Below are 115,343 nucleotides of genomic sequence, written 5' to 3' on the forward strand. Positions count from 1 at the left end.
GAAAACGACGTGTCTATACTGCAAGATGTCACCCTTGGTGGTACTGGTAAAGAATGCGGTGATCGTCACCCGAAAATTCGCGAGGGTGTGATGATCGGAGCTGGTGCAAAGATTCTTGGCAATATCGAAGTCGGTGAAGGCGCGAAAATCGGATCTTGCTCTGTGGTATTGCAAGCCGTGCCTCCTCACACAACGGTGGCTGGCGTGCCTGCAAAAATCGTCGGACGTCCAAAAACGGACAAACCCTCTCTCGATATGGATCAAGGCTTTAACGGCAAGTCGCAAAGCTTTATCCATGGAGATGGTATTTAATCGTCAACAAACCTTTTTGACAACAACGTGGTAGGTAACTCTCAAGTGCGAAAACAAAATCACCCTGTTCTACGCTCGGCTATTTTATTAACTTGTGCTTTATCTGCCACTTATCCCATTACCTCCTCTGCTGTGAGTCAGCAAGAGCTCAAAGGCGTATCCAGTGAGATAAGCCGTCAGCGCAAATCGCTCTCTTCCCAAGAAAAGCAGCTCAATGAGTTACAGAAATCACTAAAAGATCAAGAGCTTGGTATTTCTAAGCTTGAGCGTGAAATACGACAAACCAAGTCTAACCTCGCACAAGCAGACAAAAACATAGAAAACCTGGAAGAGAAAATTGCCTTGCAAGAAGCACAGCGTCAAGAGCAAGAAGAAGAACTCAAACAGCTGCTGCAAACGTATTACGTAACCGAGCGAGCGAAGGCCAATGGTCACTTGTTAAATCAAGGTGTGGAAGAAGACCGCATGAGCCAATACTTCCAGCATTTAGCTAAAGCACGTGCTGAAGTGATTGATGCGATCACCAAAATAACCCAAGAATTAGCGCACAACAAAAACCAGCTCGAGCTAGAAAAAGAGCAAATCGAGACTCTGCTCAAGCAGCAATCCGAAAAACGTACAGCGCTAGCGAGTACACAATCCAAGCGTAAGCAAACCCTGAATAAAATTCAGAGCAGTATCAAGAATGACAAACGCTACTTAGCCGAGCTGCAACGCAACGAAACCCGTTTAAAAGCAGAGATCGCCAAAGCAGCGAAGCGTAATGCGGTGCCAATGGACGGACTCGGCAAACAGCGCGGTAAGTTGCCTTGGCCACTCAAAGGCAGTGTGTTACACAACTTTGGTACGCGACAAACTGGGCAGGTAAACTGGAAGGGTATGGTGTTGTCTGCCAACTATGGTCAACAAGTGAAAGCCGTTTATCCTGGTACTGTCGTATTTGCTGAGTATCTGCGCGGATACGGTTTAGTGGTACTGCTCGACCACGGCAAAGGTGACATGACCCTCTATGGTTACAACCAAGCCTTAACTAAAAAAGAAGGCGACCGAGTCACCGCCGGCGAAGTGATTGCTCTCGCGGGTGATACAGGTGGTCAAGACAGACCATCGCTGTACTTTGAAATTCGTCGTAATAGTGAAGCGCAGAATCCGAAATCTTGGTTAAAACGCTGATTATCTGACTCATAGACTTATAATAAAAAAGGAGCCACTCGGCTCCTTTTTTGTATTCATATTTTGGAAAATGCTATGCGTAGTAGGTTTCTACCGCATCAATAAAAGCATTCACATCATCTTTGCTTAACGCGTTGATTCCTGCCGCCGCCTCTCGCCCCCCACCTGTCGGGAACTGACCACACACGGCAACGGCACCTTGTTTATTGTTTAATGGGGCGCGGAGTGAAACCGTATAAGTACCATCTGCATTTTCAGTAAGTACCGCATGCGCAGAGTCAGGGGTTTGGTTTGCTAGCCAGTTGCCATAAACACCACTGATTCGGCGTGATGCCGCCGTGTTTGGTAACTCAAACAACTTCAGCTTACCACTCTCATGCATGGCAGGCACTGCGAGAGCCGCCTCCATGTCTTGTTGGTAAGCCGATTGCAATTGGTAGTATGGCGAGGCCGTATCTTCAATAGCTTCAAATGGTGACGTGTACTTCAGCAAAGCTCGGTACAGCTCCGCAGGGTGAAAGTGTAAATCTTCGACCTTCGATCCGTAGCCGTTGTAGTTAATTAAAGTACCCAGCTCTTTTAGCTGCTCTTTCTGTTGCTGCAACAAGCCCGCGTTATTCGCTAACTCATCGGCTTTAGCAATCATGTTATCGCCATAAGCCGCCGTAATCGCCCAGTCATGAAAACGCCCATCAAGCAACTTATCGACAATCAACGCCGTGCACATGTTGGCATCGAGATCGATGTGCGCATCCAAATTACCATGCTGAGGAATGTCGCCCGCTTTGTGATGATCGGCGTAAAAGACGTGCGCGCCTTGAGCCAAAGCTTGCTCTAGACCTGCCATGTTCTTTTCCATCGAAATGTCTAACACAGTCAGCTCATCACCCGCTTGCACGTCTACTTTTTCCACCAGCTTGATGTCGCGCTTTACACCGGTTATTAACTGGGCATCGACAGGATCAGCCAAACGCAATTGTAGAAGAGCAATGATGCCATCAGCATCACCATTAAAAATGTCGTAATTCATGGGGCGATAGTTCCTTTATCGAGAATCTTATCCCTGCAAGGGTTTTTAGCGTATGGGACTATTGTGCGTGGCATATTTGACAAGTCAACTCGAGCCACGACTCGAAAATGAGAGTGACTCTCGAAATATTAAGCAGTTTGACGTTTAACTGTGTAGATTGCTAACCGCATCTTCTAATAACAGTAGCTGCTCTAAGCCCTGCTCAGTTGCTAATGGCTTAACGACATTAAGCATCTGCAACATCCCTTGCTTCACCATTTGCTCGGTAATGTTGGTTTTTGAAGCCATCGCGGATTGATACGCCAACCAACTACACGCAATCAAGTGCAATGTACATACCAATGACTTCAACTGTTGTTGATCGACATTCAACAGCTTCATCGTTACGAACTCTTGCATAATAGCAATGAGGTTCGCTTGCAGCTTCTCTTGCACATCGATGTACTGTTCGTGTAGCTGTTCATCTCGTGACAAGATTTCTGGTAAGTTTGCGTAGAAAAAGCGGTATTTCCACATCAAGGTAAAAATAGAGTCTAGGTAGCTCTTCAGCATAGTCAGGCTCTCTTGCGAACCTTGAATAGGGGTAAATCTTTCTAAAAGTTCTGCTGAATAAAGCGCAAAGATCTCACGAACGATTTCTTGCTTATTGCGGAAGTGGTAATACAGATTACCAGGGCTAATTTCGATGTGATCGGCAATGTGATTGGTGGTGATGTTGCGCTCACCATGTTGGTTGAACAACTCCAGTGCCGCGTAGACGATTTTGTCGCGCGTTTTCATTGTTATCGTGTTCCCTCTTCATTAACGAATCGAGTATAGCGACTTCACCAACCTAGGTCGATAGAGGCTCCAAATACGGTAACATAACAGACCAGTTAAGATGCCAGTTAAGTTGGCGACAAGGTCTAACCAAGAAGTTTGTCGCCCTACATACCCTTGCAACCACTCAATAACGGCGCTGAATAGCAAAATACTAATCGCCACCGCCCAACGTTGACGCCAACGCCACACGCAAAAGCAACCTAAAAACGCAAAGCCGCTGTACGCCATAGCGTGCTGCATTTTGTCGAGATACACGATATTGCCCCAGTCTTGCAGTTCACCTGAACTCAGAGATAAAAAAGCGATCAATATGGCGTAGCTAAAGATGGCGAAACGTGCAGCCGTCAGGTTCATTGGACGTCCTTATGCAATTGGAAATGGAAAGGCCGTCACTTGATCAATGTGGTCACAGCCTAGCGCCAGCATGATCAAACGATCGATACCCAACGCGACCCCTGCACAATCTGGCAACCCTGCTTCCAGTGCAGAAATCAGATGATAATCGATCGGCTGCGGTTTTAAACCCATTTCGATACGCTTTGCGTTATCTTGTTCAAAGCGCGCTAATTGCTCTTTCGGATTGTCCAGTTCATGGAATCCGTTCGCCAGCTCTATCCCCTTAAAGTACACTTCAAAACGATCCGCGACGCGATGATCTTGAGGATTGATTTTTGCGAGCGCCGCCTGTGACGCAGGGAAGTCGTACACAAAAGCCGGCACATCCTGACCAATTTTGTTTTCTACTCCCACGCTAAATAACAGTTGCAGCAACGTATCGCGATCTTCTTCTGGCTCAGCAATGTCACTCAAGCCCAGCTTGCTTGCCGCCGCTTTCAGCTCCGTCATCGAGCCTTCTAATGGACACACACCCAACACATCAATGAAGGCTTGTTGATACGTCATGCGCTGCGCTGCGCCACACTTCAATACCAGTTGCAACAGGGCATCCATTTCATCCATCAATTTATGATGGTCAAAGCCAACGCGATACCACTCCAACATCGTAAACTCAGGATTGTGGTAGCGACCATTCTCTTCATTACGAAATGCTTTGTTGATTTGATAAATACAACCGCTACCCGCAGCCAAAAGGCGCTTCATATGGAATTCTGGGCTGGTCATAAAAAACAGCTTACTGCCATCGGCATAGCCTGGGCCAACAAACTCGGTTTGGAAAGTATGCAAATGAATGTCAGTCACGGTTGCGTGACTCATGGCTGGCGTATCGACTTCCATCACCTGTCGGTCAGCGAAGAATTGTCGAATCGACGCGATTAACGTCGCACGTTGACGAAGTTGGTCAATGGAAGCAGTAGGTTGCCAGTTGGTTTGCATAACAAGTCTCTCAAACTTTAATTCAGCGAGGAAAGTCTCATTCTACATGCTTTTTACTCTTCAAGAAGAGAGGAATATCCCTTCTTCTTTTTACTAATGTGCTCGCCAATTTGAGGCAAGCATTACTCGTGCCGCAGAACAAAAAACACTCAGTTAAAATCCTATTATCCATGCGGTTAATGTCACGCAACACGGGTTTAACATCCCTAATATTAATGCTTGAGGACCAAAACCTCGATGCCGTGATAGCAGTCACATAACCTATAAATTCTATGCCCTTAAGTGCATTACCGAAGCAAAAACCCAATTACATCAATTTTTCTGCCATGTGGCTCATCTACACTAACCCTACTACTTTTGGGGAGTTCTTTTTAAGGAGCGCCTCGTAATGACAATAACAAGCGGATTTCCGCAATCACACACTGGAGGATAACTGTGCAAATTATCACCACAGATATCGCAGTCATCGGCGCAGGCGGCGCTGGTCTTCGTACTGCTATTGCAGCGGCTGAAGCAAACCCAGACTTAGAAGTCGCTCTGATTTCTAAAGTTTATCCAATGCGCTCCCACACGGTCGCTGCAGAGGGTGGCTCAGCAGCAGTTATCAAGGATGAAGATAGCTTAGACAACCACTTCAACGACACTGTTGGCGGTGGTGACTGGCTATGTGAACAGGATGTTGTTGAATACTTTGTAGAGAACGCGACTCGCGAAATGATCCAAATGGAGCAATGGGGTTGCCCATGGAGTCGTAAAGAGAACGGTGAAGTCAACGTACGCCGCTTTGGTGGTATGAAGGTTGAACGTACTTGGTTCGCTGCAGACAAAACTGGCTTCCACATGCTTCATACGCTATTCCAGACATCAATGAAGTACAGCAACATCAAACGTTTTGATGAGTACTTTGTGGTGGATCTGCTTGTTGATGAAGGCGAAGTTCAAGGTCTGATTGCTATTCACATGTCTGAAGGCGAGCTTGTTACTATCAAAGCAAAATCTGTTGTTCTAGCAACAGGTGGCGCGGGCCGTGTTTACCACTGTAACACCAACGGCGGTATCGTAACGGGCGATGGTATGGCAATGGCTTACCGTCACGGCGTTCCTCTACGTGATATGGAATTCGTTCAATACCACCCAACAGGTCTTCCTGGTACAGGTATCCTGATGACGGAAGGTTGTCGTGGTGAAGGCGGTATCATCGTTAACAAGAATGGCTACCGTTACCTACAAGACTACGGCATGGGCCCAGAAACTCCAGTTGGCCAACCGAAGAACAAATACATGGAACTGGGTCCTCGTGACAAAGTTTCTCAAGCTTTCTGGCACGAACAACAGAAAGGCAACACCATCAAACACCCACTGGGTGACGTGGTGCACCTAGACCTTCGCCACCTTGGTGAAGAGTACCTACAAGAACGTCTGCCGTTCATCTGTGAGCTAGCAAAAGCTTATGTAAACGTGGACCCTGCAAAAGAGCCAATTCCAATTCGTCCAACCGTTCACTACACCATGGGTGGTATTGAAACGGACGGCAGTTGTGAAACTCGCATTAAAGGCCTATTCGCGGTGGGTGAATGTGCGTCTGTTGGTCTTCACGGTGCAAACCGTCTAGGTTCTAACTCACTGGCTGAGTTCGTGGTATTTGGCCGCGTAGCAGGTGAAAACGCCGTGAAACGTGCGGCAGAATTCAAAGGCTGGAACGACGCGGCAATTGACGCGCAAGTAAAAGCGGTTGAAGAACGCATCGCTAACCTAATGAACCAAGAAGGCGACGAAAACTGGGCAGAAATCCGCACGGAAATGGGTCACACCATGGAAGCGGGTTGTGGTATCTACCGCCAAGAAGATTTGATGCAAGCGACTATCGACAAGATCACTGAGTTGAAAGAACGCTACAAACGCATCAGCATCAAAGACAAAGGTAAAGTGTTCAACACTGACCTTCTGTACGCCATTGAAGTAGGCTACGGCCTAGAAGTCGCAGAAGCGATGGTTCACTCTGCGATTCTACGTAAAGAATCTCGCGGTGCGCACCAACGTCTAGACGACGGTTGTACAGAACGTGATGACGTGAACTTCCTAAAACACTCACTTGCTTTCTACAAGCCAGAGTCAGCACCAAGTATCGATTACAGCAATGTGACCATCACTAAGTCACAACCAAAAGCTCGTCTATACGGTGAAGCAGCAGAAAAAGCCGCGGCTGAAGAGAAGAACGCAGAGGAGCAAGCATAATGTCAGCAAATCGCATTCAAAAAGTAGACATCCTGCGTTACGACCCAGAAAAAGATGCAGAACCATACAAGCAAACATTCGAAGTACCATTCGATGAAACCATGTCTGTACTTGACGCACTTGGCTACATCAAAGACCACCTAGACAAAGATCTGTCTTACCGTTGGTCTTGCCGTATGGCGATCTGTGGTTCTTGCGGCATCATGGTGAACAACGTACCGAAACTTGCTTGTAAGAGCTTCCTACGTGACTACCCAGACGGTGTGACTATCGAGCCTCTAGCGAACTTCCCAATCGAGAAAGACTTGATTGTTGATATGACGCCATTCATCGAGCGCCTAGAAGCAATCAAACCATACATCATTGGTAACGATCGTAAACCAGAAGACGGTACGAACTTGCAAACGCCAGAACAGATGGCGAAATACAAGCAGTTCGCTGGCTGTATCAACTGTGGTCTGTGCTATGCCGCATGTCCTCAGTTTGGTCTTAACCCAGAGTTCATCGGTCCTGCTGCACTAACGCTAGCCCACCGCTACAACCTAGACAGCCGTGACAACGGTAAAGATGAGCGCATGAAGCTTATCAACGGTGAAAACGGTGCTTGGGGTTGTACGTTTGTTGGTTACTGTTCTGAAGTTTGTCCGAAGAACGTTGACCCAGCAGCGGCAGTAAACCAAGGCAAAGTGGAGTCTTCTATGGACTTCGTGATTGCTATGTTGAAACCTGATGGTTCACCAAAGAAAGTGGAGGCATAAGGATGAGCAATCGTAAACCTTACGTTCGTGAAGTAAAACGCACTTGGTGGAAGAACCATCCTTTCTACCGCTTCTACATGCTACGTGAAGCGACGGTGCTTCCATTAATCCTATTCACTCTGTTCCTAACTTTCGGTTTAGGTTGCTTGGTGAAAGGTCCTGAAGCATGGCAAGGTTGGTTAGCGTTCATGGCGAACCCAATCGTCGTCGCAATCAACATCGTTGCACTACTCGGTAGCCTATTCCACGCTCAAACTTTCTTCAGCATGATGCCACAAGTAATGCCAATTCGTTTGAAAGGCAAACCCGTGGACAAGAAGATCATCGTATTGACTCAGTGGGCCGCGGTTGCGTTCATCTCACTGATCGTTCTCATCGTGGTGTAAGGAGCTGAGCAATGAAACCGAATTATAGTGTAAACACATCACCAAAACGTTCTGATGAGCCAATCTGGTGGGGTCTGTTTGGCGCAGGTGGTACTTGGTTCGCGATGATCACGCCAATCACTGTTCTTGTGCTAGGTATCTTGGTCCCACTAGGCGTGATTGATGCAGAAGCGATGAGCTACGAGCGTGTCTCTGCATTCGCAACCAGCATCATCGGTGCGCTATTCATCATTGGCACGCTAGCATTGCCAATGTGGCATGCAATGCACCGTGTACACCACGGCATGCACGACCTTAAGTTCCACACTGGTGTGATTGGTAAAATTGCATGCTATGCATTTGCAGGCCTCATCACTGCACTAGCAGTTATCTTTATCTTCATGATTTAAGAGACTGACCAAAAAAGAAAAAGCTGGCTAAATGCCAGCTTTTTTATTGCTTTGGGTTACCTATGATCTTTTTGCTTTTTAAGCTTTTGACCACCCATGATCTTATTGCTGTGCGACCTTCTTTGTCTGGTCCATAAGACCCAGAGCACCAAAGCCAGTAATCACATCTAGGTTTGTTTTCAAGCCCGTTTCGTCACTTCCACCAATGTAATTTTGTGGCATCTGAACTTGGAAGTTTTGCAAATTGTTGTACAGCGAGTTCGCTACGTCTCGATTCAATTCTGCCAAGTAAACTTCACGGTTTGCTCCTAACGCCGCATACTTACCTTTAAGGACTTCAGATTCTGCGCGACCTTTCGCTAATATCGCTTTCGCTTCAAACTCAGCAGAAAGTGCGTTCGCTTTTTGAATCGCTAAGTTAGCCTCTGCGATAGCTAGCTCTTTCTCCTTCTCGACTTCAGCAAGTCGTTTGGTTTTTTCCACTTCAACGATTTCACGCTCTGCAATCTGACGTGCAACTTCCACTTCTTTTTGCTGAGCAATAATTGCGAGTTCTTTACCACGCTGAGCGTCTTGCACCTCACGTGTTCGTTGAATCTCTTTGCGTAACTGCTCGGTCTCTGCCTGTGCTTTCGACGTTTCTTGTTCCTGAATCGCGCGAATACGATCCGCCACTAAACGCTTTTTATCTGCCAATAGCTGATCTAATTGCTTTTCTGGCTGCGGGTCACCAATGGTCACCTGCGTCACTTGAATACCGTATTGTTGTAACGGATTGTCTTGACGAATCGGTTGCCCGGTTTTGTCTACGACAGGTACGGTTTTCCAAACCAGTTGATTGGTGCGCTGTAATTGGTTCGGATTAGCTTGATTCGCCCCAACAGGCGCAAGATCCAACTCTTCCACTTCAACCTGACGTCGCTCTGTTAGATAAATCCCCTCTCGTAACTGATCGCCAAGTTTCGATTTGAACTGGTTCAAACCACCTTGGAAAAACTCTTCACCCGTGTATTGGGTTGCGGTAATCACCGTTACGTTACGTGCGTTCTTTACAAGCAGCGCATCGATCAAGTTACTGTTGTTGCGGAACTCTTTATGCATCTTCTTCACCGCTTCAGGGTCATTACTGAGCTTAAAGCGGAATGTTACGGGGATCTGACCAATATAGGTGTCGGCAAATCGAACCTGAATCGCATCAAGACGTTGATAAAAATCTTCGCCCTTGCTGTTACCGAATGACACGGTGATCACTTGGTCATACTTGGTGATTTTGGACAGAAATGGCATACGAAAATGAATGCCAGGTTCAGTAAACACATCCAACTCACCAGTAATATTATTCTGATGCACGTAGCTGTAACCCGCATCGGTCATCAGCACCGAGCTATTAATCGTTAAGCCTATTGCCAACAGCGGTACGCCAAATACGGCTGCTTTTAATCCTTTATGTAGTAACTGACGTCTTTCTTCCACCTTTAAACCCCTTCCTAAACCTCTGCTTTCCATTTTGTTCTCCTTTTTTGGATTGTTACTGAGTTAAATCGATAAAAATCAGATTGCTATGCAACTCAGCAACAAGTACTAATGTATCAAAATGTTACATTAAGGAATAATCGACAGATTCATGGAATAAATAAGATTTTTACGAATAATACAAAATCATCAAAAATTTGCGGAGGATATCGATGTTTTACGCAGAGGGATTAAAAGAGAAGAATCACAGGCAATAAAAAAGGCCGCCGAAGCGACCTTTCTAACAATCATATAAAGTGCTTACTTCACACGACCTACGTATTCAGCAGTACGAGTATCTACGCGAATCACTTCACCAATTGAGATGAACAGAGGAACACGAACAACAGCGCCAGTTGATAGCGTCGCTGGTTTACCGCCAGTACCTTGAGTATCACCTTTCAGGCCTGGGTCTGTGTCTACAACTTCTAGCTCAACGAAGTTTGGTGGAGTAACAGTAATTGGGTTACCGTTCCAAAGAGTGATCATACAAGTGTTGTTTTCTACCAACCACTTAGCGTTTTCACCTACCGCTTTTGCATCCGCTGCGATCTGTTCAAACGTTTCACTGTTCATAAAGTGGTAGAATTCGCCGTCTGAATATAGATAATCTAGGTCGATATCCATTACGTCTGCCACTTCACAAGTGTCACCAGACTTGAATGTTTTCTCTAGCACTTTACCAGAAAGAAGTTTACGAATTTTAACACGGTTGAACGCTTGGCCTTTACCTGGTTTAACGTATTCGTTTTCCAGAATTACACAAGGCTCGTTATCAAGCATTAACTTAAGACCGCCTTTAAATTCATTGGTGCTAACTGTAGCCATTTTTTCCTCTTACATTCTTAGAGCTAAATTCAATGCCGCACATAATAACCCGAAAAGTCGAATCTGTTGAGCAAAACTGGCTCAAACAGTTGGCGAATGGGATCTCTGATCCTGCAAAATTGCTCGAAATACTGGAAATTGATCCTTCACCGTGGCAAGACGGGTTTGCCGCGCGCAAGCTGTTTGCACAGCGTGTACCGCAAAGTTTTGTCGATAGGATGGAGAAAGGCAACCCTAAAGACCCTCTTTTACGTCAGGTTTTACCACTGAGCGACGAATTTGAGGTGCATCCGGGTTACTCCAATGATCCATTGGAAGAGCAGGACAATGAAGTCCCTGGCCTGCTACACAAGTATCGCAACCGCGCCCTGATGATTGTCAAAGGTGGCTGCGCGGTAAATTGCCGTTACTGTTTTCGTCGTCACTTCCCTTATCAAGAGAACAAAAGCGGGAAACAAGCCTGGACCAAGTGCTTAGAGTACATGGCACAACAACCAGAGTTGAACGAAGTCATCTTCTCAGGTGGTGATCCATTAATGGCAAAAGACGATGAGATTCATTGGCTTTTAGAGCACATTGCTCACATTCCTCACATCAAACGTCTGCGTATTCATAGCCGTTTACCTGTGGTGATTCCAGCTCGAGTCACTGATGAACTATGCCAACTTCTGCAAGCATCAAGGTTACAAATCATCCTCGTCACTCACATCAACCATGCCAACGAAATCAATGACGAATTTGCTGAACAGATGTTCAAGCTCAAAAGAGCGGGCGTTACGCTTCTAAACCAAGGCGTTCTGCTGAAAGGCGTGAATGATTCGGTAGAAGCTCAAGTGGCGTTAAGTGAGGCCTTATTTGACGCGGGTATCTTGCCTTATTACCTCCACGTTCTTGATAAGGTGCAAGGCGCAGCGCACTACTTTATTTCGGACGCAGAAGCGAAAGCTATTATGCGCGGACTCATCACGCGTGTATCGGGTTATCTGGTACCAAAACTCACACGAGAAGTTGGTGGCAGGCCAAGTAAAACGCCGTTGGATTTGCATTTAGAATAAGCTCTGACACTCAATTAAATTTGTCGTCTAGATTGATTATTTTTGTTCGCTTTGCACGGTAAGTCTATGCATACTCCGCACTTTGGAGGTCAAGATGCATACAGCATTCGAACAAATTTTCGATCTTGGCCCATTCAGTTGGCCTGCCCTACTATGCTGCGCCATTAATGGGCTCATGATCGGTATAGAGCGCCAAACTCGTGGTAAACCGGTTGGCATTCGCACAGCAATATTAATTATTTCAGGCACCTACCTGTTTATGTCGATGGCAGTGTCGTTATCGCCAAATACACTTGATCAAGCACGAGTGCTTGGTCAGATCATTACTGGCGTCGGCTTCTTAGGCGCTGGCGTTATGATGACACTTGATGGAAAAATCCATGGCGTAACATCCGCGGCTGTAATATGGGTGCTAGCAGGTTTAGGTTTGATGATAGGTTTGGGTTATTTAACGCAGTCGGTGGTTATTACTCTCCTGACATTAACCGTGTTGTTAGGTGTGGATAAAGCAGAAAACCACATCAAAGCATTACGCCGCGGTGTTCATCAAAGAATTCAACAACGCAAAACTTCATCACGATTAATTAAATAGTTAACGCTCCGAGAAACTCGCTTCATCTCATCAGTAATTAAAGAGCCCTCGACGAACATCGAGGGCTTTCTGTATATAAAGATTCTGACTTTCTCAGGGATTACTTAGCAAAGTTGATGAGTGGGAAACACTTGAAGAAACCGTTATCCGCACAGTTCAAAAGACCAATTTGCACGCCATCGATTTGATCGGTCATGTTGAAGAACCCAAACTGGAAATTAGACTTCTTAGAGATACTCGCTAAGCCCACATCCGCCATGGTGTAGCCTTCAGAATAGTTCACCGCGCTCCAGTTCAAGCCTTTTACGTTGTTCGTAATGTTAACAGCACCCAAGTTAACACCCGTCGTCTGACCTTGGTTCCAGTTAACTAAGCCTAAAGACGCGCCTTTCATTTCTTGATTTACTTTTGCTGCACCAAAAAACAGACCGAAGTTCACACCTGTCGTACGATCCGTTTCTGACATACCAAGCAGTGAAAAGTCGACACCTTTAACCTCATTTACCTGTCCATGCAACACAGCTAAACGAACACCACCAACTGAAGAATTCGAAGGTGCGTTTGTGTTATCGATAGTAGAGAACATCACAGGTGTACTGTCGGCAAAAGCAACAGGTGATGCGATAGCGGCTGCAATCGCCAATGACGTCATAAGCTTTTTCATTTTCATCTCCATGATGGGAAGCAACAATTTACAACATAGTGTAATGTTCAGATTTTGCTCTGTCCCCGTTCAAAAAGTGTTAGCAATAGGTCAGATTTAACCATCTGACTCAAAAGAAAAAATATTTCTCTTCGATTTTTTGCTTCTGAAATGGCGCTTTTTACGCTCAAAAATTTCATGATAAGCCACACCAGAACGTCATGTTTCTCAGGTGATACGCATAAAAAAGTCGAGGCATCTGCCTCGACTTTTAAAGGTTTGGTCGGTTATCTTTCCGCTATAAGGGGTCCCTTAGAGCGATGAGATAAGCTGGCTTACATCATGCCGCCCATACCGCCCATGCCACCCATGCCGCCCATGTCAGGCATCGCTGGCGCGTCTTTTTGCGGTAGGTCAGTAACCATCGCTTCAGTTGTGATCATCAGACCTGCAACCGATGCTGCGAATTGTAGTGCAGAACGAGTAACTTTAGTTGGATCTAGGATACCCATTTCTAGCATGTCGCCGTATTCGCCTGTTGCCGCGTTGTAGCCGTAGCTACCTTCACCCGCTTTCACGTTGTTCGCAACAACTGAGTCTTCCTCACCTGCGTTCTTCGTGATTTGACGGATTGGCGCTTCCATTGCACGTAGTGCAACGCGGATACCAACGTTTTGTTCTTCGTTGTCACCCGTTAGGTGAGCAATCTTAGATGCCGCGCGGATAAGTGCAACACCACCACCAGCAACAACACCTTCTTCAACCGCTGCGCGAGTTGCGGCTAGCGCATCTTCTACACGGTCTTTCTTCTCTTTCATTTCAACTTCAGTCGCAGCACCAACTTTGATTACTGCAACACCGCCAGCCAGTTTAGCTACGCGCTCTTGTAGTTTCTCTTTGTCGTAGTCTGAAGTTGCGTCTTCGATTTGTTGACGAATCTGAGCAACACGGCCTGAGATCATCTCTTCTTCACCGATACCATCGATGATAGTCGTGTTTTCCTTCGTGATAGAAACACGCTTCGCTTGACCTAGATCTTCTAGTGCAACTTTTTCTAGCTCTAGACCGATCTCTTCAGAAATCACAGTACCGCCAGTTAGGATAGCGATGTCTTGTAGCATTGCTTTACGGCGGTCACCGAAGCCAGGTGCTTTCACAGCTGCAACTTTTACGATGCCACGCATGTTGTTCACAACCAATGTTGCTAGCGCTTCGCCTTCTACATCTTCTGCAATGATAAGCAGTGGACGAGATGCTTTCGCGACAGCTTCTAGCGTTGGAAGAAGCTCACGAATGTTTGAGATCTTCTTATCAACAAGAAGAATGAATGGGTTTTCTAGATCAACACTGCCTGATTCTTGGTTGTTGATGAAGTAAGGAGACAGGTAACCGCGGTCGAACTGCATACCTTCTACTACGTCTAACTCGTCTTGTAGCGCCTGACCTTCTTCAACCGTGATAACGCCATCACGACCCACACGCTCCATTGCTTCTGCAATGATATTACCTACGCTTGCGTCTGAGTTTGCAGAGATAGTACCAACCTGCGCGATCGCTTTTGTGTCGTTACATTCAACAGAAAGCTCTTTTAGTTGCTCAACTGCCGCAGCAACAGCTTTGTCGATACCACGCTTAAGATCCATTGGGTTCATGCCCGCTGCGACTGCTTTTAGACCTTCGTTAACGATAGATTGTGCTAGTACCGTTGCTGTTGTTGTACCGTCACCCGCTGCGTCGTTTGCTTTAGACGCAACTTCTTTAACCATTTGTGCGCCCATGTTCTGGAATTTATCTTCCAGCTCGATTTCACGCGCTACTGATACACCATCTTTAGTGATAGTCGGTGCACCAAAAGATTTGTCTAGAACGACATTACGTCCTTTAGGACCCAGTGTTACTTTTACTGCGTCAGCCAGAACGTTTACACCTTCCAGCATTTTAACTCGTGCGTCATTACCAAATTTAACGTCTTTAGCAGCCATCTTTGATTTCCTTTCTAAAATTCTTTGTGTGTAATTTCGTAATTGAATCTGAGCAAAAAATTACTCAATGATTGCTATTATTCAACGATCGCCATGATGTCGTTTTCAGACATGACAAGCACTTCTTTACCGTCGATTTTTTCAGTTTTTGTACCGTAACCTTCAGCGAAGATAACGGTATCACCGACTTTAACGTCTAGTGGCAGTACGGTGCCGTTTTCTAGGATGCGGCCTTTACCCACAGCTAGAACAACACCGCGAGTCGATTTTTCTGCAGCAGAACCAGTCAGAACGATGCCACCAGCAGACTTAGATTCAACTTCTTTACGTTCAACGATAACTCGGTCATGTAATGGACGAATGTTCATCGGTCGTCTCTCCTGAAAATTTCCATGTTTATTTGATAATTGTCCTTAGGGACTGTAGCCCCAGACACGTGATCCCTATATAAGGGGTCGAAGCAGCGATCCCAAGGGGGTGGCACAAAATTTTTGTGACTTAGTTAAAATAACGAACAACTAGGCAACGGTTTGCGTTAGAAATGCTCACTCGCTCGGCATCTCGCTTTCTTGTATCCTTGCAGTTTGCTCACCAGATAGTTGTCACACATGCAGGAAAATAACAAGCTGGAACCCCAAGCGACCGATAAGCATGGTTTGTTGACCGCACCCATTCCTGAAACGCTGCGGAAAATGACCGTACCCATGACCATGGGCATGATCGCAATTTTGATGTTTAACTTGGTGGACACGTTTTTTATCTCGTTGCTTGGCACTCAAGCGCTAGCAGCTATCAGCTATACCTTCCCTGTAACCTTTGCGGTTAACTGCATTACGATGGGGATTGGGATGGGACTATCGACCAATATTGGTCGCTTGCTTGGGCAAGGTCATGCACCACAAGCTGCTCGGTTCACCACCCACGGTTTGTTGTTAGCCGTGTTACTTGTGGCTATCGCGTCTTCTATTGGCTTTACCACCATTGCGCCATTGTTTCGTTTTCTTGGTGCGTCTGATGATCTCATCCCTCTTATTGAGCAATATATGCAGGTCTGGTATCTCACCATTCCTCTGCTAGTGATCCCAATGGCGGGCAACAGTGCTATCCGAGCTACTGGCGACACAAAAACACCAGCAAAAGTCATGATGTTGGCTGGTTTGATTAATGGCATGCTCGATCCATTGTTGATTTTCGGTTATGGCCCTTTTCCGGAACTTGGCATTCAAGGCGCAGCCATAGCAAGTGCCTTTAGCTGGTTAGGTGCTTTGTGTGGCTCATTCTATGTGCTAATTAAACGGGAAAAATTGCTTGCTCAACCCCAATGGGCTTTGCTGAAACAAGACTGGCAACAGACACTAAAAATTGGTACCCCTGCAGCGCTATCAAACGCGATGAATCCATTGTCCGGTGCCATTCTGATGATGCTGTTATCCAACCACGGTACAGCGGCGGTTGCTGCTTACGGCGCAGCGCAGCGTATTGAGTCTATATTGATTTTAGTATTGATGTCGCTGACCTCTGCCCTCACACCGTTTATGGCACAAAATTTAGGAGCCAAACAACCGCAACGAGCCTTTTCCGGTTTATTTATTAGCATGCGTTTTGCAGTGGTATTCCAAGGGTTTATCTTCTTGATGATGGTGCCACTGAGCATTCCTCTGGCTGCGCTGTTTTCTCAGGAAGATGCGGTGAAAAACCTGCTTTGGCATTATTTACTGGTGGTGCCATTTAGTTATGGCTTCCAAGGCATCGTAATGATGTTAGTCAGTGGTTTGAATGCGATGCACAAGCCATTGCGTGCATTCCAGTGGAGCTTTATGCGGCTGTTCATTTTTACCTTGCCATCGGCGTGGATCGGGAGCCAAATCTACAGCATTGAAGGCTTGTTTATCGGTATCGCGGTTGGGAATACGTTGGGTGGGCTACTGGGCTACTTGTTTGCGCTGCGCGAGCGAAAATTAACGCTCATAGAGCAGAGCAGCGTGTCTTAACACTCGTCTATCACTAGTTTCTTTTTGTTGATTCTCAAATGTAAATTACCACCTTCTAAAGAAGGTGGCTTTGTGTGAGCCCCCTAAAAGGGGGCCTTTGTTTAGTCCAGCGCCAATTGCTGCTGCTCTACTCGCTCTTGCTTCTCTTGATGTCTTACATATCGGCGTATTATTTCTTCATTGATTCCAACACTATCGACAAAATAGCCTCTTTGCCAAAAGTGATTACCCCAAAGCCTGTTCTTCCTAAGGTGAGGAAACTTGCTAAATAGCTTTAAGGCTATTTTGCCTTTCAATACCCCCATCAACTTGGATATCGAAAGCTTTGGTGGGACCTTTACAACTAAATGTACGTGGTCAACTTGTACGTTTAGCTCTACGACTTCACATCCAAGTTGATTACAGTAAACATAAATACATCGATAAACTTCTTTACCTATATTGTTCTTCAAGATCCTAAATCGATACTTTGGCGTCCACACTATATGGTATTGACAACGCCAAAATACGTGGGAAGCTTGATTGTATCTACTCATGTTATTTGTCCTCTTTGACTTCTGGAAAAATCAAAGACGCATTTAGCATGAGTAGTTTTACAGGCAAAGCCGAAACGGATGATAACCACCTACTGAAGTAGGTGGTTTAGGGCTGAAAACAAAAAAACCGCGGAAAGCCGCGGTTTTGTTTATCTATTTCAAGCTTGCTTAGAACAACTCTTCAGCAACTTTGTATAGATCGTTGCGTACTGGACGCTTCATGTTTTCGATTGCGTCGATGATATCGTGGTGAACAAGTTGCTCTTTCACGATACCTACACAACGACCACCATGACCTTCGATCAATAGGTGAACAGCGTAGTTACCCATACGAGATGCTAGTACGCGGTCAAATGCAGTTGGACGACCACCACGTTGGATGTGACCAAGTACTGTTGCACGAGTTTCACGACCTGTCGCGGCTTCGATGTCACGTGCTAGTTCATTAGCATCCATCATTAGCTCAGTAAGCGCGATGATCGCGTGTTTCTTACCTTTAGCGATACCATCTTGGATGTTGCTGATCAGCTTGTCTTTGTCTAGACCAGTTTCCGGAGTGATGATGTATTCACAACCGCCCGCAATTGCAGACATCAGAGTCAAATCACCACAGTGACGGCCCATGATTTCTACAATTGAAATGCGTTGGTGAGATGAAGAAGTATCACGTAGACGGTCGATTGCATCGATAACGGTGTTTAGTGCACTTAGGTAGCCCACAGTGTAATCCGTACCTGCGATATCGTTGTCGATTGTGCCCGGAAGACCGATACATGGGTAACCCATTTCAGTCAGTTTCTTCGCACCCATGTACGAACCATCACCACCGATTACCACTAGTGCATCGATACCATGTTTTTTCAGGTTCTCAATCGCTTTTTCACGAACTTCCACTTGTTTAAATTCAGGGAAACGTGCAGAACCTAGGAACGTACCACCTTTGTTGATCACATCTGAAACGCTAGAACGATCTAGCTTCTCGATGCGGCCTTCGTATAGGCCTAGGTAGCCGTCGTACACACCGAATACTTCCAATCCTTCGGATAGTGCTGTACGTACTACGCCGCGTATCGCAGCGTTCATACCAGGTGCGTCACCGCCACTTGTTAAAACACCGATCTTCTTAATCATGCTCACCCTCGATCTTTGGCAATCAATTATTTAATTTTCTTTTAGGCCCCTTGTTACCAAGCAACCTGCATAATCCAGAACTGTGCGTTATGTTACATTTCCTCTACAGGATTACCAATGAAAACGCACTTTTTTATGTAACTTTTCTACTTATGTAAGAGTATTACAGTTTCTCTATGAAACTTTGTTGATTCATATCAGGATCACGAATCTTAATAAGTATTGATGGAAAGATAGTCAATAAGTACCTGTTTGTCGTCGGGCACTGATGGATTTTTCAAGCCTACCAATCTTGTGCTTTCTGCTCTTTCTCTGGTCCGAAAACGACAGACAATGGATCTTGATGGATCAATACATCCGCATCAGGAAACAGAGCCAATAAATTATCTTCCACTTTATCAGCAATGTAATGCGCCTCAATTAATCGTAAGTTATCGTCTAGCTCTAAATGCAACTGTATAAAGCGCGTCGGTCCTGACATTCGCGTGCGTAACTGATGCACGCCCAATACCCCTTTTACGCTCAAACAAGCTTGGTTAATTTGCTCAAGCTCTTCATCGGGCAACTTTCTATCAAGTAAGGTTTGAATCGCTTCGCTGACCATTTTGAAAGCGCTATAAAGAATGAAGACACCAATACCAATCGCAAACACAGCATCCGCTTGAGTCACTCCAAAATAACTGAGCCCCAGAGCAACCATGATCGCAGCATTCATATACAAGTCAGTCTGATAATGCAGAGAATCCGCCGCTATTGCTTGGCTCCCCGTCACGCGAACCACATGTTTTTGGAACATCACCAAGCCAAGTGTGACCACAATCGCAAACAGCGATACATACACACCTAACTCCGGTGCGTGTAAAGCATGTGGGCGGAAAAATCGGTCAATCCCGTTAAGAATCAAAAATACTGCCGAGCCCGAAATAAACATTGCTTGGGCTAGGGCCGCTAAGGACTCAGCTTTACCATGTCCAAACGTATGTTCGCGGTCTGCCGGTTGTAAGGCGTAACGAACCACCACAAGATTCACAACCGAAGCCGCGATATCTAACATGGAGTCAATCAATGACGCCAATAAGCTCACTGAGCCGGTTACCCACCACGTGATAACTTTTACTATCAGAAGAAGCGTCGCCACAATGGTTGCAGTCCAAGCGGCGGTCGTAACTAAACGTGCGTATTGCTGTTTCATAATCAAAGAGTTAACTAAAACCATACGTTGAGTATATTGAATGACCATGAAATAACCAGATCAAAAAGAGGCAACCAATGGCTGCCTCTTTATATAACATCAATTCATGACTTAATTATTGCGCGACTTTTCCATGAGCTTGTGCATTCTGTCGCCACACTCTTGCATACGTTCATTTTGTAGCTCAACAAATTTCGCTTTCTGCTCAGGTGTTAATACGCTAAGCATTTGGTGCTTTCTTTCTAGCATTTGCACGCGACGTTCCGTTTGGCGCTCAACCATCTCTTTTGCTAATTCGGTAGCTTGAGCTTCATCAAAATTATCCGCCAGCAAAAGCGATTGCACTTTTGCGTGATGCGCTTGACGCTCAGCCATACGTGCTTCTTTGCCATCAGCGAATTTTGCTTTCATTTCTGCTTTGTTTGCTTCACGCATTTCTTTTAGCTGATCTTTTTGTGCATCAGTCAGGTCTAGTTGACGCATGACACCTCGGTCCATACCCATGCCGCATTCGTCACGAGGACCTTTATGATGGTTTTTACCACCGTAAGCGAATGCGCTTGCGGCGCCAAGAGTAAGAGGTAGAACAACAGCAGCTAACACAAGTTTTTTTGCAGACTTCATAATACGATTCCTTACACAGGTGAGTGGTTCTTCTGAGCTGTTCTCACAGCGCTTGAGTATAGAATACGACCCGCTAGGTAAAGCGACGTATAGGGAGCGTAAAGAATCGTAAAGAGTGATTTTTCTCCTCTTCGTTGCGCATCATTCCAATGTAATATTAGGCTATCGGTAACTTACTATAGGTGCCCCCATGGCAAACATTCTTTTAATCGATGACGATATCGAGCTAACTAGCTTATTAAAAGAAGTACTCAGTTTCGAAGGGTTTGACGTCAGCGAAGCAAATGACGGTGAAGCCGGCTTAGCCGCGATCAATGATAAGATTGATTTGATTTTGTTGGATGTCATGATGCCAAAACTCAATGGCATGGAAACGCTGAAACGCTTACGTGAAAATTGGGAAACTCCCGTCTTGATGCTGACCGCTAAAGGGGAAGAAATTGATCGCGTGATCGGCTTGGAACTGGGCGCGGATGATTATTTACCAAAACCTTTTAGTGACCGAGAGCTGTTAGCGCGAATCCGCGCGATTTTACGCCGCACTAGCAGCACACAAAAAAATACCAAAAACAGCGATTGCATTGAGTATCAAGAAATCCGCCTCTATCCCGGTAAGCAAGAAGCGTATTGTGAGCAACAGTTACTCGATCTCACAGCAACCGAGTTTGCGCTACTCACCCACTTCGTACAAAACCCAGGACAAGTGCTGACCAAAGAGACACTGAGCTTAGATGTGCTTGGTAAACGACTCGCTGCTTTTGATCGCGCTATCGATATGCATGTCTCGAACTTACGTAAAAAATTACCAGATCAAAGCAATGGCAAGCCGCGAATTAAAACCCTGCGTGGTCGTGGCTACATGCTGCTTGAGGAGGATTAATGCGCCTATCACGCATCAAACTGCCAAACATCAATAGCCTGTATGGACGCATCTTTGCCATTTTTTGGTTCACCATGTTATTAGTATTGATAGCCGTGCTATCACTGCCACATTTGGACCCACGCAAAGCTCGCGATATTCCAGAAGAACACTACAAACGTATGGTAGAAACGCGTGACTCAATCCAACAAAAATACAGCCAGCAAACTGATTTAGGCCGCATACTTTTTCGTATCGAGGGCAACCGTCACGGCAAGCACGACCCTCGCCCACGAGTCTTTTTTTCTGACTACAGCGGTAATGTTCTTACGACAGAAAAACGCAGCAATTTTCAATTGCGTGCCATGCAAAACTTTGTCACCAGTATCGAAGATTACAATAATCCAAAGCAGAAGCTGTATGGTCGATACATGATTGCGGGCCCAATTCCTATCACTTTGGCAGGTTCCGATATCTTGATGTACGTGGGCTTCAAATGGAATGAGCCACCACCTCTACTCCTGCGTCTGTTTGATCACCCATTCCAGCTCTTGCTTGCAGTCATGCTGGTTAGTACACCATTGCTGTTATGGCTTGCTTGGGCTTTGAGTCAGCCTGCACGTCGTCTTGAAGCCGCTGCTCAACGTGTGGCGAAAGGTGAATTTGTCACAGACCCAAATTTAGAAAAAGGTACGGCGGAATTTCGTCAAGCAGGCAGCAGCTTCAACCAGATGGTCGAAGCGGTTAATCAAATGATTTCAGGACAACAACGTTTGCTATCCGATATCTCTCACGAGCTGCGCTCACCTTTAACTCGTCTGCGCATGGCAAGCGCATTAGCGACGCGTAAACAAGGCGAAAGCCCAGAACTGACTCGTATCGATACCGAAGCGCAGCGCTTGGAACAGATGATCAGTGAACTATTAGAGCTTTCTCGCATGCAGGCGAACAGTCATATGACTCGCGAAACACAGCCACTAGAAAGTTTATGGGAAGAAATCATTAAAGATGCGCAGTTTGAAGCAGAGCAAATGGGCAAACAGCTACACTATTCAGAATTACCTAAGCGCAATATTTCCGGTAACCCTAAACTGCTGATGAGTGCGGTGGAAAATATCGTTCGTAACGCCATTTACTACGGAAAAGATGAGGTACAAATCGACATCAAAGCCGATGACGATACGCTTCGTATCACGGTTGACGATAATGGAGAAGGTGTACCAGAAGAGGAACTGGCCGCGATTTTTCGCCCGTTCTATCGCGTTTCCACGGCACGCGATCGCCACTCTGGCGGCACAGGTCTCGGCCTAACCATTACCGAAAGTGCCATTCGCCAGCACAGTGGCACGATCGCAGCCAGCCGAAGTCCGTTAGGCGGATTGCGCATGAGTATCACCTTACCGATCAATTGTTAGTCTCAATTTGATGAACTAACAATAATTCGCACCATATTTCTAGAGTGAGTGATTCACAGCCCCACCCTCACTTTAGAAATTGGCGAGGCTTCTTAGAATACCCTTACAAAGATCAAAGTTGATAATAATTATCGTTAGCATTAAAGTAAATTTTCCAATTAAGGAGGATTTACTATGTCACATACATTTCCCGCTCTGCCTTACCCGTACGATTCACTAGAGCCGTACATCGACGCGAAAACCATGGAAGTGCATTACAGCAAACACCACAAGACGTACTTTGATAAGTTTGTAAATGCCGTTGAAGGGAGCGAGCTCGAAACTCAGTCATTAGACGAGATCTTTGACAATATCTCTAAGCTCAGTCCAGCAGTACGTAATAATGGTGGCGGCTATTACAACCACATCATTTATTGGAATTGCATGTCACCAAACGGTGGCGGAGAGCCTCAAGGCGCGCTTGCTCAAGCAATTAACGATAAATTTGGTAGCTTTGCGCAATTTAAAGAGGCGTTTGCCCAAGCTGCCATCAATACCTTTGGGTCTGGCTTTGCATGGCTGATCGTAAAAGATGGTGAGATTCACATTACGTCCACCAGTAATCAAGACAACCCTCTGATGGACGTAGTGGATGTGCGCGGTGAACCAATCCTCGCATTAGACGTGTGGGAGCACGCGTATTACATCAGCTACCAAAACCGTCGCCCAGAATATATTGATGCGTGGTGGAACGTCGTCAACTGGCGAGCAGTTGAAGAAAACTATGCTCACGCTCTCTTATAAAGAGCATCACTACTCACGGTATTAACATCCGCGCTAATGCCTGCTTTCATACCCAGGTCAATCTTGCTGAATCTCGCATATCTCGGTGACTTGGGTATATACTGCCCCTCTCTTTGACCAACTCTATTTCAATACCATGTTTGATATCGCTTTATACGAACCAGAAATCGCGCCGAACACCGGCAACATCATTCGACTATGCGCCAACTGCGGTGCAAACCTTCACTTAATTGAACCTCTGGGTTTCGATCTTGAAGAGAAAAAAGTCCGCCGTGCTGGTTTGGATTACCATGATTTAGCTCGCGTAACACGCCATAAAAACTATCAAGCGTTCTTAGAGTATTTAGAGAAAGAGAAGCAAGGTAACTATCGATTGTTTGCCTGCACCACCAAAACCACAGGTCACCACGTTGATGCACAATACCAAGCGGGTGATGTTTTGATGTTTGGTCCAGAAACTCGTGGCTTGCCTGCTGAAATCATCGATAGCTTGCCAATGGAGCAGCGTATTCGCATTCCAATGATGCCAGATGCGCGCAGCCTAAACCTTTCGAATGCCGTTGCGATCATTGCTTTTGAAGCATGGCGTCAAATGGGCTTTGAAGGCGCATTGTAAGCAGCACGAATTCCAAATACAGAAAAGGGCGCTTGGTGCGCCCTTTTGTTTTCTTTACTGTCTAACTCAATCAGTTGAGCTTGTTGCGATCATCATCGTCTTTACGCTCGTATTCCCCTTCGAAGGTCTTGCCATTATCTGACTGGGAATCAAAAGGGTCACGACGGAACGGGTCTTGCTCAAATGGCCCCTGGTTAGAGAAACCACCTTGGAAGCCACCACCATGCATGGTTTTCACCACCATTTTGCTCATCAAGTATTTAGCTATCGCGGCGCGTGGCGCAGGAAGCAACACCAACATACCAAGGGCATCGGTCATAAAGCCCGGGGTTAACAGTAGCACGCCAGCCACCGCTAGCATTACGCCTTCAAAAATTTGCTGGGCTGGAATTTCACCTTGTTCAAGACGCCCCTGTACTGACATCAGTGTTTGTATACCTTGGCTACGAACCAACGACGCACCAACAAATGCAGTGATTAAGACTAGTGCAATGGTCGGCCATAAACCTAAAAAGCCGCCCACCTGAATAAATAAGCCGATTTCAATGATCGGAACAAAAATAAACGCTAATAATAAGATAGGAAACACACGCCCTCCTTTGTTTAATTCAGTGTAATGGTAAAAGCAGACTAAGCTCAAACGAATCGTTGTAAAAAAGCGTGTTCATACTGGTCTCCTTCTCTTTTAGACAAAGTAGCGGGAACGCGTTTCATTCAATTGCATACCGATTTTTTCGTGCTTTTAAAGTGCTAATTTCGAACTCTAAAAACTCATGTTTGTCGAGGAAAATCGAGTACCTATAAAGGGTTATTAATAACCCGTTCATACTTTGCAAATTATTGACTCATGAAAAACGAAAAAGGTGATCTAGTTACTATTTTTATGCGCTAGGTGCAGTATCATGTGCCACATAAGTCAGGACGGATTTTCCAGCCAAAAATTCTGATGAATGGATTCTAGATTGCAGAAATGGCTAATAAATAACTTTATTATCAGAATTATCATCTAAGGATCCTGCTATGGCTACCCTATCTGATGCTCCAAAAACAGCAAACCCAGCCACTCGTATTGAAGAAGATCTATTAGGTCAACGTCATGTCCCTGCAGATGCGTACTACGGTATTCATACGCTACGTGCGATCGAGAACTTCAACATCTCTAATATGACCATCTCTGACGTACCAGAATTTGTACGCGGCATGGTAATGACCAAAAAAGCAGCAGCGTTAGCAAACAAAGAACTTGGCGCTATTCCAAAAGACGTTGCAAACTACATCATCGAAGCGTGTGATTTGATCCTAGAAACTGGCAAGTGTATGGATCAGTTCCCATCAGACGTATTCCAAGGCGGTGCAGGCACTTCAGTTAACATGAACACGAACGAAGTGATCGCAAACGTTGCGCTTGAGTTGATGGGTAAAGAGAAAGGCCAATACGAATTTGTTAACCCAAATGACCATGTAAACAAGAGCCAATCAACCAACTGTGCGTACCCAACAGGTTTCCGTATTGCGGTATACAACAGCGTACACAAGCTAATGGAAGCAATTGAGTACCTAAAAGGCGCATTCGAACTTAAAGCCGTTGAGTTTAAAGATGTACTGAAAATGGGCCGTACTCAGCTTCAAGACGCGGTACCAATGACAGTTGGTCAAGAGTTCCATGCGTGGGCGGTAACACTAAACGAAGAGATTCGTGCTCTAGATTACACATCTAAACTCCTCCTAGAAATCAACCTAGGCGCAACCGCAATCGGTACTGGTCTAAATACACCAACTGGCTACCAAGCGCTTGCAGTAAAACACCTAGCGGAAGTAACAGGCCTTGATGTTGTTGCAGCAGAAGACCTGATCGAAGCAACGTCTGACTGTGGCGCATACGTAATGACTCACGGCGCGCTAAAACGCCTAGCAGTGAAACTATCGAAGATCTGTAACGACCTTCGTCTACTTTCTTCTGGTCCTCGTGCGGGTCTAAATGAATTGAACCTACCTGAAATGCAAGCAGGCTCTTCAATCATGCCAGCTAAAGTAAACCCAGTTATCCCAGAAGTAGTAAACCAAGTTTGCTTCAAAGTTCTCGGTAACGACAACACGGTTTCTTTCGCAGCAGAAGGCGGTCAGCTACAGCTAAACGTAATGGAACCTGTGATCGCACAAAGTGTGTTTGAGTCTATCTCTCTACTACACAACGCGTGTGTGAACCTACGTGATAAATGTATCGACGGCATCACTGTGAACAAAGAAGTTTGCGAAAACTACGTTTACAACTCTATCGGTATCGTCACTTACCTAAACCCATACATCGGCCACCACGAAGGTGACATCGTAGGTAAGATTTGTGCGGAAACTGGTAAAAGTGTTCGTGAAGTCGTGCTAGAGCGCGGTCTGCTTACAGCAGAGGAGCTTGATGAAATCTTGTCAGTAGAAAACTTCATGCATCCTACTTACAAAGCAAAACGTTACGAGTAATAACGAATCCGAAGGGGGCCACTCAGGCCCCTTTTTTAGGCTCTCATACGGTTAACCACATTTTTTATATGCTTTTATTGCCGCTAAACCACTAGGTTCTCATTCTCTGAGCATTTACTCCTGTTCCTGAGTGTTCAAAAAATCAGAATCAAATAAAAAACTAAAGAGGTATCAATATGGTCATGGTCGAACTCTTCGTGGTTCTGCTCTTCATCTATTTGGGGGCAAGAATCGGTGGTATCGGCATTGGTTTTGCCGGTGGTGCTGGGGTCATTGCGTTGTCTTTGATCTTGGGCGTACCAACAAGCCAAGCTTACATTCCCGTTGACGTAATTTTGATCATCATGTCTGTAATCACCGCTATCGCAGCAATGCAAGTAGCTGGTGGTTTAGACTGGATGGTGCAAGTTGCTGAAAACTTTTTGCGCAAGCATCCTGAGCGCATCACCTTTTATGCGCCTATCGTAACTTACCTAATGACATTAATGGCGGGTACTGGCCACACGGCATTCTCTACTTTGCCAGTGATTGCAGAAGTAGCGAAAGGCCAAGGCGTGCGCCCTTCTCGTCCACTGTCTATCGCGGTCGTGGCATCGCAAATCGCTATCACCGCATCACCAATCTCAGCGGCTGTTGTAGCGTTCGCGGCAATGCTGCACCCATTTGGCGTTGACTACCTAACACTACTAGCAATCTGTATCCCAACGACGTTCATCGCGTGCATGATCGGTGCGTTCGTGGCGAACTTCATGGGCTGTGAGCTAAAAGACGATGCTGAATACCAAGAGCGTCTAGAAAAAGGCTTAATCAAGCTAAATACAGAAGCAAAACGCGAAATCCTACCAACAGCGAAGAAAGCAACCTTCATCTTCCTAGGCGCAATCGCATTTGTCGTGTGTTACGCAGCAGCAATTTCTGGCTCTGTTGGCCTTATCGAGAACCCTGCTCTAGGTCGTAACGAAGCTATCATGACGGTAATGCTAGCAGCTGCGGCAGCTATCGTAATGAGCTGTAAAATCGATGCTGGCAAAATCCCAGCCGCAGCAACATTCCGCTCTGGTATGACAGCGTGTGTGTGTGTTCTTGGTGTGGCATGGCTAGGTTCTACGTTCGTTAACGCGCACGTTGACGGCATCAAAGAAGTGGCTGGTGCGCTACTAGCAGACTACCCATGGATGCTAGCACTTGTTCTATTCTTCGCTTCAATGCTGCTTTACTCGCAAGGTGCAACTACTGTTGCGCTGATGCCAGCAGCACTAGCAATCGGTGTGGCACCACTTACCGCAGTTGCATCTTTCGCAGCAGTAAGTGCGCTATTCGTGCTGCCAACTTACCCAACGCTTCTAGCAGCGGTTGAGATGGACGACACGGGTTCAACTCGTATCGGTAAGTACGTATTCAACCACCCATTCTTTGTACCTGGTGTGGTAACCATCGCTTCTGCGGTAGCACTTGGCTTCGCATTCGGTGGTCTACTGATCTAGTAGAAACAGAGTCTTACTCGGGGAGCTTCGGCTCCCTTTTTTATTCCCTGTTGTCTTGATTTATGCTCAATAAATCTTCATTTTCATGAAACTTATTGACTCGCCTCCGGGTCTGATTGAGTTACACTAACGGCAATTATCTAAGATGAATTGACTCTTTTATGCGCGCATTACTTTCCGTTTTACTCTTAGGGCTCATTACCTTTTCCACTCCGTCTTTAGCTTTATTTGGCAAAGACCAGTTTAACAGTAGCCAGAACAACAGTTTTGGTAGCAGCAGCGACAGCTTTGTTCCGGTTGATCAGGCGTTTCCATTTAACTTCTACCAGCAAGATGACAAATTGATGCTCGATTGGCAGGTACGTGACGGGTACTACCTATATCAAGAGCGCTTGTCTGTAGCTGGTGAGAAAGTATCGCTAGGCGAACTGCAAATGGAAGACGGCACACCGCATAAAGATGAATTCTTTGGTGACGTGCATATCTATACTCAACCTCTCTTCGTTAATGTACCAATGCATGATTGGCAAGACGGTGCTCGCGTAGTCGTGCAATACCAAGGTTGTGCGAAAGCAGGCTTCTGTTACCCGCCAGAAACTCGCGTGATTCCTATCAGCGCGTTTACTTCGTCGAACTCAGATTCAACAACGGCGACAACTGCATCAAAAGCAGAACAGGCACCAACAGCAACGCCACCAGCGGCGCAATCATCTACGTCTGGTGACACATCATCGGCGCCAGTAACACAGCAAGATAGCCTTGCAGCCAACCTTGCTGATAACTGGTGGACACCACTTCTGTTCTTGGCGCTTGGTGTGGGCTTGGCATTTACACCTTGTGTGCTACCGATGTACCCAATTCTGACCAGCATAGTGCTTGGCAGTGGCAAACTAAGCCAACGCCGCGCGCTAGGCTTGTCATTCGTCTACGTGCAAGGCATGGCGCTGACTTACACCCTACTCGGCCTTGTGGTCGCGTCTGCTGGCATGCAGTTCCAAGCGGCAATGCAACACCCTTATGTGCTGATTGGTTTGAGCGTACTGTTCATCGCACTCGCTTTTTCTATGTTTGGTCTGTACTCATTACAGCTACCAAGCAGCGTGCAAACGTGGCTGAATAACTTAAGTAACAAGCAGCAAGGTGGTAGCAGTGCTGGCGTGTTTGCAATGGGGGCAATATCTGGCTTGGTTTGTTCTCCGTGTACTACCGCCCCACTCTCTGGTGCGCTGCTTTACGTCGCACAAAGTGGCGACTTACTCACCGGTGGGGTCGCCCTTTACGCGCTAGCGATGGGCATGGGTATTCCGTTGATCCTTGTAGCGGTATTTGGCAACAAGTTGCTACCAAAAGCAGGTGGTTGGATGGACCGTGTGAAAACACTCTTCGGCTTTATTCTGCTTGCCGCGCCTATCTTCTTACTAGAACGCATCATGCCAGAAATGTGGTCAACGATTCTGTGGTCAGCACTGGGTATTGCTGCTTTTGGTTGGCTATACCACATCAAAAACAGTCTAGAGTTTGGTGGCTGGAAACAAAGTGCCGTGGGCATAATCGCCGTCTTAGGTTTGCTAGCCTCAGCACAACCTATCTTAAATTACTGGTTTGGCAACAGCAAAACACAAACTCAGCAAGCCACTGTTAGCTTTACTCGCATTGCTAACGTGGCGGAGCTTGAAGAACAACTGGCACTTGCGAAAGCGGCAGGTAAACCCGTCATGCTCGATTTCTACGCCGATTGGTGTGTAGCATGTAAAGAGTTTGAAAAGTACACCTTCCATGACCCAAGCGTCGAAGCCAAACTGCAAGACTTCGTTCTTCTGCAAGCAGACGTGACCAAAAACCAAGTGCAAGACATCGAACTACTGAAGCACATGAGTGTGCTTGGTTTACCAACAATTGAGTTTTGGGATGCCAGTGGTGAACACGTTTCAAACGCTCGTTTGACGGGCTTTATGCAAGCCGAGCCTTTCTTAGAGCATATCAAGCAGTTCTGATAACCAGATATTCAAACGCCAGTGATGTCCACTGGCTTTTTTTGTTGCTCAGATTTGAATAAGAACATTGCGTTTATATGCAATTTTCCTAATAAAAGTCGATTTGGTTCAGACTTTTAGCGAATAAATATTGTCCACTCTCTCAAAGCTGGACAATAATAAATTTAACGAAATAGTCAAAAGTGTTTAACGTCATGGATTCGACCTACACCATCATTATTGCAGATGATCACCCACTCTTCCGGAATGCCTTGTTTCAATCTATCCACATGGCTATTAGTGGTGCAAATTTGCTGGAAGCGGACTCACTCGACGCACTTCTGGCTTTGTTGGAGCGAGAGGAAGAGCCAGATTTAGTGCTATTGGATCTCAAAATGCCAGGAGCAAATGGTATGTCTGGCTTGATTCATTTGCGAGCAGAGCATCCAGATTTACCTATCGTCGTCGTTTCAGCGAGTGAAGAGCCGGCGATCGTGACGCAAGTGAAAAGCCATGGTGCATTTGGTTTTATTCCCAAGTCCAGCGACATGCGCGAATTAGTGAACGCGCTCAATCAAGTGCTGAATGGCGACCCATACTTCCCTGAAGGGTTGATCACCAATAACGCGGCATGTAATGACTTAGCGGAAAAGATTGCTGCGCTAACACCGCAGCAATATAAAGTGTTGGGAATGTTGTCCGATGGCTTGCTGAACAAGCAAATCGCTTACGAATTGAATGTTTCAGAAGCCACCATAAAAGCGCACATGACAGCGATTTTCCGTAAGCTCGGTGTAAAGAACCGCACGCAAGCCGTGATTATGCTGACGGAAATGAGCGACTAGATTGACGTCTTATCGTCAGACTTACTTTTTTCGTTTGGCAATCGGATACCGACTTTAGTGACCTGCTGATCAACAACATCAGCGACGATCCAATGCAAACCTTGCCACTCGAAATGGTCTCCCAATACTGGCGTGCTACCTAATTGCTCTTCGACAAGGTTTCTCAAACTTTTATCCAGCGGTTCATCCCCCAGATTCAAACCATACATCACGGCAATATCGGCAAGCTTCACTTCAATATCGAGGAAGAAGTCACCGAAGAATCGCGCTAGCGACGCTTTCTCTGGGGCTTCACTAAACAGTAAGCTCAGTGCATCTAAATCCTTTTCTTGTGCTAATACACACAAGGTATCATCTTCCTCAAGACGCGTACTGCCGGATGGGTGCAATAGCTCTTTACTGCGAAATACAGCGGCGATACGCGTTCCTTCCGGCATCGAAAGACTACGTAATGGCTCACCAATGCACCATTTATCTGCTTTAAGTCTATAGATAAACAGCTCCCACTCACTGGTCGGGTAAATCTCTACACCCGTACGCGAAATTGGCTCAGGCTTAGAAGGTAGCTCGACCTTTGCAAGAGACATCGCCTTAGTCAACGTGCCCCCTTGTACTATCAAAGACACCATTACTACAAAGAATGCCAAATTGAAGTACAGTTGAGCATCTGGCAACCCTGCCATCATCGGAAATACCGCGAGGATGATAGGTACAGCGCCACGCAATCCTACCCAAGAGACAAACCACTTTTCACGTGGCGTGAAACTCTTGAATGGCAGTAAACCAATCCAAACTGAGATTGGTCGGGCAAACAAAATCATCCCGAAAGCAAGCGCAAGACCTGGCAACGCAATAGAGAGTAAATTGGATGGCGTAACCAACAAACCAAGCACCAAGAACATACCAATTTGAGCTAGCCACGTCATACCATCTAAAACATGAAGAATAGAGTGGCGGCTGCGTGTTGGACGGTTACCTAATAAAAGACCAACAAGGTAAATCGACAAAATACCACTGCCACCCAAAGTGTTAGATAAAGCGAAAATAAGCAAGCCACCACTGACCGTTAAAATAGAATACAGCCCATCTGGTAATTGATTGCGATTGATAACTTTCCATAAGAGCCAGCCACCAGCGAAGCCAAGTAACGCGCCAATACCAAACTGCTTAAGAAAACTGAACGCCAAAAAGCCCGCACTTAAATCTGCGCCAGGGTTCGCTAAAATAGCAATCAGAGTTACGGTCAGAAACACCGCCATTGGGTCATTGGTGCCGGATTCAATTTCCAGCGTTGAACCAACACGTTCGTTCAGGCTACGACCTTTGAGTAGAGAGAAGACCGCGGCAGCATCGGTGGAACCAACAATCGCACCAACCAATATGCCTTGCAATAAATCTAAGTCGAATAACCACGTTGCCATCAGCCCGGTTAAAATGGTGGTGATCGCAACGCCAAATGTCGCCAAAGAGACCGAGGGCCATAACGCAACCCTAAAGCTGGCGACCCGCGTTCTCATCCCACCATCAAGCAAAATGATGGCTAATGCGAGGTTACTAACCAAATAAGCGATCGAAAAGTTATCGAATAAAATGCCGCCTAAGCCGTCTTCCCCCGCTAGCATTCCAACGGCTAAAAATACCAAAAGAATTGGGATTCCCAACTTAGAAGACACTGGGCTTAAAAGAACGCTAAGTGCGATTAACAACGCACCTATTAGAAAAAAACTGTTAATGGTGTCTGCGTCCATTCTCACCCTCCCTTAATGAAAAACGATAATAATTGTGATGAGCAGGCTACTTCGTTAATGAGGTAATGCCCTAATCTGCCTCCCCTTTACACCGTCTCAAAATGCGAGGTTGTACGAGAATGACTCAGTTATATTACTTTATTGTGCGTTAAAACGGTGATTTGATGCGAAAACTTTATGTAAATAAATTACTTGTGAGCTTTCTTATCTACGCCTTCTCTCTTTAAGAGCCACAAGATCACCACCAATACTTACACAGCATCTCCAAGTTCAATGAAGAAAAGATTAATGGCCCGTCTTAATCATGCCTGTTTATCCAATCAACCTTTAGACCTTTGGCTAACTTAACAGTTTATTAACATAACGTTTTACCCCTTTGTTCGCTGCAAAAGCCCATAATATGGGGGTTCTTCATTTTTAACACCCCGACTAAAGTTGAAAAGAGTTATTGCCAACACCTTGCTAATGTACATATTGAAACATTTCATTAACAACAATACCAATCGTAAGGAGACGGCAATGGCATTTGAAAGCGAAGAAAGAGCCAAAGCCTATTGGGACAAAAACGTGAAGCTCATGATCGGCCTAATGGTCATCTGGTTCGTCGTGTCTTTCGGCTGCGGCATTTTATTTGTCGACGTACTAAATCAATTTCAACTAGGCGGTTACAAACTCGGTTTCTGGTTTGCTCAACAAGGCTCCATCTATGCCTTCCTAGGAATTATTTTCTATTACGCATGGAAGATGCGCCAAATTGACCGTGAATTCGGCGTGGACGAATAAGGAGTCACTCAGATGGATTTGAAAACTATTACCTACCTGGTCGTTGGCGCCACGTTCATCCTGTACATCGGGATTGCTATTTGGGCTCGCGCCGGATCAACCAAAGAGTTTTATGTTGCTGGTGGCGGTGTAAACCCGATTGCAAACGGTATGGCAACCGCAGCCGATTGGATGTCCGCAGCGTCGTTTATCTCAATGGCAGGCTTAATTGCCTTCATGGGCTATGGCGGCTCAGTATTTCTAATGGGTTGGACTGGTGGCTACGTTCTGCTTGCGCTGTTGCTAGCACCTTACCTACGCAAATTTGGTAAGTTTACGGTGCCAGAGTTTGTTGGTGAACGCTTTTACTCCAACACAGCACGTATCGTAGCGGTTGTTTGTCTTATCATCGCATCAGTGACTTATGTTATCGGTCAGATGAAAGGCGTGGGCGTTGCGTTTGGTCGCTTCTTAGAAGTGGATTACTCCACCGGCCTATTAATTGGTATGTGTATCGTTTTCATGTACGCGGTTCTTGGCGGCATGAAAGGCATCACTTACACGCAGATTGCTCAATATTGCGTACTCATTCTTGCTTACACTATCCCTGCAATCTTTATCTCTCTGCAACTCACTGGTAACCCAATCCCACAAATTGGTCTGGGGAGTACCATGGCTGGTACCGATGTCTATCTACTCGATCGGCTTGACCAAGTGGTGACCGAACTCGGATTCAGTGAATACACGACCCAAGTACGTGGCGACACACTTAATATGTTTGTCTACACCATGTCACTGATGATTGGTACTGCCGGTCTACCACACGTAATTATCCGTTTCTTTACCGTGCCGAAGGTTCGCGACGCACGTACATCAGCAGGCTGGGCTCTGATCTTCATCGCAATCCTTTACACTACTGCACCAGCGGTATCAGCGATGGCTCGCCTCAACCTAATGAATACGGTAAATCCAGCTCCGGGTCAGCACCTAGCGTATGACGAGCGTCCTGCGTGGTTCAAAAACTGGGAAACAACTGGACTACTCGGTTTTGACGATAAAAATGGCGATGGCAATATCCAATACACTTCAGATGCGTCCACCAACGAACTGCGCGTTGATAACGACATCATGGTATTGGCTAACCCAGAGATCGCTAAACTACCAAACTGGGTGATTGCACTTGTGGCAGCAGGTGGTCTTGCAGCTGCACTATCTACCGCAGCAGGTTTACTACTCGCCATTTCTTCAGCTATTTCCCATGACTTAATCAAAGGGGTTATCAATCCGAACATATCCGAGAAAAAAGAGCTACTTGCTAGTCGAATATCAATGGCAGTAGCGATAGCAGCCGCAGGCTATCTCGGTTTAAATCCGCCTGGATTTGCCGCAGGTACGGTAGCACTCGCCTTTGGTCTTGCCGCTTCATCCATCTTCCCTGCATTGATGATGGGCATCTTCAGCAAGAGCATCAACAAAGAAGGCGCAATCGCCGGTATGATTGCAGGTATCAGTATTACGCTGTTCTACGTATTCCAACACAAAGGCATTCTTTTCGTCGCTGATTGGAAATATCTAGAAAGCTGGGGAACAAACTGGTTCCTGGGTATTGAGCCAAACGCGTTTGGTGCTATCGGCGCACTATTTAACTTCATTGTTGCATTCGCTGTATCCAAAGTAACTGCAGAAACGCCACAAGAAGTAAAAGACCTAGTCGAACACGTTCGCGTACCAGTAGGTGCTGGTAGTGCAGTGGATCACTAAAAACTAATCAAAACCACAAAAGCCCCGTTTGGAACCAGCCGTCCGGGGCTTTTTTATTCTCACTTTTCAGTTACCATATTCGCAGTATGTCGTTGCAAGGAAGCCAAGATGTTCAAAAACAAGCACTTTATTCTCGCTCTACTGATTGCGCCAGTTCTCTCTTTGATCGCTTACTTCGGTACCGATATGGCCCTCAGCGAGAAACCCCACGCGGCGCAAGAAGGGGAAACTTACAAACTCGCGAGTAAGTCTAATTGTCGTTACACCAGTGGTCTGTGTGATATGGAAAATGGCGATTTTAAAGTGAAATTTCGCTCTGAAAAACTCACTAAAAATAACTTAGAATTGTCACTCAACGCCGCTTACCCACTCGAAGGGGTTAAAGTTTCTATTGTGAGTGACAAAGAGAAAAACGCTCAACCGATTGATATGAAGCCCGCCGATCAAGCAGGCCAAAGCTGGTACATCACCTTACCAAAGCCTGCATCTGCAGAAAGCTGGTTAAGAGTCGTCATTCAATCAGGCGGCACACTGTATTATGGTGAAACACAAACCGCATTTGTGAAGTACGAAACCTTATTTACTGAATAACGGCGACAAGCTAATTCACCGGTATTCAAACGACAGTGACTTAGTTTCACTCAGCATAAATGAATTCCTACTCAGCCGACGCCTTTGCGTCGGCTTTTGTTTCCGTAAGTCTTTCTTCAACAACCTCTTACTCTAAAAAGGGTTGCCAACCCACAACTTAATTGATAATAATTATCATTACATTTAATGAGAGGTGGTTATGGACAACAAACGGGACATCTTTAACGCATTTTTTAAAGCCCAAGATAGATTCCTTCTCGCCGCACCACATGGCTTTGAGCCAGACGTGATTCATGACTATATTCATTGGGGAATGGTGTTGTCTTCTTGTTATGAACACGATGCCGATGAAGAAAATCTATTGTTGTGTGAGCTGTTTTTACGTCAGGTTTATTTCCATTTACTAGACGCAATTCAAGACTCAACTCGCAGCCGTATCTTCCGTCGTGTCTGTCTCGATTCTATCCATACGCCATTATTCTGCCTCAAACGCTATTACTACCAGTTTGAACAAGGCGACGTGAAATTTCTCGCACTACAACAACAATTACGCCTGATTCAAATCTCACTCGATTAACCAAAAGGATCCCTACCATGAGCACCGAATTCCGCATAGAAACTGACAGTATGGGCGAAGTAACGGTCCCTGCAGATGCTCTCTACCAAGCCCAAACTCAACGCGCCGTCGATAACTTCTCATTCAGTCAACATAAAATGCCATCTGGTTTTATCAAAGCGTTAGCACACATCAAGCAGACTGCGGCACTCACCAACGCACAGCTAGGGCTGCTTGAAGGAGATATTGCCAACGCGATTGCTGACGCAGCTCAAGCAATTATCGAAGGCAATCATATTGAGCAATTCCCAATTGACGTGTTCCAAACAGGATCAGGCACTAGCTCAAATATGAATGCGAATGAAGTAATTGCAACACTGGCCTCCCAGCATCTAGGCGGCACTGTTAGCCCTAATGATCACGTCAACATGGGGCAAAGCAGCAACGATGTGGTACCGACGGCCATTCAAGTTAGCGCAGCATTAGCCATCGAAAAACAGCTCTTCCCGGCCCTGTCACACCTCAGCCAAACACTAGAGTCTAAACAGCAAGCATTGAAAGATGTTGTAAAAACCGGTCGCACCCACTTAATGGACGCGATGCCAATTACCTTTGCTCAAGAACTTGGCGGTTGGCAGTTCCAAATCGAGCATGCAAAACAAGCGATTGAACAAACACTTCCTGCTGTAAAAGCCTTAGCCCAAGGTGGTACGGCGGTTGGAACGGGGATCAATGCCGATCCACGCTTTGCAGACTTATTCGCTAGCAACCTAACCCAATCAACTCGCATTCAGTTCACGGCCAGTGATAACTTCTTTTTCAATTTAAGCAGTCAAGATGCGATCGTCGCTCTGTCGGGACAGCTCAAAACAGCAGCAGTTGCGATCATGAAGATCGCAAATGATCTTCGTTGGATGAATTCAGGCCCATTGGCTGGTTTAGGTGAAATTGAATTACAAGGCTTGCAGCCGGGTTCTTCCATCATGCCTGGCAAAGTAAATCCTGTGATCCCAGAAGCAGCAGCTATGGCATCAGCGCAAGTCATTGGTAATGACACCACCATAACCGTCGCAGGCCAAGCGGGCAACTTCCAGCTTAACGTCATGCTGCCAGTTATTGCTCATAACGTATTGGAGAGCATCGAGTTACTCTCTAACAGCGCAACCGCTTTAGCTGACAAAGCCATTGCGACGTTTGAAGTTCGCCAAGATAACTTGGATGTAGCACTCGCCAAAAACCCAATTTTGGTCACGGCTCTCAACCCGGTCATTGGTTACCTAAAAGCGGCAGAAGTCGCGAAAAAAGCCTACAAACAGGGACGCGCGATTATTGATGTCGCGGAAGAAGAAACTGATTTGGATAGAGCCACACTAGAGCGATTGCTTAATCCAGCCAAACTGACCCAAGGCGGCGTCGCAGAATAAACGGCAAACTCAGCCTATCAACTAAGATTACAAACATCGAGACCTCCATTCGGAGGTCTCTTTTATAGCGATTTTTCAAACACTCCAATCCTAAGCGACTCGATTGAGCACCGAACGCAGCTTAAGCGGCTTAACTGGCTTAGCAATAAAGCTGAACCCATTTGCTTTGATGCCATCAAGCATATCATCGGTACGATCTGCACTGATGATGACGCCTTCAAAGCTGTGGCCTAATCTCAGGCGGCATTGCTGTAACACTTCTAAACCAGTACGACCATCATCAAGTCGGTAATCGGAGAAAATTACATCCGGAATCCAACCATCCTCAAGCGCTTGTAGACTTTCAACTAAATCAATCGCAACTCGTGTATCGCAACCCCATCGGGAAAGTAAGTTTTCCATGCCGACTAGAATGTCAGGCTCATTATCGACACAAAGGATTCTCAGATGACCGAGTTCAGATTGCTTATTCATCGCCACGTGAACTGGATGAGGCTGAACATGATCAGCTTTATCTAGGGTGATGGAAAAAACACTGCCTTTTCCAACCCAAGAGCGCATCGAAATTTCATGCCCAAGTACCTGAGCAATTCCTTTCGAAATCGCCAAACCAAGTCCGAGGCCTTGGTCGGAACGAACTTGAGTTCCGCGATTAAACTCTTCAAAAATCTCTTGCTGCTTCTCTTCTTCAATCCCCACTCCATTATCCCATACATCAATACGCACTCGCCCTTTCACGCGGCGAACACCGAGTGCGACTTTGCCATTCGGGTTATAACGAAACGCATTGGTCAGGAAGTTTTGCACCACACGGCGCAGCAGTTTGGGATCCGACTTAACCATGAGTGAGGACGGAATCATCGTGAACTCTATACCTTGCTGTTTGGCTAACGCACTAAACTCAGCATTCAAATTCGATAACACATCATTTAACGCAAAGCCATGCACGTTGACTTCCAACTTGCCCGATTCCAAACGCGAGATATCCAGCAAATCTCCAATTAAGTCTTCGGCAGCCTCTAAAGCACTTTCAATGTGTGCTGACAGCTTTTTGGCTTCGCTGTCTTTGGCGACTTCCGATAGTGAAGAAGCGAATAGACGCGCCGCGTTGAGCGGTTGCATCAAGTCATGGCTTACTGCCGCCAAGAACCGTGATTTGGACTTCGATTCCAAATCCGAGCGCTGCGTCGCTTCCACCAGTTGCTTGTTAAGTTGTTCTAATTCTCGAGTCCGCAGACGTACCCTTTCTTCCAATGTCTCGTTGGCGTCTTTCAGTGCTTGCTCTGCATCACGGAATACGGTGATGTCGGTAAAGCTCATCACAAAGCCACCACCTGGCATTGGGTTACCTTGCACCTCTATCACGCGACCATCGGGACGAACCCGAGAAGAGGTGTGCCGAGTCCCTTGCTCAAGGTGATAAACACGGCGACGGACGTGGTCATCAGGGTCACCAGGGCCACACAACCCCTGCTCTGCATTGTGCCGAATCACATCCGCAATCGGTCGACCTACTTGAATCAGGCCTGGCGGAAATTCAAAGAGTTCTAAATAGCGTTGGTTCCACGCTACCAAGCGTAGTTGCTTATCGACGACCGCAATACCTTGTCCAATATGCTCAATCGCGCCTTGGAGTAAACCCCGACTAAAATCGTACAGTTCAGAGGCTTCATCGACGATAGTCGCCACCTCTTCAAGCTGCATGTTTCTTCCTTGCAGAGCGGAAGTAAGCACTAACTTAGCAGAAGATGCACCAAATACCCCTGCCAGCACACGCTCCGTATGCCGAATCAGAGAAGATGGCGCTTGCTGATTCGGCATTAACTCTTCTCGTTGTTGGCTCCAGTAGGCTTGAAACGCCGCTTTAACTCGCGTTCGTCCTACAAATCTGGACGCTAGCATTTCCAGTTCTGCAACCGTAACGCGGCTCTGGTACAGACTCATATTTTCGCTTTCAGGCAACGGTGTACCAACGAATGATGCCGATTGTAAGCGCTCACTTAGGCTTGGTCGGGTAGCCATAGAAACCACAACAAAACACACTGCATTAGCGACCACGCTGAGGATCATCCCCCAATCTGAAATCGCGATATCAAAGCTAGCCAATACCTCTGGTGGCGTAATCAACCAGATCAGGAAGTTATTACTGGCGTCTCCGGCAAGCATGTCTGTTTGGCTCATTAACGTAATCAACCAGGTAGCAAAACCCACCGCGAGGCCAACATACACACCTTTCTTATTCCCTTGACGCCAATACATACCGCCAACCAGCGCAGGAGCGAATTGCGTGATAGCCGCGAACGAGAGAAAGCCGATAGCAGAAAGTGAATGAATAGTGTCCAACGCTTGATAGAAACACCACGCGCCAATCAACAAAACTAATATCAAACCACGGCGGATCCGCAGTAATAATTCAGAAAAATGGTGATGGTTACGCTGCGTCAGTCGCATGCGACGCAATAGCAATGGCATAACCAAGTCATTCGAGACCATGATCGCTAAGGCAATCGTCGATACGATAACCATGCCACTTGCCGCTGAAGTACCGCCTAAAAACGCAAGCAAGGCGATTTCACTCGCCCCTACCGACATCGGCACACTGATGACATAAGTATCAGGCGAAGCGCCACTCAAGAGACCTTGCCCTACCCACGCAATAGGTAAGACAAAAATCCCCATTAAGATCAGATAAATGGGGAACAACCAACGAGCCACATGCAAATCTTGAGCACGTTCATTTTCTACCACCATCGTATGGAATTGTCGCGGAAGGCAAACTATCGCCAGCATGGTCAGTACAGTATGAATCAATATAGTCGGGATATTTGGTGACTGATACGTCTGCGCGGCAACATCAATTAAGCTCAAACTCTCGGTGTTCATCGCCAACCAAACAATGAAGACACCGACCACTAAAAAAGCCAGCAGTTTGATAATTGATTCGAAGGCAATTGCCATCATCATCCCACGATGGTGTTCCGTGTTATCAATGTGGCGGGTACCGAATAGCATCGTAAAAATCGCCAATGCGACCACAACAAACCACGACACGCTATCATTTTGATAACCAAAATCAATAGCCAGCTCTGGAGCAATGATTTCAAGCCCCATAGTGATACCACGCAGCTGTAAAGCGATGTACGGCAAAATTCCCGCAACCGCTATGAGCGTAACAACCACGGCCAAACCTTGGGATTTACCGTAGCGTGCTCCGATAAAGTCAGCAATCGACGTGATGTGTTCCCGTTTAGCAATCAAAATAAGCCGAGCTAAAACGCGCCATCCGATGGTAAACACTAAAATGGGAGCAATATAGATGGGCAAGAAAGACCAAGGATTACTGCTGGCCTGCCCGACCGTGCCGTAGAAGGTCCATGATGTACAGTACACCGCAATGGAAAGGCTATAAATCCAAGGCCGCCAGCGCGCTAGCCACCTTTTCTGAATGTCGCCGTACCACGCGATGATAAATAAAGCTCCCAAATACGCTAAAGAAACGGGAACCACCAGCCATCCTTGCATCCGATATCCTTTCTTGCCTTTCTTGCTACTTTTAAAGCAAGAGAATAAAAAAACCTCTCCATGAGGGAGAGGTTTCATTTAACACCGCTTTGATAACGGAGACAAAGCTTAGTTTTTAACCTTTGTTACATAAGTCTAATTCTGTGTTTCAAGTGGCTTGTCTGATACATCAACCACCTGATGTGGGTCTTGTGAATCAAGCTTGATGAACAGAGCCAATAACCCCATCGCGGCCATGCCCCAGAACACAAGCGGTCCCCAGTGCTCATAACCCCAACCACTCAATACGGTCATTAACGCGATAAATGCGCCCAACGGAATCGCGTTATACAACGCTTGCAACGCTACGATCTTATTTTCTTCGGAGTTTTGGATATATTGGATCGCGGCAATGTGTGCGGTAGCGAAAGTCACACCATGTAGTAGTTGAACAATCACCAAAGCAATAATTGATGTTGTCGACGCCGTAATACCCCAACGCATCATTACACCAACGGCAGCAGCAATAAACAGCGCGCGTATTGACCAACCTACGAATAAACGCTTACTCAGTGCAAACACTGCCACTTCTGCGGCTACTCCTAAGCTCCACAAGTAGCCAATGACATCTTCCGAGTGACCAGCGGCCTTCCAGTGAATCGCACTAAAGCCGTAGTAAGCCGCATGACTGCCCTGAATTAGTGACACCAACACTAAGAATTTTAGTATCGGCTTGTCGGTCAAAAGAGCGGTCAGCTTTGGACGTTCTGCGCTTTGCCCACCGTGCGTTACAGGCATTGGGTTAGTCGGTCGCATAGCAAACAGCAACGAGATAAACACGCCGAACATCGCAGTATACAAGATCATATCGGAGCCAAATTCAGCCACCAGGTAGCCCACTGCCGTCGAGCCTGCGATAAAGGCGATCGAACCCCATAGCCGCGTGCGGCCATAATCGAGCATTTTCAGGCGAGCGTAGTAATTTGCCATCGCGTCCGACAACGGAATAATCGGTCCACAACAAAGATTGAACAACACTGTCGCTAGTGCCATTAACCAAAAGCTACCACCCGTAAAAAAGTGAAATCCAACAAAAAGGAGGGCAGCGAAACTCAACCAACGTAAAGCAGGCATAAGATGTTCGACTTTGTGTACTCGTGGGGTGATCACGATATTGGCAACACAACGTGTCGCAAGGCCTAACCCGACCAGCAAACCGATATCTGTCGAAGATACGCCCTGATCCTTAAACCAAAGTGACCAAAATGGCAGATACACGCCATACGCAAAGAAGAATCCGAGAAAGTACTGGGAAATCCAGCCATACGGAGAAGGTTTCAACATTACTAATATCCTAAAACGGGAACACCAACGTTCGAGCCGGGAATTATGGATCGCCATGCGTATTATAAAAAGGGAAGAATAAGAAACTTATCGTTTCCTCGATGGAATACTAACTTTGCGACATTTGGCATCTTCAAGCGAAAACATCGTAATTTAGACCAAAGTCGTCTGGCTTCCGGTAAGAAATTTGTCAGACTTAGAGAGTGTTCCTTCCATCATTATTGGGTGTTCTCATGCCTGACAAATTTAACATGCAATCTCCACCGTTCGATCGCTTAACTGAAGCACAACAAACGCGACTGCGATCCTCTCTGGACGTCGCCTACTATCGAGCTCGAGATGTTATTTTATCCTGCGGACAGAAGAACCCCCACTTACATATTCTGATCAAAGGCGCGGTAGAAGAGCGCTCCAACGATCAACAGGAAGTGTTCGCACATTATGCCAACGACGATATGTTCGATGTACGCTCGTTACTTGAAGACAAGGTACGTCATCACTACATCGCGCTTGAGGACACGCTCTCTTACCTACTGCCGAAAGAAATTTTCCTTGCCCTTTACAACGAAAATGGCCAGTTTGCAGCCTATTTCGATAACAATTTATCGAAACGGCAAGAGCTCATCGAAGCGGCCCATCAACAGCAAAACTTAGCGGAGTTTATTCTCACTAAAGTTGACCGCAGCATTTATCACCCACCGATGATCCTTGAACCAAATACACCAATTAACGAGGTAACACGTTCCTTAAAAGAAAATGGGATTGACGCTGCATTGGTTCAACTCCATGGCGATGATCCACGATTGGAAAAATGGCCATCAGCCCACCCGTACGCAATAGTGACTCGTACTAATATGCTGCATTCTGTGATGATAGATGGTTGCGCGCTCGACACACCAGTGGGTGAGATCGCGAGCTTTCCTGTTTATCACGTTGATGATGGAGACTTTCTATTCAACGCCATGATCACAATGACCAGAAATAGAATGAAACGCCTCATGGTATGTGAAGGCAACAGAGCTGTCGGCATGCTGGATATGACCCAAATTCTCAGCGCATTCTCAACCCACTCTCACGTGTTAACGCTCAGTATTGCTCGAGCAAGCAGCGTGGAAGAGCTCGCTTTGGCCTCAAACCGCCAACGTCAATTGGTCGAGAGCTTATTGAAAAACGGCATCCGCACTCGCTTCATCATGGAGCTTATCTCAGCCGTAAACGAACAAATTATCGAGAAAGCGTTCGAGTTAGTGATACCACCAGCCTTGCACGACCATTGTTGCTTGATCGTACTCGGCTCTGAAGGCCGAGGAGAGCAAATTCTCAAAACTGATCAAGACAATGCCCTGATTATTCAAGATGGTCTGGAATGGCCTCATTGCGAACAAGTGATGCAATCCTTCACACACACCCTACAACAGCTCGGTTATCCACTTTGCCTTGGCAAAGTGATGGTTAACAACCCGAAGTGGGTCAAAACACAGCAAGAATGGATAAGCACCCTAAACCACTGGATAGCTAAAGCCGAACCAGAACAAATCATGGACTTAGCCATTTTCAGTGACGCCCATGCTGTTGCTGGGAATTGCGAGCTGCTGGCTCCAATTGCGGCGCATCTTCGTGACACAATGAAAGATCGCATGTTGATATTGTCTGATTTTACTCGCCCTGCCTTGCAGTTTTCTGTGCCCCTAACTCTATTTGGCAACGTAAAAAGTGCTAAAGACGGATTGGACATTAAACGCGGCGGTATTTTCCCAATTGTACACGGCATTCGCACCTTGTCTTTGGAATATGCCATTGAGGAGAAGAACACGTTTGAGCGCATTGAAGCTCTGAGAAATAAGCGCATCTTAGAATCCGAAACGGCAGATAATCTCAACGAAGCACTGAAATTGTTCTTTAAACTTCGCCTCAATCAGCAACTCAAAAAGCAAGAAGCGTTGAATAACATTGATATTAAACAACTGGATAGAACTGAGCGTGATTTGCTTCGCCACAGCTTACATGTGGTGAAGAAATTTAAGCAATTTTTAGGCTTCCATTATCAAATTCGTGATTAACCCTGATTTTCATAAATCACAGAGGCGTAAGCAATGAACTGGTTACAACGCAAATACTGGCATTACAAATTGAAAGGCTCGCCTTATCAGTCGCTGTTTTGCACGCCAGATAAAACAGAATACGTCTCTCTTGACTGCGAAACCACCAGCCTTGACCCAAATCGCGCCGAGCTGGTGACTATTGCAGCCACCAAGATCATCGACAACCGCATCATCACCAGTCAACCATTTGAAGTCCGCTTACGCGCGCCGCAATCGCTCGACTCTGGCTCGGTCAAGATCCATCGAATTCGCCACCAAGACTTAGTCGATGGCATCAGTGAAAAAGAGGCGCTGCTCGAGCTGCTCGACTTTATCGGCAACCGACCACTTGTGGGCTATCACATTCGTTACGATAAAAAGATCTTAGACCTTGCTTGTCTGAGGCAACTTGGCTTCCCACTTCCTAACCCACTCATCGAGGTCAGTCAGATTTATCACGATAAGTTGGAACGACATTTGCCGAATGCCTATTTCGACTTAAGTCTGGATGCCATTTGTAAACACCTCGAACTTCCTATCCAAGACAAACACGACGCCTTGCAAGACGCGATTTCTGCCGCTTTGGTCTTTGTCCGCTTAACGAAAGGCGATTTACCCAACCTAACCGCACCGTATACATAAAAATCAGTTGACCTAGCTCCCAGAAATACTTTTGTTTCAGCGATTTCCCGGCGCTTCTATCACTCTCATCCTAAAGTCTAATTGTGGAAATACGCGCGGTGACTGACAGTTATAAGCACAACGTCGTCATTACCACGACCAAGTTATTTAGAACCAAAAAACAGCCCTACAAAAATATATTCAAAATCTTATCTAGATTGGTGTAAGGCCGAGAAATAAGGCACAAGGAGAGAAGCCATGAGCGAAGCCCACGTTTATCCGGTAAAAGAAAATATTAAAACTCATACACACGCGGATAATGATACTTACTTAGCCATGTATCAGCAGTCGGTAACCGATCCAGAGGGCTTCTGGAACGAACACGGCAAAATCGTTGATTGGATCAAACCTTTCACCAAAGTAAAAAGCACTTCTTTCGACACTGGCCATGTTGATATTCGCTGGTTTGAAGATGGCACACTGAACGTCTCGGCTAACTGTATTGACCGTCATCTTGCAGAACACGGGGATGACGTCGCCATCATTTGGGAAGGCGATGATCCAGCCGACGACAAAACACTCACTTTCAACGAACTGCACAAAGAAGTGTGTAAATTCTCCAACGCATTGAAAGAGCAAGGCGTACGCAAGGGCGACGTGGTGTGTCTATACATGCCAATGGTGCCAGAAGCTGCAGTGGCTATGCTCGCTTGTACCCGTATTGGTGCGGTTCACACCGTAGTATTTGGCGGTTTCTCACCAGAAGCGCTATCCGGCCGTATCATCGACTCTGACGCTAAAGTCGTGATCACCGCAGACGAAGGCGTACGTGGCGGACGCGCTGTTCCACTGAAAAAGAACGTGGATGAAGCACTAACCAACCCAGACGTAAAAACCATCAATAAAGTCGTCGTGCTTAAACGTACAGGTGGTGATGTTGAATGGCATGAACACCGTGATGTTTGGTGGCACGAAGCAACAGCCAACGTTTCTGACGTTTGCCCACCAGAAGAGATGAAAGCCGAAGACCCGCTGTTCATCCTCTACACATCTGGCTCGACAGGTAAACCTAAAGGCGTACTACATACTACAGGCGGTTACCTCGTCTACGCGGCAATGACCTTTAAATATGTCTTCGATTATCAACCAGGAGAAACCTTCTGGTGTACCGCGGATGTGGGCTGGATTACAGGCCATACTTACCTAATTTATGGTCCACTAGCGAACGGGGCCAAAACCATTCTGTTTGAAGGTGTTCCAAACTACCCAAGCACGGCTCGTATGAGTGAAGTGGTTGATAAGCACCAAGTGAACATTCTCTACACTGCGCCAACCGCTATTCGTGCACTAATGGCAAAAGGTAACGAAGCGGTAGCAGGGACATCTCGTTCAAGCTTACGTGTGATGGGTTCAGTAGGTGAACCTATCAACCCTGAAGCGTGGGAGTGGTACTACAAAACGATTGGTAACGAGAGCTCGCCTATCGTTGATACTTGGTGGCAAACAGAGACCGGCGGTATCTTAATTGCACCACTACCAGGCGCAACAGATTTAAAACCAGGCTCAGCAACTCGACCATTCTTCGGAGTCCAACCTGCACTGGTTGATAACATGGGCAACATCATTGAAGAAACCGCAGCAGAAGGTAACTTGGTGATCCTTGATTCATGGCCAGGTCAGATGCGTACTGTTTATGGCGACCACGAGCGCTTTGAACAGACCTACTTCTCAACCTTTAAGGGAATGTACTTTACTAGTGATGGGGCTCGTCGTGACGAAGACGGTTACTACTGGATCACGGGCCGTGTTGATGACGTACTAAACGTGTCGGGTCACCGCATGGGTACCGCTGAAATAGAATCGGCTCTTGTCGCACATCATAAAATTGCTGAGGCCGCTATTGTGGGCATTCCGCATGATATCAAAGGCCAAGCTATCTACGCTTACATTACCTTGAACGATGGTGAATTCCCGTCAGCAGAGCTACACAAAGAAGTGAAAGATTGGGTGCGTAAAGAAATTGGTCCAATTGCAACACCAGATGTACTGCACTGGACGGATTCCTTACCGAAGACTCGTTCTGGTAAGATCATGCGTCGAATCCTGCGTAAAATTGCAACGGGTGATACTAGCAACCTCGGAGACACATCAACGCTTGCCGATCCGAGCGTTGTAGATAAACTTATCGCAGAGAAAGCAGAATTGGCATAAATTCAACCAACTGTTTTAAAAGCACTTTAAAAACCGCCATCACTCATGGCGGTTTTTTGCTTTAGTGCACAAATTGGCCACACAAAAAATATGGCAATTATGTTGTTTTTGTTAACTTGGTTACAGAAACGAGAGTGGCTATTAGGAGATTAGACCAGTAAATTGCTGCTAATTGCTATGAATTAGCTATAATCTTGGTCGATTTTTTAAAATTTGCTCGGTTTTAACAAAAAAATCGTGCTGAACTATCGTATATTTGGGAATATAAACGTTCCACTCACGATAAGGGAAGATAGCAACACAATGTCTGCAAAGTCACGGATTCTTGTTCTAAACGGACCAAATCTTAATCTATTGGGTCTGCGCGAACCGACACACTATGGTCACAGTACCTTAGCTCAAGTTGTGGATACTCTTACAGAGCAAGCCCATAACGCTGGGGTAGAACTGGAACACCTACAATCAAATCGTGAGTACGAACTGATTGAAGCCATTCACGCTGCCTATGGCAAGATTGACTTCATCATCATCAATCCAGCGGCTTTCACTCATACTAGTGTGGCGCTGCGAGATGCATTACTTGGCGTCGCCATCCCATTTATTGAGGTGCACTTATCAAATGTGCACGCACGTGAACCATTCCGTCATCACTCTTACCTGTCAGATAAAGCAGAGGGTGTGATTTGCGGTTTAGGCGCACAAGGTTATGAATTTGCTCTGTCTGCAGCGATCAATAAGCTACAGGCAAAGTAACCCTAACACTCTGCAACCCTACGAGGGTTGTCTTAATCACAAGATAAAAGAGAAAGAAAAGATGGATATTCGTAAAATCAAGAAGCTAATTGAGTTAGTTGAAGAGTCTGGCATTGCTGAGCTAGAGATCTCTGAAGGTGAAGAGTCAGTGCGCATCAGCCGTCATGGCACTGCAGCCCCTCAAGCACCAATTCACTACGCAGCAGCTCCAGCGGCGGCACCTGCTCCAGTAGCAGCGGCACCAGTAGCGGAAGCGCCAGCAGCAGAAGCTCCAGCAGCAACACCTGCAGGTCACCAAGTTCTTTCTCCAATGGTTGGTACTTTCTACCGCTCTCCAAGCCCAGACTCTAAAGCATTCGTAGAAGTGGGTCAGAAAGTAAATGCTGGCGATACTCTATGTATTGTTGAAGCAATGAAAATGATGAACCAAATCGAAGCGGACAAATCTGGCGTTGTTACAGCAATCCTAGCTGAAGACGGCCAACCAGTTGAATTCGACCAACCTCTTGTTGTAATCGAATAAGCGGGGCTTGCCTTATGCTAGACAAAGTAGTCATCGCGAACCGAGGTGAAATTGCACTTCGTATTCTTCGCGCTTGTAAAGAATTAGGTATTAAGACCGTCGCTGTTCACTCAACAGCGGACCGCGATCTTAAGCACGTACTACTCGCAGACGAAACCGTATGTATCGGCCCTGCTCGTGGTATCGACAGCTACCTAAACATTCCACGCATCATTTCTGCAGCAGAAGTGACTGGTGCTGTGGCTATCCACCCAGGTTACGGCTTCCTGTCTGAGAACGCAGACTTCGCAGAGCAAGTTGAGCGCAGTGGTTTCATCTTCGTTGGTCCAAAGGCAGACACTATCCGCCTAATGGGCGATAAAGTATCTGCTATCAATGCAATGAAGAAAGCAGGCGTTCCTTGTGTACCGGGTTCTGACGGCCCTCTAGACAATGACGAAGAGAAAAACAAAGCATTTGCTAAGCGCATTGGTTACCCAGTAATCATCAAAGCATCTGGCGGCGGCGGCGGTCGTGGTATGCGTGTTGTTCGCGCAGAGAAAGACCTTATCCAAGCCATTGCAATGACACGTGCTGAAGCAAAAGCGGCGTTCAACAATGACATGGTTTACATGGAGAAATTCCTAGAAAACCCTCGTCACGTTGAAGTTCAGGTTATTGCTGACGGTCAAGGCGGCGCAATCCACCTTGGTGAGCGTGACTGTTCAATGCAACGTCGTCACCAAAAAGTAGTGGAAGAAGCTCCAGCACCTGGTATCACCGAAGAAATGCGTAAGTACATCGGTGAACGCTGTACTCGTGCATGTATCGAGATCGGTTACCGCGGCGCAGGTACGTTTGAATTCCTATACGAGAACGGTGAGTTCTACTTCATCGAAATGAACACTCGTATTCAGGTAGAGCACCCAGTAACAGAGATGGTTACTGGCATCGACCTAATCAAAGAACAGCTTCGTGTTGCAGCGGGTCAGCCTCTGTCATTCACTCAAGATGATATTAAGATCCGTGGCCATGCGATTGAGTGTCGTATCAACGCAGAAGACCCTGAGCGCTTCCTACCATCTCCGGGTAAGATCGAGCGTTTCCACGCTCCTGGCGGTATGGGTGTACGTTGGGAATCTCATATCTACACAGGCTACACAGTACCACCTCATTACGATTCAATGATTGGTAAACTGATCACTTACGGTGAGAACCGTGATGTAGCGATTGCACGTATGAAAAACGCACTGGGTGAGATGATCATCGAAGGCATCAAAACTAACGTGCCACTGCAATTCTCCATTATGAATGACGAAAACTTCCAACACGGTGGTGCAAACATCCACTACCTAGAGAAGAAGCTTGGCTTACAATAAGCCTAAGCAAACGTCTTAAAAAATGCCCACTCCCGTGGGCATTTTTGTTTTATATGTACGCAAAGGGCTCAACATATAAATCGGCTTATTTGGGTATATACTCAAACAAATCGTAGAGTTCTGGTAAACTCTGCGCCACTTCATTCACTTTAAGAGCAAAAACCAATGCCTTGGATTCAAATCAAACTCAACGCGACCAATGAAAACGCTGAGCAAATCGGCGATATGCTAATGGAAGAGACTGGCGCGCTGTCTGTTACATTCTTAGACGCGCAGGATACACCTGTATTCGAACCTCTACCTGGCGAAACTCGCTTATGGGGCGATACTGATATTCTGGCACTGTATGATGCAGAAGCAGACACTAACTTCATCATCGACCAAATTAAAGCGAGCAATATGCTGGCTGACAATTTTGCTTACAAAGTAGAACAGCTTGAAGATAAAGACTGGGAACGCGAATGGATGGAAAACTTCCACCCAATGAAATTTGGTGAACGCCTATGGATTTGCCCAAGCTGGCGCGACATTCCAGATCCTGACGCTGTTAATGTTATGTTGGATCCAGGCCTTGCATTCGGTACGGGTACTCACCCTACAACAGCACTTTGTCTTGAGTGGCTAGAAAGCATGGACTTAAGCGGTAAGACCGTTATCGACTTCGGTTGTGGCTCAGGTATTCTTGCGATCGCAGCGATCAAACTGGGCGCTGAAAAAGTGATAGGGATCGACATTGATCCTCAAGCCCTGCTTGCTTCAAAAGACAATGCTGAGCGTAATGGCGTTGCAGACAAACTAGAAGTTTACTTACCGCAAAATCAACCAGAAGGTCTCGTCGCTGACGTCGTTGTGGCCAACATCCTTGCGGGACCTTTACGTGAACTTGCACCTATCATCAAAGGACTAGTTAAGCCAAATGGCGACCTCGCTATGTCCGGCGTATTAGACACTCAAGCTGAAGATGTTGCGAACTATTACCGTGACGAGCTTCACATTGACCCGATTGTTGAGCAAAGTGAATGGTGTCGCATCTCTGGTCGTAAGCAAGGCTAGACAAGGTTTTCAGAGCTAATTGTTTGAAATTAATACAGTTTACAAAAACAATTTGTAAATGCTCAAATATTAGTCTTTTCACGCAGTGAAAAAATGCGTAAAATGCGCGCCCTTGCTGGTACAGAACTGTGATGACGTTTTGAAAATCGGAAACTATCAACTTAAGAACAATCTAATCGTAGCCCCTATGGCTGGTGTAACGGATAGACCGTTTCGCGAGTTGTGTCTTCGCTATGGTGCGGGAATGGCCGTCAGTGAAATGATGTCTGCTAACCCAAAACTATGGGGAACGTCAAAGTCGAAACAGCGCATGGTACACGAGGGCGAATCGGGCATTCGCTCTGTACAGATTGCGGGTTCCGATCCACAGCTTATGGCGGACGCAGCTCAATTCAGTGTTGAGAACGGTGCACAAATCATCGACATCAACATGGGCTGCCCGGCAAAAAAAGTGAATAAGAAGCTAGCGGGCTCTGCTCTGCTTCAATACCCAAACATTATCGAAGAGATTTTGAAAGCGGTCGTGAATGCAGTGGACGTTCCTGTAACGTTAAAGACTCGAACTGGCTGGGATACAGACAACAAGAACTGTGTCCAGATCGCTAAATTAGCCGAAAACTGCGGCATACAAGCTCTTGCTCTGCATGGCAGAACGAAAGCATGTATGTACAAAGGTGAGGCCGAATATGACAGCATTAAAGCGGTAAAAGAGGCGATTTCAATTCCGGTTATCGCGAACGGTGATATCGATAGCCCGGAGAAAGCCAAATTTGTACTGGAGTACACCGGTGCGGACGCTTTAATGATTGGACGCCCTGCCCAGGGTCGTCCTTGGATTTTCCAGGAAATCCATCACTATTTGGAAAACGGCACCACAATGGAGGAACTTCCAACTGAGGAAGTGAAAACCATTATGCTTGGTCATGTAAATGCTCTGCATGAGTTTTATGGGGAGTTCTTAGGTCCACGTATCGCGCGCAAGCACGTTGGGTGGTACCTGAAAGAGCATGAACAGGCAAGTGAGTTTCGCCGTACCTTCAACGCTATCGACGCAGCTCCGCTGCAAATTGAGGCGTTAGAAGGTTATTTTGATAACGTTGCATCATAATTAAGAGAAGAGCTAGACCGAATATGTTCGAACAAAATCTGACTTCAGAAGCATTAACAGTAACTACAGTAACGTCACAAGACCAGATTACTCAGAAGCCTTTACGTGACTCTGTTAAAGCGTCTCTTAAAAACTACCTTGCTCAACTAAACGGCCAGGAAGTAACAGAACTATACGAATTAGTTCTAGCTGAAGTTGAACAGCCACTACTAGATACTATCATGCAGTACACTCGCGGTAACCAAACTCGCGCAGCAACTATGATGGGTATCAACCGCGGTACTCTTCGCAAGAAACTTAAGAAATACGGCATGAACTAAGACCGTTTTTCAAAAAGTATTTGGAACAAGCCGTTACCTTTTTAGGTAACGGCTTTTCTTTATCTACTAAAACACTACGAATAACGCTCACTTTGTTCAGTATTACCAACTGGCTTTAAGATAACTACTGCTGAGCCAAACAATAGCAAAGCCACGAAAGCGACCCATTCATTGCCTACAGAATACGCGAAGCCCGCCAAGGCAGACCAAATCGCGACACCAAAGTGCATCATACTCATTCCAAAAGACATTAACACACCTCGATATTCATCAGATAAGCTTGCGATATGTGCTTGTAATGCCGGAGAACCAACCCCTCCAGCAAGAGACCAGAGCACTAGAGCTGGAAGATAAGCGGTAACCGTACTCATCTCACTTGAGAACACCCATGCACTGCAAGGTATGCACACCATTAAAGCCACTCGCATAACAGCTCGAGAGCTACCAAGCCAACGGCAAGCTCTCCCCACGCACATATTTCCAACCACACTCACGATCCCTAGAGCAGCATAAATAGCGCCCACCCAACCGAGCGCCAACTCGCTGGTATCTCGAATATGAAGGCCTATCAGGTTAAATACACCAATACCTCCCCCTAGGCCTAAACACATCGCTAGAATCGCCCTCAACGCGCATGGAAGATGAATGACGTCTGTGATAGGTGGCAGAGTATCTGACTTCTTGGACTCATTATGCTTGTTGTTCATGGACACTACGCTCATGGCACCGACAAAGAGAGCCGCCACGCCCAAAATAATAAAAGCGGCACGCCATGATAAAAGCTGGGTCAACAATGCTCCGATCGCCGGGCTAGTTATCATACCTAGCGTTAATCCCGCCTGAACCATCACAATTTGACGCATCGCTCTATTACCCTTCGCGTCTCCCGCTAACGCGAATGCAATTGGTAACATGCCTGCACTTGCAATACCAGTGATCACTCGAGTTGCAATAGCAAGTTCAAAATCATGAACTATGCCCGTCGTAATAGACGCAACCCCAAATACAAAGCAAGCAGGCACCATGATACGAATACGCCCAACTCGGTCTGATAAACGGCCTAGGTAAGGAGCGCAAATTGCTATGGCCAAACTATATGCCGTAATAAATAAGGTAACCTGACTCGGTTGAACACTTAAATCATTTCCGATAGGTTCAAGAATAGATCCAAGCATCAACTCATCAGCACCAACAAGAAAAGCAACGAGAAATAGGATCATGGACTGCATCATAGCTCCACCTCCTGTTCTGTTTCCGATTCAGCACAAGTGAGCAACGAAATATCTAAAACTCTATCAGGCCAAGATTGCAAAAATACCTTCTCATGAGATACCACAATCACGCTACCGGAAAAGCGCTGGAGAGCCTCTTTAAGCGCATTTTTACTGCTGCTATCCAAGTGTGTTGTTGGTTCGTCCAACAGCAAAACATTGCATTTCTGAACCGATAAACAACACAGCTTCACCCGAGTTTGCTCACCACCGCTCAATGTATCTAAGTGGCGCTGCGTCTTATCCCCCGTAATCCCAAAGCGAGCTAATAGTTTGCGTGACTCTTTGCTTGAGATTGTTGGCGCACAAGAGCACAGCTCCTGTTCAGGTGTGTTCTGAGGATGGCGCCAAGACAAATCTTGAGAAAAATAACTAATCATTGCACCTTTTGCCAATACCACCTCACCAGAGAGTGGCTCGATCTCCCTCATCAGGGTTTTAAGTAAGGTCGACTTACCCACGCCGTTAAAACCAGCAACAACCAACTTTTCCCCGCGCGCTAACGTGATATCAAATACTGGAAGCAGAGGCTGCTGATAACCGATCATCAACGCTTTTGCGTCCATCACATTCGGTTGCCCAATGGGCTGGTAAGCAAAGTCAAACGTCGATACTTTCTCTACATGATTCAGTTGAATACGTTCGATTTTATCCAGTTTTTTCTTACGCCCTTTAGCAAGACTGGCGTTAACTCCTGCACCATTTTGGGCAATAAATTGCTCTAACTTTCGAATTTCATTTTGCTGAGCCTTATATTGCTTTTCTATCAAAGCACCATCGTGATGCTTTTGCTGCATTGCTTTGACATAAGTGCCGCTGTATTTTCGAACCGTTTGATAATCAATATCACAAATACTGGTCGCTACTTGATTAAGGAAATCAACATCATGAGAAACCAGTAAAACGGTGCCAATGTAATCATTGAGAAACGTGACTAGCCATTCAATGTGCGGAGCATCAAGATAGTTTGTCGGCTCATCAAGAATTAACACATCGGGGTTGCGAAGTAACAACCTGCCTAAAAGGACTTTGTGCCTTTGACCGCCACTTAGCGAGACAAGCGGTGTATCTAAGCCAAATTGATAAATGCCAAGACCTACAGCAACTTGTTCAATTTTGGTATTAATTGCATAGAAGTTTTCATCTTCTAAATATGCCTGTAGCCGAGCGACTTGGCTTAAAAGAGATGTAGAGTGAGACTCGGTCATCGCATGATACAAAGTCCAAAGCTTCTGCTCGGCAGCGTATAAGTTCTCAAAAGCACTCTTTAAGCATTCATAAACCGTCAGCGCATTATCCATCTTAAAATGTTGCTCTAAATACCCCACCTCAAGGTTTGGTAACCAGTCAATGCAGCCCTTATCTGCAGATAATTCACCGAAAAGCAGTTTCAATAAGGTGCTTTTTCCAACACCATTCGCTCCGGTGATACCTACTTTCTCTCCCACGTTAATACGAAAGGTCACGTTGTTGTATAATGTCTTATCGGCTACCTGATAAGACAAATTTTTAACTTGTAAAATACTCATGTTTTTAACCAAATAAAAAAGGGCCGGTGATCAATACCGGCCCTTATTTCAATACTGGGTAATGCTTTGTAGCTGCTTAACAGATACAAAAAGGCCGATGATGAAATATCACCGGCCATCTCTTCTCTTTTATCAGGTGTACAAGCTCCTGCGTATAACTTCAGCGAAGCTACCCACACATAAAACACCTGATGAAGATAATTTAAGACTCCGAGCAACACTTCATCGCGTTTTTTGCACGGAGTTCAGCCTTCTTACAAAGCTTTTAAACAAGAGATATAACATGATTTACTGTCGAAAAAATATTCGATGTGAAGCGTACACCTTTAGAATAAAAAGTACCAGATAATTGTTAAAACTATCGTGACTTACACGAAGGTCCACAGAAAGAAGACTTTTCCTCAGTCAATGTGCCAGGTGAACTGCTTACTCTGCAAACACAGCTATGAAAGCACCTATACCGCTCACGTTATATACGTACGTAGTGGTGGCTTTGAAGGTTAGAGGGAAGAAGTAGCGAATATACTTTAAGACACTGGCTTAAATAGATCGACAAAACAAAATCCATGTTTGGAAAGTTTTAAATGCGCTGAGTTTATATTAATAAGCGCCTATGGCTAAATCAAAACATCTAAAGCAGAGAAATCTCCCCCGAAAATAACATAACCTAGTGAATAAATTTTCCAGGTAATAATAAAGGAAGCTTTGGTAAGTTAAGCACAGGGGCTCAAAACTAGCGCTAGAGACTGCAGGAACCACACAAAACTGCGTTCCACTTCACTCAAACAGGGCTTAGAAAGCATCGCCAGAGGGAAGCCGGCCTCTCGATGCAAGGTTTCAATATGAAAGTGGGTTTAAGGTAAGTCGGGGAACTAAAACGAAAAAAGCCTCAATCTTTCCACTGAGGCTTAATATAAGTGGCGGAGTGGACGGGACTCGAACCCGCGACCCCCGGCGTGACAGGCCGGTATTCTAACCAACTGAACTACCACTCCGCAGTGGTATCACTCGCTTTAATAAGCAAGTGTCCGCTTTTGTCTTCACTTTTCGAAAAAGTGAAAATAAAACTAAAGCCTGGCGATGTCCTACTCTCACATGGGGAAGCCCCACACTACCATCGGCGCTATTTCGTTTCACTTCTGAGTTCGGCATGGAAATCAGGTGGGTCCAAAACGCTATGGTCGCCAAGCAAATTCTTTAATTCGGAAAGCTGTTTTTTAATTCTCGTTCTTACACATTCAATGTTCTTTCATTGAGTCCATCAAAACCCCTTGGGTGTTGTATGGTTAAGCCTCACGGGCAATTAGTACAGGTTAGCTCAACGCCTCACAACGCTTACACACCCTGCCTATCAACGTCGTAGTCTACGACAACCCTTTAGGATACTTAAAGTATCAGGGAGAACTCATCTCAAGGCTCGCTTCCCGCTTAGATGCTTTCAGCGGTTATCGATCCCGAACTTAGCTACCGGGCAATGCGTCTGGCGACACAACCCGAACACCAGAGGTTCGTCCACTCCGGTCCTCTCGTACTAGGAGCAGCCCCTTTCAATTCTCCAACGCCCACGGCAGATAGGGACCGAACTGTCTCACGACGTTCTAAACCCAGCTCGCGTACCACTTTAAATGGCGAACAGCCATACCCTTGGGACCGACTTCAGCCCCAGGATGTGATGAGCCGACATCGAGGTGCCAAACACCGCCGTCGATATGAACTCTTGGGCGGTATCAGCCTGTTATCCCCGGAGTACCTTTTATCCGTTGAGCGATGGCCCTTCCATTCAGAACCACCGGATCACTATGACCTGCTTTCGCACCTGCTCGAATTGTCATTCTCGCAGTCAAGCGGGCTTATGCCATTGCACTAACCTCACGATGTCCAACCGTGATTAGCCCACCTTCGTGCTCCTCCGTTACGCTTTGGGAGGAGACCGCCCCAGTCAAACTACCCACCAGGCACTGTCCGCAACCCCGATAAGGGGTCGACGTTAGAACATCAACACTACAAGGGTGGTATTTCAAGGACGGCTCCACGCAATCTAGCGACTGCGCTTCAAAGCCTCCCACCTATCCTACACATGTAGGGTCAATGTTCAGTGCCAAGCTGTAGTAAAGGTTCACGGGGTCTTTCCGTCTAGCCGCGGGTACACTGCATCTTCACAGCGATTTCAATTTCACTGAGTCTCGGGTGGAGACAGCGTGGCCATCATTACGCCATTCGTGCAGGTCGGAACTTACCCGACAAGGAATTTCGCTACCTTAGGACCGTTATAGTTACGGCCGCCGTTTACCGGGGCTTCGATCAAGAGCTTCGACCGAAGTCTAACCCCATCAATTAACCTTCCGGCACCGGGCAGGCGTCACACCGTATACGTCATCTTGCGATTTTGCACAGTGCTGTGTTTTTAATAAACAGTTGCAGCCACCTGGTATCTGCGACTCTCAATAGCTCCATCCGCGAGGGACTTCACCGTCGAGAGCGTACCTTCTCCCGAAGTTACGGTACCATTTTGCCTAGTTCCTTCACCCGAGTTCTCTCAAGCGCCTTGGTATTCTCTACCCGACCACCTGTGTCGGTTTGGGGTACGATTCCTTACAATCTGAAGCTTAGAGGCTTTTCCTGGAAGCATGGCATCAATGACTTCACTACCGTAGTAGCTCGACGTCGTGTCTCAGCCTTAGAAAGAGCCGGATTTACCTAACTCTTCAGCCTACGCACTTGAACCTGGACAACCGTCGCCAGGCCCACCTAGCCTTCTCCGTCCCCCCATCGCAATTGTAAGAAGTACGGGAATATTAACCCGTTTCCCATCGACTACGCCTTTCGGCCTCGCCTTAGGGGTCGACTTACCCTGCCCCGATTAACGTTGGACAGGAACCCTTGGTCTTCCGGCGAGGAGGTTTTTCACCCCCTTTATCGTTACTCATGTCAGCATTCGCACTTCTGATACGTCCAGCATGCGTTACCACACACCTTCAACCGCTTACAGAACGCTCCCCTACCCAATGCACTAAAGTACATTGCCGCAGCTTCGGTTTACTACTTAGCCCCGTTACATCTTCCGCGCAGGCCGACTCGACCAGTGAGCTATTACGCTTTCTTTAAATGATGGCTGCTTCTAAGCCAACATCCTGGCTGTCTGAGCCTTCCCACATCGTTTCCCACTTAGTAGTAATTTGGGACCTTAGCTGGCGGTCTGGGTTGTTTCCCTCTCCACGACGGACGTTAGCACCCGCCGTGTGTCTCCCGGATAGTACTTACTGGTATTCGGAGTTTGCAAAGGGTTGGTAAGTCGGGATGACCCCCTAGCCTTAACAGTGCTCTACCCCCAGTAGTATTCGTCCGAGGCGCTACCTAAATAGCTTTCGGGGAGAACCAGCTATCTCCAGGTTTGATTGGCCTTTCACCCCTAGCCACAAGTCATCCGCTAATTTTTCAACATTAGTCGGTTCGGTCCTCCAGTTGATGTTACTCAACCTTCAACCTGCCCATGGCTAGATCACCTGGTTTCGGGTCTATATCCAGAGACTGAACGCCCAGTTAAGACTCGGTTTCCCTACGGCTCCCCTAGATGGTTAACCTTGCCACTGAATATAAGTCGCTGACCCATTATACAAAAGGTACGCAGTCACAGGACAAGCCTGCTCCTACTGCTTGTACGTACACGGTTTCAGGTTCTATTTCACTCCCCTCACAGGGGTTCTTTTCGCCTTTCCCTCACGGTACTGGTTCACTATCGGTCAGTCAGTAGTATTTAGCCTTGGAGGATGGTCCCCCCATATTCAGACAGGATATCACGTGTCCCGCCCTACTCGATTTCACTGAACACACGTCGTCAACTACGGGACTATCACCCTGTATCGTCAGCCTTTCCAGGCTGTTCGTCTAACGCGTGTAAAGCTTAAGGGCTAGTCCAATTTCGCTCGCCGCTACTTTCGGAATCTCGGTTGATTTCTTTTCCTCGGGGTACTTAGATGTTTCAGTTCCCCCGGTTCGCCCTGTTGAGCTATGTATTCACTCAACAGTAATACCTTATGGTATTGGGTTTCCCCATTCGGAAATCCCAGACTCAAATGGTTTTTACTACCTAATCTGGGCTTATCGCAAGTTAATACGTCCTTCATCGCCTCTGACTGCCAAGGCATCCACCGTGTACGCTTAGTCACTTAACCATACAACCCGAAGGAGTTTCGAGTTGATGTTCAAATCACCAAAGTTGTCTCTCATTATTTGAATGAACGAGAGACATATCGATTTTGCCGGACTCAATTTCGAATAATCACTGTAAAAGTGATATTCCCAAGAACACTTGAATGTGTTTTTTGGTGTTTGTCTTAAAGACAAACATTGAGAACTTTACAAACAATCTTAAAGATTGTTTTGTCAGCTTTCCAAATTGTTAAAGAGCTAATCACTTCTAATGAAGTAACCATTTTTAAAAACTCTCAAGAGAGAATGTTTAAAGATGGTGGGCGATACCGGGCTCGAACCAGTGACCCCCTGCTTGTAAGGCAGGTGCTCTCCCAACTGAGCTAATCGCCCACATTAGTTTTACTTCTTAGTGGAAGAAGTTCCTCGAATGGTGGAGCTATGCGGGATCGAACCGCAGACCTCCTGCGTGCAAGGCAGGCGCTCTCCCAGCTGAGCTATAGCCCCATCGAGAAATGGTGGGTCGTGCAGGATTCGAACCTGCGACCAATTGATTAAAAGTCAACTGCTCTACCAACTGAGCTAACGACCCAATGGTATCCCGTAGGGGAGTCGAACCCCTGTTACCGCCGTGAAAGGGCGGTGTCCTAGGCCTCTAGACGAACGGGACACTAAGTGAACATCTTGGGGGATGTTCTATCTCTTAAACTTCATAAACCGTATCAATCTGTGTGAACACTCATCGCAATAATCATCGTATAAGGAGGTGATCCAGCGCCAGGTTCCCCTAGCGCTACCTTGTTACGACTTCACCCCAGTCATGAACCACAAAGTGGTAAGCGTCCCCCCGAAGGTTAAACTACCTACTTCTTTTGCAGCCCACTCCCATGGTGTGACGGGCGGTGTGTACAAGGCCCGGGAACGTATTCACCGTGGCATTCTGATCCACGATTACTAGCGATTCCGACTTCATGGAGTCGAGTTGCAGACTCCAATCCGGACTACGACGCACTTTTTGGGATTCGCTCACTTTCGCAAGTTGGCCGCCCTCTGTATGCGCCATTGTAGCACGTGTGTAGCCCTACTCGTAAGGGCCATGATGACTTGACGTCGTCCCCACCTTCCTCCGGTTTATCACCGGCAGTCTCCCTGGAGTTCCCGACATTACTCGCTGGCAAACAAGGATAAGGGTTGCGCTCGTTGCGGGACTTAACCCAACATTTCACAACACGAGCTGACGACAGCCATGCAGCACCTGTCTCAGAGTTCCCGAAGGCACCAATCCATCTCTGGAAAGTTCTCTGGATGTCAAGAGTAGGTAAGGTTCTTCGCGTTGCATCGAATTAAACCACATGCTCCACCGCTTGTGCGGGCCCCCGTCAATTCATTTGAGTTTTAATCTTGCGACCGTACTCCCCAGGCGGTCTACTTAACGCGTTAGCTCCGAAAGCCACGGCTCAAGGCCACAACCTCCAAGTAGACATCGTTTACGGCGTGGACTACCAGGGTATCTAATCCTGTTTGCTCCCCACGCTTTCGCATCTGAGTGTCAGTATCTGTCCAGGGGGCCGCCTTCGCCACCGGTATTCCTTCAGATCTCTACGCATTTCACCGCTACACCTGAAATTCTACCCCCCTCTACAGTACTCTAGTCTGCCAGTTTCAAATGCTATTCCGAGGTTGAGCCCCGGGCTTTCACATCTGACTTAACAAACCACCTGCATGCGCTTTACGCCCAGTAATTCCGATTAACGCTCGCACCCTCCGTATTACCGCGGCTGCTGGCACGGAGTTAGCCGGTGCTTCTTCTGTCGCTAACGTCAAATAATGCAGCTATTAACTACACTACCTTCCTCACGACTGAAAGTGCTTTACAACCCGAAGGCCTTCTTCACACACGCGGCATGGCTGCATCAGGCTTGCGCCCATTGTGCAATATTCCCCACTGCTGCCTCCCGTAGGAGTCTGGACCGTGTCTCAGTTCCAGTGTGGCTGATCATCCTCTCAGACCAGCTAGGGATCGTCGCCTTGGTGAGCCCTTACCTCACCAACTAGCTAATCCCACCTAGGCATATCCTGACGCGAGAGGCCCGAAGGTCCCCCTCTTTGGCCCGTAGGCATCATGCGGTATTAGCCATCGTTTCCAATGGTTATCCCCCACATCAGGGCAATTTCCTAGGCATTACTCACCCGTCCGCCGCTCGACGCCGTTATCGTTCCCCGAAGGTTCAGATAACTCGTTTCCGCTCGACTTGCATGTGTTAGGCCTGCCGCCAGCGTTCAATCTGAGCCATGATCAAACTCTTCAATTTAAGATTTTGTTCGGCTCAATGAATACTGAACATTACATAAAGTAATGTTTGAATTGACTGTGCTGAATCTTTCGATTCAATGGTCACTTCATTTCATTGAAACCTAATTTGATACCGAAGTATCGAATTGGATTATCATCAACGAGTGCCCACACAGATTGATAGGTCTATATTGTTAAAGAGCTTGGCTTTCAGTGCCTTAGCACTTAAGCGAGGTGCGTATAATACGCTTTCCACTTTGAAAGTCAACATAAAACTCTAAATTTATTTAGAACTTTATGGTGACTTGCTTATTTAATAAGCAAGTGCAAAATAAAGCCTGGCGATGTCCTACTCTCACATGGGGAAGCCCCACACTACCATCGGCGCTATTTCGTTTCACTTCTGAGTTCGGCATGGAAATCAGGTGGGTCCAAAACGCTATGGTCGCCAAGCAAATTCTTTAATTCGGAAAGCTGTTTTTTAATTCTCGTTCTTACACATTCAATGTTCTTTCATTGAGTCCATCAAAACCCCTTGGGTGTTGTATGGTTAAGCCTCACGGGCAATTAGTACAGGTTAGCTCAACGCCTCACAACGCTTACACACCCTGCCTATCAACGTCGTAGTCTACGACAACCCTTTAGGATACTTAAAGTATCAGGGAGAACTCATCTCAAGGCTCGCTTCCCGCTTAGATGCTTTCAGCGGTTATCGATCCCGAACTTAGCTACCGGGCAATGCGTCTGGCGACACAACCCGAACACCAGAGGTTCGTCCACTCCGGTCCTCTCGTACTAGGAGCAGCCCCTTTCAATTCTCCAACGCCCACGGCAGATAGGGACCGAACTGTCTCACGACGTTCTAAACCCAGCTCGCGTACCACTTTAAATGGCGAACAGCCATACCCTTGGGACCGACTTCAGCCCCAGGATGTGATGAGCCGACATCGAGGTGCCAAACACCGCCGTCGATATGAACTCTTGGGCGGTATCAGCCTGTTATCCCCGGAGTACCTTTTATCCGTTGAGCGATGGCCCTTCCATTCAGAACCACCGGATCACTATGACCTGCTTTCGCACCTGCTCGAATTGTCATTCTCGCAGTCAAGCGGGCTTATGCCATTGCACTAACCTCACGATGTCCAACCGTGATTAGCCCACCTTCGTGCTCCTCCGTTACGCTTTGGGAGGAGACCGCCCCAGTCAAACTACCCACCAGGCACTGTCCGCAACCCCGATAAGGGGTCGACGTTAGAACATCAACACTACAAGGGTGGTATTTCAAGGACGGCTCCACGCAATCTAGCGACTGCGCTTCAAAGCCTCCCACCTATCCTACACATGTAGGGTCAATGTTCAGTGCCAAGCTGTAGTAAAGGTTCACGGGGTCTTTCCGTCTAGCCGCGGGTACACTGCATCTTCACAGCGATTTCAATTTCACTGAGTCTCGGGTGGAGACAGCGTGGCCATCATTACGCCATTCGTGCAGGTCGGAACTTACCCGACAAGGAATTTCGCTACCTTAGGACCGTTATAGTTACGGCCGCCGTTTACCGGGGCTTCGATCAAGAGCTTCGACCGAAGTCTAACCCCATCAATTAACCTTCCGGCACCGGGCAGGCGTCACACCGTATACGTCATCTTGCGATTTTGCACAGTGCTGTGTTTTTAATAAACAGTTGCAGCCACCTGGTATCTGCGACTCTCAATAGCTCCATCCGCGAGGGACTTCACCGTCGAGAGCGTACCTTCTCCCGAAGTTACGGTACCATTTTGCCTAGTTCCTTCACCCGAGTTCTCTCAAGCGCCTTGGTATTCTCTACCCGACCACCTGTGTCGGTTTGGGGTACGATTCCTTACAATCTGAAGCTTAGAGGCTTTTCCTGGAAGCATGGCATCAATGACTTCACTACCGTAGTAGCTCGACGTCGTGTCTCAGCCTTAGAAAGAGCCGGATTTACCTAACTCTTCAGCCTACGCACTTGAACCTGGACAACCGTCGCCAGGCCCACCTAGCCTTCTCCGTCCCCCCATCGCAATTGTAAGAAGTACGGGAATATTAACCCGTTTCCCATCGACTACGCCTTTCGGCCTCGCCTTAGGGGTCGACTTACCCTGCCCCGATTAACGTTGGACAGGAACCCTTGGTCTTCCGGCGAGGAGGTTTTTCACCCCCTTTATCGTTACTCATGTCAGCATTCGCACTTCTGATACGTCCAGCATGCGTTACCACACACCTTCAACCGCTTACAGAACGCTCCCCTACCCAATGCACTAAAGTACATTGCCGCAGCTTCGGTTTACTACTTAGCCCCGTTACATCTTCCGCGCAGGCCGACTCGACCAGTGAGCTATTACGCTTTCTTTAAATGATGGCTGCTTCTAAGCCAACATCCTGGCTGTCTGAGCCTTCCCACATCGTTTCCCACTTAGTAGTAATTTGGGACCTTAGCTGGCGGTCTGGGTTGTTTCCCTCTCCACGACGGACGTTAGCACCCGCCGTGTGTCTCCCGGATAGTACTTACTGGTATTCGGAGTTTGCAAAGGGTTGGTAAGTCGGGATGACCCCCTAGCCTTAACAGTGCTCTACCCCCAGTAGTATTCGTCCGAGGCGCTACCTAAATAGCTTTCGGGGAGAACCAGCTATCTCCAGGTTTGATTGGCCTTTCACCCCTAGCCACAAGTCATCCGCTAATTTTTCAACATTAGTCGGTTCGGTCCTCCAGTTGATGTTACTCAACCTTCAACCTGCCCATGGCTAGATCACCTGGTTTCGGGTCTATATCCAGAGACTGAACGCCCAGTTAAGACTCGGTTTCCCTACGGCTCCCCTAGATGGTTAACCTTGCCACTGAATATAAGTCGCTGACCCATTATACAAAAGGTACGCAGTCACAGGACAAGCCTGCTCCTACTGCTTGTACGTACACGGTTTCAGGTTCTATTTCACTCCCCTCACAGGGGTTCTTTTCGCCTTTCCCTCACGGTACTGGTTCACTATCGGTCAGTCAGTAGTATTTAGCCTTGGAGGATGGTCCCCCCATATTCAGACAGGATATCACGTGTCCCGCCCTACTCGATTTCACTGAACACACGTCGTCAACTACGGGACTATCACCCTGTATCGTCGGCCTTTCCAGGCTGTTCGTCTAACGCGTGTAAAGCTTAAGGGCTAGTCCAATTTCGCTCGCCGCTACTTTCGGAATCTCGGTTGATTTCTTTTCCTCGGGGTACTTAGATGTTTCAGTTCCCCCGGTTCGCCTCGTTATGCTATGTATTCACATAACGATACTTACTTATGTAAGTGGGTTTCCCCATTCGGAAATCCCAGACTCAAATGGTTTTTACTACCTAATCTGGGCTTATCGCAAGTTAATACGTCCTTCATCGCCTCTGACTGCCAAGGCATCCACCGTGTACGCTTAGTCACTTAACCATACAACCCGAAGGAGTTTCGAGTTGATGTTCAAATCACCAAAGTTGTCTCTCATTATTTGAATGAGCGAGAGACATTTCGATTTTGCCGGACTCAATTTCGAATAATCACTTAAAAGTGATATTCCCAAGAACACTTGAATGTGTTTTTTGGTGTTTGTCATAAAGACAAACATTGAGAACTTTACAAACAATCTTAAAGATTGTTTTGTCAGCTTTCCAAATTGTTAAAGAGCTATGTTAGCTACAAGCTTGCGCTTGTGAACTATCAATCTGTGTGGACACTCATCGTGTATAATCATCGTTTAAGGAGGTGATCCAGCGCCAGGTTCCCCTAGCGCTACCTTGTTACGACTTCACCCCAGTCATGAACCACAAAGTGGTAAGCGTCCCCCCGAAGGTTAAACTACCTACTTCTTTTGCAGCCCACTCCCATGGTGTGACGGGCGGTGTGTACAAGGCCCGGGAACGTATTCACCGTGGCATTCTGATCCACGATTACTAGCGATTCCGACTTCATGGAGTCGAGTTGCAGACTCCAATCCGGACTACGACGCACTTTTTGGGATTCGCTCACTTTCGCAAGTTGGCCGCCCTCTGTATGCGCCATTGTAGCACGTGTGTAGCCCTACTCGTAAGGGCCATGATGACTTGACGTCGTCCCCACCTTCCTCCGGTTTATCACCGGCAGTCTCCCTGGAGTTCCCGACATTACTCGCTGGCAAACAAGGATAAGGGTTGCGCTCGTTGCGGGACTTAACCCAACATTTCACAACACGAGCTGACGACAGCCATGCAGCACCTGTCTCAGAGTTCCCGAAGGCACCAATCCATCTCTGGAAAGTTCTCTGGATGTCAAGAGTAGGTAAGGTTCTTCGCGTTGCATCGAATTAAACCACATGCTCCACCGCTTGTGCGGGCCCCCGTCAATTCATTTGAGTTTTAATCTTGCGACCGTACTCCCCAGGCGGTCTACTTAACGCGTTAGCTCCGAAAGCCACGGCTCAAGGCCACAACCTCCAAGTAGACATCGTTTACGGCGTGGACTACCAGGGTATCTAATCCTGTTTGCTCCCCACGCTTTCGCATCTGAGTGTCAGTATCTGTCCAGGGGGCCGCCTTCGCCACCGGTATTCCTTCAGATCTCTACGCATTTCACCGCTACACCTGAAATTCTACCCCCCTCTACAGTACTCTAGTCTGCCAGTTTCAAATGCTATTCCGAGGTTGAGCCCCGGGCTTTCACATCTGACTTAACAAACCACCTGCATGCGCTTTACGCCCAGTAATTCCGATTAACGCTCGCACCCTCCGTATTACCGCGGCTGCTGGCACGGAGTTAGCCGGTGCTTCTTCTGTCGCTAACGTCAAATAATGCAGCTATTAACTACACTACCTTCCTCACGACTGAAAGTGCTTTACAACCCGAAGGCCTTCTTCACACACGCGGCATGGCTGCATCAGGCTTGCGCCCATTGTGCAATATTCCCCACTGCTGCCTCCCGTAGGAGTCTGGACCGTGTCTCAGTTCCAGTGTGGCTGATCATCCTCTCAGACCAGCTAGGGATCGTCGCCTTGGTGAGCCCTTACCTCACCAACTAGCTAATCCCACCTAGGCATATCCTGACGCGAGAGGCCCGAAGGTCCCCCTCTTTGGCCCGTAGGCATCATGCGGTATTAGCCATCGTTTCCAATGGTTATCCCCCACATCAGGGCAATTTCCTAGGCATTACTCACCCGTCCGCCGCTCGACGCCGTTATCGTTCCCCGAAGGTTCAGATAACTCGTTTCCGCTCGACTTGCATGTGTTAGGCCTGCCGCCAGCGTTCAATCTGAGCCATGATCAAACTCTTCAATTTAAGATTTTGTTCGGCTCAATGAATACTGAACATTACATAAGTAATGTTTGAATTGACTGTGCTGAATCTTTCGATTCAATGGTCACTTCGTATCATTGAAACCTAATTTGAAGCCGAAGCTTCTAATTGGATTATCATCAACGAGTGCCCACACAGATTGATAGGTTCTTATTTTTAAAGAGCTTTTCTAACATTTTCAGCAACTTAGTTACTCGTTGTTAGGGGTGCGTATCTTACTTCACACCGTGAGAGAGTCAAGCATTTTTTTCAAATTCTTTTTTCTCTCTTCCCGACTCGCTGTGTGACTTTCGTCTCACTCCGTGTCGGTGGATGCGCAGTATAGGGGGTTGAGAAATTAGCACAAGCGTTTTTTGCAAAAAAACTTTCAACCGCACAAATAACGAGCATTCTGCATAAATACTCAACGATCTTGTCTAATATTTCGGGTTTCAGAGGATCTTTTCATGATGAAACACCTGACTTCTGCATTAAAAGATCGCCGATTTCTTTGTGATTTTGATTGCTGATCTTATCTCTCTTGATTCTTTTTTCTTTTTCTATCTATATAAAGACGAAAAAAAGAGCAGAACGATAACGAACTGCTCTTTGGTCTTTGCTTTTTACTTGGGGTACTTCAGGTGAAGTCTTGGAAATTACTTCTTCTATATAGAAGAAAAGATCAGAGCATCCTTGCCCTTCTCTTTTACGACAGATTAGCTAGGGGTATATCTAAATGTCGTGGTTGTTCGATGACACATTGAGCTCGTAAGAGTGGAGCATGCTTGCATTCCCAATGGCGTCATCTTCGAGAGGAACTTAGTTCTTCAATACTTTTACGGTGTAGCTACCATCTTTTTGTTGGTACAGGCCGTGGATGTCGGTTTCGAAACCTGGGTAATGCGCACCGATCTCACAAAGCATCTCTAGGAAGTCCAGCACTGGGCGAGACTCTTGAGTCACCATTTCACCAGGAAGTACTAGTGGCACACCTGGAGGGTAAGGAAGGATCATGTTCGCACTTACGCGGCCAACCATTTCTTCCAGTTTGATTTCTTCTACGTTACCGCGAAGCTCTTCTTGCCATGCTGCGTGTGGTGTTACTTTCATTTCTGGAAGTACATCGAACGCTTTGTACATTAGTTCTGGTAGGTTGTATTTCTTAGTTAGGTCATGAATTGCTTGTGCCAATTCTTGAACGCGCATGCCTTCATAGAAGCTTGGATCTTCGTTATATAGCGAAGGAAGGAAGCTCTTGATGGTTAGGTTCAAGTCGTAGCCACGTTTAAATTCAGTCAGACCGCGTAGTAATTGCATTGCTTTTGATTTGTCGATACCGATTGAGAATAGGAACAACAAGTTGTATGGGCCTGTTTTCTCAACCACGATGCCGCGCTCGTCTAGGAATTTAGCCACCAGCGAAGCAGGAATACCTGATTCTTCTAGTTCGCCTTCTTTATTCATCCCCGGAGTCAGTAGCGTTACTTTGATTGGGTCAAGATACATGTGGTTGTCATCCATGTTCTTGAAGCCGTGCCATGTATCGCTAGGGTCTAGTTTCCAACATTCTGTGGTATCGATGTTTTCTGGTTGCCATACATCGAAGAACCAGCTGTCACTTTCTGCTTCTAGGCGTTTGATCTCTTTACGGAAGCGGATTGCGCGATCGATAGAGTCTTGCATTAACTTCTTACCAGTGTTGCCGCGCATCATTGCCGCTGCAGTTTCAGTAGAAGCAACAATGCCGTACTGAGGTGAAGTTGAAGTGTGCATCATGAATGCTTCGTTGAAAGACTCTTTATCAAAGTCACCTTTCACGTGAATCATTGAAGCTTGTGAGAACGCTGCCAACAGTTTGTGTGTTGATTGTGTCTCGTAGAACACTTTGCCTGGCATCGCTTCACCACTCATACCACATTTACCTTCGTAAATTGGGTTGAAGTTAGTGTAAGGCACCCAAGCACTGTCGAAGTGGATGTGTTTACAGTCTAGCGACTCTTTGATGAATTGTGTGTTGTACAACAGACCATCGTAAGTTGAGTTAGTCACTACTGCGTAACTTGGCGCTGTTGCACCTGGTGTTTTCGCCACTTTCTCTGCGATTACATCGCGGCTGAATTCGCTTTGTGGAATACCACCAAGGATGCCGTATGCGTTACGAGTTGGGCGGAAGTAGATTGGTGTCACGTCGCTCATCATCATTAGGTGAGTCAGAGATTTGTGACAGTTACGGTCAATCAGCACTGTGCTGCCCGCAGGCGCTGAGTACATGCCAACAATTTTGTTCGATGTAGACGTACCGTTCGTTACGATGTAAGAGCTGTCCGCATTGAATGTACGTGCGATGTATTCTTCTGCATCTTTATGTGGACCTGAGTGATCTAGTAGAGAACCTAACTCAGGCATTGAGATTGATACGTCCGCTTTAAATGTATTTGGACCATAAAAATCGTAGAAGATGCTACCAGCAGGGCTTTTCTGGAATGCAGTACCACCCATGTGACCTGGAGTACAGAAGGTGTATTTACCTTCTTCTACGTATTTGAATAGCGCTTTAGTGAATGGAGGCATGATGGCATCTTTGTATGCCTCTGTCGCTTGGTTGATTTTGATAGCGATGTCGTCAGCCATACCTAAAGCATACTCGAAGAAGCTCACGTTTAGACGTAGGTCTGTTAGTGAAATATCGAGAGTAGACTGTTCGTTAGCAAATGCGTGAACAGGCAGTTTTTCGTTGATTTGGCTAATACGTTCACATAGCTCTAGTGAGTATTTATCCCAGTCGAACAGCACACCGCAAATGCGTGGGTTCATCTCAATCATTTTGATCAAGTCTTTATCATCTACTGGGTAAACCACTTCGTAGCCCGCTTTCTCAAGAGCAGCGTGAAGTTGACGAACTGGCTCTTCTTTAAAGAACACACCCATGTGGTTCAAGATAGCGAATATATTCATTTGGACATCTCCAAGGCGAATGAGGGCGCTCTTTGCCATTTACAGGCAATGAGTAAGGTGAGCGCCGCGTGAATTTGGGTTTTATAGGCTGGCACCTTAGTGCCAGCGTTTTGGGGATTAGTTGCTTGCTTGGGCAGGCATGTCGTCAGCGTGCATTTTCACGTACTGAGCAAGACCTGCTTTTTTGCTGTAGAACATCAAGATAACTAGAGACACGATGAAGGTTGCTGTTAGCGTACCGCCCTCTGCACCTGCTAGTGCGATGAAGCAGAACAGACAAGCCACACCAGAGAACAGCATTACGAAGCCGTTGCGTGTTGTCATACCTTCGAAGCGAATCAAGTTAATGCTTGAGTAGAAGTAAGGCAGCATTGTTAGTAGAACTGCGTCAGTCGTTAGCTGGTTGAACAGGTCTGATGCGTGTGCTGTTTTAGAGCTGAAGAACATCAGTACAACCATCAGTGCAGTCATCTTGATTGACGCAAGGATTAGACCTTTCTTAGGCACACCGTTTTTGTCAGTTTCGCCGTAGATTTTAGGGAAGTTGCCATCGCTTGCTGCACGTTTACCAGCCTCGCCCACCAGCATCATCCAAGAACCTAGCGAAGTGAAACATGCTAGTGCTGTGAATGCTGATACGAATGGTGCAGTCCAGCTACCGAATAGCTCAGTGGTTGCCAATGCAAATGGCGCACCTGATGCCGCAACTTCTGACGCTGGGAACATGCCGCTGATCATTTGAGTTGATAGGATGTAAATCACACCTGCGATACCAGTACCTAACATAGTTGCTAGTGGTACAGTACGTTTAGGGTTTTCTACCATACCCGTCGATACCGCTGCTGATTCCACACCTACGAATGACCATAGACAGATAAGAACCGCTGTTACTACCGCGTGGCTGTCAGTGCCTGCTGATACGTTCCAGTTTTGGCTGTAAAGCGCAGTATCGAAGTGCGTCCAACCAAATGCAGCTGTACCAACAACTGGGATAAGGATAAGAACTAAACCAAGCGTACATAGACGGCTTACCCAGCTACCACCAAGTAGGTTGACGAAAGTGAAGATCCATACCGATGCAATCGTCGCAATACCTGCTGGAATTGGGTTATTAAGCACAGGGAAGAATACTGAAAGGTAAGAAACACCTGTAATGGCAATAGCCAGGTTACCAATCCAGTTCGCGTGGTAATAAAGAACGCCCGTTTGGAAACCAAATACCGGAGACACTTCGCCAGCATAAGCGATAGGACCACCTTCTTGTGGGTTTTTGGTTGCCAGACGAGCGTAAACGAACGCCAGACTCAGTGCACCGACCAAACAGATCAGCCAACTGAAGATTGAAACAGAGCCTACAGAGGCAAGACTAGAAGGTAATAGTGCAATACCACTACCCATCATGTTACCGGCTACGACACCCGTACAGGCAATAAGGCCGATTTTTTTCGCATTCGATGACATAACATCTCCAAATCTATTCTACTCGAGTCAACATGACTCAAACTGAATGGTTATTAGCGAGATGCTATGAGGAGGAACCTTCTCGACCTCGCTAAATTTCGAAGTGAAGACTACGCCCAAAAATCGGGAAAAAAATAAACTTGGTGTTATCAATAAAATGATTAGTTCATCAACATCAAGTTGAGATAAACATGATAAACACAAAAACATAAAACTATATTATTCATATAGTTACAAGAAAAACATCAAACCTTCTACCGATAGATAAACTCTCATCAACTCGTTGGTCATCGCGATAAAAGTTATCAACCTCTATCAACTTCCCCATCCCGAAGGGTTAATTCCCTGAAGTGTTGATTCCATAAATCTCTCCCTGATCGCGCTTCTTGACCCAAGTCAATATTCATCTCGCATGCAAGAAGGCACCAAAATCATTCTCGCCACATAACTCATCCAGACACTTCATACAATCAATAGAGATAGAGATAGAGATAGAGATAGAGATAGAGATAGAGATAGAGATAGAGATAGAGAAGCAAAGCGGGTATGTATTCCCGTTGCAAGCTTGCGTTGTTAGCTCCTTCGTAAGTCATTGCCCCACCGCCTCACCCTTTTCACTTTTCGACAGCGACAAAAAAGCCCCTCACCGAAATGAGGGGCTAGCATTAGACTGACGTTGAGTCCGAGAGAATTAAAGCATTCGAACGACAGAAGGGTGAACGGCGCGATACATGGCGTAATCAATCGCCTTCATGTTACTTGGGAAGACCAAGTTTTCGCACAGCAGGTACGTCTCAACCGACGTATCAATATAGAAAGCTTCACTGTAAGACTCACTGGCTAAATCCAGATCACCATCCAATTCGGCGTGCTTACCGCGAATCACATAGGAAAGCACTGAATCACGTAACCTCAATGCCTGTCCGAGATGCCGCTTGGCTAACGCCATGTCACCAATGATGGTTTCGTGCAGTGCTAAAGCTTCATAAATTCGCGGTTGAATTGGCCCCACCATCATTTTCACATTAGTCTCTAGTGCTTCACTGAGCTGCTGCATTCGCCCTTTCTTCAACTCCTGTGAGAAATCAAGTGCCTTTTGTACATGGTAAGCAATCAACAACTCAGCTTGAACGTAAGCATTATCCGGCTCGATTTCTAAAATGTTTTCCATCAAGTCGATACCTTGGCGGAATTGTTTAGTATCAGAGACATTAAGGTAATGGTTAGCCTGAACAAACAACTCCAACGCGTCGGGATTCATTGGCATTCCCGCCACCAGCATCGTAGATTTCAATTTGGCATCCGACACTTTCAGCACTTGCATCAAATCCAACGACGCTTGTTGAAGCACTGGCTTTAAATGACTACTGGTTAACGCGTATTGACGACTAAACAACACTTTCTCAGATGAGTTATTGCGATATTCCACCTCTAAAAAGCTGCCACCGTCATTCTCACGAACTCTCACCACAACCGATTTACCAGGCACAATGCCAGAAGTAAACGACGCCTTCTTTAGCATGACTCGGTAATCACTGACTTGAGCAATGTCGGACATCAACTTTTGGGCGAATCCGTCTGCCAAATCGTAGCTTAATCCTTCACTCGTAAAATTATCTTGAAACTTGAACTCAATCAGATGGGTATCGATGGCTTGGGTAATACGCACTTCCGATTGCTTGTAGGTAAACACGCCCATCACTACGACCAACATACTGATCCAGATGAAGTTCATAATTCCCAATCGCCAAGGACTGATTTTGTTTTTGCTCTGAGGGGCTTTTTTCTCTTTTGACATCTCGCAGACCGCGCGAGTTAGAGGACCGGCAGGAAAGGTAACGGCTGGTGCTATAGGTAGACAATCCTCTTCCGATTCTTCAACCGAAGGTGGGATCTCTTCATTTTGCCGACTTGTGACAAACTCTTCATGCGTCATAGCAACCACGTTAGCTACCAGCTTATAGCCACGCTTGGGCACCGTGATAACGTAGTTGGTATTTTCCTCTCGACCGTCACGTAGTAGCTTACGCAACTCAAAGATGGATTGAGTCACCACTTGATCGGTCACAATCGCTCCAGCCCAAACGTACTGAATCAATTCCTCGCGGTTGAACACCTCATTCGCATGCTCCGCTAAGAAGTGCAAAAGATTAATTAAGCGTGGCTCAACAGTAACTTCCCTATCTTGTCGATACAGCTTATTTTCATCAACGCTCAAAACCCAGTCATTGATTTGAAAATAGACTCCAACCATGTATGAAAACTCTCGTATCTACAGACAGCGTTACGGTAGGAATCAGACCATGGTTGATTCCTACAAGTAACTAAAGGCAAGATTATAGGTGGGAAAGCAGCGTGTACCTAGAAAAGCAAGTCGCCAAAAATGCAAACTTAAGTTAAGTGATTCAAGAATGAGACTACTCAAGTGCTGCAAGGATAGAGCAATGTGTGGCGTCATCGTCTGTATGACCACAACAAGCATCATTAATCTTCTTTAACGCTCGGCGAATTTTCGTCAGCTCGTTAATTTTTCCATCAATCAGCTCTAACTTAGCAGAAGTAATGGCTTTTACCTCTGCACAGCTGTGTTCTGTCGCTTCTAACTTAATTTCTAACAAGTCTTTAATTTCATCCAGACTCAAGCCAAGATCTTTACCTTTGAGGATAAAGTGCACCTGCTTTTGATTCTCTTCATCATACAAGCGGTAGCCTGACTCACTTCGCCCTGCGGGTTTTATTAGCGCGTTTTTCTCGTAGAAACGCAATGTATCGGCAGTCACACCACAACGTTTTGCCAGTTCACCTATCTGAAACATAACTTTCCCTATTAACTATCTCGTTACTTTTAAAGCTAAAGAACGACTTTTTTGCAATTATTTTTGAGATGCCAAACGATTGCGCGAGCTTTTTTGTAATAAATTGGTTAGAATACGCGCCATCAAATGTGGAGACTGTTTTCTAACCAGAAAACACCCTGCAAAGGTCTTTACCAAAACTGGCCAATATTTTACCCCAAGAGGTAAAAACAAGTTCATTTTTGGCAAACATCTTTAACTCCGTGAATTTGAGGAAAATGGAAGCATGAATAACGCTCGTCCTATTCGCCGTGCGCTTATCAGCGTATCAGACAAAACAGGTATTGTTGAGTTTGCGCAAGCTCTTGCTGAGCGCGGTGTCGATATCCTATCTACTGGTGGTACAGCTCGCCTACTTGCCGAACAAGGCATCGCCGTAACCGAAGTCTCTGACTACACTGGTTTCCCAGAAATGATGGACGGCCGCGTTAAAACGCTTCACCCAAAAGTTCACGGTGGTGTGCTTGGTCGTCGTGGCCAAGATGATGTCGTGATGGAAAAGCACGGCATCAACCCTATCGATATGGTTGTCGTAAACCTATACCCATTCGCAGAAACCGTTGCCAAAGAAGGCTGTACACTAGCCGACGCGGTTGAAAACATCGATATCGGCGGCCCAACAATGGTTCGTTCTGCAGCGAAAAACCACAAAGACGTGACTATCGTTGTTAACGCAGGTGATTACGGCCGCGTAATTGCAGAGATGGACGAAAACGACAAATCTCTCACTCTCGAAACTCGCTTCGACCTTGCCATCGCTGCTTTTGAACACACTGCCGCTTACGATGGCATGATCGCAAACTACTTCGGCACTATGGTTCCATCTTACGGTGAGAACAAAGAAGGTGATGAAGAGAGCAAATTCCCTCGTACGTTCAACCAACAGTTCGAGAAGAAGCAAGACATGCGCTACGGTGAGAACAGCCACCAAGCAGCCGCATTCTACGTTGAAGCAAACCCACAAGAAGCATCCGTTTCTACTGCTCGCCAAATCCAAGGTAAAGCCCTTTCTTACAACAACATCGCAGACACGGACGCCGCACTTGAGTGTGTGAAAGAGTTCAACGAGCCAGCATGTGTAATCGTAAAACACGCAAACCCATGCGGTGTTGCTCTAGGTAAAGACATCCTAGAAGCGTACAACCGTGCTTACCAAACTGACCCAACATCTGCATTCGGCGGCATCATTGCATTCAACCAAGAACTGGATGCTGAAACAGCAACCGCTATTGTTGAGCGTCAATTCGTTGAAGTGATCATCGCACCTTCTGTTTCTGCTGAAGCGATTGAAGTGGTTGCCGCGAAGAAGAACGTACGTCTACTTGAGTGTGGCGAATGGACAACGAAGACAACTGGCTTTGACGTGAAACGCGTGAATGGCGGTCTACTGGTTCAAGACCGCGACCAAGGCATGGTAAGCCTAGACGACCTAAAAGTGGTTTCTAAGCGCCAGCCAACAGAAGAAGAGCTAAAAGATGCACTGTTCTGCTGGAAAGTAGCGAAATACGTGAAATCTAACGCGATCGTTTACTCGAAAAGCGACATGACTATCGGTGTAGGTGCTGGCCAAATGAGCCGCGTTTACTCTGCGAAAATCGCAGGCATCAAAGCTGCAGACGAAGGTCTACAGGTTGAAGGTTGTGTAATGGCATCAGATGCATTCTTCCCATTCCGTGACGGCATCGACGCGGCTGCAGAAGCGGGCATCAAGTGTGTTATCCAACCAGGTGGTTCTATGCGTGATGACGAAGTTATTGCAGCAGCAGACGAACACGGCATGGCGATGATCTTTACCGGTATGCGTCACTTCCGCCACTAATCCTCTCGTCTTCACTGGGACGATAACTGCGTTGACGGTGTTCACTTATCCTAATCACATAGCATACTATGCTCATAGGAATAAGTTCACTTGTCGCCTTGTCCTCGTCCCACTGAATTAGAGAGGCCATACTCAGGTCTTTGCGAAATATCTGAGTTTGAGCAAACGGTATTTATAAGATTAAGGATTTTCATATGCGAGTTTTAATCATTGGTTCAGGCGGTCGTGAACATGCGCTAGGCTGGAAAGCAGCGCAAAACCCAAATGTTGAGACTATTTTCATTGCTCCAGGCAACGCAGGTACAGCACTAGAGCCAAAACTAGAGAACGTAAACATCGATGTAGAAGACATCACTGGCCTTGTTGCTTTCGCCAAAGAGAAGGCGATTGAACTGACTATCGTTGGCCCAGAAGCACCATTGGTTATTGGTGTGGTTGATGCGTTCCGCGAAGCGGGCTTACCAATCTTTGGTCCTACCCAAGCCGCAGCGCAACTTGAAGGCTCTAAAGCGTTTACCAAAGACTTCCTTGCTCGTCACCAAATTCCAACGGGTGCCTACGCGAATTTCACTGAAATCGAGCCTGCACTGGCTTACGTGCGTGAGCAAGGTGCACCGATCGTGGTGAAAGCCGACGGCCTTGCAGCTGGTAAAGGCGTGATTGTGGCAATGACGCTAGAAGAAGCTGAGGACGCAATCAAAGACATGCTAGCAGGCAACGCATTTGGTGATGCTGGTAGTCGTGTCGTTATCGAAGAGTTCCTAGATGGTGAAGAAGCAAGCTTCATCGTGATGGTGGATGGTGAGAACGTTCTGCCAATGGCCACCAGCCAAGACCACAAACGCGTAGGCGACAAAGATACTGGTCCTAACACCGGTGGCATGGGAGCATACTCTCCAGCTCCAGTGGTAACACAGGAAATCCACAACCGCATCATGGAAGAAGTGATTTACCCAACAGTACGTGGCATGGCCTCTGAAGGTAACCCTTACACTGGTTTCCTATACGCGGGTCTGATGATCGACAAAGACGGCACTCCGAAAGTAATCGAGTACAACTGCCGCTTCGGTGATCCTGAGACACAACCTATCATGATGCGCATGGAATCGGATCTTGTTGATCTGTGCCTAGCGGCAATCGACGAGAAACTGGATCAAGCGGAATCGAAGTGGGATCCACGAGCATCGATTGGTATCGTGCTAGCAGCCGGTGGTTATCCAGCAGCGTACAACAAAGGCGACGTTATTTCGGGTCTGCCACAAGTTGAAATTGAAGGCGAGAAAGTCTTCCATGCTGGTACAGATAACAAAGATGGCGACATCGTGACAAACGGTGGTCGTGTTCTTTGTGCAACCGCACTTGGCAACAGTGTATCAGAAGCGCAGCAGCGTGCTTACGAGCTTGCAAAACAGATCCGTTGGGATGGCATGTTCCATCGCAACGACATCGGCTACCGTGCAATTGCACGTGAGCAAGAAAAATAAAAACAACATGAGTTGGCTAAAAAACAAAAGGCGCACTCAGCGCCTTTTTTATTGTTCTTGTTCGACAGAATTCGAAGCAATGTTTATTCAGAGATCAACGTTGGCCGAGAAACACAATCAAAGTCATCGTCATTGAGCATCAACAGTTCATCGACCATTGCTTTGTTTCGTGACTGCTTGCCGACAAAAGCCACATAACTGTCTACCGATGAGAGACGCTCGATAATAAATTTTGGCAACGTCTGATTAAACTCGAGCGTCGAGAACACCTTACCTTTGCAGGTTTCAAACGATTGACCATTCCAATAACCTTGAATAAGGCTCTGATTGTTACGAGACTGCGCCTTAACCGATGCCACTACGTCATTCGCTTCTGCTTTGTAGCGCTCTAATTGGTCATGCTGAAGTGGTAAGACTTTACGGTTAACACGATATTTTTGGTAAACCGCTTCGCCATCTTTATTGAAACGGATGTGGATTTGAAAAGGCACCAACTCTTGTTTGGTATCAACTTGCTCGCCTTTTCGAATCAACTCTCGCAACTCACCTTCATCCCAGCGATAATCACTCTGGAACCAACCATTGTCCCCCATAGTCACATAATCAGCCGCCGTACTCACACGAGTGAGTTTCTCTGTCATCCAGTACAAGCTGCTAGCATCTCCCGCAACTTTACCACCAGAAAAATGCGTGAATTGTTCTAAATTAGGAGTTTCAACCGACGAACAGCCAAAAAGGGTAAGGCTAGATAGGAGAAGTGAAGTGAGTAGATGTTTTTTCATGAAATTGCACCGAGGCAGGATACCTCGGTGCATTCTAACTTAGTTTACTGATTCTTTCAGCGCTTTACCTGCTACGAATGCTGGTACGTTAGCTGCTGCGATTTGAATCTCGTCACCAGTCTTAGGGTTACGACCAGTACGTGCAGCGCGGTGGTTTACTTTGAATGTACCAAAACCAATTAGTTGAACTTGGTCACCCTCTTTAAGTGCGCCAGTTACACCATCAAGAGTCGCTTCAAGAGCAGCTTTTGCTTGTGCTTTTGATAGGTCTGCTTTCTCTGCGATAAAGTCGATTAATTGGGTCTTGTTCATTAGGTTTCCCTTCTCATAGGTTATCGAATTCGTCTCACTCTAAAACATAAATGCCCCATCTGGCAAAGGTTTGTAAGCGATCTTTCGATTTTCTGACGTACTTTTAGCCATAATATGAGTAATAACTCACAATTTGTTACCACATACCCCCTGAAAACCCTTGCTTTCCAAGGTATTTGGACCAATTTATAAGTCACTTTTGCGGTTATAATAGCTGCAAATAACCACTATCAAACTACATTCAAGGGCAACTATGCTGCTGTTATCCATTTATATCTCTATTGCAATCGGCATTTCGTTTATCTGTTCGGTGCTGGAGGCGGTACTGCTGAGTATCAGTCCGAGCTACATTGCGCAGCTCAATCAACAGGGGCATCCCGCAGCTGGGCAATTGGCTAAGCTGAAATCAGATATCGACCGACCACTGGCATCTATTCTGACTTTAAACACCATCGCTCACACGATCGGCGCGGCCACTGCTGGTGCACAAGCTGCGGTTGTATTTGGTAGCGAAGCATTAGGTATCTTTTCGGCAGTGCTGACATTGGCGATCTTAGTGCTTTCAGAAATCGTACCGAAGACGATTGGCGCGACCTACTGGCGCCAGTTGGCACCCACTGCCGCGGTCGCATTGCGTTGGATGGTATGGGCGCTTACACCCTTTGTTTGGTTCTCAGAGCAAATCACCAAGCGTCTTGCTCGTAACCACGAAGCTCCAAAGATGCGTGATGAGCTGTCTGCAATGGCGATTCTGGCACGTGAAAGCGGTGAATTTGCCGAGGGTGAATCAAAAATCTTAAGCAACTTGCTTGGCATCCAAGATGTACCCGTAACGCAGGTTATGACGCCACGACCAGTAGTATTCCGTGTCGATGCCACAATGACCATCAATGAGTTCCTAGAAAAACACAAAGATACGCCTTTCTCACGCCCACTGGTTTACAGCGAACAGAAAGATAACATCATTGGTTTTGTGCATCGCCTTGAGTTGTTCAAACTACAACAATCAGGTTGTGGACAGAAACAGTTGGGAGCAATCATGCGCCCAATTCAAGTGGTGCTAAACAATACCACTTTACCTAAAGTATTCGACCAGATGATGACTCATCGCTTACAGCTGGCACTTGTTGTTGATGAATACGGTACCGTGCTAGGTTTGGTAACGTTGGAAGATATTTTTGAACACCTCGTAGGCGAGGAGATCATCGACGAAGCAGATAAAAGCACTGACATGCAGGAGCTGGCTTACCAACGCTGGGAAAGCTGGAAAGAAATGCACGGCGTAATCGAAAGCCGCGATGACGATGAAGAAGATAATGAGCCGGAGAAGCAGGATAAAGAGCCAGAAGCTCAAGAGCCACCGAAATCCGACTCGAAAGAATCGTAATCAGCATTAGGTATAACAGCTTAAACGCACAAACAAAAAAGGCATCCAGTTAGGATGCCTTTTTCTATTTATTCAACGATTAAAGTGCAATACCGATGTTGCTCACACCTTCTTCACGTAGCTCTTCACGCAAATCTTTAATCAAGCTGATGTCACGTTCTACCGCTTCACGCAGCGGACGGAAGATAGCCCACTGGACGTCCCACTCTTCACATACGGCTTCGTTTTCTTTCTGGTTGTCGTTAGTGATTGGCTCTGCGCCTTGTGCTTGCTCTAGATCAGCAACGGTTTGTACCGACTGTTGACTCACTTTAAGCATTGAATCGAAAAGGTAGTCGCGGTCCAATAGACCATGCAGTAACGTAGACAAACCCTGACACGCGTCCATCGCTGGGTAAACGCCGTAAAAATCGAACTCATCCGCACTTGGGAACAACTCTTCTAACTTCTCCAATTGACGTTCGAAGTTAATTTTCGCGTTCTTAACTGTCAAAATTTCCCATACACTATCAAGAATCGCTCGGTAAGCACGCGGGTCAGCAAATTCTGTATTCTCACAAAACATCGCATAGTTTGGATACATGCGTTCACACAGACACGCCATAAAGGTAATTTGTTGCCAAGGTTCTAGTTTTTCTAAACGAACCTGAAGAGGATTCTTAAGCATAGTCACTCAATCATTGAAGAAAAAAACAGCGAAAGTGTACTTGATTCATCACAGGGAAAAAAGTTAATGCCGCATTCAAATCAGATTTTCCTGCTCTCAGAGCATCGCAACACCTACAAAACGTTACTGGCAGAGAAAAATCTGCCCGATCTTTGTCTCACCGACCAACCAGAAGCCGCTCAGATCGTACTAGCGGATCCACCCTTACTATCACAAAGCTTAGACGAGTTTTCACAGCTTGAATGGGTACAATCCACGTTTGCTGGTGTCAACGCCTTAACATCCCCTAGCCTTCGTCAGGACTATACTCTAACTAACGTTCGAGGCATCTTTGGTCCACTGATTGCTGAATATGTTTTGGGTTACAGTATTGCCCATTACCGCCACTTTGCCCGATACCACCAGCAGCAACAAAACAAACAATGGCAGCCTCACCTGTACACGTCATTAAAAAGTAAAACCATGGTAATTCTTGGTACCGGTAGCATTGGGGGCTATCTGGGCAACGCCGCTAAAGCAATGGGGATAAAAACTATCGGTATTAACCGCACAGGTATCCCTACTCCAGGCGGCGAGTTTCATCAGACCTTTCATATCAATGAACTAAGTAAGGCATTTGAGCAAGCCGACATCGTTGTGAATACTCTACCAAGTACACCTGAGACGCGACAGTTACTTAATCGTCAAACGCTCAGCCAACTAAATCAGGCGTTATTGTTTAACGTAGGTCGTGGCGACGTACTGGATGAGGCAGGGTTGCTCTTCGCTCTGAAAAACCGTTGGGTAGAACACGCCTTCTTAGATGTGTTTGAGCAAGAACCGTTGTCGGTAGAGCATCCATTTTGGAAACTACCGCAAGTCACCATCACTCCACACATTGCTGCGCTGAGTTTTCCCGAGCAAGTCATCGAGATTTTTGCTGACAACTATCTACGCTGGCGCGATGGGTTTTCATTAAATTATCAAGTGGATTTCGAAAAGGGTTACTAAGAATGTCGTTAGACGAGCTATTGCAGCAAGTGAGGGCCTGCCAGATCTGCGCGGATAACTTACCTTTGGGTGCAAACCCTGTCGTGCAAGCAGCAAAAGGGGCACGCATCCTAATCATCGGTCAGGCCCCTGGCACACGTGTACACAAAACCTCGATACCTTGGAATGACCCAAGTGGTGATCGATTACGCCAATGGCTCGATATCGACAAAGACGTTTTCTACGACCCAAATAAAATTGCCATTGTCCCAATGGGATTCTGTTATCCAGGCAAAGGGAACTCTGGTGATTTACCGCCTCGTAAAGAATGTGCGCCCACTTGGCATAAAAAGATTCTTGAGCAACTGCCCAATATAGAGCTCACTCTACTAATTGGTCAGTACTCGCAGCAGTACTATCTCACCAACAAACCAAAGACGCTCACACAAACCGTTCAGCAATGGCAAGATTGGGAACCAGACTTTATCCCTCTCCCTCACCCATCTCCACGCAATACATTGTGGTTAAAGAAGAACCCTTGGTTTGAATCTGACGTCGTGCCATACCTTAAAAAACGCGTTCACTCGATGCTTTAGGTTACCCATGATCTAATTGCTTGTTTATCTGTACAAGAAAATTAGAACATAAAAGCAGAAATCATAAGTATTTGTTTATATTAAACTTTAATATCTAGTGTACAGCTAGAGTAGTAATTAGATCATGGTAGGCAAAATACTACTAGAGCTGTACAGCCTTGAGTCTCAGATAGGAAAAATGAATTTTAGGCAAAAAAATACCGGCACTGAATGCCGGCATTTGATTTCAAAAGATCTAACTTACTTGTGGTATGGCTTAGATAGCTCGTGTACCGCTTCCACAAATACGCCCGCGTTTTCTGGCGGCACATCCAAATGGATACCGTGACCTAGGTTGAACACATGACCAGTACCTGCATCACCAAAACCTTCTAGAATACCCGCGACTTCTTCACGGATACGCTCTGGTGAAGCGTAAAGCATTGATGGGTCCATGTTACCTTGCAGAGCCACTTTATCACCGATACGTGCTTTCGCGTCTGCAATGTTGATTGTCCAGTCTAGACCAACCGCATCACAGCCCGTTGCTGCGATTTGCTCAAGCCACATGCCGCCATTCTTAGTAAACAGTGTGACTGGCACGCGACGACCGTCGTTTTCACGAATCAGACCATCTACAATCTTGTGCATGTATTGCAGTGAGAACAGATTGTAATCACGAGGCGTTAGTACGCCACCCCATGTGTCAAATACCATTACCGATTGCGCACCCGCTTTAATTTGCGCGTTTAAGTACTCGATAACGCTGTCTGCCAGCTTATCTAGAAGTAGGTGCAGAGTTTGTGGTTCCGCGTACATCATCTTCTTGATCTTGGTAAACGCTTTAGAGCTACCACCTTCGATCATATACGTCGCAAGAGTCCAAGGACTACCAGAAAAACCAATCAGCGGCACTTCACCCTTCAGGTCTTTACGGATCTGGCGTACTGCGTTCATTACGTATTGCAGTTCACCTTCAGGATCTGGCAAACCAATTTTTTCCACGTCGGCTTTGCATGTAATTGGGTTATCAAAAACAGGTCCTTCACCCGCAGCAAAACGTAAACCAAGCCCCATTGCATCTGGAATCGTTAAGATGTCCGAGAATAAGATCGCGGCATCAAGAGGAAAACGGCGTAATGGTTGAAGTGTCACTTCGGATGCTAATTCTGCATTTCGACACAAAGACATGAAATCACCCGCTTCTGCACGAGTCGCTTTGTATTCTGGTAGGTAACGACCTGCCTGGCGCATCATCCATACTGGCGTGTAATCTACCGGCTCTTTTAAAAGCGCACGCAGATAACGATCATTTTTTAATTCAGTCATTCCGTAATTCCAACTGTTAGGCTTTCTGTGAAAGGGGGTATTCTATCACTGATTTAAGTCCAATAGCTGTGTGCTTTGCAACCTGGATCAAGTTATTAACTTTTAAATCAATGCTTAATTTGCACCCAATCGATATCAGTGTTAAAAATTTGTTCGCTAGCGAAAACTACAATTATAAACTGAGTACTTAGTACTCAGCATCTCATAACGACATCTTACTTACCCCCTCCCTCTCGGAGGGTTTTTTTTATCTATTTATCAGATAATTAGAGTCTATATCTTTCAGCGTTTGTTCGATAAGTGCTCTTGCAATCGTTCCTTTAGGCGCAACAGGCGGCATCTCGTCGATACCAAACCATTGTGCATCAGACAGCTCAGTGTAGTCTGGGCTTAACTCTCCGGATTCATAATCAGCTAAAAACCCCATCATCATACTGGATGGGAAAGCCCAAGGCTGGCTGCCAAAGTAACGAATATTTTTAACGAGAATTCCCGTTTCTTCATGAATTTCTCGAGCCACGCACTCTTCTAATGTCTCACCGACTTCTAGAAAACCCGCAATAACCGTATACATACCATTTCGATGCCTTGGATGTTGGGCTAATAAGATCTGATTTTCTTTACGTACAGCAACGATAATACACGGAAATATTCTAGGATAATGAAGGGTGCGACATTCACCACACTGCATGGCTAACTGGTTATTATTAAGAAAGTTTCTTCCTCCGCACTGTGGACAAAAGCGCAAACTTTGCGTCATGTGCCCATATTGCACAGCTTTACTTAACAACATAAATAATGGCTCAGGAAAATGCAGGCAGTCACGCAGGGATACTAAAGGTAGATCATGCTCTAAATCGGCCAAGTTAAGCCACATGACGGGCGAACCAGAATACTCACCAATGGGTCTTGCACTCGTTACTGGCAGTGATAACTGCTCTGCAGACCCGAAGGGCACAGCACCATCCACCAGCCAAATTTCACTTCCTGCAACAACACACCAGTATGCATTTATCGCGCGGTTAACATCACCTTTTCTTAACATTACACCATCCCTTTGCTTGAAGTTCGTTCATTTTACTGGCAATCTAATTTCATACTAGAGTTTATCGTTAAGTAAATGTGCACTCTAAATTCTAGTAAGGACAAGAGTTTGTAATAACTTTACTAACTTTGCTTTGCAAAGGATACGTTCGCCGATGGGCGATCAGATCATGAGGGCATGGTCATGCTAAGAAAATTCAAACAAACACAAGACCAGTGGGGTGGCTCAAGTGATGTCATTGATCACTGGTTAGAGACACGACAATCCCTGATTGTTGAATATTGTAAGCTTGCAGCGCTGCAACCTTGTTCGAAAACCAATGTTATTGAACTCCCATCTCCTTCCGAACTGCAGGATTTCTGTCAGCACCTCGTTGATTACATCTCCGAAGGCCACTTTAAAATTTATGACATGGTTATGGACCGTTGGAAAGCAACCGGCTTTGTCGTGACTAATGAGATCAATCAAACCTATGGTCAAATTGTTCTAACGACTGAACCATTATTGAACTTTAACGATAAGTACTCAGAAGTGACTGAAGATGATGAATTAAATGATTTCGATTCTGATATGTGTCTCATTGGGGAAATTCTTGAGACTCGCTTTGAAGTCGAGGACTATCTGATACAGCAAATCGCAGAAAGCCTGTCTATGCCACCTGGGGCTTAGTATTTGCAAACATTTAGAAATAGAGTGAGAGAAAAGACTGACGATCATCGTCGGTCTTTTTTGTTTCTAGCTTTATCGAAAATCCCACCGGAAGAACAAAGCAGTATAAAAAACTAAAAAGGCACCCGAAGGTGCCTTTTTCTTAAGCCTTTAACGATTACTCGTTATATGACTTACTCTTCAGAAGAGAAACCAGCGTTTAGAAGTGCCGCTAGGTTATCCGTTGCTTGCTCAGCAGAAGGACCATCTTGCGCTTCAGAACGTTTAGCTTGACGCTCTTGGTGGTATGCGAAACCAGTACCAGCTGGGATCAGACGACCAACAATTACGTTCTCTTTCAGACCACGTAGGTCATCACGCTTACCAGAAACCGCAGCTTCTGTTAGTACGCGAGTTGTCTCCTGGAACGATGCCGCAGAGATGAACGACTCAGTCGCTAGAGATGCTTTAGTAATACCTAGTAGTTCACGTTCGAAACGTGCAGGCTCTTTGCCTTCAGCTTCTAGGTTACGGTTAGCAATCTTAACTTGTGAGTACTCAATCTGTTCACCAGGTAGGAACTCAGAGTCACCAGAGTGAGTAATAGTACACTTACGTAGCATCTGACGAACGATAGTTTCAATGTGCTTATCGTTAATCTTAACGCCTTGTAGACGGTAAACTTCCTGTACTTCGTTAGCAATGTACTGCGTTACCGCGTGTACGCCACGTAGACGTAGGATGTCATGTGGAGACTCTGGACCATCTGCGATCACATCACCACGTTCAACTTTTTCACCTTCGAATACGTTCAACTGACGATGCTTAGGAATCATCTCTTCGTAAGCTTCACCGCTTTCACGTGTGATCACTAGGCGACGTTTACCTTTCGTCTCTTTACCAAAGCTCACAGTACCTGTGTGCTCAGCAAGGATTGCAGGCTCTTTCGGCTTACGTGCTTCAAATAGGTCAGCAACTCGTGGAAGACCACCGGTGATATCTTTGTTACCGCCAGACTTCTGAGGAATACGTGCTAGTGTTGCACCAACACCTACTGCTGCGCCATCTTCGATGTTCACAATCGCTTTACCAGGTAGGAAGTAGTGAGCTGGCATATCAGTACCAGGGATCATTACATCGTTACCTTGCTCGTCAACAAGTTTGATAGCTGGACGCATATCTTTACCTGCTGAAGGGCGAGCTGCTGGGTCAGTTACTTCGCTTGAAGATAGACCAGTTAGGTCATCAGTTTGACGAGATACTGTTACACCGTCGATCATATCTACGAACTGGATGCGACCTGCTACCTCAGTAATGATAGGTAGTGTGTGCGCTTCCCAGTTTGCAACTGTTTCGCCAGCTTGAACTGTATCACCATCGCCTTTGCTTAGTAGCGTACCGTAAGGCAGTTTGTGTTTCTCTTTAGTACGACCAAACTCATCAACGATAGTTAACTCTGTCGCACGAGAAGTGATAACGATCTTACCGTCATCAGCCAATACAGATTTAGCGTTGTGTAGCTTGATAGAACCGTTGTTCTTAACTTGAACACTGTTCTCTGCCGCTGCTGTCGATGCCGCACCACCGATGTGGAACGTACGCATCGTTAGCTGTGTACCTGGCTCACCGATAGACTGAGCAGCAATAACACCCACTGCTTCACCTTGGTTCACTAGGTGACCACGTGCTAGGTCACGACCGTAACATTGTGCACAACAACCGAAGTCAGAATCACACGTTACTACAGAGCGCACTTTCATGCTGTCTACTGAGTTCTCTTCCATGATTTGACACCACTTCTCATCGATCAGGGTGTTACGTGGAATAAGAACGTCTTCAGTGCCAGGTTTTAGTACGTCTTCAGCAACAACACGACCAAGAGCAAGCTCAGAAAGTGCAACTTTAACATCACCACCCTCGATGTGAGGCATCATGTCGACACCTTCGTGAGTGCCACAGTCATGTTCAGTTACAACAACGTCTTGAGCAACGTCTACTAGACGACGAGTTAGGTAACCCGAGTTCGCTGTTTTCAGTGCCGTATCCGCAAGACCCTTACGAGCACCGTGCGTTGAGATAAAGTACTGAAGTACGTTTAGACCTTCTTTAAAGTTCGCTGTGATCGGCGTTTCGATGATTGAACCATCTGGACGCGCCATCAGACCACGCATACCCGCAAGCTGACGAATCTGTGCTGCAGAACCACGAGCGCCCGAGTCCGCCATCATATAGATGCTGTTGAATGACTCTTGCTGTTCCTCTTCACCGTCACGGTTAACTACCGTTTCAGATGAAAGGTTTTCCATCATTGCTTTCGCAACACGGTCGTTGGTCGATGCCCAGATATCGATAACTTTGTTGTAGCGTTCGCCCGCAGTAACAAGACCTGATTGGTACTGTTCCTGGATTTCACGTACTTCTTCTTCCGCTTCTGCGATTTCAGTGTACTTAGCTGCAGGTACAACCATATCGTCGATACCAACAGATACACCAGAAAGTGCCGCGTATGCGAAACCTGTGTACATGATTTGGTCAGCGAAGATTACTGTGTCTTTCAGACCTAGTTTACGGTACGCCTCGTTAAGTAGGTTAGAGATTTGCTTCTTACCTAGCTTTTGGTTAACGATGCTGTACGGTAGACCAGCTGGCACGATTTGCCATAGCATTGCACGACCAACAGTGGTGTCTACCATCTTGGTTTCTGTAGTGCTGTTGCCATCTTCGTCTACAACAGTTTCTGTAATACGTACTTTAACGCGTGCGTGAAGCTCAGCTTGTTTAGTGCGGTATGCTTTCTCAGCCTCTTCTGGGCCAGAAAGGTACATGCCTTCACCTTTCACGTTGATCTTTTCACGAGTCATGTAGTACAGACCCAATACAACGTCCTGAGAAGGTACGATGATCGGATCACCTGACGCTGGCGACAGAATGTTGTTTGTCGACATCATCAGAGTACGAGCTTCAAGCTGTGCCTCTAGAGTTAGAGGTACGTGAACCGCCATTTGGTCACCATCGAAGTCCGCGTTGTACGCTGCACAAACAAGTGGGTGTAGCTGAATCGCTTTACCTTCGATCAGTACTGGTTCGAACGCCTGGATACCTAGACGGTGAAGTGTCGGTGCACGGTTCAATAGTACTGGGTGTTCACGGATTACTTCGTCTAGGATATCCCAAACGACCGCTTCTTCACGCTCTACCATTTTCTTAGCAGCTTTGATTGTAGTCGCAAGACCACGAGTCTCTAGCTTGCTGTAGATAAATGGTTTGAATAGCTCAAGTGCCATCTTCTTAGGAAGACCACACTGGTGTAGACGAAGGTATGGACCTACTGTGATTACAGAACGGCCAGAGTAGTCTACACGTTTACCTAGAAGGTTCTGACGGAAACGACCTTGTTTACCCTTGATCATATCAGCAAGAGATTTCAGAGGACGCTTGTTAGAACCTGTGATCGCACGACCACGACGACCGTTATCTAGTAGCGCATCAACAGACTCTTGCAGCATACGTTTTTCGTTACGTACGATGATGTCCGGAGCAGCTAGCTCTAGAAGACGCTTCAAACGGTTGTTACGGTTGATCACACGACGGTATAGATCGTTAAGATCAGAAGTCGCAAAGCGACCGCCATCTAGAGGTACTAGAGGACGTAGATCTGGCGGAAGTACTGGAAGTACAGTTAGGATCATCCACTCAGGGTTGTTACCCGATGCGATGAACGCTTCTACCAGCTTAAGACGCTTAGTTACTTTCTTACGCTTAGTTTCAGAGTTTGTTGTCTCTAACTCTTCACGCATTTGTTCTGCTTCAGCGTGCATATCCATAGAACCTAGTAGGTCCTTGATAGCTTCCGCACCCATCTTAGCAGTGAACTCGTCGCCCCACTCTTCTAGACGATCTAGATACTCTTCTTCAGTAAGCATCTGACCTTTTTCTAGATCAGTCATACCAGGCTCTGTTACTACGTACATTTCGAAGTACAGAACGCGTTCGATATCACGTAGAGGGATATCCATTAGTAGACCGATACGAGACGGTAGCGATTTTAGGAACCAGATGTGAGCTACTGGTGAAGCCAGTTCAATGTGGCCCATACGGTCACGACGAACTTTAGTTTGTGTAACTTCTACACCACACTTCTCACAGATAACACCACGGTGCTTCAGGCGCTTGTACTTACCACAAAGACATTCGTAGTCTTTAACTGGACCAAAGATACGCGCACAGAACAGACCATCGCGTTCAGGTTTGAACGTACGATAGTTGATCGTTTCAGGTTTTTTAACTTCACCGAAAGACCATGAACGGATCATGTCTGGTGAAGATAGACCGATTTTGATTGCATCAAATTCTTCGGTCTTATGCTGTGCTTTTAGAAAGTTTAATAAGTCTTTCACAATCAGCTCCTGTAAGGAGTTAAAAGGAGCTCACTTGCTAAAGTGAGCACCTTCTTCCAAATAATCGCTTTGATTCTCTCGACTTTCATCAAGAGAGAAAAGGATTACTCTTCGTCTTCTAGCTCGATGTTGATACCTAGCGAGCGGATCTCTTTCAACAGTACGTTGAACGATTCTGGCATGCCAGGTTCCATGCTGTGGTTACCGTCTACGATGTTCTTGTACATCTTAGTACGGCCGTTAACGTCATCCGACTTAACCGTTAGCATTTCTTGTAGCGTGTAAGCAGCACCGTATGCTTCTAGTGCCCATACTTCCATCTCACCGAAACGCTGACCACCGAACTGAGCTTTACCACCTAGTGGCTGCTGAGTTACTAGGCTGTACGAACCAGTTGAACGAGCGTGCATCTTGTCATCAACAAGGTGGTTCAGTTTCAGCATGTACATGTAACCAACAGTTACAGGACGCTCAAACGCATCACCTGTGCGACCATCAAACAGTGTTAACTGACCTGATGTTGGTAGATCTGCTAGCTCAAGAAGTGCTTTGATTGACTCTTCTGGAGCGCCATCAAATACAGGAGTCGCGATTGGTAGACCGCCACGCAAGTTCTTGATCAGAGTACGTACTTCATCATCAGATAGAGAAGCAATGTCTACTTTCTGGCGAGTGTCGCCTAGATCGTAAACTTTTTGTAGGAACTCGCGGAATTTCGCTAGTTCTTGCTGCTCTTTAACCATCTGGTTGATCTTGTCACCGATACCTTTCGCTGCCAGACCTAAGTGTACTTCTAGGATCTGACCGATGTTCATACGCGAAGGTACACCCAGTGGGTTAAGTACGATGTCTACAGGCTGACCTTTCTCATCGTATGGCATGTCTTCAACAGGGTTGATCTTAGAGATTACACCCTTGTTACCGTGACGACCCGCCATCTTATCACCAGGCTGAATGCGACGTTTAACCGCTAGGTAAACCTTAACGATCTTCAGTACACCAGGTGCTAAATCATCACCTTGAGTGATCTTACGACGCTTAGTTTCGAACTTCTTATCGAAGTCGGCTTTTAGCTCATCCCACTGCTCAGCAAGTTGCTCAAGCTGAGTTTGTAGTGCGTCATCTTCTAGCGTTAGTTCTAGCCACTTCTTACGATCAGTTGTGTCTAGTTTCGCTTCAGAGTAACCGCCTTCAATCAATACAGCTTTAACACGGTTTAGAAGGCCGCCCTCAAGAATCTGGAATTCTTCAGTTAGGTCTTTCTTCGCTTCTTTAAGCTGCATCTGTTCGATTTCAAGCGCACGCTTGTCTTTCTCTACGCCATCGCGAGTAAAGACTTGAACGTCGATGATCGTACCTGATACAGAGTTAGGTACACGTAGTGAAGTATCTTTAACGTCAGATGCTTTTTCACCGAAGATTGCACGTAGTAGCTTCTCTTCAGGCGTTAGCTGAGTTTCACCTTTAGGTGTAACTTTACCAACTAGGATGTCGCCACCCTTAACTTCAGCACCGATGTAAACGATACCTGACTCGTCTAGTTTAGACAGAGCAGACTCACCTACGTTTGGAATATCCGCTGTGATCTCTTCAGAACCAAGCTTAGTATCACGCGCCACACAAGTCAGTTCTTGGATGTGGATAGTCGTGAAACGGTCTTCTTGAACTACGCGCTCAGATACTAAGATCGAGTCTTCGAAGTTGTAACCGTTCCAAGGCATGAACGCGATACGCATGTTTTGACCAAGCGCTAGTTCACCAAGGTCTGTTGAAGGACCATCAGCAAGAACATCACCGCGTGATACAGGCTCACCTGGCATCACACATGGGCGCTGGTTAATACATGTGTTCTGGTTAGAACGTGTGTATTTAGTCAGGTTGTAGATGTCGATACCAGCTTCACCTGGTACTAGCTCTTCTTCGTTAACTTTAACAACGATACGAGAAGCATCTACTGACTGGATTACACCACCACGTTTAGCAACTGCAGTTACACCTGAGTCAACGGCTACGTTACGTTCAATACCAGTACCAACAAGCGGTTTGTCAGCTTTCAGTGTTGGAACTGCCTGACGTTGCATGTTCGCACCCATCAATGCACGGTTCGCATCATCGTGTTCTAGGAACGGGATAAGCGATGCAGCGATAGATACAACCTGGTTTGTCGCAACGTCCATGTACTGAGCGTGCTCACGAGGGTGTAGACCAGATTCACCTTTCTGACGAGCTGTGATCAACTCATCTGCAAAAGTACCATCTTCGTTTAGCTTAGCGTTCGCCTGTGCGATAACGAATTGGCCTTCTTCGATTGCAGATAGGTAATCTACTTCGTCTGTTACTACGCCATCTACAACGCGACGGTATGGTGTCTCTAGGAAACCGTACTCGTTACAACGCGCAAACGCAGATAGAGAGTTGATCAGACCGATGTTTGGACCTTCAGGCGTTTCGATAGGACATAGACGACCGTAGTGAGTTACGTGTACGTCACGTACTTCGAAGCCAGCACGTTCACGAGTTAGACCGCCAGGACCCAATGCAGAAATACGACGCTTGTGCGTTACTTCTGATAGCGGGTTGTTTTGGTCCATGAACTGTGAAAGCTGTGAAGAGCCAAAGAATTCTTTAACTGCCGCAGAAATTGGCTTCGCGTTGATCAAGTCTTGAGGCATGATTGCGTCAAGATCGCCTAGGCTTAGACGCTCTTTAACTGCACGCTCAACACGTACTAGACCTACACGGAACTGGTTCTCAGCCATTTCGCCTACAGAACGGATACGACGGTTGCCTAGGTGGTCGATATCGTCCACTTCGCCCTTACCGTTACGGATCGCGATCAGCTTCTTCATCACTTCGATGATATCAGTTTCATCAAGTGTGCCTTGCTCTTGAGCATCTTCACGGCCGATAGAGCTGTTGAACTTCATACGACCAACAGTCGATAGATCGTAACGCTCTTCAGAGAAGAATAGGCTTTCGAATAGAGCTTCTGCAGCTTCTTTTGTTGGCGGCTCACCAGGGCGCATCATGCGGTAGATTTCTACCAATGCAGAAATACGATCAACCGTGCTGTCGATACGTAGTGTTTCTGACATGAATGGACCATGGTCTAGATCGTTCGTGAATAGAACTTCTAGCGCTTTGTGGCCAGCCTGAGATAGGTTCGCTAGTGCTTCCAGGCTGATTTCCTGGTTAGCGTTAACAATGATCTCGCCTGTTGCTTCATTGATATAATCTTTTGATGCAACTTTACCTACGATGTACTCAACTGGTACTTCGATGTGATCAACACCATCTTTTTCTAGTTGGCGGATATGACGAGCTGTTACGCGACGACCTTGCTCAACGTAAACTTTACCATTTGCTTCGATGTCGAATGACGCAGTTTCACCACGTAGACGATCCGGAACCAACTCCATCAATAGAGTTTGGTCTTTCACTTCGAAGTTCACTTTCTCGAAGAAGATATCTAGGATTTCTTCTGTCGACTTACCTAGTGCTCGAAGGATGATCGATGCTGGTAGCTTACGACGGCGGTCGATACGAACGTATAAGTTATCCTTAGGATCAAACTCGAAATCAAGCCATGAACCACGGTAAGGAATAACACGTGCGTTGTATAAAACTTTACCTGAAGAGTGGGTCTTACCCTTATCGCTGTCGAAGAACACGCCTGGGCTTCGGTGCAGCTGGGATACGATAACCCTCTCGGTACCGTTGATTACGAAGGTACCATTGTCTGTCATGAGTGGAATTTCACCCATGTAGACTTCTTGTTCTTTAATGTCTTTTACAGTACCTGCTGGCGCGTCTTTATCAAAGATAACTAGGCGTAGTTTTACACGTAGTGGCTTTGAGTAAGTTACACCGCGGATTTGACATTCTTTAACGTCAAAAACTGGCTCACCAAGACGGTAGCTAACGTATTGCAGCTCAGAATTGCCGTTGTAGCTCTGAATCGGGAATACAGAACGGAAAGCGGCTTCAAGACCGTATTGACCTTCAGGATCCTGTTCGATAAATTTGTCGAACGAATCGAGCTGGATCGATAGCAGGTATGGAATGTCCAAAACTTGTGGACGAGTACCAAAGTCCTTACGGATGCGCTTTTTCTCGGTATAAGAGTAAACCATGGGGTTCCTCAGCTCGCTGATAAGTGACCCAAACTGTCCGCCCGCTCCTAGTTACTTAAGGGGGGTAAGGGACAGTGACTAATATAGCTGTTTACTGTAGTGACATTTCATTTCGTAAGAATGAAATGTTTTTTGCATGGATATCAGGCGCTTAAACAGCGGGAAAATTCGCCTATACCCTACAGCGCAAAAAGGCCGGTGGTTAAAAAACCACCAGCCAATTAGCCGTTAGGCTAAGAAACTATGCAATAATTACTTAACAGCAACAGTTGCACCAGCTTCTTCTAGCTGAGCTTTAAGAGCTTCAGCTTCTGCTTTCTCAACACCTTCTTTAAGAGGTGCTGGAGCGCCGTCTACTAGAGCTTTAGCTTCTTTAAGACCTAGGCCAGTTGCGCCACGTACTGCTTTGATTACAGCAACTTTGTTACCGCCAGCAGCTTCTAGGATTACGTCGAATTCAGTTTGCTCAGCAGCAGCTTCGCCTGCAGCAGCGCCGCCAGCTACAACAGCAGCAGCAGCAGAAACACCGAATTTCTCTTCCATTGCTTCGATTAGTTCAACAACTTGCATTACAGACATTTCTGCAACTGCGTCTAGGATTTGCTCGTTAGTAATAGACATAACAATTCTCTTTTAAGTCAACAATAAGTTTATTAAGCAACCAGTAAAAAGCAAGGCTTATGCCGCTGCTTCTTGTTTTTGATCGCGGATAGCTGCGATAGTACGCGCCAGCTTGCCAGCCGAAGCTTCTTTCATGCACATCATTAGGCGTGCGATTGCTTCGTCGTAAGTTGGTAGTGTTGCTAGTACTTCAGCGTCAGTTAAAGCGCCTTCAAATGCAGCAGCTTTGATCTCGAAATCTTTGTTCTCTTTAGCGAAGTCTTTGAAAAGACGCGCTGCAGCACCTGGGTGCTCATTAGAGAATGCGATTAGAGTAGGACCAGTGAAAGTGTCAGTTAGACACTCGTACTCAGTACCTTCAACCGCACGACGAGCAAGAGTGTTACGAACAACTCTCATGTAAACGCCAGCTTCACGAGCTTGTTTACGTAGAGAAGTCATCGCGCCAACTTGAACGCCACGAGAATCAGCTACAACTGCAGAAAGTGCACCACTGGCAGCTTCGTTGACTTCAGCAACAATTGCTTTTTTGTCTTGAAGGTTTAAAGCCATCTTGGATTTACTCCTGGTTGTCGTTACACCACTCACTATCATCACGACAGTGAGAGCTATTGAGGTGCTTCCCCAGAAGAAAGTTAACTATATTACATAGAGCTTTCTGTCAGTTCGGGCACCATCTACGTAGGATAATTAAGTTTGCTTTTACACAAACACCTACGGTCTTGGACGGAGACTGGGTCTTAATTCATTTCGAACTAGGAGACAGTTCAAAGAACCAAAGTTCAGCCCCAACCACAAATATTAGGCGCAAAATTATACACTAATTTTGCGCCTAAGCAAATAAATTATGCTTGAGTGTTCAGGCTAGCCTGATCAACAGCAACACCAGCACCCATAGTAGTAGAGATGCTTACTTTCTTCAGGAAAGTACCTTTCGCTGAAGATGGCTTAGCTTTCTTCAGAGCAACTAGAAGTGCTTCTAGGTTCTCTTTGATCTGCTCAGCAGAGAAGTTTGCTTTACCGATAGTAGTGTGGATGATGCCGTTTTTGTCGTTACGGTAACGAACCTGACCAGCTTTAGCGTTTTTAACTGCTTCAGCAACGTTAGGAGTTACAGTACCAACTTTAGGGTTTGGCATAAGACCGCGAGGACCTAGGATAGTACCTAGTTGACCTACAACGCGCATTGCATCTGGAGAAGCAACAACTACGTCAAAGTTCATTTCGCCTTTCTTAACTTGCTCAGCAAGATCTTCCATACCTACGATGTCTGCGCCAGCTTCTTTAGCTGCTTCAGCGTTAGCACCTTGAGTGAACACTGCAACGCGGATTTCGCGGCCAGTACCGTGAGGTAGTACAGTTGCACCACGTACGTTCTGGTCAGATTTACGAGCATCAATGCCTAGGTTAACAGCAACGTCTACAGACTCAACGAATTTAGCAGTCGCTAGTTCTTGAAGAAGAGCAACAGCTTCGTTGATTTCGTATTCTTTAGTTACGTCAACTTTTTCGCGGATTACGCGCATGCGCTTAGTTAGTTTTGCCATCTTATTAACCCTCTACCACTAGGCCCATTGAACGAGCAGTACCAGCGATAGAACGCTTCATCGCTTCGATGTCAGCACCAGTCATATCAGCAGCTTTAGTTTCTGCGATTTCTTGGATTTGAGCGTCAGTTACAGTACCAACTTTTTCAGTGTTTGGACGACCTGAACCAGACTTAACGCCAGCAGCTTTCTTAAGAAGAACAGCAGCAGGTGGAGTCTTAGTTACGAACGTGAAAGAACGGTCGCTGTATACTGTGATAACTACTGGAGTTGGTAGACCTTTCTCAATAGATTCTGTTTTTGCGTTGAACGCTTTACAGAATTCCATGATGTTCACACCGTGTTGACCTAGTGCAGGACCTACTGGTGGACTAGGGTTAGCCATACCAGCAGCAACTTGTAGCTTGATGTAAGCTTCAACTTTCTTAGCCATGATAATTCCTAAGTTTGGGTACAAACGCTAATCGCGGATCAGCTCCCCGTTTGTGTAAGAAACTTTTTACTTCACTTGAAGTAAAAAGGCGCGAAATTATAGTCATAATCCGCGCCTTATACAACCCTAAAAAGGTGATTTTTTATACTCTTTAACGAAGAGTCTTAGTCCAGCTTTTCAACCTGACCAAATTCAAGCTCAACTGGTGTCGCACGACCAAAGATCGATACAGACACTTTCAGGCGGCTCTTCTCGTAATCCACTTCTTCAACAGTACCGTTGAAGTCAGCAAATGGACCTTCGTTAACACGTACCACTTCACCCGCTTCGTACATTGTACGCGGACGAGGCGCTTCACTCGCTTTCTCAAGACGATTAAGAATCGCGTCAGCCTCTTTATCCGTGATAGGTGCCGGACGGTCTGAGGTACCACCAATGAAGCCCATGACACGCGGCACACTGCGTACTAGGTGCCATGATTCATCGTTCATAATCATCTGAACAAGGACGTAACCTGGGAAGAACTTACGCTCAGATTTGCGACGCTGACCCGCGCGCATTTCCACTACTTCTTCAGTAGGAACCAGTACTTCACCGAATAGCTCTTCCATGCCGTGCATTTTGATATGCTCGCGCAGAGATTGAGCTACACGACCTTCAAATCCAGAGAAGGCTTGAACCACATACCAGCGTTTTTTTGGAGCTTCACTCATGAATAAAAACCCTCTATACCCCAGTTGCTAGAGCTACTAGACGAACCATAATTCCGTCAATACCCCATAGCACTAGAGCCATTACAATACTTACAGCTAAAACGATCAGTGTTGTTTGCATGGTTTCTTGGCGAGTAGGCCAAACAACTTTACGTACTTCCATACGAGATTCTTTTGCAAAACTGATCGCTGCTTTACCTTTAGTCGTTGTTGCTGCAACGCCTAAGGCAGCTGCAATAAGAACAACAACGCCTGCAGCACGAACCACTACAGACATTTCACCATACAGGTAATTACCCACAACAGCGGCAGCTGCCAATACGAAAGCGGCTACCCACTTAAACGTATCTGCTGCGTTTGAGCTATCAGGAGTTTCAGCATTATTTGCTTTCATAAAACCAACCTGTTACAAGTCTTAATATAGACGACAACAACCCCGCTGTTGCAGGGCAAACTCCATATCGCTGAAAAAATCAGCGTACTCTTCTTAAGATTAAGCCTCTTTGCTTAATCTTGCTCTGCGCCCAACCCACTTCTGAACAAGAAAACAGCAAAAATAATGTTGAGTGCAGAAAAAGGGCATCAAATGATGCCCTTTTTGCTACTGGTTCGTCAAATCTAATTCAAGATTTTCCGAAAGCATCGCTAATTCGCTATGAATTAGTCGAAGATCTTAGCAACAACACCAGCACCTACTGTACGGCCACCTTCACGGATCGCGAAACGTAGACCTTCGTCCATTGCGATTGGTGCGATTAGCTCTACAGTCATCTGTACGTTGTCGCCTGGCATTACCATTTCTACGCCGTCTGGTAGCTGGATGTCACCAGTTACGTCAGTTGTACGGAAGTAGAATTGTGGACGGTAGCCTTTGAAGAATGGAGTGTGACGACCACCTTCATCTTTAGACAGTACGTATACTTCTGATTCGAACTTAGTGTGTGGAGTGATTGAACCAGGCTTAGCTAGTACTTGACCACGTTCAACTTCGTCACGCTTAGTACCACGTAGAAGTGCACCAACGTTCTCACCTGCACGGCCTTCGTCTAGAAGCTTACGGAACATCTCAACACCAGTACATGTAGTTGTAGTAGTGTCTTTGATACCTACGATAGCAACTTCGTCACCTACAGTTAGGATACCACGCTCGATACGGCCAGTTACTACTGTACCACGACCTTGGATTGAGAATACGTCTTCGATAGGCATTAGGAATGGCTGATCTACCGCACGCTCTGGCTCAGGGATGTAAGTATCTAGAGCTTCTGCTAGTTCAACGATTTTCGCTTCCCACTGCTCTTCGCCGTTTAGTGCGCCTAGTGCAGAACCTTGGATAACTGGTAGGTCATCACCTGGGAAATCGTATTCAGATAGAAGTTCACGAACTTCCATTTCTACTAGTTCTAGTAGCTCTTCATCGTCAACCATGTCACATTTGTTCATGAATACGATGATGTATGGGATACCAACCTGACGGCCTAGTAGGATGTGCTCACGAGTTTGTGGCATTGGGCCATCTGTCGCAGCAACAACTAGGATACCACCGTCCATCTGTGCAGCACCAGTGATCATGTTTTTAACATAGTCAGCGTGTCCTGGACAGTCAACGTGTGCGTAGTGGCGTGATGGAGTGTCGTACTCAACGTGAGAAGTTGCGATTGTGATACCGCGCTCACGCTCTTCTGGAGCGTTATCGATAGATGCGAAGTCTTTAGCTACACCGCCGTAAACTTTAGCAAGAGTAGTACAGATAGCTGCAGTTAGAGTTGTTTTACCGTGGTCAACGTGGCCGATAGTACCAACGTTAACGTGCGGTTTCGTACGTTCAAATTTTTCTTTAGACATGAGTGGTCCCTCTAGGTACGGATTTAGGTGGCCCAAATTGACCACGCAACCAAAAAAAGATAATTGGTAAATCTAATATCAAAAGGAAATAAACTTGAGAGCTGGTGCTGATAGGCAGACTCGAACTGCCGACCTCATCCTTACCAAGGATGCGCTCTACCACCTGAGCTATATCAGCACTCAAATTAGAGTGGAGCGGGCAGCGGGAATCGAACCCGCATCATCAGCTTGGAAGGCTGAGGTAATAGCCATTATACGATGCCCGCAACACGTAACTCTGAGAGCTATTTCCTAAAGAATATGGTGGAGGGGGACGGATTCGAACCATCGAAGGCAGTGCCGGCAGATTTACAGTCTGCTCCCTTTGGCCACTCGGGAACCCCTCCAAATTTTCAAGCCATTCAGACTACTAAAGGAAAGAATGGTGCCGACTACCGGAATCGAACTGGTGACCTACTGATTACAAGTCAGTTGCTCTACCTACTGAGCTAAGTCGGCATAAGTGGTGCGCATTCTATTGAATGATTTTCTAGGTTGCAATAGTAATTTGAAAAAAAATCATAAATTTCGATTTTTTAGATTCGTTTGCTGCAAATTCGTACAAACTTAGCTTTTTTAAAGTAAACTTCGACCTTTGTCGTTTGCTTTGAAGTTCGCTTGATGTATGTTCTTGCTTCTATTAAACCAAGGATAAAAGAGACCCATGAGTCCATTTTTGTCATTTGACCGTGCAAATTGGGCCGAGTTAAGAAACTCTGTACCGATGACACTTTCTGAAGACGACTTGACTGCGCTTCAGGGCATTAATGAAAACCTAACCATGGAGGAAGCGGTAGAGATCTACCTTCCTTTGTCTCGTCTTTTGAATCTGTATGTCCAGGCTCGTCAAAGCCGCAATTCCGTATTACAACAATTCTTAAATACAGAGGAACATGCTCCCCCTTTCGTAATTGGTATCGCTGGCAGTGTTGCTGTAGGCAAAAGTACGACTGCTCGTATTCTAACGGCATTGCTTTCTCGTTGGGAGAATCATCCCAAAGTGTCCTTGGTTACAACAGATGGCTTCCTATATCCGAAAAAAGTACTAGAAGAACGCGGTATCATGCATCGTAAAGGCTTCCCAGAATCCTATGATATCAAGCGCTTAGTCGAGTTCATGTCTGACGTAAAGGCAGGAAAGCCCGATCTTGAAGTACCCATCTACTCTCACATCACGTATGACATTACTGATGAACTAAGAAAAGTGGATAGACCGGATGTTCTTATTATTGAAGGTTTAAACGTTCTGCAAAGTGGAATGGACTATCCACATGACCCGCATCGTGTCTTCGTCTCTGACTTTTTAGATTTTTCAATTTATGTCGATGCAGAAACAGAGACCATTGAACATTGGTATGTAGAACGCTTTTTAAAGTTTCGCCAAGGGGCCTTTACGAAACCAGGCTCTTATTTTAGCCACTACACACAACTCTCTGTCGATGACGCAAAGAAAAAAGCGAAGCAAATTTGGCATGATATTAATGGGCTCAATTTAGAATTGAATATTCTTCCAACTCGTGAGAGAGCCCACTTGATTCTACACAAAGGCGTTAACCACTTAGTTGATAAAGTCTCGTTGCGAAAGTAATCGAAGATTAGTCACTTTTACGCAACGAGATTTCACCACCAATATAAGTCTCTAGTCCTTGGGAGGTTTCGATTAATATTCCACCTTGATGATCGATGCCTCGAACGACGCCATATACCTCTCTAGGACCAATAAGCAGTTTGACCTGACGATTAAGGAAATTGTCTAACCGATTCCAACGTTCGATAAAGCCAGTAAGTCCTTTCATTTCATATTCGACAAGTGCGGAATTCCAATGCTTGATAAGTGTCATTGCTAGAACATTTCTATCGATCTTGAGACTCTGATTTACTTGGTTCAACGTGGTCCATGGCTGGTCAATCTCAGGCTGGTCGTCAGGCATTCCAATATTCAGGCCCATCCCAATCACTAGATGAGCAGCCCCACCGGCCTGACCCGACATTTCAACCAAGATTCCGGCCAGTTTTTTATCTTGATAATACAAGTCATTCGGCCACTTGAGTTTAACACCTTGCATGCCTACTTCTTCCAAAGCTTCCACTGCGGCAATCCCAATCACCAAGCTCAAGCCCATTGCCGCAGCCATTCCTGCATCCAGTCGCCAATACATAGAGAGATACAAGTTAGAGCCAAACGGTGAGACCCATTGTCTACCGCGGCGACCACGCCCTTGTGCTTGATATTCAGCAATACAAACACGGCCCTTTTCCGAATCCGCGACTCTGTCGAGCAAATATTGATTCGTTGAGTCAATCACAGGGACGAGTTCAACAAGTGACTCCGAGCTAGTGGTAAGGAGAGTCTCGTCTAACAACTGCAATGGTGAGGCTAATTGGTAACCGCGCCCTTGCACTCGATAAATATCAATACCCCATTCACTAAGACCTTTAATGTGCTTAGCGATTGCCGCTCTAGAAACATTAAGATCGTCGCCCAACGCTTCTCCTGAATGAAACTCTCCATCACTTAATAACCTTAAAATATGAAGTTTCGTAGAGTGATCTTTTCTCATCTAGATGCCTCGATCTGAGTCAAATTCGTCTCCCCGGTACGATTGAGAAAGCGTACTTCATGCTCAAGTATGATTTGGTATTTGTCCCATACTGTCTGCTTCACTAAAGAAGCAAGCGCGACAATGTCATCTGCACTACAATTATCCATGTTGGTCAAAACCAAAGCTTGCATAGGGTTGACCTGCGCACCGTGTACAGACTTCCCTTTTAATCCACACTGATCGATAAGCCAACCAGCAGCAATTTTCATTCCTCCAAAAGCTGGGTAGGCCACTACGTTAGGGTATTTTTTTGTGAGTCGATCATAGTGATCTTGCGTGATCACTGGGTTTTTAAAGAAACTACCTGCGTTACCTATCTTGGTTGGATCTGGTAGTTTTGCCTTTCGCACTTGGCATACTCGTTCGAAGATAGAAGCAGGGCTGAGTTGTTCTTCTGGGATACTTTGTAAAGGGCCGTACTGGTTAATCGGCTGCCATTGCTTCGCCAACTTAAGCCCTAATGCGGTGATAAAGCACTTTCCGTGCAACGCATGTTTAAATATGGAATCCCTATAGGCAAACTCACAGTCTTGGGCGTGCATTCTTTTGTTTTCAAACGTAGTTAGGTCAAGAACATCTACATAATCACAGATGTCTTTTAGCTCTAGGCCATACGCACCAATGTTCTGAATAGGAGCCGAGCCAGCACAACCTGGAATCAAAGCTAAGTTCTCGATCCCACCGATCCCCTGATTCACACACCAGGAAACCAATTCAGGCCAATCTTCACCACCGGCAATATGTAATAGGTAGTGCTCATCCGTTTCCGTGACTTCTTTACCCATGATTCGATTAACAATCACTAATCCCTCAAAATGTTCTGTAAAAAGAACATTACTTCCTTTACCTAAAAAAAGTTTCGGTAAATGGGTGAATCTTGGGTTTTGAAATAGCTCAATAACATCTTCGAGCGACTCAACGATAGCTAAATAGGAACACGATTGTTCAATTCCAAAAGTATGGTAAGCCTTTAGGCTCGCATTTGTTTTAATTTGCATAGTAGGTTTGCAACACCAGATAAGATTCTCTTAAACTGTCGACATTCTACATTAGTTATCTTTTAACCGCAGTGACAATACCAGACTCATTAATCATAGAAGTGTTAAATCCCATCAAGCTCCCCCTCATTAAGAAACTATACAAAGCGTATTACCCTGCGGGTCGAGCCAAAAAGGATGAATTGATCATTACAGCAAGCCATAAGGGTGAAATCATTGCGTTACTACGTTTAAAAAGTGTAGATAAAGTTCGTCTGTTGACAGGAATGTTGGTCATTCCGAAAGTTAGGGGAACAGGGATTGGAAAAAAACTACTAACTCATTGTAAAAACAATGTTTTCACTGATGGCGATTATTGCTTCGCGTTTACACATCTCGAATCCTATTATTCCAAGCATGGATTCACAACAATTGATTGCTCTGAGTTACCACACCCGCTAAAAATGGCATTTCAACGTTACGTAGATAGCGGTAAAGATCTCATTCCAATGCAATTCATCTCTTCAACGACATCAAAACGCGTGCTTTTGTAGCCAGGTAAATCATATCTTTGATAAAATGGCAGGTTCGCAATATTGCACTAAACTAAGGTACTCATACCGATATGATAGTAAGTAGGAATCCATTCGAACAGTTGCCAAGTCTCGCTGTCAATCCGGAAGACTTTGATGTTCTGTATTCAGCAGAATCATTCAGAACCCGTCTTTTAGATGCGATCAGCAAAGCAACGTCGCGAATTTACCTAGTCGCTCTATATCTGGAAGATGATGAAGCTGGACGTGAAATTCTCACTGCGCTTTATGAAGCGAAACAGCGCAATCCTGGGTTGGACATCAATATCTGTGTCGACTGGCATCGAGCGCAGCGTGGCCTGATTGGTGCGGAGACATCTGAGGGTAATTCAGCGCTTTACAAAGCATATGCCAGTAAGTACCTACACCCAATCCCTGTCTATGGCATACCAGTGCGTGGCAGAGAAGTTTTTGGGGTACTGCATTTAAAAGGCTTCATTGTCGATGATACTGTTATCTACAGTGGGGCGAGCTTAAATAACGTTTATCTCCATTATCATGAACGTTATCGATTTGATCGTTACCATGTGATTCGACATGAACCTTTAGCGAATTCAATGGTGCAATTCATTCAGGAAGAAATGATTGCTCACCCTGCCGTTAATGATCTTGCAGGAAAAGATAAGCCAGAAACCAAAGAAATAAAGTCGGCGATTCGCCAACTGAGGGCTTCTCTTGCTCAAGCCAACTATAAGTTTGAAGACCAAGCTGCAACAGAAGAAAGCGTAAAAGTCACTCCGTTAGTTGGGCTAGGCAAACGCCGTAATCTGCTCAATCAACAGATTGTAAAGTTATTGGCAGCAGCCCAAGACGAAATTTTCATTTGTACGCCTTACTTTAACTTCCCTAAAGCACTTCATCGTGAAGTGAAACGAGCCATGAAGCGTGGTGTGAAAGTAACTATTGTTGTGGGTGATAAAACCGCCAACGACTTTTACATTGCACCCGAGGAAGATTTTAAAACCATTGGCGGACTTCCATATCTTTACGAAGTGAATTTGCGTCGCTTTGCGAAAGCCAATGAAGCGAATATCGCCGCACGTAAATTGTCAATTCACCTATGGAAGCATGACAATAACAGCTTCCACCTTAAGGGTATTTGGGTTGATAAACGCTATATGCTACTTACTGGGAATAACCTAAACCCACGTGCTTGGTCACTCGACCTAGAAAATGGGCTACTCATACAAGACAATTATGCGAAGCTCACTGAGAAGTTTGAAGACGAAGTTTCGCGTATTCTTGAGCATACTCACCTTATCTGTACTTATAAGCAATTAGAGAAAGTAGAAGACTATCCTATAGGGGTACAGCGACTGGTCAGAAAAATTACCCGCCTAAAGGCAGATGGTGTTTTAAAACGTATTCTTTAGACATCATTTCTCGCTCTAAAGTACGTCGAGATTTTTATACTAAGCCAACCGCTTTAGCAGTTGGCTTTTTCATATAATCCATTTGGAATACTTAACTATTTTCTAGTACCGCTAGTGAGCACATAACCACTTAGATCTAGAGCGACTCTCTTAATGGGTTTGAGCTTTGACGTTTGTGAGTATTCCGCATAGCTTACAGCCTCGAGCTAAGCTACCCCTCTCTGTTTTGGCGCTTCTTACCCCTTGGCGATATATTTTTTCTGAGACTCATCAAATGTTCAGCGTCGAAAATCATCACCTCGCTAATGAAGAGCTCCTTCAATCTTTCACCTTCCAATTCTTTTCAAGTCGTTTGATTTTTGAGCCAGGAGAGATTGGGGGTATATATGACGCTTTTCTGGATTATGCGCACAGTTCGTTTTTTCTTTCTCATCAAGATTCAAGCCGTTGAACGCCTTTGAATACCATAGATTACTTAGGCTTGTTTGTAGGTCATATTGTCTTTCCACAGCATCAACGGCCTATATTAATTAAAGCCTAGTGTGTAATCACGCAGAGTTCGCTTAGTAGGGATTATGGGGAGTAGTCTAGTTAGGTGTAAACACACTTCAGGGAAACGCCGCAGTAGAAACGAAAGAAGCCTCAGTCTTTCGACTGAGGCTTAATATAAGTGGCGGAGTGGACGGGACTCGAACCCGCGACCCCCGGCGTGACAGGCCGGTATTCTAACCAACTGAACTACCACTCCGCAGTGGTATCACTCGCTTTAATAAGCAAGTGTCCGCTTTTGTCTTCACTTTTCGAAAAAGTGAAAATAAAACTAAAGCCTGGCGATGTCCTACTCTCACATGGGGAAGCCCCACACTACCATCGGCGCTATTTCGTTTCACTTCTGAGTTCGGCATGGAAATCAGGTGGGTCCAAAACGCTATGGTCGCCAAGCAAATTCTTTAATCTGGAAAGCTGTTTTTTAATTCTCGTTCTTACACATTCAATGTTCTTTCATTGAGTCCATCAAAACCCCTTGGGTGTTGTATGGTTAAGCCTCACGGGCAATTAGTACAGGTTAGCTCAACGCCTCACAACGCTTACACACCCTGCCTATCAACGTCGTAGTCTACGACAACCCTTTAGGATACTTAAAGTATCAGGGAGAACTCATCTCAAGGCTCGCTTCCCGCTTAGATGCTTTCAGCGGTTATCGATCCCGAACTTAGCTACCGGGCAATGCGTCTGGCGACACAACCCGAACACCAGAGGTTCGTCCACTCCGGTCCTCTCGTACTAGGAGCAGCCCCTTTCAATTCTCCAACGCCCACGGCAGATAGGGACCGAACTGTCTCACGACGTTCTAAACCCAGCTCGCGTACCACTTTAAATGGCGAACAGCCATACCCTTGGGACCGACTTCAGCCCCAGGATGTGATGAGCCGACATCGAGGTGCCAAACACCGCCGTCGATATGAACTCTTGGGCGGTATCAGCCTGTTATCCCCGGAGTACCTTTTATCCGTTGAGCGATGGCCCTTCCATTCAGAACCACCGGATCACTATGACCTGCTTTCGCACCTGCTCGAATTGTCATTCTCGCAGTCAAGCGGGCTTATGCCATTGCACTAACCTCACGATGTCCAACCGTGATTAGCCCACCTTCGTGCTCCTCCGTTACGCTTTGGGAGGAGACCGCCCCAGTCAAACTACCCACCAGGCACTGTCCGCAACCCCGATAAGGGGTCGACGTTAGAACATCAACACTACAAGGGTGGTATTTCAAGGACGGCTCCACGCAATCTAGCGACTGCGCTTCAAAGCCTCCCACCTATCCTACACATGTAGGGTCAATGTTCAGTGCCAAGCTGTAGTAAAGGTTCACGGGGTCTTTCCGTCTAGCCGCGGGTACACTGCATCTTCACAGCGATTTCAATTTCACTGAGTCTCGGGTGGAGACAGCGTGGCCATCATTACGCCATTCGTGCAGGTCGGAACTTACCCGACAAGGAATTTCGCTACCTTAGGACCGTTATAGTTACGGCCGCCGTTTACCGGGGCTTCGATCAAGAGCTTCGACCGAAGTCTAACCCCATCAATTAACCTTCCGGCACCGGGCAGGCGTCACACCGTATACGTCATCTTGCGATTTTGCACAGTGCTGTGTTTTTAATAAACAGTTGCAGCCACCTGGTATCTGCGACTCTCAATAGCTCCATCCGCGAGGGACTTCACCGTCGAGAGCGTACCTTCTCCCGAAGTTACGGTACCATTTTGCCTAGTTCCTTCACCCGAGTTCTCTCAAGCGCCTTGGTATTCTCTACCCGACCACCTGTGTCGGTTTGGGGTACGATTCCTTACAATCTGAAGCTTAGAGGCTTTTCCTGGAAGCATGGCATCAATGACTTCACTACCGTAGTAGCTCGACGTCGTGTCTCAGCCTTAGAAAGAGCCGGATTTACCTAACTCTTCAGCCTACGCACTTGAACCTGGACAACCGTCGCCAGGCCCACCTAGCCTTCTCCGTCCCCCCATCGCAATTGTAAGAAGTACGGGAATATTAACCCGTTTCCCATCGACTACGCCTTTCGGCCTCGCCTTAGGGGTCGACTTACCCTGCCCCGATTAACGTTGGACAGGAACCCTTGGTCTTCCGGCGAGGAGGTTTTTCACCCCCTTTATCGTTACTCATGTCAGCATTCGCACTTCTGATACGTCCAGCATGCGTTACCACACACCTTCAACCGCTTACAGAACGCTCCCCTACCCAATGCACTAAAGTACATTGCCGCAGCTTCGGTTTACTACTTAGCCCCGTTACATCTTCCGCGCAGGCCGACTCGACCAGTGAGCTATTACGCTTTCTTTAAATGATGGCTGCTTCTAAGCCAACATCCTGGCTGTCTGAGCCTTCCCACATCGTTTCCCACTTAGTAGTAATTTGGGACCTTAGCTGGCGGTCTGGGTTGTTTCCCTCTCCACGACGGACGTTAGCACCCGCCGTGTGTCTCCCGGATAGTACTTACTGGTATTCGGAGTTTGCAAAGGGTTGGTAAGTCGGGATGACCCCCTAGCCTTAACAGTGCTCTACCCCCAGTAGTATTCGTCCGAGGCGCTACCTAAATAGCTTTCGGGGAGAACCAGCTATCTCCAGGTTTGATTGGCCTTTCACCCCTAGCCACAAGTCATCCGCTAATTTTTCAACATTAGTCGGTTCGGTCCTCCAGTTGATGTTACTCAACCTTCAACCTGCCCATGGCTAGATCACCTGGTTTCGGGTCTATATCCAGAGACTGAACGCCCAGTTAAGACTCGGTTTCCCTACGGCTCCCCTAGATGGTTAACCTTGCCACTGAATATAAGTCGCTGACCCATTATACAAAAGGTACGCAGTCACAGGACAAGCCTGCTCCTACTGCTTGTACGTACACGGTTTCAGGTTCTATTTCACTCCCCTCACAGGGGTTCTTTTCGCCTTTCCCTCACGGTACTGGTTCACTATCGGTCAGTCAGTAGTATTTAGCCTTGGAGGATGGTCCCCCCATATTCAGACAGGATATCACGTGTCCCGCCCTACTCGATTTCACTGAACACACGTCGTCAACTACGGGACTATCACCCTGTATCGTCGGCCTTTCCAGGCTGTTCGTCTAACGCGTGTAAAGCTTAAGGGCTAGTCCAATTTCGCTCGCCGCTACTTTCGGAATCTCGGTTGATTTCTTTTCCTCGGGGTACTTAGATGTTTCAGTTCCCCCGGTTCGCCTCATTAACCTATGTATTCAGTTAATGATACTTACTTATGTAAGTGGGTTTCCCCATTCAGAAATCCCAGACTCAAATGGTTGTTACTACCTAATCTGGGCTTATCGCAAGTTACTACGTCTTTCATCGCCTCTGACTGCCAAGGCATCCACCGTGTACGCTTAGTCACTTAACCATACAACCCGAAGGAGTTTCGAGTTGATGAACAAGTCACCAAAGTTGTCTGCAATTTTTATACATGATGCAGACTCGATTTTGCCGGACTCAAATTCCAAGAACACTTGAATGTGTTATTTTGGTGTTTGTCATAAAGACAAACATTGAGAACTTTACAAACAACAATAAATTGTTGTTTTGTCAGCTTTCCAAATTGTTAAAGAGCTAGATTTTCTTATGAAAACCATTTTTAAAGATTCTTTTTCAAGAACACTTAAAGATGGTGGAGCTATGCGGGATCGAACCGCAGACCTCCTGCGTGCAAGGCAGGCGCTCTCCCAGCTGAGCTATAGCCCCATCAAGGTGTCGATACTGTCGCCAATTCCTTGGAAAAGAAATTGGTGGGTCTGAGTGGACTCGAACCACCGACCTCTCGCTTATCAGGCGAACGCTCTAACCACCTGAGCTACAGACCCAGTATCGTCTCTTTACTTTATAAACCATATCAATCTGTGTGAACACTCATCGCAATAATCATCGTTTAAGGAGGTGATCCAGCGCCAGGTTCCCCTAGCGCTACCTTGTTACGACTTCACCCCAGTCATGAACCACAAAGTGGTAAGCGTCCCCCCGAAGGTTAAACTACCTACTTCTTTTGCAGCCCACTCCCATGGTGTGACGGGCGGTGTGTACAAGGCCCGGGAACGTATTCACCGTGGCATTCTGATCCACGATTACTAGCGATTCCGACTTCATGGAGTCGAGTTGCAGACTCCAATCCGGACTACGACGCACTTTTTGGGATTCGCTCACTTTCGCAAGTTGGCCGCCCTCTGTATGCGCCATTGTAGCACGTGTGTAGCCCTACTCGTAAGGGCCATGATGACTTGACGTCGTCCCCACCTTCCTCCGGTTTATCACCGGCAGTCTCCCTGGAGTTCCCGACATTACTCGCTGGCAAACAAGGATAAGGGTTGCGCTCGTTGCGGGACTTAACCCAACATTTCACAACACGAGCTGACGACAGCCATGCAGCACCTGTCTCAGAGTTCCCGAAGGCACCAATCCATCTCTGGAAAGTTCTCTGGATGTCAAGAGTAGGTAAGGTTCTTCGCGTTGCATCGAATTAAACCACATGCTCCACCGCTTGTGCGGGCCCCCGTCAATTCATTTGAGTTTTAATCTTGCGACCGTACTCCCCAGGCGGTCTACTTAACGCGTTAGCTCCGAAAGCCACGGCTCAAGGCCACAACCTCCAAGTAGACATCGTTTACGGCGTGGACTACCAGGGTATCTAATCCTGTTTGCTCCCCACGCTTTCGCATCTGAGTGTCAGTATCTGTCCAGGGGGCCGCCTTCGCCACCGGTATTCCTTCAGATCTCTACGCATTTCACCGCTACACCTGAAATTCTACCCCCCTCTACAGTACTCTAGTCTGCCAGTTTCAAATGCTATTCCGAGGTTGAGCCCCGGGCTTTCACATCTGACTTAACAAACCACCTGCATGCGCTTTACGCCCAGTAATTCCGATTAACGCTCGCACCCTCCGTATTACCGCGGCTGCTGGCACGGAGTTAGCCGGTGCTTCTTCTGTCGCTAACGTCAAACAACGCCGCTATTAACGACGCCGCCTTCCTCACGACTGAAAGTGCTTTACAACCCGAAGGCCTTCTTCACACACGCGGCATGGCTGCATCAGGCTTGCGCCCATTGTGCAATATTCCCCACTGCTGCCTCCCGTAGGAGTCTGGACCGTGTCTCAGTTCCAGTGTGGCTGATCATCCTCTCAGACCAGCTAGGGATCGTCGCCTTGGTGAGCCCTTACCTCACCAACTAGCTAATCCCACCTAGGCATATCCTGACGCGAGAGGCCCGAAGGTCCCCCTCTTTGGCCCGTAGGCATTATGCGGTATTAGCCATCGTTTCCAATGGTTATCCCCCACATCAGGGCAATTTCCTAGGCATTACTCACCCGTCCGCCGCTCGACGCCGTTATCGTTCCCCGAAGGTTCAGATAACTCGTTTCCGCTCGACTTGCATGTGTTAGGCCTGCCGCCAGCGTTCAATCTGAGCCATGATCAAACTCTTCAATTTAAGATTTTGTCGGCTCAATGAATACTGAACATTACATAAGTAATGTTTGAATTGACTGTGCTGAATCCGAAGATTCAATGGTCACTTCGTTTCATTGAAACCTAAATTGTTTCCGAAGAAACTATTTGGATTATCATCAACGAGTGCCCACACAGATTGATAGGTTCTTATTTTTAAAGAGCTTTTCTAACATTTTCAGCAACTTAGTTGCTCGTCGTTAGGGGTGCGTATCTTACTTTACACCGTGAGAGAGTCAAGCATTTTTTTCAAATTCTTTTTTCTCTCTTCCCGACTCGCTATGTGACTTTCGTCTCACTCCGTGTCGGTGGATGCGCAGTATAGGGGGTTGAGAAATTAGTACAAGCGTTTTTTGCAAATAAAAAACCAACCGGTCACAAATTAGCCAAAAGTGCGATATTTGCATATTTCTTCGTCACATTTGAGACATATCACAGCAATTGGTTGGAAAAACACCAACCATATACGTAAGATTCATGTGTCTATTCTGTTAATGGACAATCGATCTCTTTATCACTATGTGTAGTAATTAAAATGACGTCTAAAAAAAATCTGATTTTATGTGTTGGGCTGGCCATCGTTGGGGGAATCATTTTCTCTCAATTCATCATCCCACCAGCCTTGAGCTTCCTCATTGGTGTTATCGCTACTGCTTTTCTTTTTTCATTTTCTAGCAAAACACCTGTTCTTCAATCTTCGGAGCCTGATCCTTCAACTAAAACGCTGTATGTCGGCAACCTTCCTTATAAGGCCAATGAGAGTCATGTTCGCGATTTGTTTGCTGAATATGGACAGGTCTATGCAGTACGCTTAATGAAAGATAAGCGTACTGGAAAAAGAAGAGGGTTTGGTTTTGTAGTGATGGCTGCGGCAGATGCCAAGCCAGCTATCGCTAAACTTAATGAAAAGGAATATATGGAGAGAACGCTAAAAGTGAGAATTGCGAACGATCCTAAACATCCGGATGGTGGTAAACCTGAACAGGATTAAAACCTAGCTTCTTTAAACAAATGTTCAGTGCATCTTCCTGCCAAGGAGTTGCACTGGCATAAATCGACTTACTTCCCTCTTCTGTATCCTCAATTTCATCACTTAATAGCAATGCTTTTACTCGACGTGCAATCGCTGCGCCTGAATCAATTAAAGTAACGTCCCCACCCAAAGCTTGATGAATCTCCTCTCTGATTAAAGGGAAGTGAGTACAACCGAGCACCGCAACATCGACTTTATCGCGAAGGGGAAGCAGGATATTTGTCAGTTCGTCGAGAGAAACGCTGTTGCCTCGCAACTTCTCTTCGGCCATATCTACCAAGCGAGTTGATCCCACCAGCTCAACTGGTTTGCCTTGCGCAAAGTCCCGTATTAACTCGTGAGTATATTGGCGTGTTACTGTCGCCGGAGTGGCGATCAGCCCTACCCCTTTTGATGCTAAAAGCGATGCGGGTTTAATCGCAGGGACAACACCAACAACGGGAATCGATAAATTTTCGCGTAAGGAAGGAAGCACTATGGTGCTCGCCGTGTTGCAAGCAATGACGACAATGTCGACTTGGTGTTCTTCGACTAAAGAAGAGACCAGTTGGTTAACTCGTGAAACGAGTACAGCCTGATCGAGTTCACCATAAGGGTAAGCCTGATTATCGAATAAGTATAAGTAGTCTAGCTGGGGCAATAGGCGATGTATCTCTTGGAATACAGAAAGACCACCAACACCAGAGTCAAAAACTAGGACTTTTTTCTTACTTGCTACTCGCACGAGTCTTACCTAAAGAACAGAAACGTTGCGATCATACTGCGTAGATTTGTTTTGGCAATGCTTTAGCATGGTATCTTTGATGGCTGAATCTATCTCCAGATTCTACATCTCGCTTCGTCAACTCGATATGTCCTTGAAAAGATGGCGAAGACGTAACCAATGTGTGAAATTCACCATTTTCCCCACAGGGATCAATTTGACTTGGTAATGACTCTATTAGGGCTTTGTCATACCAGCGACCACACCATTCTGGAGGGAGAACTCTTCCGTCGATGGTGATTAACATAGTTTGAATACCACGCTCTATGATTTCCATCGCTAGTTTTTCGCTGCTCTCCCCTAATAGAGGAAAGACGCATTCCCAGCCAACAGGTTCAATATAGCTGCGTCGGTAATCGGCAATGCCATTACAAAACATATCACCAAATGCGACAGCTTCTATATTCAGACCACTACTTTGTAATGCATTAACGATGGTCGATTGATAAATGTCGTTACTTGGAAAGACTTCAGGTAGCTCGATAGTAATGAGCGGAAGCGCAAGTAAGTCTGCTTGCATTTGTACGACTTCAAGCGGAGTTGCTTGGAAAGGGACTTCTTTCCCTACGTAAGTCGTGTACAAACCGACAACTTGATAATTTGGATTCTCGTTAAGGCGCTCAAGCGTTAATGTCGAATCTTTACCGCTGGACCAACTGATCACCACTCGCTTGGGTTTCTTCATTCGATTTTCCACCACAAAATATTAAAAACCGCCCGAAGGCGGTTTGTGCTCATTCACGATTAGAATTCGTAGCCAACGTTGAGATAGTACGCTCGCTCTGCAGCAGGGTAACCTTTTGCCATCTCATACTCTTCATCAAGTAGATTATCGATACGAGCGCTAATAGAGGTCGACTCATTCGGATAGTAAGTCACCGCCGTATCAACCAACGAGTAAGAAGAAAGCGTAATATCTTGTGAAGGCCAAGTGCTGTAATCCACATCTGGACGCTTACCGACGTACTGATAGCTAACCGACCAATCCACTTTATCGAAGCTCACTAAAGCATTCCACTTATACATTTCTTTAGCGCGGCGCTGCAACTGATGCCCTTTATCGTCTTCAGCATCTTTGTAATCTGCACTCAACTGGTGCTGCACAATCCCTGTATCAAACTCAGCAACAAGCTCCACACCTTGGATATGTGTTTCACCATCGACATTCAAATATTTGTATGTGGTTGGATGGTAATCGATAAGATTCGTGATTTTATAGTCATAACCCGTGATGGACCAAAAAACGCCTTGGACATCACCGCTTAATGCTAGCTCCCAAGCATCTGACTCTTCCGGCTTCAGATCTTTCTCACCGTATGTTGGGTCATACTGTTGATATAGGTTTGGAGCCTTAAACGCAGTACCAAAAGAGGCTTTAACCCCAAACTCTGGTACAAACTGGTAACCAGCCGCTAAACTGTAAGTGAACTCACTACCGTATTCTTCGTTATCATCAAGGCGAGCACTGCCCTCGAGCATTGCTTTATCAATACTAGTGGTTGCCATACCAAACAGAGCGCCATTGGTACGATCAAACGTTTTATTCGCACTCTTGTCTTTATAAGACTCGTTGCGCCAATCAATACCACCAGCCAACGTCGTATTGTTGTTTAGCAAGTAACTGTTGGTCCACTGGACATTTTGCTGCTCAAGTTCATCTTCAGTACCTGAGTGTTTGCCTTTTGCTTGCTCATAGTTCCAAGACTTCTGTTTCTGTGCTGTTACTTGTAGTTCTGACATCACATTATCAGACTGATACTTACCGCCCAGAGTGACAGAAAGATCGTCTTTTTCTGCTTCGTAGTAACCGCGACTGCCGTAGCTGCTGTCATATTGATAAACATTTTCGTAAGCACGTAGGTTACCAAATGCAGACCACTGGTCATTGAAGTTATGCACGTAACCTAGCAGACCATTCTTTGTATCAAAGCCATGGCGATCGCCGTCATTAACTCCCGGTACAGGACGAACGTTATAACCATCATCACTTTCACTACCAAGCGCGATATTTAGCTGGCCGCTCTCTGTGACTTTAATACCAGATGCCACACTCAATTCTTGATAATCTAAACTACCTAAACCCGCACTTAACTTCGTTCCTTCTTCGTCAGCACGCGCAATGGTGATGATATTGATCACGCCACCAATCGCTTCTGAGCCATAAAGTGACGCACGCGCACCACGCACGTACTCAATACGTTGAACGTAAGTAAGTGGGATTTGGTTAAAGTCCACAGCGCCCTTCGCTGCTCGTGCAAAACGTACGCCATCAACCAGTACTAAAACTTGGTCGGAACTGGTTCCACGAACAAATAAAGACGCTAACTGACCACGACCACCATTTTGTGAAACTTGAATCCCCGTAAGGCGACGCAATACATCTGGTAGGGTTTTCGCTTGAATGCGATCGATGTCTTGTCGAGTAACTACTTCGACATCTGCCAACGTACGGCTTTCGGCTTGCTCAAAACGGTTTGCAGTAACAACGATGGTTTCGTCAGTGGAGGTTTCTTGGGCCTGTAGATAAGAGACAGGTGAAAGCAGCGATGCCAAAGTTATCGCCAGTGCGGATTTTCTCATTGTATTGTCCTAAATCGCGTAATTCCTTCCGAGCCCTGTCATCATGACAGTCCAGTGCTGTGGCTCAGTTGTTGGCAGGTATTCGGACTCAAGAGCACGGGTGTACCGCCTACTTGCTCGACTTCCCACATAAACTAATGCAGTGTCTGATGAGCGTTCGTTCTCT

General features: G+C 46.3%; 83 protein-coding genes, 12 tRNA genes, 9 rRNA genes and 1 riboswitch (2 of these 105 only partly in view). Of the genes, 41 read left to right on the forward strand and 63 right to left on the reverse strand.

Annotated features, from left to right (window positions below):
- On the forward strand, positions 1 to 312 hold the final stretch of the coding sequence (cysE, locus tag N646_RS09520) for a serine O-acetyltransferase (RefSeq protein ID WP_005381475.1). It extends 510 nt beyond the left edge of the window; only the last 312 of its 822 coding nucleotides appear in the window; its start codon lies beyond the left edge, outside the window; the stop codon is at positions 310 to 312.
- Between the two features lie 27 nt (positions 313 to 339).
- Complete coding sequence (locus tag N646_RS09525) at positions 340 to 1,485, forward strand: murein hydrolase activator EnvC family protein (RefSeq protein ID WP_005381476.1); 1,146 nt, start codon at positions 340 to 342, stop codon at positions 1,483 to 1,485.
- A gap of 73 nt (positions 1,486 to 1,558) precedes the next feature.
- Here N646_RS09525 and N646_RS09530 read toward each other — a convergent pair whose 3' ends face one another.
- From N646_RS09530 to epmA, 4 genes are all read right to left on the reverse strand, one after another.
- The gene (locus tag N646_RS09530) at positions 1,559 to 2,515 is read right to left on the reverse strand and encodes an acetyltransferase (protein WP_017821834.1); all 957 of its coding nucleotides are present in this window, start codon (positions 2,513 to 2,515) and stop codon (positions 1,559 to 1,561) included.
- A 144-nt stretch (positions 2,516 to 2,659) separates the two neighbouring features.
- Positions 2,660 to 3,295, reverse strand: coding sequence for a TetR/AcrR family transcriptional regulator (locus tag N646_RS09535; protein ID WP_005381480.1), 636 nt, complete (start codon positions 3,293 to 3,295; stop codon positions 2,660 to 2,662).
- Between the two features lie 21 nt (positions 3,296 to 3,316).
- Positions 3,317 to 3,691: a VanZ family protein gene (locus tag N646_RS09540; RefSeq protein ID WP_017821833.1), complete on the reverse strand. Its 375-nt coding sequence runs from the start codon at positions 3,689 to 3,691 to the stop codon at positions 3,317 to 3,319.
- A gap of 9 nt (positions 3,692 to 3,700) precedes the next feature.
- Entirely contained in the window at positions 3,701 to 4,672 is a 972-nt protein-coding gene (gene epmA / locus N646_RS09545) for an elongation factor P--(R)-beta-lysine ligase (RefSeq protein WP_017821832.1), read from the reverse strand.
- A 435-nt stretch (positions 4,673 to 5,107) separates the two neighbouring features.
- On the opposite strand from epmA, the gene frdA reads away from it, so the two are divergent.
- The 4 genes from frdA to frdD are packed head-to-tail and all read left to right on the forward strand — an operon-like array spanning position 5,108 to position 8,440.
- Positions 5,108 to 6,907 carry a fumarate reductase (quinol) flavoprotein subunit gene (gene frdA / locus N646_RS09550; protein WP_017821831.1) on the forward strand — a complete coding sequence of 600 codons (1,800 nt, stop codon included), beginning with the start codon at positions 5,108 to 5,110 and terminating at the stop codon, positions 6,905 to 6,907.
- Positions 6,907 to 7,665 (forward strand): succinate dehydrogenase/fumarate reductase iron-sulfur subunit, encoded by a 759-nt coding sequence (locus tag N646_RS09555; RefSeq protein ID WP_005381489.1) that lies wholly within the window; start codon positions 6,907 to 6,909, stop codon positions 7,663 to 7,665. Before frdA ends, N646_RS09555 begins: the two co-directional genes overlap by 1 nt.
- Before the next feature lie 2 nt (positions 7,666 to 7,667).
- The gene (gene frdC / locus N646_RS09560) at positions 7,668 to 8,051 is read left to right on the forward strand and encodes a fumarate reductase subunit FrdC (protein WP_005381491.1); all 384 of its coding nucleotides are present in this window, start codon (positions 7,668 to 7,670) and stop codon (positions 8,049 to 8,051) included.
- A gap of 11 nt (positions 8,052 to 8,062) precedes the next feature.
- Positions 8,063 to 8,440 (forward strand): fumarate reductase subunit FrdD, encoded by a 378-nt coding sequence (gene frdD / locus N646_RS09565; protein ID WP_005381493.1) that lies wholly within the window; start codon positions 8,063 to 8,065, stop codon positions 8,438 to 8,440.
- A 102-nt stretch (positions 8,441 to 8,542) separates the two neighbouring features.
- On the opposite strand, the gene N646_RS09570 is transcribed toward frdD, so the two are convergent.
- Both N646_RS09570 and efp read right to left on the reverse strand, forming a co-directional pair.
- Entirely contained in the window at positions 8,543 to 9,946 is a 1,404-nt protein-coding gene (locus N646_RS09570) for an SPFH domain-containing protein (protein WP_005386397.1), read from the reverse strand.
- A gap of 267 nt (positions 9,947 to 10,213) precedes the next feature.
- Positions 10,214 to 10,780: an elongation factor P gene (gene efp, locus N646_RS09575; RefSeq protein WP_005381500.1), complete on the reverse strand. Its 567-nt coding sequence runs from the start codon at positions 10,778 to 10,780 to the stop codon at positions 10,214 to 10,216.
- Between the two features lie 32 nt (positions 10,781 to 10,812).
- On the opposite strand from efp, the gene epmB reads away from it, so the two are divergent.
- Positions 10,813 to 11,835 carry an EF-P beta-lysylation protein EpmB gene (gene epmB, locus N646_RS09580; RefSeq protein WP_017821830.1) on the forward strand — a complete coding sequence of 341 codons (1,023 nt, stop codon included), beginning with the start codon at positions 10,813 to 10,815 and terminating at the stop codon, positions 11,833 to 11,835.
- 94 nt (positions 11,836 to 11,929) lie between these two features.
- Positions 11,930 to 12,427 carry an MgtC/SapB family protein gene (locus N646_RS09585; RefSeq protein ID WP_005381504.1) on the forward strand — a complete coding sequence of 166 codons (498 nt, stop codon included), beginning with the start codon at positions 11,930 to 11,932 and terminating at the stop codon, positions 12,425 to 12,427.
- Positions 12,428 to 12,527: 100 nt separating this feature from the next.
- Here N646_RS09585 and N646_RS09590 read toward each other — a convergent pair whose 3' ends face one another.
- The 3 genes from N646_RS09590 to N646_RS09600 all read right to left on the reverse strand — a co-directional run bounded on the left by N646_RS09590 (position 12,528) and on the right by N646_RS09600 (position 15,420).
- Positions 12,528 to 13,091 (reverse strand): VC2662 family protein, encoded by a 564-nt coding sequence (locus N646_RS09590; protein WP_017821829.1) that lies wholly within the window; start codon positions 13,089 to 13,091, stop codon positions 12,528 to 12,530.
- Positions 13,092 to 13,405: 314 nt separating this feature from the next.
- Positions 13,406 to 15,052: a chaperonin GroEL gene (gene groL, locus N646_RS09595; protein ID WP_005381509.1), complete on the reverse strand. Its 1,647-nt coding sequence runs from the start codon at positions 15,050 to 15,052 to the stop codon at positions 13,406 to 13,408.
- Positions 15,053 to 15,129: 77 nt separating this feature from the next.
- On the reverse strand, positions 15,130 to 15,420 hold the full coding sequence (locus N646_RS09600; RefSeq protein WP_005381516.1) for a co-chaperone GroES: 291 nt from the start codon (positions 15,418 to 15,420) through the stop codon (positions 15,130 to 15,132).
- A 240-nt stretch (positions 15,421 to 15,660) separates the two neighbouring features.
- Between N646_RS09600 and N646_RS09605 the strand changes: the two genes are divergently transcribed.
- A complete protein-coding gene (locus tag N646_RS09605) occupies positions 15,661 to 17,043 on the forward strand; it encodes an MATE family efflux transporter (RefSeq protein ID WP_017821828.1) in 1,383 nt (460 codons plus the stop codon).
- Between the two features lie 101 nt (positions 17,044 to 17,144).
- On the opposite strand, the gene tnpA is transcribed toward N646_RS09605, so the two are convergent.
- The 4 genes from tnpA to N646_RS09625 form a co-directional block, all read right to left on the reverse strand.
- Positions 17,145 to 17,579 carry an IS200/IS605 family transposase gene (gene tnpA / locus N646_RS09610; protein ID WP_017633711.1) on the reverse strand — a complete coding sequence of 145 codons (435 nt, stop codon included), beginning with the start codon at positions 17,577 to 17,579 and terminating at the stop codon, positions 17,145 to 17,147.
- A gap of 168 nt (positions 17,580 to 17,747) precedes the next feature.
- On the reverse strand, positions 17,748 to 18,710 hold the full coding sequence (gene pfkA, locus N646_RS09615) for a 6-phosphofructokinase (RefSeq protein ID WP_005381521.1): 963 nt from the start codon (positions 18,708 to 18,710) through the stop codon (positions 17,748 to 17,750).
- Positions 18,711 to 18,993: 283 nt separating this feature from the next.
- On the reverse strand, positions 18,994 to 19,902 hold the full coding sequence (gene fieF, locus N646_RS09620) for a CDF family cation-efflux transporter FieF (RefSeq protein ID WP_025768809.1): 909 nt from the start codon (positions 19,900 to 19,902) through the stop codon (positions 18,994 to 18,996).
- 111 nt (positions 19,903 to 20,013) lie between these two features.
- Positions 20,014 to 20,526, reverse strand: a complete 513-nt coding sequence (locus N646_RS09625) for a CpxP family protein (RefSeq protein ID WP_017821773.1) — start codon at positions 20,524 to 20,526, stop codon at positions 20,014 to 20,016.
- A 190-nt stretch (positions 20,527 to 20,716) separates the two neighbouring features.
- On the opposite strand from N646_RS09625, the gene N646_RS09630 reads away from it, so the two are divergent.
- The 4 genes from N646_RS09630 to trmL all read left to right on the forward strand — a co-directional run bounded on the left by N646_RS09630 (position 20,717) and on the right by trmL (position 24,199).
- Positions 20,717 to 21,406 carry a response regulator gene (locus tag N646_RS09630; RefSeq protein ID WP_005382384.1) on the forward strand — a complete coding sequence of 230 codons (690 nt, stop codon included), beginning with the start codon at positions 20,717 to 20,719 and terminating at the stop codon, positions 21,404 to 21,406.
- Positions 21,406 to 22,800, forward strand: coding sequence for an envelope stress sensor histidine kinase CpxA (gene cpxA / locus N646_RS09635; protein ID WP_005382383.1), 1,395 nt, complete (start codon positions 21,406 to 21,408; stop codon positions 22,798 to 22,800). Before N646_RS09630 ends, cpxA begins: the two co-directional genes overlap by 1 nt.
- A gap of 174 nt (positions 22,801 to 22,974) precedes the next feature.
- On the forward strand, positions 22,975 to 23,583 hold the full coding sequence (locus N646_RS09640; RefSeq protein ID WP_005382382.1) for a superoxide dismutase: 609 nt from the start codon (positions 22,975 to 22,977) through the stop codon (positions 23,581 to 23,583).
- 136 nt (positions 23,584 to 23,719) lie between these two features.
- Positions 23,720 to 24,199 (forward strand): tRNA (uridine(34)/cytosine(34)/5-carboxymethylaminomethyluridine(34)-2'-O)-methyltransferase TrmL, encoded by a 480-nt coding sequence (trmL, locus tag N646_RS09645; RefSeq protein ID WP_005382381.1) that lies wholly within the window; start codon positions 23,720 to 23,722, stop codon positions 24,197 to 24,199.
- A 70-nt stretch (positions 24,200 to 24,269) separates the two neighbouring features.
- Here trmL and N646_RS09650 read toward each other — a convergent pair whose 3' ends face one another.
- Positions 24,270 to 24,788 (reverse strand): FxsA family protein, encoded by a 519-nt coding sequence (locus N646_RS09650; RefSeq protein ID WP_005386383.1) that lies wholly within the window; start codon positions 24,786 to 24,788, stop codon positions 24,270 to 24,272.
- A 431-nt stretch (positions 24,789 to 25,219) separates the two neighbouring features.
- Between N646_RS09650 and aspA the strand changes: the two genes are divergently transcribed.
- The 4 genes from aspA (at position 25,220) to N646_RS09670 (ending at position 30,973) form a co-directional block, all read left to right on the forward strand.
- On the forward strand, positions 25,220 to 26,671 hold the full coding sequence (aspA, locus tag N646_RS09655; RefSeq protein ID WP_005382379.1) for an aspartate ammonia-lyase: 1,452 nt from the start codon (positions 25,220 to 25,222) through the stop codon (positions 26,669 to 26,671).
- A gap of 176 nt (positions 26,672 to 26,847) precedes the next feature.
- Complete coding sequence (locus tag N646_RS09660) at positions 26,848 to 28,155, forward strand: anaerobic C4-dicarboxylate transporter (RefSeq protein WP_005382378.1); 1,308 nt, start codon at positions 26,848 to 26,850, stop codon at positions 28,153 to 28,155.
- Positions 28,156 to 28,316: 161 nt separating this feature from the next.
- Complete coding sequence (locus tag N646_RS09665) at positions 28,317 to 30,149, forward strand: protein-disulfide reductase DsbD (protein ID WP_017821772.1); 1,833 nt, start codon at positions 28,317 to 28,319, stop codon at positions 30,147 to 30,149.
- Positions 30,150 to 30,343: 194 nt separating this feature from the next.
- Positions 30,344 to 30,973, forward strand: coding sequence for a response regulator (locus N646_RS09670; protein WP_005382375.1), 630 nt, complete (start codon positions 30,344 to 30,346; stop codon positions 30,971 to 30,973).
- Here N646_RS09670 and N646_RS09675 read toward each other — a convergent pair.
- On the reverse strand, positions 30,970 to 32,721 hold the full coding sequence (locus tag N646_RS09675) for a potassium/proton antiporter (RefSeq protein ID WP_017821771.1): 1,752 nt from the start codon (positions 32,719 to 32,721) through the stop codon (positions 30,970 to 30,972). The genes N646_RS09670 and N646_RS09675 overlap by 4 nt on opposite strands.
- A 519-nt stretch (positions 32,722 to 33,240) precedes the next feature.
- Here N646_RS09675 and N646_RS09680 point away from each other — a divergent pair.
- From N646_RS09680 to N646_RS09700, 5 genes are all read left to right on the forward strand, one after another.
- A complete protein-coding gene (locus N646_RS09680) occupies positions 33,241 to 33,504 on the forward strand; it encodes a DUF4212 domain-containing protein (RefSeq protein ID WP_005382373.1) in 264 nt (87 codons plus the stop codon).
- Positions 33,505 to 33,516: 12 nt separating this feature from the next.
- On the forward strand, positions 33,517 to 35,244 hold the full coding sequence (locus N646_RS09685) for a sodium:solute symporter family protein (RefSeq protein WP_005382372.1): 1,728 nt from the start codon (positions 33,517 to 33,519) through the stop codon (positions 35,242 to 35,244).
- 108 nt (positions 35,245 to 35,352) lie between these two features.
- Positions 35,353 to 35,835, forward strand: coding sequence for a hypothetical protein (locus tag N646_RS09690; RefSeq protein WP_005382371.1), 483 nt, complete (start codon positions 35,353 to 35,355; stop codon positions 35,833 to 35,835).
- Between the two features lie 199 nt (positions 35,836 to 36,034).
- The gene (locus tag N646_RS09695) at positions 36,035 to 36,412 is read left to right on the forward strand and encodes a hypothetical protein (protein WP_005382370.1); all 378 of its coding nucleotides are present in this window, start codon (positions 36,035 to 36,037) and stop codon (positions 36,410 to 36,412) included.
- 17 nt (positions 36,413 to 36,429) lie between these two features.
- The gene (locus tag N646_RS09700) at positions 36,430 to 37,815 is read left to right on the forward strand and encodes a class II fumarate hydratase (RefSeq protein WP_005386369.1); all 1,386 of its coding nucleotides are present in this window, start codon (positions 36,430 to 36,432) and stop codon (positions 37,813 to 37,815) included.
- A gap of 90 nt (positions 37,816 to 37,905) precedes the next feature.
- Here N646_RS09700 and N646_RS09705 read toward each other — a convergent pair whose 3' ends face one another.
- Together N646_RS09705 and N646_RS09710 are read right to left on the reverse strand one after the other, a co-directional pair.
- On the reverse strand, positions 37,906 to 41,337 hold the full coding sequence (locus tag N646_RS09705; RefSeq protein WP_017821770.1) for a hybrid sensor histidine kinase/response regulator: 3,432 nt from the start codon (positions 41,335 to 41,337) through the stop codon (positions 37,906 to 37,908).
- A gap of 135 nt (positions 41,338 to 41,472) precedes the next feature.
- Positions 41,473 to 42,660 (reverse strand): 3-phenylpropionate MFS transporter, encoded by a 1,188-nt coding sequence (locus N646_RS09710; protein WP_005382367.1) that lies wholly within the window; start codon positions 42,658 to 42,660, stop codon positions 41,473 to 41,475.
- Between the two features lie 233 nt (positions 42,661 to 42,893).
- Between N646_RS09710 and N646_RS09715 the strand changes: the two genes are divergently transcribed.
- The 9 genes from N646_RS09715 (at position 42,894) to fis (ending at position 52,688) form a co-directional block, all read left to right on the forward strand.
- Positions 42,894 to 44,720, forward strand: coding sequence for a DUF294 nucleotidyltransferase-like domain-containing protein (locus tag N646_RS09715; RefSeq protein WP_017821769.1), 1,827 nt, complete (start codon positions 42,894 to 42,896; stop codon positions 44,718 to 44,720).
- A 33-nt stretch (positions 44,721 to 44,753) separates the two neighbouring features.
- Positions 44,754 to 45,383, forward strand: a complete 630-nt coding sequence (locus N646_RS09720; protein WP_005382363.1) for a 3'-5' exonuclease — start codon at positions 44,754 to 44,756, stop codon at positions 45,381 to 45,383.
- Between the two features lie 237 nt (positions 45,384 to 45,620).
- Positions 45,621 to 47,573: an acetate--CoA ligase gene (acs, locus tag N646_RS09725; protein ID WP_005386359.1), complete on the forward strand. Its 1,953-nt coding sequence runs from the start codon at positions 45,621 to 45,623 to the stop codon at positions 47,571 to 47,573.
- 303 nt (positions 47,574 to 47,876) lie between these two features.
- A complete protein-coding gene (aroQ, locus tag N646_RS09730; RefSeq protein ID WP_005382360.1) occupies positions 47,877 to 48,326 on the forward strand; it encodes a type II 3-dehydroquinate dehydratase in 450 nt (149 codons plus the stop codon).
- Between the two features lie 61 nt (positions 48,327 to 48,387).
- Entirely contained in the window at positions 48,388 to 48,849 is a 462-nt protein-coding gene (gene accB, locus N646_RS09735; RefSeq protein WP_005386355.1) for an acetyl-CoA carboxylase biotin carboxyl carrier protein, read from the forward strand.
- Positions 48,850 to 48,863: 14 nt separating this feature from the next.
- Entirely contained in the window at positions 48,864 to 50,207 is a 1,344-nt protein-coding gene (gene accC, locus N646_RS09740; protein ID WP_005382509.1) for an acetyl-CoA carboxylase biotin carboxylase subunit, read from the forward strand.
- A gap of 165 nt (positions 50,208 to 50,372) precedes the next feature.
- The gene (gene prmA / locus N646_RS09745; RefSeq protein WP_005382507.1) at positions 50,373 to 51,260 is read left to right on the forward strand and encodes a 50S ribosomal protein L11 methyltransferase; all 888 of its coding nucleotides are present in this window, start codon (positions 50,373 to 50,375) and stop codon (positions 51,258 to 51,260) included.
- Positions 51,261 to 51,399: 139 nt separating this feature from the next.
- The gene (dusB, locus tag N646_RS09750; protein WP_005382505.1) at positions 51,400 to 52,368 is read left to right on the forward strand and encodes a tRNA dihydrouridine synthase DusB; all 969 of its coding nucleotides are present in this window, start codon (positions 51,400 to 51,402) and stop codon (positions 52,366 to 52,368) included.
- A 23-nt stretch (positions 52,369 to 52,391) separates the two neighbouring features.
- Positions 52,392 to 52,688, forward strand: coding sequence for a DNA-binding transcriptional regulator Fis (gene fis / locus N646_RS09755; protein WP_000462885.1), 297 nt, complete (start codon positions 52,392 to 52,394; stop codon positions 52,686 to 52,688).
- Between the two features lie 74 nt (positions 52,689 to 52,762).
- Here the strand turns inward: fis and N646_RS09760 are convergent, their stop codons facing one another.
- From N646_RS09760 to zntR, 17 genes are all read right to left on the reverse strand, one after another.
- Positions 52,763 to 53,920, reverse strand: a complete 1,158-nt coding sequence (locus N646_RS09760; protein ID WP_017635555.1) for an MFS transporter — start codon at positions 53,918 to 53,920, stop codon at positions 52,763 to 52,765.
- Positions 53,917 to 55,488 (reverse strand): ABC-F family ATP-binding cassette domain-containing protein, encoded by a 1,572-nt coding sequence (locus N646_RS09765; RefSeq protein WP_017821767.1) that lies wholly within the window; start codon positions 55,486 to 55,488, stop codon positions 53,917 to 53,919. Before N646_RS09765 ends, N646_RS09760 begins: the two co-directional genes overlap by 4 nt.
- Positions 55,489 to 56,406: 918 nt before the next feature.
- A tRNA-Asp gene (locus tag N646_RS09770) sits at positions 56,407 to 56,483 on the reverse strand.
- Between the two features lie 77 nt (positions 56,484 to 56,560).
- Positions 56,561 to 56,677: ribosomal RNA gene (gene rrf, locus N646_RS09775) — 5S ribosomal RNA — on the reverse strand.
- A gap of 93 nt (positions 56,678 to 56,770) precedes the next feature.
- A 23S ribosomal RNA gene (locus N646_RS09780) occupies positions 56,771 to 59,660 on the reverse strand.
- Positions 59,661 to 59,954: 294 nt separating this feature from the next.
- A tRNA-Val gene (locus N646_RS09785) sits at positions 59,955 to 60,030 on the reverse strand.
- Positions 60,031 to 60,068: 38 nt separating this feature from the next.
- A tRNA-Ala gene (locus tag N646_RS09790) sits at positions 60,069 to 60,144 on the reverse strand.
- Between the two features lie 9 nt (positions 60,145 to 60,153).
- Positions 60,154 to 60,229, reverse strand: a tRNA-Lys gene (locus N646_RS09795).
- 2 nt (positions 60,230 to 60,231) lie between these two features.
- Positions 60,232 to 60,307: transfer RNA gene (locus tag N646_RS09800), tRNA-Glu, on the reverse strand.
- A gap of 89 nt (positions 60,308 to 60,396) precedes the next feature.
- A 16S ribosomal RNA gene (locus N646_RS09805) occupies positions 60,397 to 61,949 on the reverse strand.
- A 317-nt stretch (positions 61,950 to 62,266) separates the two neighbouring features.
- A 5S ribosomal RNA gene (gene rrf, locus N646_RS09810) occupies positions 62,267 to 62,383 on the reverse strand.
- 93 nt (positions 62,384 to 62,476) lie between these two features.
- Positions 62,477 to 65,366: ribosomal RNA gene (locus tag N646_RS09815) — 23S ribosomal RNA — on the reverse strand.
- Between the two features lie 305 nt (positions 65,367 to 65,671).
- Positions 65,672 to 67,224 (reverse strand): 16S ribosomal RNA (locus N646_RS09820).
- The 16S, 23S and 5S rRNA genes sit together here with 5 tRNA genes alongside, the layout of an rRNA operon.
- Before the next feature lie 816 nt (positions 67,225 to 68,040).
- The gene (locus tag N646_RS09825; RefSeq protein WP_005481757.1) at positions 68,041 to 70,176 is read right to left on the reverse strand and encodes a lysine decarboxylase CadA; all 2,136 of its coding nucleotides are present in this window, start codon (positions 70,174 to 70,176) and stop codon (positions 68,041 to 68,043) included.
- A gap of 117 nt (positions 70,177 to 70,293) precedes the next feature.
- Positions 70,294 to 71,637 (reverse strand): cadaverine/lysine antiporter, encoded by a 1,344-nt coding sequence (cadB, locus tag N646_RS09830; protein ID WP_017821792.1) that lies wholly within the window; start codon positions 71,635 to 71,637, stop codon positions 70,294 to 70,296.
- Between the two features lie 691 nt (positions 71,638 to 72,328).
- On the reverse strand, positions 72,329 to 73,891 hold the full coding sequence (gene cadC / locus N646_RS09835) for a lysine decarboxylation/transport transcriptional activator CadC (protein ID WP_017821793.1): 1,563 nt from the start codon (positions 73,889 to 73,891) through the stop codon (positions 72,329 to 72,331).
- A 163-nt stretch (positions 73,892 to 74,054) separates the two neighbouring features.
- On the reverse strand, positions 74,055 to 74,453 hold the full coding sequence (gene zntR / locus N646_RS09840; RefSeq protein WP_005382529.1) for a Zn(2+)-responsive transcriptional regulator: 399 nt from the start codon (positions 74,451 to 74,453) through the stop codon (positions 74,055 to 74,057).
- A 265-nt stretch (positions 74,454 to 74,718) separates the two neighbouring features.
- Here zntR and purH point away from each other — a divergent pair, with 265 nt between their 5' ends.
- Together purH and purD are read left to right on the forward strand one after the other, a co-directional pair.
- Positions 74,719 to 76,311 (forward strand): bifunctional phosphoribosylaminoimidazolecarboxamide formyltransferase/IMP cyclohydrolase, encoded by a 1,593-nt coding sequence (purH, locus tag N646_RS09845; protein WP_017821794.1) that lies wholly within the window; start codon positions 74,719 to 74,721, stop codon positions 76,309 to 76,311.
- A 194-nt stretch (positions 76,312 to 76,505) separates the two neighbouring features.
- Positions 76,506 to 77,795 (forward strand): phosphoribosylamine--glycine ligase, encoded by a 1,290-nt coding sequence (purD, locus tag N646_RS09850; protein WP_017635550.1) that lies wholly within the window; start codon positions 76,506 to 76,508, stop codon positions 77,793 to 77,795.
- Between the two features lie 83 nt (positions 77,796 to 77,878).
- Here purD and N646_RS09855 read toward each other — a convergent pair whose 3' ends face one another.
- Both N646_RS09855 and hupA read right to left on the reverse strand, forming a co-directional pair.
- The gene (locus N646_RS09855; protein WP_017635549.1) at positions 77,879 to 78,577 is read right to left on the reverse strand and encodes a DUF1481 domain-containing protein; all 699 of its coding nucleotides are present in this window, start codon (positions 78,575 to 78,577) and stop codon (positions 77,879 to 77,881) included.
- Between the two features lie 39 nt (positions 78,578 to 78,616).
- Complete coding sequence (gene hupA, locus N646_RS09860; protein ID WP_005382524.1) at positions 78,617 to 78,889, reverse strand: nucleoid-associated protein HU-alpha; 273 nt, start codon at positions 78,887 to 78,889, stop codon at positions 78,617 to 78,619.
- Positions 78,890 to 79,142: 253 nt separating this feature from the next.
- Between hupA and N646_RS09865 the strand changes: the two genes are divergently transcribed.
- Positions 79,143 to 80,276 carry a hemolysin family protein gene (locus N646_RS09865; protein WP_017821795.1) on the forward strand — a complete coding sequence of 378 codons (1,134 nt, stop codon included), beginning with the start codon at positions 79,143 to 79,145 and terminating at the stop codon, positions 80,274 to 80,276.
- Positions 80,277 to 80,355: 79 nt separating this feature from the next.
- On the opposite strand, the gene N646_RS09870 is transcribed toward N646_RS09865, so the two are convergent.
- Entirely contained in the window at positions 80,356 to 80,943 is a 588-nt protein-coding gene (locus N646_RS09870; RefSeq protein ID WP_005382520.1) for a YjaG family protein, read from the reverse strand.
- Between the two features lie 66 nt (positions 80,944 to 81,009).
- On the opposite strand from N646_RS09870, the gene N646_RS09875 reads away from it, so the two are divergent.
- Together N646_RS09875 and N646_RS09880 are read left to right on the forward strand one after the other, a co-directional pair.
- Positions 81,010 to 81,933 (forward strand): D-2-hydroxyacid dehydrogenase, encoded by a 924-nt coding sequence (locus N646_RS09875; protein ID WP_017821796.1) that lies wholly within the window; start codon positions 81,010 to 81,012, stop codon positions 81,931 to 81,933.
- A gap of 2 nt (positions 81,934 to 81,935) precedes the next feature.
- A complete protein-coding gene (locus tag N646_RS09880; protein WP_005382518.1) occupies positions 81,936 to 82,508 on the forward strand; it encodes a uracil-DNA glycosylase family protein in 573 nt (190 codons plus the stop codon).
- Positions 82,509 to 82,748: 240 nt separating this feature from the next.
- Here N646_RS09880 and hemE read toward each other — a convergent pair whose 3' ends face one another.
- Entirely contained in the window at positions 82,749 to 83,816 is a 1,068-nt protein-coding gene (gene hemE, locus N646_RS09885) for a uroporphyrinogen decarboxylase (RefSeq protein ID WP_005384692.1), read from the reverse strand.
- 247 nt (positions 83,817 to 84,063) lie between these two features.
- Positions 84,064 to 84,861, reverse strand: coding sequence for an NAD(+) diphosphatase (nudC, locus tag N646_RS09890; RefSeq protein ID WP_017821797.1), 798 nt, complete (start codon positions 84,859 to 84,861; stop codon positions 84,064 to 84,066).
- A gap of 177 nt (positions 84,862 to 85,038) precedes the next feature.
- Between nudC and N646_RS09895 the strand changes: the two genes are divergently transcribed.
- On the forward strand, positions 85,039 to 85,530 hold the full coding sequence (locus tag N646_RS09895; RefSeq protein ID WP_005382515.1) for an Rsd/AlgQ family anti-sigma factor: 492 nt from the start codon (positions 85,039 to 85,041) through the stop codon (positions 85,528 to 85,530).
- 173 nt (positions 85,531 to 85,703) lie between these two features.
- On the opposite strand, the gene rpoC is transcribed toward N646_RS09895, so the two are convergent.
- The 13 genes from rpoC to N646_RS09960 all read right to left on the reverse strand — a co-directional run bounded on the left by rpoC (position 85,704) and on the right by N646_RS09960 (position 99,696).
- Complete coding sequence (gene rpoC / locus N646_RS09900; RefSeq protein WP_005382514.1) at positions 85,704 to 89,906, reverse strand: DNA-directed RNA polymerase subunit beta'; 4,203 nt, start codon at positions 89,904 to 89,906, stop codon at positions 85,704 to 85,706.
- Positions 89,907 to 90,010: 104 nt separating this feature from the next.
- Positions 90,011 to 94,039, reverse strand: a complete 4,029-nt coding sequence (gene rpoB / locus N646_RS09905; protein WP_005384685.1) for a DNA-directed RNA polymerase subunit beta — start codon at positions 94,037 to 94,039, stop codon at positions 90,011 to 90,013.
- Between the two features lie 252 nt (positions 94,040 to 94,291).
- On the reverse strand, positions 94,292 to 94,660 hold the full coding sequence (gene rplL / locus N646_RS09910) for a 50S ribosomal protein L7/L12 (protein WP_005382540.1): 369 nt from the start codon (positions 94,658 to 94,660) through the stop codon (positions 94,292 to 94,294).
- Between the two features lie 57 nt (positions 94,661 to 94,717).
- Complete coding sequence (gene rplJ, locus N646_RS09915; RefSeq protein WP_005382538.1) at positions 94,718 to 95,212, reverse strand: 50S ribosomal protein L10; 495 nt, start codon at positions 95,210 to 95,212, stop codon at positions 94,718 to 94,720.
- Between the two features lie 293 nt (positions 95,213 to 95,505).
- Complete coding sequence (rplA, locus tag N646_RS09920; protein WP_005384683.1) at positions 95,506 to 96,207, reverse strand: 50S ribosomal protein L1; 702 nt, start codon at positions 96,205 to 96,207, stop codon at positions 95,506 to 95,508.
- Positions 96,208 to 96,211: 4 nt separating this feature from the next.
- Positions 96,212 to 96,640 (reverse strand): 50S ribosomal protein L11, encoded by a 429-nt coding sequence (gene rplK, locus N646_RS09925; RefSeq protein ID WP_005384682.1) that lies wholly within the window; start codon positions 96,638 to 96,640, stop codon positions 96,212 to 96,214.
- A 164-nt stretch (positions 96,641 to 96,804) separates the two neighbouring features.
- Positions 96,805 to 97,353, reverse strand: coding sequence for a transcription termination/antitermination protein NusG (nusG, locus tag N646_RS09930; protein ID WP_005384681.1), 549 nt, complete (start codon positions 97,351 to 97,353; stop codon positions 96,805 to 96,807).
- 13 nt (positions 97,354 to 97,366) lie between these two features.
- A complete protein-coding gene (gene secE, locus N646_RS09935; protein ID WP_005384680.1) occupies positions 97,367 to 97,747 on the reverse strand; it encodes a preprotein translocase subunit SecE in 381 nt (126 codons plus the stop codon).
- A 266-nt stretch (positions 97,748 to 98,013) separates the two neighbouring features.
- Positions 98,014 to 99,198 carry an elongation factor Tu gene (tuf, locus tag N646_RS09940; RefSeq protein ID WP_005381361.1) on the reverse strand — a complete coding sequence of 395 codons (1,185 nt, stop codon included), beginning with the start codon at positions 99,196 to 99,198 and terminating at the stop codon, positions 98,014 to 98,016.
- A 102-nt stretch (positions 99,199 to 99,300) separates the two neighbouring features.
- A tRNA-Thr gene (locus N646_RS09945) sits at positions 99,301 to 99,376 on the reverse strand.
- 13 nt (positions 99,377 to 99,389) lie between these two features.
- Positions 99,390 to 99,464, reverse strand: a tRNA-Gly gene (locus N646_RS09950).
- 35 nt (positions 99,465 to 99,499) lie between these two features.
- Positions 99,500 to 99,584, reverse strand: a tRNA-Tyr gene (locus tag N646_RS09955).
- Between the two features lie 36 nt (positions 99,585 to 99,620).
- Positions 99,621 to 99,696, reverse strand: a tRNA-Thr gene (locus N646_RS09960).
- A 205-nt stretch (positions 99,697 to 99,901) separates the two neighbouring features.
- Here N646_RS09960 and coaA point away from each other — a divergent pair.
- Entirely contained in the window at positions 99,902 to 100,825 is a 924-nt protein-coding gene (gene coaA / locus N646_RS09965; RefSeq protein ID WP_005388683.1) for a type I pantothenate kinase, read from the forward strand.
- Positions 100,826 to 100,832: 7 nt separating this feature from the next.
- Here the strand turns inward: coaA and birA are convergent, their stop codons facing one another.
- Both birA and murB read right to left on the reverse strand, forming a co-directional pair.
- Positions 100,833 to 101,798: a bifunctional biotin--[acetyl-CoA-carboxylase] ligase/biotin operon repressor BirA gene (gene birA / locus N646_RS09970; RefSeq protein ID WP_017821965.1), complete on the reverse strand. Its 966-nt coding sequence runs from the start codon at positions 101,796 to 101,798 to the stop codon at positions 100,833 to 100,835.
- Positions 101,795 to 102,838 carry a UDP-N-acetylmuramate dehydrogenase gene (gene murB / locus N646_RS09975; protein WP_017821964.1) on the reverse strand — a complete coding sequence of 348 codons (1,044 nt, stop codon included), beginning with the start codon at positions 102,836 to 102,838 and terminating at the stop codon, positions 101,795 to 101,797. The genes birA and murB overlap by 4 nt, the downstream gene beginning before the upstream one ends.
- 101 nt (positions 102,839 to 102,939) lie before the next feature.
- Here murB and N646_RS09980 point away from each other — a divergent pair, with 101 nt between their 5' ends.
- Together N646_RS09980 and pssA are read left to right on the forward strand one after the other, a co-directional pair.
- Positions 102,940 to 103,371 (forward strand): GNAT family N-acetyltransferase, encoded by a 432-nt coding sequence (locus N646_RS09980; protein ID WP_017821963.1) that lies wholly within the window; start codon positions 102,940 to 102,942, stop codon positions 103,369 to 103,371.
- Between the two features lie 71 nt (positions 103,372 to 103,442).
- Positions 103,443 to 104,783: a CDP-diacylglycerol--serine O-phosphatidyltransferase gene (gene pssA, locus N646_RS09985; protein ID WP_005373047.1), complete on the forward strand. Its 1,341-nt coding sequence runs from the start codon at positions 103,443 to 103,445 to the stop codon at positions 104,781 to 104,783.
- Between the two features lie 671 nt (positions 104,784 to 105,454).
- Here pssA and N646_RS09990 read toward each other — a convergent pair.
- The 6 genes from N646_RS09990 to N646_RS10015 form a co-directional block, all read right to left on the reverse strand.
- A tRNA-Asp gene (locus N646_RS09990) sits at positions 105,455 to 105,531 on the reverse strand.
- Positions 105,532 to 105,608: 77 nt separating this feature from the next.
- Positions 105,609 to 105,725, reverse strand: a 5S ribosomal RNA gene (rrf, locus tag N646_RS09995).
- Between the two features lie 93 nt (positions 105,726 to 105,818).
- A 23S ribosomal RNA gene (locus tag N646_RS10000) occupies positions 105,819 to 108,708 on the reverse strand.
- A gap of 262 nt (positions 108,709 to 108,970) precedes the next feature.
- Positions 108,971 to 109,046, reverse strand: a tRNA-Ala gene (locus N646_RS10005).
- A 42-nt stretch (positions 109,047 to 109,088) separates the two neighbouring features.
- Positions 109,089 to 109,165 (reverse strand) — tRNA-Ile (locus N646_RS10010).
- A gap of 66 nt (positions 109,166 to 109,231) precedes the next feature.
- Positions 109,232 to 110,784 (reverse strand): 16S ribosomal RNA (locus tag N646_RS10015).
- Positions 110,785 to 111,336: 552 nt separating this feature from the next.
- Between N646_RS10015 and N646_RS10020 the strand changes: the two genes are divergently transcribed.
- Positions 111,337 to 111,792, forward strand: a complete 456-nt coding sequence (locus tag N646_RS10020) for an RNA-binding protein (protein WP_017821270.1) — start codon at positions 111,337 to 111,339, stop codon at positions 111,790 to 111,792.
- Here N646_RS10020 and murI read toward each other — a convergent pair.
- The 3 genes from murI to btuB are packed head-to-tail and all read right to left on the reverse strand — an operon-like array spanning position 111,755 to position 115,177.
- Positions 111,755 to 112,558, reverse strand: coding sequence for a glutamate racemase (gene murI, locus N646_RS10025; protein ID WP_017821271.1), 804 nt, complete (start codon positions 112,556 to 112,558; stop codon positions 111,755 to 111,757). The genes N646_RS10020 and murI overlap by 38 nt on opposite strands.
- A gap of 31 nt (positions 112,559 to 112,589) precedes the next feature.
- Complete coding sequence (locus N646_RS10030) at positions 112,590 to 113,282, reverse strand: Dph6-related ATP pyrophosphatase (protein WP_017821272.1); 693 nt, start codon at positions 113,280 to 113,282, stop codon at positions 112,590 to 112,592.
- 59 nt (positions 113,283 to 113,341) lie between these two features.
- Positions 113,342 to 115,177: a TonB-dependent vitamin B12 receptor gene (gene btuB / locus N646_RS10035; protein WP_017821273.1), complete on the reverse strand. Its 1,836-nt coding sequence runs from the start codon at positions 115,175 to 115,177 to the stop codon at positions 113,342 to 113,344.
- Between the two features lie 56 nt (positions 115,178 to 115,233).
- A riboswitch (cobalamin riboswitch) is annotated at positions 115,234 to 115,343 on the reverse strand; it runs 88 nt beyond the window's last position.

Origin of the sequence: Vibrio alginolyticus NBRC 15630 = ATCC 17749 (genome assembly GCF_000354175.2) — a bacterium.
Classification (GTDB): Bacteria; Pseudomonadota; Gammaproteobacteria; order Enterobacterales; family Vibrionaceae; genus Vibrio; species Vibrio alginolyticus.

Bases quoted from the DNA above. Each gene is read 5' to 3' on its own strand.
- N646_RS09710 (WP_005382367.1), bottom strand. From the start codon at position 42,660: ATGTTGAAACCTTCTCCGTATGGCTGGATTTCCCAGTACTTTCTCGGA.
- tuf (WP_005381361.1), bottom strand. From the start codon at position 99,198: ATGTCTAAAGAAAAATTTGAACGTACGAAACCGCACGTTAACGTTGGT.
- nusG (WP_005384681.1), bottom strand. From the start codon at position 97,353: ATGAGTGAAGCTCCAAAAAAACGCTGGTATGTGGTTCAAGCCTTCTCT.
- btuB (WP_017821273.1), bottom strand. From the start codon at position 115,177: ATGAGAAAATCCGCACTGGCGATAACTTTGGCATCGCTGCTTTCACCT.
- N646_RS09600 (WP_005381516.1), bottom strand. From the start codon at position 15,420: ATGAACATTCGTCCATTACATGACCGAGTTATCGTTGAACGTAAAGAA.
- N646_RS09530 (WP_017821834.1), bottom strand. From the start codon at position 2,515: ATGAATTACGACATTTTTAATGGTGATGCTGATGGCATCATTGCTCTT.
- N646_RS09540 (WP_017821833.1), bottom strand. From the start codon at position 3,691: ATGAACCTGACGGCTGCACGTTTCGCCATCTTTAGCTACGCCATATTG.
- zntR (WP_005382529.1), bottom strand. From the start codon at position 74,453: ATGTTTCAGATAGGTGAACTGGCAAAACGTTGTGGTGTGACTGCCGAT.
- fieF (WP_025768809.1), bottom strand. From the start codon at position 19,902: ATGAAACAGCAATACGCACGTTTAGTTACGACCGCCGCTTGGACTGCA.
- cadC (WP_017821793.1), bottom strand. From the start codon at position 73,891: ATGGTTGGAGTCTATTTTCAAATCAATGACTGGGTTTTGAGCGTTGAT.
- N646_RS09855 (WP_017635549.1), bottom strand. From the start codon at position 78,577: ATGAAAAAACATCTACTCACTTCACTTCTCCTATCTAGCCTTACCCTT.
- rplJ (WP_005382538.1), bottom strand. From the start codon at position 95,212: ATGGCTTTAAACCTTCAAGACAAAAAAGCAATTGTTGCTGAAGTCAAC.
- N646_RS09865 (WP_017821795.1), top strand. From the start codon at position 79,143: ATGCTGCTGTTATCCATTTATATCTCTATTGCAATCGGCATTTCGTTT.
- N646_RS09695 (WP_005382370.1), top strand. From the start codon at position 36,035: ATGGACAACAAACGGGACATCTTTAACGCATTTTTTAAAGCCCAAGAT.
- N646_RS09630 (WP_005382384.1), top strand. From the start codon at position 20,717: ATGGCAAACATTCTTTTAATCGATGACGATATCGAGCTAACTAGCTTA.
- fis (WP_000462885.1), top strand. From the start codon at position 52,392: ATGTTCGAACAAAATCTGACTTCAGAAGCATTAACAGTAACTACAGTA.
- N646_RS09590 (WP_017821829.1), bottom strand. From the start codon at position 13,091: ATGAAAAAGCTTATGACGTCATTGGCGATTGCAGCCGCTATCGCATCA.
- purD (WP_017635550.1), top strand. From the start codon at position 76,506: ATGCGAGTTTTAATCATTGGTTCAGGCGGTCGTGAACATGCGCTAGGC.
- accB (WP_005386355.1), top strand. From the start codon at position 48,388: ATGGATATTCGTAAAATCAAGAAGCTAATTGAGTTAGTTGAAGAGTCT.
- N646_RS09720 (WP_005382363.1), top strand. From the start codon at position 44,754: ATGAACTGGTTACAACGCAAATACTGGCATTACAAATTGAAAGGCTCG.
- N646_RS10030 (WP_017821272.1), bottom strand. From the start codon at position 113,282: ATGAAGAAACCCAAGCGAGTGGTGATCAGTTGGTCCAGCGGTAAAGAT.
- murB (WP_017821964.1), bottom strand. From the start codon at position 102,838: ATGCAAATTAAAACAAATGCGAGCCTAAAGGCTTACCATACTTTTGGA.
- rplA (WP_005384683.1), bottom strand. From the start codon at position 96,207: ATGGCAAAACTAACTAAGCGCATGCGCGTAATCCGCGAAAAAGTTGAC.
- N646_RS09880 (WP_005382518.1), top strand. From the start codon at position 81,936: ATGTCGTTAGACGAGCTATTGCAGCAAGTGAGGGCCTGCCAGATCTGC.
- accC (WP_005382509.1), top strand. From the start codon at position 48,864: ATGCTAGACAAAGTAGTCATCGCGAACCGAGGTGAAATTGCACTTCGT.
- aroQ (WP_005382360.1), top strand. From the start codon at position 47,877: ATGTCTGCAAAGTCACGGATTCTTGTTCTAAACGGACCAAATCTTAAT.
- N646_RS09665 (WP_017821772.1), top strand. From the start codon at position 28,317: ATGCGCGCATTACTTTCCGTTTTACTCTTAGGGCTCATTACCTTTTCC.
- birA (WP_017821965.1), bottom strand. From the start codon at position 101,798: ATGAGAAAAGATCACTCTACGAAACTTCATATTTTAAGGTTATTAAGT.
- rpoB (WP_005384685.1), bottom strand. From the start codon at position 94,039: ATGGTTTACTCTTATACCGAGAAAAAGCGCATCCGTAAGGACTTTGGT.
- secE (WP_005384680.1), bottom strand. From the start codon at position 97,747: ATGAAAGCAAATAATGCTGAAACTCCTGATAGCTCAAACGCAGCAGAT.
- N646_RS09660 (WP_005382378.1), top strand. From the start codon at position 26,848: ATGGTCATGGTCGAACTCTTCGTGGTTCTGCTCTTCATCTATTTGGGG.
- acs (WP_005386359.1), top strand. From the start codon at position 45,621: ATGAGCGAAGCCCACGTTTATCCGGTAAAAGAAAATATTAAAACTCAT.
- N646_RS09870 (WP_005382520.1), bottom strand. From the start codon at position 80,943: ATGCTTAAGAATCCTCTTCAGGTTCGTTTAGAAAAACTAGAACCTTGG.
- N646_RS09895 (WP_005382515.1), top strand. From the start codon at position 85,039: ATGGTCATGCTAAGAAAATTCAAACAAACACAAGACCAGTGGGGTGGC.
- N646_RS09640 (WP_005382382.1), top strand. From the start codon at position 22,975: ATGTCACATACATTTCCCGCTCTGCCTTACCCGTACGATTCACTAGAG.
- frdD (WP_005381493.1), top strand. From the start codon at position 8,063: ATGAAACCGAATTATAGTGTAAACACATCACCAAAACGTTCTGATGAG.
- N646_RS10020 (WP_017821270.1), top strand. From the start codon at position 111,337: ATGACGTCTAAAAAAAATCTGATTTTATGTGTTGGGCTGGCCATCGTT.
- N646_RS09705 (WP_017821770.1), bottom strand. From the start codon at position 41,337: ATGCAAGGATGGCTGGTGGTTCCCGTTTCTTTAGCGTATTTGGGAGCT.
- purH (WP_017821794.1), top strand. From the start codon at position 74,719: ATGAATAACGCTCGTCCTATTCGCCGTGCGCTTATCAGCGTATCAGAC.
- trmL (WP_005382381.1), top strand. From the start codon at position 23,720: ATGTTTGATATCGCTTTATACGAACCAGAAATCGCGCCGAACACCGGC.
- N646_RS09825 (WP_005481757.1), bottom strand. From the start codon at position 70,176: ATGAATATATTCGCTATCTTGAACCACATGGGTGTGTTCTTTAAAGAA.
- coaA (WP_005388683.1), top strand. From the start codon at position 99,902: ATGAGTCCATTTTTGTCATTTGACCGTGCAAATTGGGCCGAGTTAAGA.
- rplL (WP_005382540.1), bottom strand. From the start codon at position 94,660: ATGTCTATTACTAACGAGCAAATCCTAGACGCAGTTGCAGAAATGTCT.
- N646_RS09765 (WP_017821767.1), bottom strand. From the start codon at position 55,488: ATGAGTATTTTACAAGTTAAAAATTTGTCTTATCAGGTAGCCGATAAG.
- N646_RS09690 (WP_005382371.1), top strand. From the start codon at position 35,353: ATGTTCAAAAACAAGCACTTTATTCTCGCTCTACTGATTGCGCCAGTT.
- N646_RS09675 (WP_017821771.1), bottom strand. From the start codon at position 32,721: ATGGACGCAGACACCATTAACAGTTTTTTTCTAATAGGTGCGTTGTTA.
- N646_RS09605 (WP_017821828.1), top strand. From the start codon at position 15,661: ATGCAGGAAAATAACAAGCTGGAACCCCAAGCGACCGATAAGCATGGT.
- nudC (WP_017821797.1), bottom strand. From the start codon at position 84,861: ATGTTAAGAAAAGGTGATGTTAACCGCGCGATAAATGCATACTGGTGT.
- pssA (WP_005373047.1), top strand. From the start codon at position 103,443: ATGATAGTAAGTAGGAATCCATTCGAACAGTTGCCAAGTCTCGCTGTC.
- aspA (WP_005382379.1), top strand. From the start codon at position 25,220: ATGGCTACCCTATCTGATGCTCCAAAAACAGCAAACCCAGCCACTCGT.
- prmA (WP_005382507.1), top strand. From the start codon at position 50,373: ATGCCTTGGATTCAAATCAAACTCAACGCGACCAATGAAAACGCTGAG.
- cadB (WP_017821792.1), bottom strand. From the start codon at position 71,637: ATGTCATCGAATGCGAAAAAAATCGGCCTTATTGCCTGTACGGGTGTC.
- N646_RS09760 (WP_017635555.1), bottom strand. From the start codon at position 53,920: ATGATGCAGTCCATGATCCTATTTCTCGTTGCTTTTCTTGTTGGTGCT.
- N646_RS09685 (WP_005382372.1), top strand. From the start codon at position 33,517: ATGGATTTGAAAACTATTACCTACCTGGTCGTTGGCGCCACGTTCATC.
- N646_RS09625 (WP_017821773.1), bottom strand. From the start codon at position 20,526: ATGAAGTCTGCAAAAAAACTTGTGTTAGCTGCTGTTGTTCTACCTCTT.
- N646_RS09715 (WP_017821769.1), top strand. From the start codon at position 42,894: ATGCCTGACAAATTTAACATGCAATCTCCACCGTTCGATCGCTTAACT.
- N646_RS09570 (WP_005386397.1), bottom strand. From the start codon at position 9,946: ATGGAAAGCAGAGGTTTAGGAAGGGGTTTAAAGGTGGAAGAAAGACGT.
- N646_RS09585 (WP_005381504.1), top strand. From the start codon at position 11,930: ATGCATACAGCATTCGAACAAATTTTCGATCTTGGCCCATTCAGTTGG.
- hemE (WP_005384692.1), bottom strand. From the start codon at position 83,816: ATGACTGAATTAAAAAATGATCGTTATCTGCGTGCGCTTTTAAAAGAG.
- N646_RS09555 (WP_005381489.1), top strand. From the start codon at position 6,907: ATGTCAGCAAATCGCATTCAAAAAGTAGACATCCTGCGTTACGACCCA.
- epmB (WP_017821830.1), top strand. From the start codon at position 10,813: ATGCCGCACATAATAACCCGAAAAGTCGAATCTGTTGAGCAAAACTGG.
- cpxA (WP_005382383.1), top strand. From the start codon at position 21,406: ATGCGCCTATCACGCATCAAACTGCCAAACATCAATAGCCTGTATGGA.
- rplK (WP_005384682.1), bottom strand. From the start codon at position 96,640: ATGGCTAAGAAAGTTGAAGCTTACATCAAGCTACAAGTTGCTGCTGGT.
- epmA (WP_017821832.1), bottom strand. From the start codon at position 4,672: ATGCAAACCAACTGGCAACCTACTGCTTCCATTGACCAACTTCGTCAA.
- hupA (WP_005382524.1), bottom strand. From the start codon at position 78,889: ATGAACAAGACCCAATTAATCGACTTTATCGCAGAGAAAGCAGACCTA.
- tnpA (WP_017633711.1), bottom strand. From the start codon at position 17,579: ATGAGTAGATACAATCAAGCTTCCCACGTATTTTGGCGTTGTCAATAC.
- N646_RS09700 (WP_005386369.1), top strand. From the start codon at position 36,430: ATGAGCACCGAATTCCGCATAGAAACTGACAGTATGGGCGAAGTAACG.
- N646_RS09670 (WP_005382375.1), top strand. From the start codon at position 30,344: ATGGATTCGACCTACACCATCATTATTGCAGATGATCACCCACTCTTC.
- N646_RS09535 (WP_005381480.1), bottom strand. From the start codon at position 3,295: ATGAAAACGCGCGACAAAATCGTCTACGCGGCACTGGAGTTGTTCAAC.
- N646_RS09680 (WP_005382373.1), top strand. From the start codon at position 33,241: ATGGCATTTGAAAGCGAAGAAAGAGCCAAAGCCTATTGGGACAAAAAC.
- pfkA (WP_005381521.1), bottom strand. From the start codon at position 18,710: ATGATTAAGAAGATCGGTGTTTTAACAAGTGGCGGTGACGCACCTGGT.
- efp (WP_005381500.1), bottom strand. From the start codon at position 10,780: ATGGCTACAGTTAGCACCAATGAATTTAAAGGCGGTCTTAAGTTAATG.
- frdC (WP_005381491.1), top strand. From the start codon at position 7,668: ATGAGCAATCGTAAACCTTACGTTCGTGAAGTAAAACGCACTTGGTGG.
- groL (WP_005381509.1), bottom strand. From the start codon at position 15,052: ATGGCTGCTAAAGACGTTAAATTTGGTAATGACGCACGAGTTAAAATG.
- N646_RS09875 (WP_017821796.1), top strand. From the start codon at position 81,010: ATGCCGCATTCAAATCAGATTTTCCTGCTCTCAGAGCATCGCAACACC.